Origin of the sequence: Flagellimonas alvinocaridis (assembly GCF_004916895.1) — a bacterium.
GTDB lineage: Bacteria > Bacteroidota > Bacteroidia > Flavobacteriales > Flavobacteriaceae > Flagellimonas > Flagellimonas alvinocaridis.
In genome coordinates, this window is record NZ_SNTZ01000004.1 from 230,686 (window position 1) to 329,537 (window position 98,852).

90 protein-coding genes, 2 tRNA genes and 2 riboswitches (1 of these 94 running past the window's edge) are annotated in these 98,852 nt (G+C 43.3%); of the genes, 44 read left to right on the forward strand and 48 right to left on the reverse strand.

Annotated features, from left to right (window positions below; translation table 11 throughout):
- The 18 genes from metH to metK all read right to left on the reverse strand — a co-directional run.
- On the reverse strand, positions 1-2,189 hold the 5' portion of the coding sequence (metH, locus tag EZV76_RS10610) for a methionine synthase (RefSeq protein WP_136566519.1). It extends 508 nt beyond the left edge of the window; the window shows 2,189 of its 2,697 coding nt (coding positions 1-2,189); the start codon lies at positions 2,187-2,189; its stop codon lies off the left edge, out of view.
- Between the two features lie 11 nt (positions 2,190-2,200).
- Entirely contained in the window at positions 2,201-2,671 is a 471-nt protein-coding gene (locus EZV76_RS10615) for a DUF4488 domain-containing protein (protein ID WP_236640908.1), read from the reverse strand.
- Complete coding sequence (locus tag EZV76_RS10620; protein WP_136566520.1) at positions 2,655-3,668, reverse strand: homocysteine S-methyltransferase family protein; 1,014 nt, start codon at positions 3,666-3,668, stop codon at positions 2,655-2,657. The genes EZV76_RS10615 and EZV76_RS10620 overlap by 17 nt, the downstream gene beginning before the upstream one ends.
- A gap of 135 nt (positions 3,669-3,803) precedes the next feature.
- Positions 3,804-3,906, reverse strand: a riboswitch (SAM riboswitch).
- Positions 3,907-4,047: 141 nt separating this feature from the next.
- Positions 4,048-4,809, reverse strand: coding sequence for an SDR family NAD(P)-dependent oxidoreductase (locus tag EZV76_RS10625; RefSeq protein ID WP_136566521.1), 762 nt, complete (start codon positions 4,807-4,809; stop codon positions 4,048-4,050).
- An 84-nt stretch (positions 4,810-4,893) separates the two neighbouring features.
- Positions 4,894-5,811: a helix-turn-helix domain-containing protein gene (locus EZV76_RS10630; protein ID WP_136566522.1), complete on the reverse strand. Its 918-nt coding sequence runs from the start codon at positions 5,809-5,811 to the stop codon at positions 4,894-4,896.
- A gap of 89 nt (positions 5,812-5,900) precedes the next feature.
- Complete coding sequence (locus EZV76_RS10635) at positions 5,901-6,962, reverse strand: NAD(P)/FAD-dependent oxidoreductase (protein ID WP_136566523.1); 1,062 nt, start codon at positions 6,960-6,962, stop codon at positions 5,901-5,903.
- Between the two features lie 45 nt (positions 6,963-7,007).
- A complete protein-coding gene (gene cobA / locus EZV76_RS10640) occupies positions 7,008-7,784 on the reverse strand; it encodes a uroporphyrinogen-III C-methyltransferase (protein ID WP_136566619.1) in 777 nt (258 codons plus the stop codon).
- Positions 7,777-9,867, reverse strand: a complete 2,091-nt coding sequence (locus EZV76_RS10645; RefSeq protein WP_136566524.1) for a ferredoxin-like domain-containing protein — start codon at positions 9,865-9,867, stop codon at positions 7,777-7,779. Before EZV76_RS10645 ends, cobA begins: the two co-directional genes overlap by 8 nt.
- A gap of 82 nt (positions 9,868-9,949) precedes the next feature.
- Complete coding sequence (locus tag EZV76_RS10650; protein WP_136566525.1) at positions 9,950-11,197, reverse strand: sulfate adenylyltransferase subunit 1; 1,248 nt, start codon at positions 11,195-11,197, stop codon at positions 9,950-9,952.
- 79 nt (positions 11,198-11,276) lie between these two features.
- The gene (gene cysD / locus EZV76_RS10655; RefSeq protein WP_439107958.1) at positions 11,277-12,215 is read right to left on the reverse strand and encodes a sulfate adenylyltransferase subunit CysD; all 939 of its coding nucleotides are present in this window, start codon (positions 12,213-12,215) and stop codon (positions 11,277-11,279) included.
- A gap of 62 nt (positions 12,216-12,277) precedes the next feature.
- Positions 12,278-12,901, reverse strand: a complete 624-nt coding sequence (locus EZV76_RS10660) for a phosphoadenosine phosphosulfate reductase domain-containing protein (RefSeq protein WP_136566526.1) — start codon at positions 12,899-12,901, stop codon at positions 12,278-12,280.
- An 11-nt stretch (positions 12,902-12,912) separates the two neighbouring features.
- Complete coding sequence (locus tag EZV76_RS10665; protein ID WP_136566527.1) at positions 12,913-13,179, reverse strand: DUF2061 domain-containing protein; 267 nt, start codon at positions 13,177-13,179, stop codon at positions 12,913-12,915.
- A gap of 180 nt (positions 13,180-13,359) precedes the next feature.
- Entirely contained in the window at positions 13,360-13,770 is a 411-nt protein-coding gene (locus tag EZV76_RS10670) for an RrF2 family transcriptional regulator (protein ID WP_136566528.1), read from the reverse strand.
- A 58-nt stretch (positions 13,771-13,828) separates the two neighbouring features.
- On the reverse strand, positions 13,829-15,001 hold the full coding sequence (locus EZV76_RS10675; RefSeq protein ID WP_136566529.1) for a trans-sulfuration enzyme family protein: 1,173 nt from the start codon (positions 14,999-15,001) through the stop codon (positions 13,829-13,831).
- The gene (thrA, locus tag EZV76_RS10680; RefSeq protein WP_136566530.1) at positions 14,998-18,381 is read right to left on the reverse strand and encodes a bifunctional aspartate kinase/homoserine dehydrogenase I; all 3,384 of its coding nucleotides are present in this window, start codon (positions 18,379-18,381) and stop codon (positions 14,998-15,000) included. Before thrA ends, EZV76_RS10675 begins: the two co-directional genes overlap by 4 nt.
- Before the next feature lie 32 nt (positions 18,382-18,413).
- A complete protein-coding gene (locus EZV76_RS10685; protein ID WP_136566531.1) occupies positions 18,414-19,691 on the reverse strand; it encodes an O-acetylhomoserine aminocarboxypropyltransferase/cysteine synthase family protein in 1,278 nt (425 codons plus the stop codon).
- Between the two features lie 111 nt (positions 19,692-19,802).
- Positions 19,803-19,910, reverse strand: a riboswitch (SAM riboswitch).
- 74 nt (positions 19,911-19,984) lie between these two features.
- A complete protein-coding gene (locus EZV76_RS10690) occupies positions 19,985-21,919 on the reverse strand; it encodes a CocE/NonD family hydrolase (protein WP_136566532.1) in 1,935 nt (644 codons plus the stop codon).
- Between the two features lie 103 nt (positions 21,920-22,022).
- The gene (metK, locus tag EZV76_RS10695; protein ID WP_136566533.1) at positions 22,023-23,276 is read right to left on the reverse strand and encodes a methionine adenosyltransferase; all 1,254 of its coding nucleotides are present in this window, start codon (positions 23,274-23,276) and stop codon (positions 22,023-22,025) included.
- A 325-nt stretch (positions 23,277-23,601) separates the two neighbouring features.
- On the opposite strand from metK, the gene EZV76_RS10700 reads away from it, so the two are divergent.
- The 5 genes from EZV76_RS10700 to EZV76_RS10720 all read left to right on the forward strand — a co-directional run bounded on the left by EZV76_RS10700 (position 23,602) and on the right by EZV76_RS10720 (position 27,139).
- On the forward strand, positions 23,602-24,219 hold the full coding sequence (locus tag EZV76_RS10700; protein ID WP_136566534.1) for a deoxynucleoside kinase: 618 nt from the start codon (positions 23,602-23,604) through the stop codon (positions 24,217-24,219).
- Positions 24,220-24,336: 117 nt separating this feature from the next.
- A complete protein-coding gene (locus tag EZV76_RS10705; RefSeq protein WP_136566535.1) occupies positions 24,337-24,549 on the forward strand; it encodes a hypothetical protein in 213 nt (70 codons plus the stop codon).
- Between the two features lie 26 nt (positions 24,550-24,575).
- A complete protein-coding gene (locus EZV76_RS10710) occupies positions 24,576-25,856 on the forward strand; it encodes a serine hydrolase domain-containing protein (protein WP_136566536.1) in 1,281 nt (426 codons plus the stop codon).
- Between the two features lie 5 nt (positions 25,857-25,861).
- Positions 25,862-26,290, forward strand: a complete 429-nt coding sequence (locus EZV76_RS10715) for a DUF1801 domain-containing protein (protein ID WP_136566537.1) — start codon at positions 25,862-25,864, stop codon at positions 26,288-26,290.
- A 138-nt stretch (positions 26,291-26,428) separates the two neighbouring features.
- Complete coding sequence (locus tag EZV76_RS10720; protein ID WP_136566538.1) at positions 26,429-27,139, forward strand: energy transducer TonB; 711 nt, start codon at positions 26,429-26,431, stop codon at positions 27,137-27,139.
- 183 nt (positions 27,140-27,322) lie between these two features.
- Here EZV76_RS10720 and EZV76_RS10725 read toward each other — a convergent pair whose 3' ends face one another.
- The 4 genes from EZV76_RS10725 to EZV76_RS10740 form a co-directional block, all read right to left on the reverse strand.
- Entirely contained in the window at positions 27,323-29,722 is a 2,400-nt protein-coding gene (locus tag EZV76_RS10725; protein ID WP_136566539.1) for a sodium-translocating pyrophosphatase, read from the reverse strand.
- A gap of 113 nt (positions 29,723-29,835) precedes the next feature.
- Positions 29,836-30,363, reverse strand: coding sequence for an inorganic diphosphatase (locus tag EZV76_RS10730; protein ID WP_136566540.1), 528 nt, complete (start codon positions 30,361-30,363; stop codon positions 29,836-29,838).
- A gap of 76 nt (positions 30,364-30,439) precedes the next feature.
- Complete coding sequence (locus EZV76_RS10735) at positions 30,440-32,935, reverse strand: DUF5686 family protein (protein ID WP_136566541.1); 2,496 nt, start codon at positions 32,933-32,935, stop codon at positions 30,440-30,442.
- A gap of 158 nt (positions 32,936-33,093) precedes the next feature.
- On the reverse strand, positions 33,094-34,071 hold the full coding sequence (locus EZV76_RS10740; RefSeq protein WP_136566542.1) for a pyruvate dehydrogenase complex E1 component subunit beta: 978 nt from the start codon (positions 34,069-34,071) through the stop codon (positions 33,094-33,096).
- A gap of 170 nt (positions 34,072-34,241) precedes the next feature.
- Between EZV76_RS10740 and EZV76_RS10745 the strand changes: the two genes are divergently transcribed.
- The 16 genes from EZV76_RS10745 (at position 34,242) to EZV76_RS10820 (ending at position 46,962) form a co-directional block, all read left to right on the forward strand.
- Positions 34,242-34,988 (forward strand): electron transfer flavoprotein subunit beta/FixA family protein, encoded by a 747-nt coding sequence (locus EZV76_RS10745; RefSeq protein ID WP_136566543.1) that lies wholly within the window; start codon positions 34,242-34,244, stop codon positions 34,986-34,988.
- 96 nt (positions 34,989-35,084) lie between these two features.
- Positions 35,085-36,053, forward strand: a complete 969-nt coding sequence (locus EZV76_RS10750) for an electron transfer flavoprotein subunit alpha/FixB family protein (RefSeq protein ID WP_136566544.1) — start codon at positions 35,085-35,087, stop codon at positions 36,051-36,053.
- 90 nt (positions 36,054-36,143) lie between these two features.
- Complete coding sequence (locus tag EZV76_RS10755) at positions 36,144-36,776, forward strand: bifunctional nuclease family protein (protein ID WP_136566545.1); 633 nt, start codon at positions 36,144-36,146, stop codon at positions 36,774-36,776.
- Between the two features lie 9 nt (positions 36,777-36,785).
- Positions 36,786-38,246, forward strand: coding sequence for a NupC/NupG family nucleoside CNT transporter (locus EZV76_RS10760; RefSeq protein WP_136566546.1), 1,461 nt, complete (start codon positions 36,786-36,788; stop codon positions 38,244-38,246).
- A 93-nt stretch (positions 38,247-38,339) separates the two neighbouring features.
- On the forward strand, positions 38,340-38,699 hold the full coding sequence (locus EZV76_RS10765) for a four helix bundle protein (RefSeq protein ID WP_136566547.1): 360 nt from the start codon (positions 38,340-38,342) through the stop codon (positions 38,697-38,699).
- 200 nt (positions 38,700-38,899) lie between these two features.
- Positions 38,900-39,724, forward strand: a complete 825-nt coding sequence (locus EZV76_RS10770) for a thymidylate synthase (protein WP_136566548.1) — start codon at positions 38,900-38,902, stop codon at positions 39,722-39,724.
- An 85-nt stretch (positions 39,725-39,809) separates the two neighbouring features.
- Positions 39,810-40,868, forward strand: a complete 1,059-nt coding sequence (locus tag EZV76_RS10775) for an endonuclease/exonuclease/phosphatase family protein (protein ID WP_136566549.1) — start codon at positions 39,810-39,812, stop codon at positions 40,866-40,868.
- A gap of 4 nt (positions 40,869-40,872) precedes the next feature.
- A complete protein-coding gene (locus EZV76_RS10780; protein ID WP_136566550.1) occupies positions 40,873-41,226 on the forward strand; it encodes an iron chaperone in 354 nt (117 codons plus the stop codon).
- A gap of 1 nt (position 41,227) precedes the next feature.
- Positions 41,228-41,602: an iron chaperone gene (locus EZV76_RS10785; protein WP_136566551.1), complete on the forward strand. Its 375-nt coding sequence runs from the start codon at positions 41,228-41,230 to the stop codon at positions 41,600-41,602.
- A 48-nt stretch (positions 41,603-41,650) separates the two neighbouring features.
- Positions 41,651-43,111 (forward strand): sulfatase, encoded by a 1,461-nt coding sequence (locus tag EZV76_RS10790; protein WP_136566552.1) that lies wholly within the window; start codon positions 41,651-41,653, stop codon positions 43,109-43,111.
- 78 nt (positions 43,112-43,189) lie between these two features.
- Positions 43,190-43,861: a hypothetical protein gene (locus EZV76_RS10795; RefSeq protein WP_136566553.1), complete on the forward strand. Its 672-nt coding sequence runs from the start codon at positions 43,190-43,192 to the stop codon at positions 43,859-43,861.
- 96 nt (positions 43,862-43,957) lie between these two features.
- Entirely contained in the window at positions 43,958-44,425 is a 468-nt protein-coding gene (locus tag EZV76_RS10800) for a hypothetical protein (RefSeq protein WP_136566554.1), read from the forward strand.
- Between the two features lie 137 nt (positions 44,426-44,562).
- The gene (locus EZV76_RS10805) at positions 44,563-45,240 is read left to right on the forward strand and encodes a hypothetical protein (RefSeq protein WP_136566555.1); all 678 of its coding nucleotides are present in this window, start codon (positions 44,563-44,565) and stop codon (positions 45,238-45,240) included.
- Between the two features lie 21 nt (positions 45,241-45,261).
- Entirely contained in the window at positions 45,262-45,612 is a 351-nt protein-coding gene (locus EZV76_RS17510) for an SdpI family protein (protein WP_136566556.1), read from the forward strand.
- A gap of 147 nt (positions 45,613-45,759) precedes the next feature.
- Entirely contained in the window at positions 45,760-46,152 is a 393-nt protein-coding gene (locus EZV76_RS10815; protein ID WP_136566557.1) for a hypothetical protein, read from the forward strand.
- A 36-nt stretch (positions 46,153-46,188) separates the two neighbouring features.
- Complete coding sequence (locus tag EZV76_RS10820; RefSeq protein ID WP_136566558.1) at positions 46,189-46,962, forward strand: hypothetical protein; 774 nt, start codon at positions 46,189-46,191, stop codon at positions 46,960-46,962.
- Between the two features lie 9 nt (positions 46,963-46,971).
- Here EZV76_RS10820 and EZV76_RS10825 read toward each other — a convergent pair whose 3' ends face one another.
- Positions 46,972-47,172 carry a hypothetical protein gene (locus tag EZV76_RS10825; protein WP_136566559.1) on the reverse strand — a complete coding sequence of 67 codons (201 nt, stop codon included), beginning with the start codon at positions 47,170-47,172 and terminating at the stop codon, positions 46,972-46,974.
- A gap of 271 nt (positions 47,173-47,443) precedes the next feature.
- Between EZV76_RS10825 and EZV76_RS10830 the strand changes: the two genes are divergently transcribed.
- The 5 genes from EZV76_RS10830 (at position 47,444) to EZV76_RS10850 (ending at position 50,827) form a co-directional block, all read left to right on the forward strand.
- Positions 47,444-47,716, forward strand: a complete 273-nt coding sequence (locus EZV76_RS10830; protein ID WP_136566560.1) for a DUF4242 domain-containing protein — start codon at positions 47,444-47,446, stop codon at positions 47,714-47,716.
- A gap of 85 nt (positions 47,717-47,801) precedes the next feature.
- Complete coding sequence (locus EZV76_RS10835) at positions 47,802-48,293, forward strand: DinB family protein (RefSeq protein WP_161594407.1); 492 nt, start codon at positions 47,802-47,804, stop codon at positions 48,291-48,293.
- A 105-nt stretch (positions 48,294-48,398) separates the two neighbouring features.
- Complete coding sequence (gene egtB, locus EZV76_RS10840; RefSeq protein WP_136566562.1) at positions 48,399-49,559, forward strand: ergothioneine biosynthesis protein EgtB; 1,161 nt, start codon at positions 48,399-48,401, stop codon at positions 49,557-49,559.
- 16 nt (positions 49,560-49,575) lie between these two features.
- Positions 49,576-50,541, forward strand: coding sequence for an L-histidine N(alpha)-methyltransferase (gene egtD, locus EZV76_RS10845; RefSeq protein WP_136566563.1), 966 nt, complete (start codon positions 49,576-49,578; stop codon positions 50,539-50,541).
- A gap of 4 nt (positions 50,542-50,545) precedes the next feature.
- Positions 50,546-50,827, forward strand: a complete 282-nt coding sequence (locus EZV76_RS10850; RefSeq protein ID WP_136566564.1) for a DUF427 domain-containing protein — start codon at positions 50,546-50,548, stop codon at positions 50,825-50,827.
- A gap of 27 nt (positions 50,828-50,854) precedes the next feature.
- On the opposite strand, the gene EZV76_RS10855 is transcribed toward EZV76_RS10850, so the two are convergent.
- A complete protein-coding gene (locus EZV76_RS10855) occupies positions 50,855-51,151 on the reverse strand; it encodes an isoamylase early set domain-containing protein (protein WP_136566565.1) in 297 nt (98 codons plus the stop codon).
- A 156-nt stretch (positions 51,152-51,307) separates the two neighbouring features.
- Entirely contained in the window at positions 51,308-52,387 is a 1,080-nt protein-coding gene (locus tag EZV76_RS10860) for an aminotransferase class V-fold PLP-dependent enzyme (protein WP_136566566.1), read from the reverse strand.
- A gap of 54 nt (positions 52,388-52,441) precedes the next feature.
- Here EZV76_RS10860 and EZV76_RS10865 point away from each other — a divergent pair, with 54 nt between their 5' ends.
- Positions 52,442-52,834, forward strand: coding sequence for a 2TM domain-containing protein (locus tag EZV76_RS10865; protein ID WP_136566567.1), 393 nt, complete (start codon positions 52,442-52,444; stop codon positions 52,832-52,834).
- On the forward strand, positions 52,831-53,322 hold the full coding sequence (locus EZV76_RS10870) for a dihydrofolate reductase (protein ID WP_136566568.1): 492 nt from the start codon (positions 52,831-52,833) through the stop codon (positions 53,320-53,322). Before EZV76_RS10865 ends, EZV76_RS10870 begins: the two co-directional genes overlap by 4 nt.
- A gap of 3 nt (positions 53,323-53,325) precedes the next feature.
- Here the strand turns inward: EZV76_RS10870 and murI are convergent, their stop codons facing one another.
- From murI to EZV76_RS10910, 8 genes are all read right to left on the reverse strand, one after another.
- A complete protein-coding gene (gene murI / locus EZV76_RS10875; RefSeq protein WP_136566569.1) occupies positions 53,326-54,105 on the reverse strand; it encodes a glutamate racemase in 780 nt (259 codons plus the stop codon).
- 95 nt (positions 54,106-54,200) lie between these two features.
- Entirely contained in the window at positions 54,201-54,710 is a 510-nt protein-coding gene (locus EZV76_RS10880; protein ID WP_136566570.1) for an OmpH/Skp family outer membrane protein, read from the reverse strand.
- A 43-nt stretch (positions 54,711-54,753) separates the two neighbouring features.
- Entirely contained in the window at positions 54,754-55,590 is an 837-nt protein-coding gene (locus tag EZV76_RS10885) for an OmpH/Skp family outer membrane protein (protein ID WP_136566571.1), read from the reverse strand.
- A gap of 98 nt (positions 55,591-55,688) precedes the next feature.
- Complete coding sequence (locus EZV76_RS10890) at positions 55,689-58,361, reverse strand: BamA/OMP85 family outer membrane protein (RefSeq protein WP_136566572.1); 2,673 nt, start codon at positions 58,359-58,361, stop codon at positions 55,689-55,691.
- On the reverse strand, positions 58,333-59,076 hold the full coding sequence (gene uppS / locus EZV76_RS10895; protein ID WP_136566573.1) for an undecaprenyl pyrophosphate synthase: 744 nt from the start codon (positions 59,074-59,076) through the stop codon (positions 58,333-58,335). The genes EZV76_RS10890 and uppS overlap by 29 nt, the downstream gene beginning before the upstream one ends.
- Position 59,077: 1 nt before the next feature.
- Positions 59,078-59,761 carry a type IX secretion system protein PorG gene (gene porG, locus EZV76_RS10900; protein ID WP_136566574.1) on the reverse strand — a complete coding sequence of 228 codons (684 nt, stop codon included), beginning with the start codon at positions 59,759-59,761 and terminating at the stop codon, positions 59,078-59,080.
- 112 nt (positions 59,762-59,873) lie between these two features.
- Entirely contained in the window at positions 59,874-60,755 is an 882-nt protein-coding gene (locus tag EZV76_RS10905) for an NAD kinase (protein WP_136566575.1), read from the reverse strand.
- A gap of 1 nt (position 60,756) precedes the next feature.
- Positions 60,757-61,413, reverse strand: a complete 657-nt coding sequence (locus EZV76_RS10910) for a CBS domain-containing protein (protein ID WP_136566576.1) — start codon at positions 61,411-61,413, stop codon at positions 60,757-60,759.
- A gap of 85 nt (positions 61,414-61,498) precedes the next feature.
- On the opposite strand from EZV76_RS10910, the gene EZV76_RS10915 reads away from it, so the two are divergent.
- From EZV76_RS10915 to clpX, 7 genes are all read left to right on the forward strand, one after another.
- Positions 61,499-62,215: a pyridoxine 5'-phosphate synthase gene (locus EZV76_RS10915; protein WP_136566577.1), complete on the forward strand. Its 717-nt coding sequence runs from the start codon at positions 61,499-61,501 to the stop codon at positions 62,213-62,215.
- Positions 62,215-62,985, forward strand: coding sequence for an alpha/beta fold hydrolase (locus EZV76_RS10920; protein WP_136566578.1), 771 nt, complete (start codon positions 62,215-62,217; stop codon positions 62,983-62,985). Before EZV76_RS10915 ends, EZV76_RS10920 begins: the two co-directional genes overlap by 1 nt.
- A 137-nt stretch (positions 62,986-63,122) precedes the next feature.
- Positions 63,123-64,670, forward strand: a complete 1,548-nt coding sequence (locus EZV76_RS10925) for an SGNH/GDSL hydrolase family protein (protein WP_136566579.1) — start codon at positions 63,123-63,125, stop codon at positions 64,668-64,670.
- Positions 64,671-64,741: 71 nt separating this feature from the next.
- The gene (locus tag EZV76_RS10930) at positions 64,742-65,086 is read left to right on the forward strand and encodes a phage holin family protein (protein WP_136566580.1); all 345 of its coding nucleotides are present in this window, start codon (positions 64,742-64,744) and stop codon (positions 65,084-65,086) included.
- A 98-nt stretch (positions 65,087-65,184) separates the two neighbouring features.
- A complete protein-coding gene (tig, locus tag EZV76_RS10935) occupies positions 65,185-66,507 on the forward strand; it encodes a trigger factor (RefSeq protein WP_136566581.1) in 1,323 nt (440 codons plus the stop codon).
- Positions 66,508-66,597: 90 nt separating this feature from the next.
- The gene (gene clpP, locus EZV76_RS10940) at positions 66,598-67,278 is read left to right on the forward strand and encodes an ATP-dependent Clp endopeptidase proteolytic subunit ClpP (protein ID WP_136566582.1); all 681 of its coding nucleotides are present in this window, start codon (positions 66,598-66,600) and stop codon (positions 67,276-67,278) included.
- Between the two features lie 101 nt (positions 67,279-67,379).
- On the forward strand, positions 67,380-68,615 hold the full coding sequence (clpX, locus tag EZV76_RS10945) for an ATP-dependent Clp protease ATP-binding subunit ClpX (RefSeq protein ID WP_136566583.1): 1,236 nt from the start codon (positions 67,380-67,382) through the stop codon (positions 68,613-68,615).
- A gap of 4 nt (positions 68,616-68,619) precedes the next feature.
- Here clpX and EZV76_RS10950 read toward each other — a convergent pair whose 3' ends face one another.
- Both EZV76_RS10950 and EZV76_RS10955 read right to left on the reverse strand, forming a co-directional pair.
- Entirely contained in the window at positions 68,620-69,159 is a 540-nt protein-coding gene (locus EZV76_RS10950; RefSeq protein WP_136566584.1) for a hypothetical protein, read from the reverse strand.
- Between the two features lie 166 nt (positions 69,160-69,325).
- Complete coding sequence (locus EZV76_RS10955) at positions 69,326-70,840, reverse strand: GH3 auxin-responsive promoter family protein (RefSeq protein ID WP_136566585.1); 1,515 nt, start codon at positions 70,838-70,840, stop codon at positions 69,326-69,328.
- A 97-nt stretch (positions 70,841-70,937) separates the two neighbouring features.
- On the opposite strand from EZV76_RS10955, the gene EZV76_RS10960 reads away from it, so the two are divergent.
- From EZV76_RS10960 to EZV76_RS10975, 4 genes are all read left to right on the forward strand, one after another.
- Entirely contained in the window at positions 70,938-71,732 is a 795-nt protein-coding gene (locus EZV76_RS10960) for a DUF2797 domain-containing protein (RefSeq protein WP_136566586.1), read from the forward strand.
- 67 nt (positions 71,733-71,799) lie between these two features.
- Positions 71,800-72,027, forward strand: a complete 228-nt coding sequence (locus EZV76_RS10965) for a hypothetical protein (protein ID WP_129654857.1) — start codon at positions 71,800-71,802, stop codon at positions 72,025-72,027.
- A gap of 98 nt (positions 72,028-72,125) precedes the next feature.
- Entirely contained in the window at positions 72,126-73,460 is a 1,335-nt protein-coding gene (locus EZV76_RS10970; RefSeq protein WP_136566587.1) for a YfcC family protein, read from the forward strand.
- 75 nt (positions 73,461-73,535) lie between these two features.
- Positions 73,536-74,300 carry a DUF6090 family protein gene (locus EZV76_RS10975; protein ID WP_136566588.1) on the forward strand — a complete coding sequence of 255 codons (765 nt, stop codon included), beginning with the start codon at positions 73,536-73,538 and terminating at the stop codon, positions 74,298-74,300.
- A gap of 30 nt (positions 74,301-74,330) precedes the next feature.
- Here the strand turns inward: EZV76_RS10975 and EZV76_RS10980 are convergent, their stop codons facing one another.
- The 3 genes from EZV76_RS10980 to sppA are packed head-to-tail and all read right to left on the reverse strand — an operon-like array spanning position 74,331 to position 79,527.
- Complete coding sequence (locus EZV76_RS10980; RefSeq protein WP_136566589.1) at positions 74,331-77,018, reverse strand: AsmA-like C-terminal region-containing protein; 2,688 nt, start codon at positions 77,016-77,018, stop codon at positions 74,331-74,333.
- A 36-nt stretch (positions 77,019-77,054) separates the two neighbouring features.
- On the reverse strand, positions 77,055-77,762 hold the full coding sequence (locus tag EZV76_RS10985) for a queuosine precursor transporter (RefSeq protein WP_136566590.1): 708 nt from the start codon (positions 77,760-77,762) through the stop codon (positions 77,055-77,057).
- Positions 77,763-77,766: 4 nt separating this feature from the next.
- Positions 77,767-79,527 carry a signal peptide peptidase SppA gene (gene sppA, locus EZV76_RS10990; RefSeq protein WP_136566591.1) on the reverse strand — a complete coding sequence of 587 codons (1,761 nt, stop codon included), beginning with the start codon at positions 79,525-79,527 and terminating at the stop codon, positions 77,767-77,769.
- Positions 79,528-79,598: 71 nt separating this feature from the next.
- Between sppA and folK the strand changes: the two genes are divergently transcribed.
- Positions 79,599-80,744, forward strand: a complete 1,146-nt coding sequence (gene folK, locus EZV76_RS10995) for a 2-amino-4-hydroxy-6-hydroxymethyldihydropteridine diphosphokinase (protein ID WP_136566592.1) — start codon at positions 79,599-79,601, stop codon at positions 80,742-80,744.
- Positions 80,745-80,848: 104 nt separating this feature from the next.
- Here the strand turns inward: folK and EZV76_RS11000 are convergent, their stop codons facing one another.
- On the reverse strand, positions 80,849-81,400 hold the full coding sequence (locus EZV76_RS11000) for an RNA methyltransferase (RefSeq protein WP_136566593.1): 552 nt from the start codon (positions 81,398-81,400) through the stop codon (positions 80,849-80,851).
- A gap of 282 nt (positions 81,401-81,682) precedes the next feature.
- Between EZV76_RS11000 and mutS the strand changes: the two genes are divergently transcribed.
- The 3 genes from mutS to EZV76_RS11015 all read left to right on the forward strand — a co-directional run bounded on the left by mutS (position 81,683) and on the right by EZV76_RS11015 (position 84,557).
- Positions 81,683-84,286, forward strand: coding sequence for a DNA mismatch repair protein MutS (gene mutS, locus EZV76_RS11005; protein ID WP_136566622.1), 2,604 nt, complete (start codon positions 81,683-81,685; stop codon positions 84,284-84,286).
- A 73-nt stretch (positions 84,287-84,359) separates the two neighbouring features.
- Positions 84,360-84,432: transfer RNA gene (locus EZV76_RS11010), tRNA-Gly, on the forward strand.
- A gap of 40 nt (positions 84,433-84,472) precedes the next feature.
- Positions 84,473-84,557, forward strand: a tRNA-Leu gene (locus EZV76_RS11015).
- Between the two features lie 138 nt (positions 84,558-84,695).
- On the opposite strand, the gene EZV76_RS11020 is transcribed toward EZV76_RS11015, so the two are convergent.
- From EZV76_RS11020 to EZV76_RS17065, 6 genes are all read right to left on the reverse strand, one after another.
- Positions 84,696-85,133, reverse strand: a complete 438-nt coding sequence (locus EZV76_RS11020; RefSeq protein ID WP_136566594.1) for a hypothetical protein — start codon at positions 85,131-85,133, stop codon at positions 84,696-84,698.
- Positions 85,134-85,365: 232 nt separating this feature from the next.
- Positions 85,366-85,797 (reverse strand): response regulator, encoded by a 432-nt coding sequence (locus EZV76_RS11025; RefSeq protein WP_136566595.1) that lies wholly within the window; start codon positions 85,795-85,797, stop codon positions 85,366-85,368.
- Between the two features lie 54 nt (positions 85,798-85,851).
- Positions 85,852-86,265: a DUF7793 family protein gene (locus tag EZV76_RS11030; RefSeq protein WP_136566596.1), complete on the reverse strand. Its 414-nt coding sequence runs from the start codon at positions 86,263-86,265 to the stop codon at positions 85,852-85,854.
- Positions 86,255-86,674 carry a hypothetical protein gene (locus EZV76_RS11035; RefSeq protein WP_136566597.1) on the reverse strand — a complete coding sequence of 140 codons (420 nt, stop codon included), beginning with the start codon at positions 86,672-86,674 and terminating at the stop codon, positions 86,255-86,257. Before EZV76_RS11035 ends, EZV76_RS11030 begins: the two co-directional genes overlap by 11 nt.
- Before the next feature lie 195 nt (positions 86,675-86,869).
- On the reverse strand, positions 86,870-90,424 hold the full coding sequence (locus EZV76_RS11040; protein WP_136566598.1) for a PAS domain S-box protein: 3,555 nt from the start codon (positions 90,422-90,424) through the stop codon (positions 86,870-86,872).
- 310 nt (positions 90,425-90,734) lie between these two features.
- Positions 90,735-90,881 (reverse strand): hypothetical protein, encoded by a 147-nt coding sequence (locus tag EZV76_RS17065; protein WP_161594408.1) that lies wholly within the window; start codon positions 90,879-90,881, stop codon positions 90,735-90,737.
- Between the two features lie 189 nt (positions 90,882-91,070).
- Between EZV76_RS17065 and EZV76_RS11045 the strand changes: the two genes are divergently transcribed.
- Positions 91,071-92,324 carry an NRAMP family divalent metal transporter gene (locus tag EZV76_RS11045; protein WP_136566599.1) on the forward strand — a complete coding sequence of 418 codons (1,254 nt, stop codon included), beginning with the start codon at positions 91,071-91,073 and terminating at the stop codon, positions 92,322-92,324.
- Here EZV76_RS11045 and EZV76_RS11050 read toward each other — a convergent pair.
- From EZV76_RS11050 to EZV76_RS11060, 3 genes are all read right to left on the reverse strand, one after another.
- Positions 92,321-94,273 carry an OmpA family protein gene (locus EZV76_RS11050; RefSeq protein ID WP_136566600.1) on the reverse strand — a complete coding sequence of 651 codons (1,953 nt, stop codon included), beginning with the start codon at positions 94,271-94,273 and terminating at the stop codon, positions 92,321-92,323. The two genes, EZV76_RS11045 and EZV76_RS11050, sit on opposite strands and share 4 nt — an antisense overlap.
- 1 nt (position 94,274) lies before the next feature.
- Complete coding sequence (locus EZV76_RS11055; RefSeq protein WP_136566601.1) at positions 94,275-95,270, reverse strand: PorP/SprF family type IX secretion system membrane protein; 996 nt, start codon at positions 95,268-95,270, stop codon at positions 94,275-94,277.
- 8 nt (positions 95,271-95,278) lie between these two features.
- Positions 95,279-98,852 (reverse strand): Calx-beta domain-containing protein (locus tag EZV76_RS11060; protein ID WP_136566602.1); only part of this gene is annotated, 3,574 nt, incomplete at its 5' end.

The following is a 98,852-nucleotide window of genomic DNA, read 5'->3' on the forward strand; positions in this document are numbered from 1 at the left end:
TAATCCTGCAGGCCACTATCCTTGGGAGCGATAAAATCCGCAAGGGCAATGTTGGGCACCCCATCCCTCTTTTTGAGCTGTTGCCGAAGGGTCCTGAACATGGTTGTATCGTTCCCTTCCGCACTAGAACCATCCAGTGACCCTGTCTGAAGCTCAATATCATCGTCATTCACCTGATTGGCCGGAAACAAGCCAAAGATGGCCTTGGCGGTCAACCATTTTTCATCAAACACCTTCTTAAGCATGACCTGGGCATCCTTAAAAAGTTCCGTGGCCTGTTCCCCTACAACCTTATCGGTTAGGATATCCGGATATTTTCCATGTAATCCCCAGCTTCGGAAAAAGGGACTCCAATCTATAAACTCTTTCAATTTTTTCAGGTCGAAATCCTCCCAGACCTCAATACCAAGTTGCTTGGGAACCACAATATCCTTTAAATCCCAATCGATTTGGAGTTTGTTCTTTCGGGCTTCCTCCAAGCTCAAATAGGTTTTCTGTTTGGACCTTCCCAAAAACTTGTCCCTAAAGCTTTCATAATCCAATTTGATGGACTTTTTGTAGGCATCCGAGGTTTCGGTCTGCAACAAATCGCCCACCACGGTCACTGCCCGCGAAGCATCATTGACATGGACCACCGCATTACTGTAAACGGGATCAATCTTAACCGCGGTATGGGCCTTACTGGTAGTGGCCCCACCAATCAAAAGGGGAACTTCAAAATCTTGTCGTTCCATTTCCTTGGCCAAAAAGACCATCTCATCCAATGACGGTGTGATCAATCCACTCAAGCCAATAATATCTACTTGTTCCTCTTTCGCCTTATTGATAATTTTTTCAGGCGGCACCATAACGCCCATATCCACAATCTCATAATTGTTGCAGGCCAGTACCACACTAACAATGTTCTTTCCAATATCATGGACATCCCCTTTCACGGTGGCCATCAATATTTTTCCGGCCGCCTTGGCATTGGCATCCTTGGACGCCTCAATATATGGGGTAAGGTAGGCCACTGCTCTTTTCATCACCCGGGCCGATTTTACCACCTGGGGCAAAAACATTTTTCCGCTTCCAAACAGATCTCCTACCACATTCATTCCCGTCATCAGGTTGCCCTCAATCACCTCCAAAGGTCTTTTGGCATTTTGACGGGCTTCCTCTACGTCTTCAACAATGTATTGATCTATTCCCTTCACCAAAGCCCTTGTAATCCTATCCTGCAAGGGGTCTTCCCGCCATGACAGGTCCACTTTGCTTTCCTTGGCCGTTCCCACCACGGTTTCGGCAAATTCCAAAAGGCGTTCGGTGGCATCATCCCGTCTATCGAGCAAAACATCCTCAACGTGCTCCAAAAGGTCTTTCGGAATATCGTCATACACCTCCAGCATGGCCGGATTTACAATTCCCATGTTCATTCCCGCCTTGATGGCATGGAACAAGAAAGCGGAATGCATGGCCTCACGTACAGGGTTGTTCCCACGAAAGGAGAAAGATACATTACTGACCCCTCCACTTACACTACAATAAGGTAGGTTCTCACGGACCCATTTGGTGCCTTCGATGAAGTCAAGGGCATTGCGCCTGTGTTCCTCCATTCCCGTTGCCACAGGAAAAATATTGAGGTCGAAAATGATATCTTCCGGGGCAAATTTCACTTGGTTGACCAAGATATCGTAGGAACGTTTGGCAATTTCGATTCGGCGTTCATAGGTATCCGCCTGTCCTACCTCATCAAAAGCCATGACAATTACGGCCGCCCCATAACGCTTGATGAGTTTGGCATGATGTACAAACTCCTCTTCTCCTTCTTTCAGGCTGATGGAATTGACCACACATTTTCCCTGTACCACTTGGAGACCTGCCTCGATGATCTCCCATTTGGAACTATCGATCATGATAGGAACGCGGGCAATGTCCGGTTCGGATACGATAAGGTTCAGGAACTTGACCATAGCTGCTTTGCCATCAATCAATCCATCATCCATATTCACATCTATGATCTGTGCTCCTCCCTCTACCTGATGACGGGCGATCTCTAGGGCTTCATCAAACTTTTCTTCCTTGATAAGCCTAAGAAACCTCTTGGAGCCTGCCACATTGGTTCGCTCCCCCACATTGATGAAATTACTTTCCGGGGTAACGACCAACGGTTCCAGACCTGATAGTTTTAAAGCTCTTGTTTGGGCCATGTATCTCTTCCTTACTTGATCCTAATATATTTTTCCACAATATGCCGCTTTATACCGGCTTCGGGTACATCCTCAACCCCAGATTGAATCAAGGTATCTCCCTTGATCTCCACATTGAAAGTAAACTCGTGCCCCCTTATTTCCTTCACACCCACATAATCCAATCGTTCTTTGTAGGTGTCCCCATCCAAGCTGTACGTTCCTCCACCGCCATAAAATCCATCTGCGGTATCCTTCACTTGATTGAAAAAGGCAAAATGGTCCTCATTCAAAATCTTTACGAACTCGGTATTGGACAAATCCTTTACTTCCAAGGAGTCCTCGGTCTTTACCTCACCATAGACCAGTTTCCATGTGCCCATGATACCTTTCCCTTCTTCGATCGGAGTTGAAATGGTATCTTCGGCCTTTTCCTTTTTTCCACAGGAAGCCAAGGTCGCCAAGACCCCTAAAACCATCATTATATTATACATGCGTTTCATGGGTCGGTTTTAATTTTCTGGGTGAATATTGTTTGGTCAATTCTACAATTGCTTTGATGTGCTCCGGCGTAGTACCACAGCACCCCCCCACAATGTTCACCAATCCTTTTTCCAAATACTCTTTGATCTGTGATGCCATTTGCTCCGGGGTTTCATCATATTCCCCAAAGGCATTGGGCAAACCGGCATTTGGATGGGCCGATGTGGCAAAGTCCGACTTGGCCGAAATCACTTCCAAGTGCGGAACCAACTGTTTGGCCCCCAAGGCACAGTTAAAGCCAACTGACAAAATGGGGATATGGGAAACCGAAATCAAAAAAGCCTCGGCGGTCTGTCCGGATAAGGTCCGCCCTGAAGCATCCGTAATGGTTCCACTGACCATGATAGGCACATCGATATTACGTTCGTCCTTAACTTCTTCTATGGCAAAAAGTGCCGCTTTGGCATTGAGGGTATCAAAAATAGTCTCAACCAGCAACAAATCCGAACCCCCATCCAACAAGGCTTCCACCTGTTGTTTGTAGGCTTCACGTAATTCATCAAAGGAAATGGCCCTAAAACCCGGGTCATTCACATCGGGCGACATGCTGGCCGTTTTATTGGTGGGACCTATACTCCCAGCCACAAATCTGGGTTTATGGGGTTCCTTGGCGGTAAACTCGTTGGCCACTTCCTTGGCAATCCGGGCCGACTCGAAATTGAGCTCGTACACCAAATCTTCCATGTGGTAATCGGCCATGGCGATGGTAGTCCCGGAAAACGTATTGGTTTCCACGATATCGGCGCCTGCCTCAAAATATTTGCGATGGATGTCCGCTATGGCCTGAGGTTGGGTCAAGGACAACAAATCGTTGTTTCCCTTTAAAGGATATTCCCAATCCTTGAAACGCTCCCCCCTAAAATCCTCTTCCTCGAACTTATACCGCTGCAACATGGTACCCATGGCACCATCCAGCACTAAAATGCGTTTTTGTAAAATGTCTTCAATCTTTTCCATACTACATAACTTCCCCTATGCAGGAAATAAAATGGTATCAAGAAAATATGGAAATACAACAGGAATGTATTTTTGTTATCCTTCCCTTACCATGGTCGGTTTTCCTTCCATGAGTTCCCAAAACATACCAAAACACGTTCAGCACAATTCAGGACAGGGGTAGAATGTAGCACCTTCTCGAAGTCGAGGGTTGCTAAGGTTTCACAGGGTCCATTCCCTCCACCTTTCTTGATAACCATTTCAGTTTATAAATGAACTAGGGTACAAAATAACGGCACTCCTGACTGAAAAGCAAAAAAAGAGTCACTAATTTTGGGATTTATGGGCAATAAAAAAGGATTGAGAGAACCCAATCCTTTTAATGTACCGAAAGCATCCGTTATATCATCATTCCACCTGATGCCTCAATGCGTTGACCATTGATCCATTTGGCATCGTCCGTGCATAAAAAGGCCACCACTCCCCCAATGTCATCGGGCATTCCAACCCTACCTAAAGCCGTAACATTGGCAATAATCGCTCTCTTTTCCTCATCAGTTTTATTGACGCCACCTCCGAAATCGGTTTCAATGGCTCCCGGTGCAACCACGTTGGACCTGATTTTTCTTGCTCCCAATTCCTTGGCCTGGTATCTGGTAAGAGCTTCCATGGCCGCTTTCAAGGAGCCATAGACCGAAAAACCGGGAAGTGAAAACCGTGCCAAACCACTAGAAATGTTTACGATTCCACCTCCATCCGCCAATAGGGGCAACAGCTTCTGCGTCAAGAAAAATGCTCCTTTGAAGTGAATGTCCACCAAGGTATCAAACTGTTCCTCCGTGGTTTCACTTATGGTGGCGTTAATACCAATACCGGCATTGTTGATCAAAAAATCAATTTTTTCCGTCCCAAATTGGGATTTGAGCACTTTCTTGACCTCTTGGACAAAAGCATCAAAACTACCCATATCAGCCACATCCAGTTGAAGCGCATGGGCTTTTTGCCTCAATTGTTCCACTTCGTGGACTGTTTTTTGGGCCTCATCCTTATTACTCCGATAGGTCAATATCACATCCAACCCCTTTTGGGCCAAACTGATGGCCATATTTTCACCGAGGCCTCTACTGCCCCCGGTCACCAATGCAATCTTTGAATTTCCCATTTTATATGAATTTTTAAGTATGGGACAAAGATCATCCATGCCCTTCCGAAGGAATTGCAACCATCAATCCACTTTTTGTAAAAATCAAACTTTTGCCCCTGCACGGTAGTGCAAAGGGGATAGTGCGGCGTGTTTTTTGAAGAAATTGGAGAAATGAGCCACTTCCTCAAACCCCAAACTGAAGGCAATCTCGGAAACGTTCCAATCCGTATTGTTAAGCAAAATCTTGGCTTCCTCAAAAATTCGGGAATGGATAATGGCAGTCGTGGTACTTCCCGTAGTCTCTTTCAGCACCTTGTTCAGGTGATTGGCATGCACCGCCAATCGTTCAGCAAAATCCTGGGCGGTTTTCAAGCCTAATCGCTGTACCGGGGAATTGATAGGAAATTGGCGTTCCAACAGTTCCACAAACAGATCCGTGATTCGGGTAGCGGCATTTTTGTTGTTTTCCTGGGCTTGGACGGGATGCAATTTCTGGCCGAGATGCAACAACTCCACCACATAGGCCCGGATAAGGTCGAACTTATACACGTAGTCCGAAGAAAGTTCCCCATCTATTTTTTTGAAAAGTTGTTCCAATTCAGCGTAATCCTCATCTGAAATATTGAATATGGGATAGCCCCCTGGCTGAAACAACGGAAGATTATCCAAAATGACCCCACTTTTATCCTTGGAAAGAAAGGTATCGGTAAACACACAGAAGTATCCCGATTGAACTTTATCCTGTGGCACATAATGGTACGGAATCTTGGGAGAAGCAAACAAAAGCGCCTTGTTTTCTATATGGATGACCTTGTCTGCATACTCTGCCCTATTTCTTCCATTGATGAGACTGATCTTAAAATACGAGCGTCTGTCATAGCGCATTTCACCACTTTTAAGGCGAGCTATGTATTCATCAATCTTAAATACATTGAAATGCCCAATATCCTTTCCTATATTTTCAGGAATGGGCAAACCATGATTGCTATAAAAATCCCGTAAGGTAAAAAGGCTTTGCATTGGATTGTAAAATTCAAATATACACCATAAAACAAAACACCCTCCAAATGCCTTTTGAAGGGTGCCTTTACTTTAGTAATCCGTATCTATTATGAGATACTCTGTACTACTTCTTTTTTAGCTTCTTTTTTGGATCCATCGAATCCTTCCACACCTCCTACCGTGGTATATTTCATGACGTAGCGCTTATCTGGATTGATAATCTGATAGGCATACTGGCACATTACGGCCGCTTCATGAAAACCGGACAAAATCAATTTCAACTTACCTTCATAGGTGTTAACATCACCAATGGCAAATACACCAGGGATGTTGGTCTGATAATCCTTTGCATTGTTCACCTTGATGGCATTCTTTTCGATCTCCAGTCCCCAATTGCCGATAGGTCCCAGCTTTGGGGACAAACCGAACAACGGAATGAAGTAATCGGTTTCCACATAACTTTCTTCCTTGGTCTCATCATTATACTTGATCACGACCGCCTGAAGATCTTCCTTCCCATGGATTTCCTTCACCTCAGCTTCGGTGTAGAGTTGGATCTTGCCCAATTTGGCCAATTCCCTCGCTTTTTCCACAGAGTCCAAAGCGCCTCTAAACTCATTTCTTCGGTGTACCAAAGAAACTTCGGAAGCTACATCGGCCAAGAAAATAGACCAATCCAAAGCGGAATCCCCACCTCCTGAAATGACCACTTTCTTGTTACGGAACACCTCAGGGTCTTTGATCATATACTCCACCCCTTTACTCTCAAACAAGTTAAGGTTGGCTATCAAAGGTTTTCTAGGCTCAAAAGAACCCAATCCCCCTGCAATGACCACAACGGGGGCATGGTGCTGGGTACCCTTACTGGTTGTGACAATAAAAGACCCATCCTCTTGCTTGTCCAAAGTTTCGGCACGTTCACCCAAGGTAAATCCTGGTTCAAAAGGTTTTATCTGCTCCATCAACTTGCTCACCAAGTCCCCTGCCAAAATCTCGGGATAGGCTGGAATATCGTAAATGGGTTTTTTTGGATAAATCTCGGAACACTGTCCTCCCGGTTGGGCCAAGGCGTCAATCAAATGACATTTCAGCTTTAGCAAACCTGCTTCAAAAACGGTGAACAATCCTGTGGGTCCCGCTCCAATTATAATGATGTCTGTTTTAATCATAATACTACTTTTATTCGGTCTTGACGATGGTTTACCAGACCGTTTTTACACTTTTTCAAACAATTCTTTTCCCTTTTCTTGATATGCTTTTTGGATATCCAATATCTGCTGGCGGTGTTGTACCACTTCACCGATCACAATGATAGCCGGATTGGCCAACTTTTGCTCCCTTACCGTATCTTCAATGCTGGCAACCGTTCCTATCCCCACTCGTTCCTGACTCGTGGTGCCATTCTGGATAATGGCCACGGGAACCTGCTGTTTGCCCTCTTGCCTGAAGAGCTTCATGATCTCCCCCAACTTGGACATTCCCATAAGAATGACCACGGTGGCACTTGACTTGGCCGCCAGAGCCACATCATTGGAGAGTTTGTGCTCTTTGGTGGTTCCGGTAATCACCCAGAAACTTTCGGAAGCTCCTCTTTTGGTCACTGGGATATTCTGTGAAGCAGGTACGGATACCGAAGATGAAATTCCAGGCACCACGGCCACTTCATGACCATATTGGGCTGCGTATTCCATTTCCTCCGCTCCTCTTCCGAACACGAAAGGGTCACCCCCTTTTAAACGTACTACATGTAGACCCAAATTGGCTCGTTGTACGATCAATTCATTGATTTGTTCCTGCTGATATCGATAGCATCCTTTTCGTTTTCCTACGAAAATCTGCTCCGCTTGTGGGGCATATTCCAACAGTTCCTGATCTACCAATGCGTCGAACAGGACAACATCTGCATTTTGAAGGGCCTTGATTCCTTTCAGGGTAATCAAATCCACATCACCGGGGCCGGCCCCAACCACTGTCAATTTTCCACTACGCATGTTGCAATTCCAATTTTCTGAACGCTTCCAATCGCTGCAAAACAGTCTTGGCATCTTCCAAGTAGCTTTTGGCAAAGGTTTCAGAGGGTTCATTCTTATTCAGTTGAAGGGCCAAATTATCGAAACCGCCCTCGAAGGCAATCTTCCCGGATGCTACATAGAGTTCCTCAAAATCCTTGATGATGCTGGAATGGGTATTGGTCTTCACTTTTTCAGAAGTTAGCAACGCCTTGGCCGAATTCACAATGGACTGGTACGAGTAGTAGATACCGGCCGCCCATTTCCCTTGTTGAATGGCCTCTTCGGCATTCTCTATTTTTTCTTGACTTTCGAAAAACAACGTAGCCACCAAATCAATCACTACACCGGCACATTCACCAATACCTATCTCTTGTTTGTATTTTTCCTCATTTCCCCAATCGATAAAATCTTCTGGGGTAAGGTTTTCCACATCGGTGAGCGGCTTTAGGAAATCGTAAAAATAATGCTGGCCTTGTTTTTCATAATATTCTGTATAGGATGCCCCATTTCCATTGGCCTCGAAATCATCCAAGATCAAACGAAGAGCCTCTGGACCTCTCTTACTAGGTATTTTGGCCACCTTATCGGCAAACTTTCCATTCCCGTTTCCAAGATTTCCGCCTCCCAATAACACCTGCAAAGCAGGAGCCACCAATTTATCCTTGGTACGAACGGACATCCCCTGGAATCCAATATGGGCCATGTTGTGCTGTCCACAGGCATTCATACATCCACTGATCTTAATCACCACATCAGGGTTGCTGATATACTGTGGATATTCCGCTTTGATCACGCGCTCCAACTCATCGGCAATCCCCGTACTACTGGCAATACCTAAATTACAAGTATCGGTACCCGGACATGCGGTGATGTCCAAAGCCTTGTTGTAACCGGCTTCGGCAAAACCTAATTTTTGAAGCTCCACATAAAAGAAAGGCACCAACTCTTTCTTCACAAATGGAATCAATATATTTTGTCTTAAGGAAAGTCGTATTTCCCCGGCCGCATAATCGCGAACCAATTTTGCCAATTCCCTGGCCTTATCCGTATAGAAATCTCCAAGGAGCACCTTGATACCGACCGCTACATAGTCGTCTTGTTTTTGGGGCACCAAGTTGGTGGATTTCCACTGTTCGAATGCTTCTTTGTCCTCGATGGTGATTTCAGGTACCTCTACGTCAGCTACTTTTACCTCAGGATAGTTTTGATATTCAATCGGATACGATTTTACAGGTATGGCCAATTGCTCCTCTTCCAAAAGTGCCTTGAAACCATCCAAGCCAATATCCTTCAACAAGAATTTCATACGGGCCTTGGCACGACTTTTACGTTCCCCATATCTATCAAAAACACGAATCACGCCTTCCATCAAGGGAACTATTTGGTCTACCGGCAAGAATTCATAAAGTTCATCTGCATGGCGGGGCTGTGAACCCAGTCCACCACCCAACATCACCTTAAAGCCTCTTTCCCCGTTTTGGATTTTGGCAATAAAGCCCAAATCGTGCATGTAGGACAGCCCGGTATCTTCATCACTGGATGAAAAAGAAACCTTGAATTTACGGCCCATTTCCTGCCCAATGGGATTTCTTAGGAAGTACTCAAAAATTCCATGGGCATATGGGGAAACATCAAAAGGTTCGTTGACATCGATGCCCGCGGTTTCACTGGCGGTTACATTCCGAACCGTATTTCCACAGGCTTCACGGATGGTGACTTCATCTTTTTCCAGTTGCGCCCAAAGCTCAGGGGTTCTTTCCAAGTCCACGTAGTGGATTTGGATATCCTGACGGGTGGTAATGTGCAACCTTCCCCTGGAAAACTCATCGGAAACGTCGCAAATCCCCAAAAGCTGATTGGAAGTTACCTTACCATAAGGCAATTTTATCCGTACCATCTGTACCCCGGGCTGACGTTGTCCGTACACCCCACGGGCCAAACGAAGGCTCCTGAACTTTTCCTCGTCCACTTCACCTCCTTTGAACTGGCGAATTTTTTTCTCCAATTCAATGATGTCCTTTTCAACTATCGGGTTCTCTATTTCTGTTCTGAAGCTTTTCATATTCTATTTTTCCTATCAATTTTATAGGATTTTGTTATAAATCCTCTATCCCTTTATGGGGTTTTTAATTCTTATCGTAAAATCAACTGATAAAACCTACTCCAGCGGTAGTGTTGGTTCGACTGTCAATGATAATGAACGAGCCATTGGTTCGGTGGTCCTTGAACTTGTCATAAAAAATGGGCTTGTTCAATTTGAATCGCACCTTGGCAATATCGTTCATCTGCAAAGTCGTGGCATTCTCTTCAATACCGGAGTAATCGGGATGAATCTTATGTTCAATGGCATCCACTTTGGCCAACACCTTGTTCACACCATGTTGCACAATATACTTGCCGCCCGTTGTCAACTGGTCGGCATCCATCCAAGATACCGTTGCCGTCAATTGCTTGTCTATGGTAGGCAGGTCATCGGTCTTCACCAACATATCCCCACGGCTTACATTTACCTCATCTTCCAAGGTAATGGTCACCGACGAGCGTCTTGGTGCGGTTTGATATTCCTTATCATAAAAGTATATCGCCTTAATTTTGGACCTTGTCATGGAGGGTAACACCACTACTTCATCGCCAACACTCAGTTCCCCTCCATATACCTTTCCGGCAAATCCACGGAAATCATGGAATTCCTCGGTTTTGGGTCGGATAACATATTGTACAGGGAACCTAGGGGTTCCGGTATTGTATATATCCTGAAGATCTAATTCTTCCAAGTGCTCCAATAAGGTTTGACCACTATACCAAGGGGTGTTTTTGGAATGGTTCACCACATTGTCCCCTTTAAGGGCACTCACAGGAATAAAAGTGATTTTCTGTTCTTGATAATCCCTTTTTCCCATCAACTCCTCAAAATCGGCTTTGATATCATTGAAGACATCTTCTGAAAAATCGACCAAATCCATCTTGTTGATGGCCACGATCACATCCTTCACCCGCAGTAGGTTATTGATGAAAAAGTGTCTATTGGTCTGCTCAATGACCCCTTTTCGGGCATCAATCAAAATAATGGCTGCTTGCGACGTGGAAGCACCGGTAACCATGTTACGGGTATATTCCACGTGGCCAGGGGTGTCGGCAATGATATAACTTTTAGACTGTGTTGAAAAGTAGATGTGGGCCACATCAATGGTGATACCCTGCTCCCTTTCAGCCACCAATCCATCGGTAGCCAAGGAAAAATCCAGATAATCGTATCCTTTTTGTTTGCTGGTACGCTCTATGGCCTCCAATTTATCCTCGGTCAAGGATTTGGTATCGTAAAGCAAGCGTCCAATCAAGGTACTTTTACCGTCATCTACACTTCCTGCTGTTGCTATTTTTAAAACTTCCATATTTTGTTGTTCGTTAACGGTTGTTTGTTTGTGGTCATCAATATTTCTAAAAACCTACACCTATAAACCATCAACCATTTTAAAAGTATCCTTGTTGTTTACGTTTTTCCATGGCGGCTTCGGAACGTTTGTCATCGATTCGCGCACCTCTTTCCGAGATTTTTGAACTCCTGATCTCTGCCACTACCTTATCAATGGTATCGGCATGGGATTCCACAGCAGCGGTACAGGACATATCCCCTACCGTTCTAAAACGTACCACTCGCTCTTCCACCTGTTCATCATCGGCCCTAAAAACCACATCATCCTCAGCGGACCAAATCAGTCCATCCCTTAAGAAGGTGTTCCTCTTATGGGCAAAGTAGATGGAAGGAATCTCAATATTCTCTTTTTGGATATAGCTCCAAACGTCCAACTCGGTCCAGTTGCTGATAGGAAATACCCTAACATTTTGTCCCATTTCTATTTCACCGTTCAACATATCGAACAGTTCTGGACGTTGGTTTTTCTCATCCCACTGGCCAAAATCATCCCGAACGGAAAAAATACGTTCCTTGGCACGGGCTTTTTCCTCATCGCGACGAGCACCGCCAATACAGGCATCGAACTTGAATTCCTCAATGGCATCCAAAAGGGTTGTGGTCTGCAACATGTTCCTACTGGCATATTTTCCAGTTTCTTCAACAACCTTTCCTTGATCGATGGAATCCTGGACATTACGAACGATCAGTTCCACTCCCAATTCTTCTACCAATTTATCCCTAAACTCAATGGTTTCGGGGAAGTTATGGCCGGTATCAATATGCATCAAGGGAAACGGAATCTTGGCGGGCCAAAATGCTTTTTGGGCCAATCGGACCAAGGTTATGGAATCCTTTCCTCCCGAGAACAACAGTACGGGTTTTTCAAACTGTGCCGCAACCTCACGGATAATGTAAATGGCCTCATGCTCCAATGCATTGGCCTTTGGCCTATTGGTCAGGTTTTGGGTTTCTGGTTTTTGCAATTCTTCTGTGATCGTGCTCAATGTCTTGTGTTTATGATTTCTCGACTGCTCTCGAGGTAGAATTAGTTTATAATTTAGGTATGCAGACCGCATTCACGGTTCTCCAATACTTTTGTTGGGTCGAAATATTTATGCTCATTGGGCAATTTGTGCGTGTTGAGATATGCATCCAATTGCGTATCGCTCCAGTGGTAAAATGGACTTACCTTAAGTACTCCATCCTTGCTCAAGCTCAACACATCCAACGAATCCCGGTGGGCTGTCTGACCTTTGCGTAAATTGGTGAACCACACATCGGGTTGATGCTCTTCCATAGCCCTTCTGAAAGGCTCCAACTTCACTTGCTCAGTAAACTCCTTATGTTTTGGGTCATCTATTTGGGGAATTCCCATAACCGCATCCCTATGCGCTGAAGTCTGCTTGGGCACATATAATTTAATGTTCAATCCCAAGCGAGATATCAACTCTTCCGCATGTTTATAGGTATTTGGGGTATTGTACCCAGTATCACACCAAATTACAGGAGTACTCTTGTTTACTTCGGTCACCGCATGAAGAATAGCTACTTCGTAGGGTCTAAAATTAGTAGTGACCACGGATTTTTTCCCATGACCAATGGCCCAAGAAATGATTTCCTCTGGCGGAATGCCCTTAAACTGACGGTTCAAATTTTGAATTTCTTCTACTGACAATGCCATATCATCAAATTTTATTTACCCCACTTGATTGTATTCCAAATTCTCTCATGAAAAAAATAAAGCACCATTTTGGTAACCAATTCCACTAGACCAATGGAAAAGGCCAAAGACAAGGTCCCGGTTATGATCCATGAAATAATAATGGTATCCAAAGTACCCACAATCCTCCAACTTATAGATTTTACAATACTACGCTTAGGACTTTCAGAACTACTGTCCTTTTTATAAGTAGTAGTCTCTTCTTTGGTCTTGTGAACTATGAGTTGGTCTGCAATCATCTGTTATTTTTTATCCTATCGATTTACTAGGGATTTCAAAAATAGAATTAATTATCAAAGTAAATCGTTAAAATCGATATAAAATTACTTTTATCCTATCGTTTTAGTAGATTAATTGGATAACACACCAACTTTTATCAATTTATTGATCATTAACTCTAAAAATTAATGGATTTTCACCTATGAAATTAGGTCTGCCAAGGTGTTGTTTCGATAGACTTCCAAAGCACTGTCCCGCACCTGGAGCATCAACTTGTGCACGGAACATTCTCCTTCGTCAGGACAATCATCACACTTTTCATAAAAATTGAGGCTGACACAGGGAACCATGGCAATGGGTCCTTCCAAGACCCGCATTACAGAAGTCATTAAGATATCTTTAGGTTCCTTAATGAGGTAATACCCCCCACCTTTTCCTTTTTTGGAACCCAAAAAACCATTTCGTCTGAGGGTAAGCAAAATGCTTTCCAAGAACTTTTGGGAGATGTTCTCATGTTTGGCGATTTCGGCAATCTGAACAGGTTCCTTATCCCCTACCGAGGCAAGGTAAGCCAAAGCCTTTAAGCCATATTTTGTCTTCTTGGAGAGCATCCCACGAATATAGCGAAAATTAACAATCCGCTATTCAAAAATATGGGCCGCATAAGTTTTAGCCCAAAGCTTGCTCAATATCCGCAATGATATCCTGTATGTGTTCCAAGCCAACAGAAACCCGTACCGTACCATCCGAAATTCCAACAGCCTCCCGTTCCTCTTTCGTGAGTTTACTGTGCGTGGTAGATGCAGGGTGCGTGATTATACTTCGCGAATCTCCCAAATTGGCCGACAGGGACAACAATTTAATGCTATTGAAAAATCTACGCCCTTCTTCCAGTCCTCCTTTTACCTCAAAGGCCACCACACACCCTCCGGCCTTCATCTGCTTTTTGGCAATCTCATATTGGGGGTGCGACTTTAAAAACGGATATTTTGCCCATTCTACTTTATCATGTTTCTCTAAATACGTAGCCAATTCCAAAGCATTGGCACAGTGTCTGTCTACCCGAACAGCCAAAGTTTCCAAGCTTTTGGACAACACCCATGCATTGAACGGAGAAAGGGAAGGCCCGGTTATGCGGGAAAAGCGGTATACTTTGTCCACCAATTCATGGCTTCCAACAGTAATGCCTGCCAAAACCCTTCCCTGACCATCCATCAATTTGGTTCCAGAATGAATTACCAAATCCGCACCAAATTTAATGGGCTGTTGCAGATAGGGAGAAGCAAAACAATTATCGATGATAAAAATAAGTCCGTGCTTCTTGGCAATATTTCCCAAAGCTTCCAAGTCCAGCACATCCACACCTGGGTTGGTCGGCGATTCGGCATAAATGATCTTGGTTGTGGGCGTAATCAATGCCTCAATATTGTCCAAATCATTGGCATCAAAATAGCTGGTGGCAATGTTCCATTTTGGAAAAAACTGCGTGAAAAGACTATGGGTAGACCCAAATATGCTCTTGGAAGAGATGATATGGTCGCCACTATCCAGCAGGGCAGCCAAGGTTGAGAACACAGCCGCCATACCGGATGCAAAGGCAAAACCACTTTCGGCCCCTTCCATCTTACAAACCTTCTCAATAAACTCAGACGAGTTTGGATTGGCGTAACGCGAATAAATATTGCGGTCCTTTTCCTCGGCAAAGGAGGCTCTCATGTCCTCTGCATCCTCAAAAACAAAGCTCGAGGTAAGGTACATAGGCACGGAATGTTCCAAAAATTGGGAACGCTCGATTTGCGTTCTGATCGCTTCCGTTTCAAATTGTTTCTTCTGCTCGCTCATATCTTTTCTGCTATTCTTAATATATCACCAAAGACCCCTCTGGCTGTGACCGCAGCCCCAGCTCCAGCTCCTTGGATCACTAATGGGTTTTCCCCATAGGATTCGGTATAGATCTCAATAATGGAATCGGAACCCTTTACCTGCCCCAACGCACTTTCTTTGGGCACGGACACCAATTTCACCTCCAAAACCCCTTTGTCCTGCTGAAGATCCCCATGCAAGTCTCCCACATATCGCAGTACATGGTTTCCTTTTTGTGCATTTTTGATGTCCTCATAAACGGCATCCATATCTTCAACCTTCTTCATGAAGGCATCGAACTCAAGTGTCCTTAATTCGGTTGGAATCAGATTTTCCACTTCAATATCCGAGAACTCGTTTTGAAGATCCAATTCACGGGCCAAAATCAACAATTTTCTACCCACATCGTTGCCTGATAGATCTTCGCGAGGGTCCGGTTCGGTATATCCTTTCTCCATAGCTTCCTTTACAATGGATGAGAATGGGCTATCCTGTTCTGAAAAGGTATTGAAAATATAGCTCAACGAACCTGAAAACACCCCTTTGATTCGTGTTATGTTCTCTCCGGATAGGTGTAATAGTTTAATGGTATCGATCAAGGGTAGGCCTGCCCCCACATTGGTCTCGTACAAATACTGCTTTTGGTTCTTGTCCAAACACTTTCGTATGGACTTGTATTTCTCAAAACTCAGCGTGTTGGCAATTTTATTGGAGGAGACCAAGTCAAAACCATGTTTGATCAAGGTTTCATAGTTCTCCACAAAAGGCTTGCTCGCTGTATTATCAACCGCAATGAGGTTCTCCAAGTGATGGGTTTGCGCAAAAGAAACTACACTTTCCATCTGATAGCGGATTCCTTCTTTTTCCAATCTTTTCTTCCAATCAGCACCAATTCCCGAAGCATCCAACAGTACTTTTTTGGAGTTGGCTACAGCAAAGACCTTAAGCCCAATCCCTTTTCGTTCTTCTATGCTTTTTTGGGAATCCAATATTTGGTCGATAAGCGTGCCCCCAACATTGCCATGCCCAAAAATGGCCAGATTCACCTTTTTGGCAATACCAAAAATCTGTCCGTGTATCACATTGATGGCCTTATGAAGGTCTGATTTTTTCACCACCATACTTACATTCTTGCCCGTAACGGTATTGTTGAAAAGCAAGGGGATCACTTGGTTTTTGACCAGGGCGTTAAAGGGTTTATGGAAACTGCTCAAATCCATTCCCACAATGGAGATCACAGACACATCCTTGGCCACAGTAATCTGGTTGATGTCTTGCGAAGAGTAATCGGTCTCAAACTCGGCATCCAAGACCTTCTTGGCTTTTTCAGCTTTGGAAGAATCAACCACCAAACCAATTCCCCTTTCGGAGGAACCTTGGGAAATGATCCCAACACTGATATCGTTCTGGCCCAATGTCCTAAAAATCCTGGCATCAATGCCCACTTTGCCCAAAAGACCCCTTCCTTCCAAATTGATGAGGGCCATATTATCCAAAACCGAAAGGGACTTGATTCCCCCATTTTGGGTTTTCGGACCAATCAGGGTTCCCTCATTGTCATCATTGAACGTATTACAGATACGCAAGGGAATGTTCTTTTCAATGAGTGGAATTATAGTCTTTGCATGCAGAATGGTCGCCCCAAAGTTGGCCAGTTCGTTCGCTTCGTCATACGATATAACGTCAATCAGCTTGGCATCGCTCACCAAATCCGGATTGGCCGTAAAAATCCCATCCACATGGGTATAGTTGATGAGTTCCGACGCGTCCAAGAAATTGGCCAACAAAGCAGCCGAATAATTAGTGCCGTTCCTACCCAAAGTGGTGGTCACCCCTTCCTTATTGGAAGCAATGAAACCGGTCACCACAGGTATGGTATCCGAATCCAAGTCATGGAAACAACGGATCACATTTTCTTTGGAAAGACTCTGATCCACTTCAGCATTGCTATAGGTGTCATCGGTCTTGATCAAGCTTCTGGAATCTATCAACTGGGCCTTTAACCCACCTTCGTTCAGAAGTGCAGCAACGGTCTTGCCTGAAATCAATTCCCCAAAAGACAACAACTCGTCCTTGGTCCTCAAGCTATAATCCCCGGTAAGGAATACCCCGCTCAATATCTTCTCTATCGATTTGAGTTCTTCTTCAATAGCTACGGAAAAACCATTCTTCTGGTAGGCGGAAAAAGCAGCCAGAGCTTCATCAAACTCCTCTCCTCTTGCCGCTTTTTCTAGCATGTTCTCCAATTGGTCCGTAGCCTTGCCACGGGCCGAGACCACCACGGCAAAATTCTCATGGGCGGCCGCCCTTTTGGTGATAATGTTCAGAACCCTTTCAATGCCTTCCCCATTGGCCAAGGACTTCCCTCCAAACTTTAGGACCTTGATGCGCTCCTGCTTTCCCTTTTTTGGAAAAACGGCTTCCAACAGCTTTTCCAGCTGCTCAAATTCCATTAAAAAAGCATCATGGCCATGCAGTGACTGCACTTCACCATAGGTGACATTGGTATTGGCTTGGGCCAATCGCTTAAAGGTTTCCTTGTTTTCCTCTGCCGTAAAGAACAAATCCGAGTTGACCCCGATGATGTGGATCTTGGTATCACTGTCTTGAAGCGCCTTGAATGCCTCATCCCCATTTCGGGTAATGTCGATCGTCTTCAACAATTGGTTCATCAGCTTATAAGCTGATAGCTGGAACCGTTCCTGAAGTTTCTTTCCATGGTGCATCAACCAGCTCTCCACATTAAAAACCTGAAGTTCCTCATTGGTACTCCTTTTGAAGCGCTCCTTGAAAGACTCGGGGGTCCTATAGCAGAGCATGGCATGCATACGGGCATCGTGTACGGGCTGCTTGGAGTTGATCAAAAATTGTTCCTGGATCTGACAGTTGGCAATGAGCCAATCGGTTGACTTCCAATCCGAGGCCACAGGAATCAAATGTTCCGTAATACCTGGGTTAAACGCTGCCATTTCCCAAGCAATCCCCCCACCCAAAGATCCTCCAATGATGGCGTACAACCGATCTATCTTCAACTGTTGCAACCCCAAAAGAAAAATCCTTGCGATATCCCCGGCCACAAAATCCTTGTAATTGTCGATTACAAAACCGTCATGACCATTTCCCGGAATGTTGAACGCCAAAATGGTATAGATATCGGTGTTGATGGACTTATCCATACCGATTAAATCGGACCACCATCCATGCTCACCGGCCACATTGGAATTTCCGGTAAGGGCATGGTTCACCAAAACAATTGGGGCCGAATACAAGGGCTGCCCAAAAAGCTGATAGGATAATTGCAGATCCTGTGTGGTGCCATTCTGTGTGGCGAATTGTGGTATGCTAAGATGCTGTAACATGTACGTGTCTGTAATATGCGTGTTCTATTATTTTACCCAATGGATGCAAAGGCCTGCTCCAAATCGGCTTTTAAATCTTCGATATCCTCAAGACCTACGGACAAACGAATTAAATCTTGGGTCACACCGGCACTTTCCTGTTGTTCTTCGTTCAATTGTTGGTGCGTGGTGCTGGCTGGGTGTATGATCAAGGATTTGGTATCGCCAATATTCGCCAACAATGAAAATATCTGGGTGGCATCGGTCAGCTGTTTGGCAGCCTCAAACCCACCTTTTACCCCAAAGGTAACGATTCCACTTTGGCCTTTTGGCAGGTACTCTTTTGCCAAATCATTGTATTGGCTACTTTTCAATCCAGGGTAATTGACCCAGGCAACCTCATCCCTACTTTCCAGCCATTCTGCCAATGCCAAGGCATTTTCGCTATGCTGTTTGATTCGAACAGGCAAGGTTTCCAACCCTTGTAAAATCTGGAAGGCATTGAACGGACTTAAAGCCCCTCCAAAATCCCGCAATCCCTCCAAAATCAATTTAAAAGTAAAGGCCGCGGCGCCCAAGGCTTCATGGTACACTAAACCGTGGTACCCTGCAGAAGGCTCCGTAAACTCAGGAAATTTTCCATTGGCCCAATCAAACGTACCGGCATCGATGATTGCCCCACCCAGGGAGTTCCCCTGGCCACCTATGTATTTGGTCAAAGAATGGATCACCAAATTGGCCCCATGCTCAATCGGATTCAACAATCCAGGGGTAGCAACGGTATTGTCCACGATAAAAGGTACTTGTGCGGCTTTGGCTTCTTTGGATATTCCTTTTAAATCGAGCACATCCAACTTGGGGTTCCCCAAAGATTCCACAAAGAAGGCACGCGTATTATCTTGAACGGCAGCCGCAAAATTGGAAGGATCGGATGCATCCACAAAGGTAGTGGTAATGCCCAGCCTTGGTAGGGTCACATTCAACAAATTATAGGTACCCCCATACAAACTGCTCGAAGCCACAATATGGTCTCCGGCCTTTAAAAGAGTCAACAACCCTGTTGAAATAGCGGATGTCCCGGAAGCAAATACCACTGCACCCACACCACCTTCAACCGCCGCCAACCGATCTTGTAAAATCTGATTGGTTGGGTTGTTCAATCGGGTGTAGATAAAGCCCAATTCTGCCAAGGAAAACAAGTTGGCAGCATGGTCCGTGTTGTTGAACACATACGAAGTGGACTGATAAATAGGCACTGCCCTTGTACCCGCTGTTTGGGTAGTATCGTGTCCGGCATGTAAAGCATTGGTTGCAAATTTTTGATTACTCATGACTTTTCTTTTTTTAAATTTTTAAAACAATACGTAAAAGTCAAACCCAAGGGCATGGCCCATAGATAAATCAAAAAGTTATAAGAAAGTGAAATCGAAAAAAATCGATCGTCGTTATCTATTCCCTACTGGGATAGAATGTAGCACCTTCTTGACACTAGGGGCCAAGGGTTGCTAAGGCTTCACAGGGTCTATTCCCTCCACCTTTCTTGATAACTAATCAATACGTGTTTGAACTTGTGGGCACAAATATACTGATGGAAACACCGAAATTCCTAATCTTTTGGAAAAAATTAGCGCAAAACCGAAAACTCAATGTTGGAATCGGTAAAAACGGTATGCGTTTGGGTCTTAAAGTTGGATTCATCCGCTTTAAAGATATTGTCCACATAGGTCTGCGGGTTCAAATCGATAAGGGGAAACCAGGTACTCTGGACCTGAATCTGTAATTTATGTCCTTTCTTGATGGTATGGAACACATCTTGGAGCTTGATGTCCACATCGGTCTTTTGATTGGGGGTAAAAGGTTCCGGATTGGAAAAGCTGTTTCGAAAACGCCCACGCAACACCTCGCTCCGAACCATTAAATGGTAATTGCTCATTTTGAGGTGGTCCTGCATTTCCTCATTGGTTTCGGCATCTGCAGGATGGACATCAATGACCTTGACAATCCAATCGGCCGCTGTTCCCGTGGTGGCCACTTTTAAATGGGCCATAATATCTCCCGCCAAGGTAAGGTCCTCATCCATCACCTCGGTCTCAAACACCAACACATCGGAACGTCTTGCGGCAAACCGTTGATCATCCGTCATGTATTTTCTTGGGGTGAACACGGTTTTCACATCTTCGGAATAAGGCACCGGCTTTTTTATATCACTGATAAACTGGATTCCATCGGTTCCTTTTTGTTCCAAGGTCAATTCTTGATTTTCGGAAAGGTATAGGGTCTGTTTCATCATATTTGCGGGCGGCCACGTATCGTATTGTTTCCATTCCTTTTTACCCGTGTCAAATACATAGGCTTCGGGAAGGCCGGAATTCATATCGCCGTCACCCTTCAAGAAATGGTTAAAGAATTTGGTTTCGATATTATCCTGATAAAATTCTGAAATGGAATCCCCAAAATAATAATTGCCCACCACGCTTCGGCCATCCCGTCTGGACCAACGTCCATGATCCCACGGACCAAAAACCATGGTGTTGTAGTTACCTTCATTATATTTTTCAATGTTTTTGTAGGTTTCCAAAGGTCCATAAAGGTCTTCGGCGTCAAACCACCCTCCCACGATCATGGTGGCCACATGGCTCTTTACATTTTTTAGGTGTTGGATAAGTCCCTTGCTTTGCCACATCTCATCATAATTGGGATGTTCCTTTAGCTCATTCCAGAAAAAGTCATCGGTCACGCCCTCGGGACGCATTTTTGGAGTGTCCGCAGTTTCATACTCAAAAAAGTAATCTAGGTTTTTCAAGGGTCCGGCATCCAAGAAGAATTGATATTGGTCTTCCGTAGGCAATTCCGGCAACACATACCAAGCCGTGTCGATGGGTTGGTCGCTATTGGGTCGCGGTGTTCCAAAAAGGGAAGTGGCCCTAAAATAACTCAACAAATAGGCCCCGTTGTGGTGAAAGTCGTCAAAAAAGAAATCTCCAATGCAAGCCTGAGGTGATGCGGCCTTTAAGGCCGGATGCGCATCCACGGTGGCATAGGTGGCATAGTACCCGGGATAGGAAATCCCCCAAACCCCAACATTGCCATTGTTGTTCTCCACATTGTTCACCAACCATTCAATGGTGTCATACGTATCCGAACTTTCATCCACTTGATCATTGGAGGTCTTATTGGGAATATAGGCCCTCATGTTCTCATAATGTCCCTCACTGAGCCAGCGCCCCCTCACATCTTGGTACACAATAATGTTCCCTTCCTTCATCAAATGCACATTGGGCCCGATCTGTGTCCTGAAATTACCTTCACCATAAGGGCGGGAGCTATAGGGAGTCCGTTGCATCAAAATGGGATATTTCTTGGAAGTGTCCTTTGGGGAATATATGGTGGTGTGCAACGTTACCCCATCCCGCATCTCAATATCCACTTCCTGTTTGGTGTAATGGTCTTGCACATAGGTATCAACGGGTTGAACCTCAGTTTTTATGTCCTTCTTACAACTACCGATCACAAACAACAGGGAAACACTTAGAAACAGAACCTTTACCAAACTTTTCATGCTTTGTATTTTGATTCCCTAAAACTACTAAAGTTCCATAGAGTATCCCAAACAAAAAAGGAGCCCCTTCCGAGACTCCTTCGTTTAGTGTGGTTATTTTTCTTTATAGGTTGAAGGCTGCTTTCACGGCATCCACTTTATCCAATTTTTCCCAAGTGAAGAGTTCTACCTCCCTTTCAATTTTTCCGTTGTAGGGTGATTCAAAGACCTTGGTCAAGGTTTGGGGTTGTTTTCCCATATGACCATAGGCTGCCGTTTCCAAGTAGATAGGGTTTCGCAGTTTCAGACGTTCCTCAATGGCAAAGGGTCGCATATCGAAAAGTTCAGAAGCCTTTTTGGCAATCTCGCCATCAGTCAGATCAATATTGGCAGTCCCATAAGTATCTACAAAAATGGATGTGGGTTCCACTACCCCAATGGCATAGCTCACCTGCACCAAAATCTCATCGGCCACTCCCGCGGCCACCAAGTTTTTGGCAATATGTCTCGCCGCGTAGGCCGCACTACGGTCCACCTTGCTGGGGTCCTTTCCACTAAAGGCACCACCACCATGCGCTCCCTTTCCTCCGTAGGTGTCTACAATGATCTTACGACCGGTAAGACCGGTATCGCCATGTGGGCCACCAATCACAAACTTTCCGGTGGGGTTTACATGGTATTTGATGGTATCGTTAAATAGTTTCTGGATGTTTTCGGGCAAAAGTTCCTTGACCTTTGGGATCAATATTTTGATTACATCTTCCTTGATCTTGGCCTGCATCTCGGCATCCGTTCCAAACTCATCGTGCTGGGTAGAGACCACAATGGTATCGATGCGTTGCGGCACGTTGTCATCCGAATATTCTATGGTCACCTGCGCCTTGGCATCAGGTCGTAGATAGGTCAATTGGGTGCCTTCACGTCGCAATTCTGCCAAAACCTGCAAAATCTTGTGCGAAATATCCAAGGCCAAGGGCATGTAGTTGTCGGTTTCCTTGGTGGCATACCCGAACATCATTCCCTGATCACCGGCACCTTGCTCTTCTTTGCTGCCACGATCCACTCCTTGGTTGATTTCTTGGGATTGCTCATGGATCAACGAAATCACCCCACAGGAATCGCCACTGAACTTATACTCCCCCTTGGTGTAACCAATATTGTTTATGACTTCCCGGGCAATGCTCTGCAAGTCCAAATAGGTATGGCTCTTCACTTCACCCGCCAAAACCACCTGCCCCGTGGTCACCAAGGTTTCACAAGCTACCTTGCTCTCGGGGTCAAAGGCCAAAAAATTATCCAAAAGGGCATCACTGATTTGATCTGCAATTTTATCTGGATGTCCCTCACTTACCGATTCTGAGGTAAACAAATAAGCCATTGTATTTCGTTTTTAGTGTGGATGGTTTTGACGGAAAAGCCCCAAGAAGTTTACAATGCTTCATCAAGAAGCCCGAATCTAGTTCAGTATAAACTGCTTTAGCATTTTTGTACACCCTTCTGTTGGCGGCCGAGGTTGCAATCAGTCAAATCTATCCTCATTCAGATGGGCAAAAGTACATATTTGCCACATATTTTAAAACTTTGTTTTATCACTGTGAACAAGTTTCCCATTTCAACCGGTTTTTTTTCTTCTACTAGATATACTTTGTATATTGCGCGTTGGTTCCCCAACCTAATACACCAACTTTAAACAACATCATCCCATGCATATTGCGGTAGCAGGAAACATTGGCGCCGGAAAGACCACCTTAACCAACTTACTTGCCAAACATTATAAGTGGGACGCCCATTTTGAGGACGTAGTGGACAATCCATACTTGGATGACTTCTATACCCAAATGGAACGATGGAGTTTTAACCTGCAGATCTACTTTTTGAACAGTCGTTACCGACAGATTCTTAAAATCCGTGAAACCGGCATGGATGTGATCCAAGATAGAACCATCTATGAGGATGCCCATATTTTTGCACCCAACCTGCATGCCATGGGGTTGATGACCAATCGGGATTTTGAGAACTACAAAAGTCTTTTTGAGTTGATGGAGACCTTGGTGCAACCGCCAGACCTGTTGATATACCTTCGTAGTTCCATCCCTAATTTGGTGAACCAGATACACAAGCGTGGACGGGATTACGAGAACAGTATCTCCATTGACTACCTCAGCCGATTGAACGAACGCTACGAGGCTTGGGCCAATACCTATGAAAAAGGGAAATTGCTCATTTTTGATGTGGACAACCTCAACTTTGTGGACTCCCCCGAGGATTTGGGCAAGGTAATCAACCGCATTGATGCAGAGATCCACGGCTTGTTTGAATAAATTTTTACGCCAGAACCTATTTATCAACTTTATACCGCTCCTTTTTTGAAGGGATATGGGTATATTTAGTTTTTGTATTCAAGATTTTACCCTGTAAAAATCAGAAAACCCAATACCATGAATTCAGATATCATAAAGCTTTACAAGCAGTTGGAACGCATGGAACAGACCAAGGAAGTGGTACAATTGAGCAATCAACTTAGAGAAACATTATATCAAAATCTTCGGAGCCATTTTCAGGAGTTCATCAACATTGGCCATGCCATTGGCTTTAATGAACTCCAAGAAGAGATGAAAAAGGCCATGGATCTGTTGGAAATCCAGAAATAAAAAATAATCATCACAATCAACCCATCATGAGAACCCTATCGTTTTCCAAGTTTTTACTGTTTGCCTTTCTATCCCTGCTTTATGTGGGCACCACGGCCCAAGAGCTGGCCAAAGTCCCCGCCGAGCAGGTAGGCCTATCTTCCGAACGCCTCAAAGTACTCACCCAAACCTTTCAGGAGTATGTGGATGACGGGGAACTGTCCGGCGCGGTGGCACTGGTGGCCCGCAAAGGAAAAGTAGCCTATTTACAGTCGTTTGGAAAAAACGATATGGAGAACAACGTCCCCATGACCGAAAGCTCCATTTTTAGGATCGCTTCGCAGACCAAGGCCGTGATCAGTGTTGGGGTGATGATCTTGCAGGAACGAGGCCAATTGCTCATCAGTGATCCCGTTGGAAAATACATGCCCGCTTTTATGGAAACCAAGGTGGCCGTGGCCAAGGAAGATGGTTCTTATGATGTGGTGAAGGCCAAAAGGCCCATCACCGTTCGTGATTTGCTCACCCACACCTCGGGAGTATCCTACGGCAGTGGCATAGCCAAGGACCTCTGGGAAGCCGCCAATATCCAAGGGTGGTATTTTGCCGACCGTAACGAACCTATCCAAGCGACCATCAACCGCATGGCCGACCTCCCCTTTGAATCCCAACCCGGTGAAAAGTGGGTGTATGGCTACAATACAGACATTCTCGGTGCCTTGATCGAGGTGGTTTCCGGGGAACCTTTGGATGTTTTCATCAAGAAAAATATTCTGGACCCTCTGGGCATGAACGACACCCATTTTTATCTTCCAAAGGATAAAAGACAGCGTTTGGCAACAGTGTATTCCGCTACCGAAAACGGATTGGAACGCGCCCCCGAACCTGGGCATATGGTAGGCCAAGGGGCGTATGTGGATGGTCCTCGAAAGAGTTTTTCCGGTGGCGCCGGTCTCTTGAGCACCGCCATGGACTATGCCAAATTCCTGCAAATGACGCTCAACAAAGGAACGTTCAATGGCAAACAAATCATATCCCCCAAAACCGTGGAACTGATGACCGTGAACCATTTGGCCAGTGATGTTATTTATCCTTGGGGAAATGGCACCGGATTCGGTCTGGGCTTTTCCGTTGTGGAGGATTTGGGCAGACGCGGGGTATTAGGCTCCAAAGGTGAATATGGTTGGGGTGGCGCCTATCACTCTTCCTATTGGGTAGACCCAGAGGAAGAATTGGTAGTGGTCTATTTTACCCAATTAATCCCAGCTGGGAAAATTGACGACCATGGAAAACTCCGTGCTTTGATTTACCAAGCGTTGACCGACTGATTTTCATGGAAAACCTTCAGATAACCACAAATCCCGAAGTACAAATGGTGTTCGACCGCTACCCCGATTGGGCTAGGGAAAAGCTGTTAGTGCTTCGGGAGTTGATCGTGGAAACTGCCAAGGAAACCGAGGATATAGCCGCACTGGAAGAGACCCTGAAATGGGGAGAACCCAGTTATTTGACCAAAAATGGCAGTACCATACGGATGGATTGGAAATCCAAAACTCCCAATCAATACGTCCTGTATTTTAAGTGCACCAGCCGATTGGTGGAAACGTTCAAGGCAACCTTCCAGAGCGTTTTTGAATTTGAAGGGAAGAGGGCCCTTATTTTCCAAAAGGATGATAAAATCCCTGTGGAAGAACTCAAGCATTGCATTAGGGCCGCCCTCAACTATCACAAGGTGAAACACCTCCCCACCTTAGGCATATAAAACCCATCTTGAACCGTATCAAGGTCATTCCCTAATCCAAAAGGGGCGTTCACTCATTACAGGTTTCTTTCGGATGATTTTCAAAGTAGTTTAAGGGTACGAACTGCGACCCTCACGGGCCAATAAAACTTGAAAATCATGGAACCAAAGAAAAATCAACATGTGGAATTGAAACGGAACAGTCTCCTTTATTTTTTTATGGGGATGTTCTTGGTATTGCTCCTTATCTACACCGCGTTGGAGTGGAAAACGTATGACCCTGAAATAGATTGGGATTATGCAAAACTACACGTTCAAGATGAGCTAATTGAAGAAGTGCCCATCACTAAAATTGAACTTCCCAAACCCAAAATCATCCAAGCACCTCCGGTTATTGAAATTGCCCCTGACGATGAAGAAATTATTGAAACCATTATCGAATCCATAGAACCTGATCAGGATACAGAAATTGCACCTATTGAAGATATAGCGGTGGCCAGTGATGACATACCTGAATTTGTTCCCTGGGTATTGATTGAAGACGCCCCAATATTTCCAGGTTGCGAAAATGTAACCGATAAAGAAGAAAAGAAGATTTGTTTTCAGAATATGATGCAAAGACATATCCAAAAAAATATCCGCTATCCTGAAATTGCCCAAGAAATGGGCTTGGAAGGCCGCGTAAATGTGGTGTTCACCATTCAAAAGGATGGCACCATCGGCGATGTGCGCATGCGTGGTCCCCATGAAAGTTTGGAAGGCGAAGCGGCCCGTATCATCTCCAAACTACCCCGGATGACTCCGGGCAAGCAACGGGGAAATGCCGTAAAGGTACCCTTCTCTATACCCATTACGTTTAAATTGAATTGATTTAAGATTTCTCACACTCCCTTTAGCTCCCTCGCAAGCTCGGGACAGGAGTTCGAAATGACGGTAGAAACGCAAGGTCATTTCGAAGAAGCGTAGCGACTGAGAAATCTAATATAGACTGAATTAACAATAAAAAAAACCACGCCAAAGGCGTGGTTTTTATTCGTATTGAAAGCAAGTACTTTATTGCTTCGTCTTGTTTTTGAATGCTTCCACCAATTGCTCTACCTCTTCTTTGGTATCAGCAGTGAACTCTTCTATCTCATCCACAATTTCACCATTGGCCTCATACGTTGAAGTAACAATGGCTTTGTAGGCACCATCAGCAGTATTGCTTACCTCCACCAAGAACTTCTTCTCAATGGTTTTGGTTTCCTTCATTCCTTCCTCAGAAATGGTGATGACCGTACCGTTTTCCTTGACCATGCTCAACTCATCCGTTGAAGAGAGACTTACCAAACTTGGCGCGATGACCAAAGCCACAACGGACATCAATTTCAACAAAATGTTCAAGGATGGTCCTGAGGTATCCTTGAAAGGATCCCCAACAGTATCTCCAACTACGGCAGCTTTATGGGCATCAGAACCTTTACGGCCTTCACTCTCGATGGTCTTCTTGGCATTATCCCAAGCACCTCCGGCATTGGATTGGAAGATGGCCATCAACACCCCGGCAGTGGTTACACCGGCCAACAATCCGCCCAACATTTCGGCACCTCCAATAAACCCAACGGCCACTGGAACGGCAATCGCCAACAATCCTGGGAAAACCATTTCCTTAATGGAAGCCTGTGTGGAAATGGCCACACACTTTTCATATTCGGCCACACCATCGGCGGCATCAAAAATCTTTCTATCTTCTTCAGTAGCTTTTGAAATATCAGCATCGTATTTACGCATTACCTCAAGGGCCGCTTTCAATTGGGGAATATCCCTAAACTGACGACGTACTTCCTCAATCATGGCCATGGCAGCTCTACCTACGGCATTCATGGAAAGAGCCGAGAACACGAAAGGAAGCATTCCCCCGATCAATAGTCCCGCCATAATATCCGGTTGAGATACATCAATGGATGTTACGCCGGCAGTCTTCATGAATGCTGCGAACAACGCCAAGGCAGTCAAAGCAGCAGAAGCAATGGCAAAACCTTTACCAATGGCAGCGGTAGTGTTTCCAACAGCATCCAATTTATCGGTGCGCTCACGTACTTCGCTTGGCAATTCGGCCATCTCGGCAATACCACCCGCATTGTCGGAAATAGGCCCGTAGGCATCAACCGCCAACTGGATGCCGGTATTGGCCAACATCCCTACGGCCGCGATAGCTATACCGTATAATCCAGCAAAATAATGTGAAACCAAAATCGCAGCGGCAATCAATATGATTGGAATGGCAGTGGACATCATACCCACACCTAAACCGGCGATAATGTTTGTGGCAGAACCAGTTTCGGACTGACGCACAATGGAGTTAACAGGTTTAGTTCCTGTTCCTGTATAATATTCGGTGACCTTACCTACCAATAATCCGGCAACAAGACCGGCGATGGTAGCCCAGAAAACACCCATTGAAGTATATTCTTTTCCTCCTTCAACCCATGACTCTGGAAGCATTCCTGAAATCAAGAAATAGGATGCCACCAACATTAGAGCGGCAGAGCCAAATTCACCAATGTTCAATGCAGTCTGCGGATTTCCACCATCCTTTACTTTAACAAAGAAAGTCCCGATAATGGACATTACAATCCCCACTGCGGCCAAAGCCAAGGGAAGATATACCGCTCCAAGACCATCAAAAGCGGCTTGGAATTCTGGAAGACCTGCAAATACAGCACCCAATACCATGGTACCTATTATAGAACCCACGTATGATTCAAAAAGGTCGGCACCCATTCCAGCAACATCACCAACATTGTCACCAACGTTGTCCGCAATGGTTGCAGGGTTAAGAGGGTGGTCTTCAGGAATACCTGCCTCTACCTTACCAACAAGGTCGGCACCAACATCTGCCGCCTTTGTGTATATACCTCCACCCACACGGGCGAAAAGAGCTATGGAAGATGCACCCAATGAGAACCCGGATAGTACATTCAATACTTCACCCAAGGCCCACCCTTGTCCGCTATAAATCATAAAAAGTCCGCTCAATCCCAAGACACCAAGGCCCACAACGCCGAGACCCATTACGGCTCCACCGGCAAATGCTACTTCCAAGGCCTTGCCCAAAGAAGTCCTAGCAGCATTTGTGGTACGTACGTTTGCTTTGGTGGCAACTTTCATTCCGATAAAACCAGCCAAAGCAGAGCAAATGGCCCCAACAATAAAGGAAACGGCCACCATGCCATTGGAACCTGCCTCATTGCTACCCTTGAAGAAAAGTAGAATAGCCACGGCTACAACAAAAATGCTCAATATTTTATATTCAGCCTTCAAGAACGACATTGCTCCATCTGCAATGTTCTTGGCAATTCTTGCCATCTTTTCATCCCCGACTTCCTGTTTGGAGATCCATACGTTTTTAATGAACACGTACAGTAGGCCCAGGATACCAAATACGGGCAAAAACTTTACAATCAAATCCATAGTTTGTAGTTATTTAAGATTTTTTTAATGGCAGCTAATGTAGTAAAATACGAAGTAATAAAAAAAATGCGCTTTTATTTAGTAAAAGCGCATAAATTCTTGGTGATTGTTCCTTAAATGGTATAGGTACGTTTCTTTTTGTGTTCACTTTCATCATAGCGTTTCACACATTCGTGGTAAATCGCTATGGCTTCGTCCACACCACCCCAGCCTCCGGTGTCGACCTTTTTCTTTTCCAAGTCCTTATACACCTGGAAAAAGTGCTCGATTTCCTTTAGTCTATGAGGATTCAGTTCGCTGATATCATCCCTCTTGCTCCAGATAGGGTCGGAAACAGGAACACAAATCAACTTTTCATCAGGTCCCTTTTCATCGGTCATATGGAAGACCCCCACAGGCTTCACCTCCATAACCACCATGGGGTAGGTAGGTTCGGTACCCAACACCAATACATCCAAGGGGTCATGGTCCAAGGCCAAGGTCTCGGGAACAAAACCGTAGTCCCCAGGATACATCATTGAGGAAAACAGGGTTCGATCGAACCGAATCTTATGCAAGGTAAAGTCGTACTCGTATTTGTTTCGGCTACCTTTTGGAATTTCAATTAGTACATCAAAGGTAACGGGTTCTCTTTTGGACATGTTTGAAGTTTTATTTTTTTGCAAAAATAGCCTGTACAGATGGAATGGGGTAATGAAATTGCGTTATTCGTATTAATTAAAAATTAAATCCGAAGGTTCCGGTGATTCCAAACGGACGTGCATCTGGGTTATCTAGATAATTCCCCCTAAAATTGAAATCGATCCGCAAAATCTTGAAGATGTTCCCCACCCCAAAGGAATATTCCCAATAAATTTGATCTTCTGGAGCCATCAATGGGATGTTGGCGGGGGCACTCAGTGCGATGTTTTCATCGGAAAGCTGGCCCCATGCCCCTCTCAATCCAACAATTTCACGCAGGTTGAACTTGCGCAAAAATGGAATTCTGGAGAACAGTCTCCCATTAAAATTGTGCTCCAAATGCACGGTGGCATAGGTATCGGTCACAAATTCGTAAAAATCCAAGTTGGGAAATACATTGTAGAGTGAAAACAAAGTTTGGTTTCCAGGAACAACACTCAGAAGAGCCAAAGGCACTTCACCAAAGGTCTTTCCAAGTTCCACACTGGTGGTCAACCTTCCAAATCCGCCTACCTGCCAAGGTTTTCGATATGAAAATTGGAGGCGCTCATAGTCAAAGTCACTTTCCAAAAAGCCACTTATACCTTTGGTATAATTCAATACCACTTCACTATGGTCATCATTAATGTTGGCCCGTTCCACACCGTATCCAATGGTTCTTTTTCCTGGTGTATAGATGAGCGTAGTGCTAACATCAAATTGTTTTACTTCTGATGAAATGCCCGTTGGTGAATCGGCATCCACATAATCCAAATTAAAGGCATCGGGCAAGGCTGAGCCCAGAGTACGCAAGGAACTTCCCAAACGTATCCTGAAATTTTTTACTGGCTCCATTTCCAAGCCCAATGTGGAAAGATTGATATTGGTAAGCCTATCATTGGAACCTACGGTGACTAAGGAGGACGAAGCAATACTCCTGCCCAGAACATCATTGGTGCTGGTAAGGCTTAGTCCCAACTGCTCTATATCCCTTCGGTTCCCCCCGGAAAGAATCAATCTGGTCTTTCGATCTAGCAAGAACTTACCCGAAAGTCCATGCTTGAATTTATGGTCACTAAACCCGTAGGCCATATAGCCTTCCAGACGCCAAGTATCGTTCTGTCCAAAATAGGTGCGGGCCCCTCCCCTAATCCGCATTCCCTCCGCATCATTATAGCCGAAGGTGCTGTAGACATCCCCGATATCTATGTTCCACTTGTCTATTTCGATGTACCCAGAACCTAAAATACTTACAATATCATAGTACGTTCGGAATTTGGGAACGGTCTTTAGGGTGTCCAAAAGTTTAAAAATCCCTGATTCGTCATCACTGAGACTTTCCAAACGGGCATTTTTCCAGAAAGTGGTATCCTGGGAAAAAACCCTTGGGTCATAAGGGTCTGATTCCGCTTTATAGAAAGGCTCGGGCCGACTTACATCAAACTCATAATTATCAAAGACCGTGGTGCGCTTTCCGTACACCCCTCTTGATTTTTCCTTTTTGGAAAAGGCAAAGTCGCTTAGCATATAGTCCCGTTTCAGCAAAAAGACCGAATCGTTGACCACATCAAAATCCTGTTCAATATAAATGTCCTTTACCCAATTGATGTTGGCACTCTTGGTGACCTGCATGTTAATCTTCTTGATGGCAAAGGTGGTATCGTTTACCCAAAAATCTCCTTTAAAGGTAAGCTCGTTCTTTCTCCTTGGATAATAGATGATGTTGTAGCACCATTTATTATCGATATAGGTGCTATCAGATAACACGTAGTTATAGGTGTCTATCCCAGTTTTGGACAATGGACTGGTAAAACTTTTATCAAAAAACCGCAGGTAATTATCGTAGATATCATAATCAGAGTACAAGTCTTCCACAAATGCGGTAATGGCCTGGTTTCCTTCAAATCCCGAGCTTTTGTTCCCCAAGACATCTTCTTTCTCACGATTTAGGATGTTATCACCATACACCTTGGAAAAGGTTTCATTCAAAAAGAAAGGCAAATAGGTCTTTCCTGTAATCCTCGAAGTATCCAAATCCTCAAACATAAATTCCAATCCCCTGAACAGCTTGCTTTGAATCAGGGCGCTATCTATGGTATTTAGGTCAAACTCTATTTTCTCGTATTTATCGTATTTGTACTGTTTGAACTTACGGACTCCGTTTTCGCGTTTCTTGGCCCAGATTTTTCTAAGAATATCAATGGCCGGGTTATCTTTTTTGGACTGCTTTCCCGTGTACACAATAACCTCCTTGAGTTGCTCCATGGATTCGTTCAATACAATCTCCATTCCGTAGTTCACCTTTTGGGGCAAATGAATATCTCTGCTTTCATAACCGATAAAAGTGACCGTTATAGTTTCATAAGTATCATCTGATTCTAGATAAAACCTACCATTGTCATTGGTAATGGTCCCTTCAGAGGAATTTTTAAAGATAATATTGGCAAAGGCAATGGGATCTCCCAATTCGTCCAATATAATACCGCCCACCTTGGTCTGGGATAAAATGGACAAAGAGGAAAGTAAAAAGAAAACAGCTAGGAATCTCTTCATATGTTGATATATGGGGCATTGGGATAACCGCTAAGGTTCCCAACTGTACTTTAGGTCAAATTTTGGTTCAAAAGTAACTTCTTATCAAAAACTGTTCCGTTAAAAAAGCCCCATCAACATGGTTGACGGGGCTAATATACCTTACAAATATACGCAAGCTATTTATATAACACTTTCTTAACAGCCTTAATCACATCCTCATGATTGGGCAACCATTCGGCCAAAAGAACGGGCGAATAGGGTGCCGGGGTGTCGGCCGTGTTCAACCTTACAATGGGGGCATCCAAATAATCGAATGCTTTATCCTGAACATGATAGATGATTTCGGAGGCCACATTTCCAAAAGGCCATGCTTCTTCCAAGATAACCATTCTATTGGTTTTCTTCACGGAATTAAGGATGGCATCATGGTCCATGGGACGCACGGTGCGCAAATCAATAATTTCGCAGCTAATGCCTTCTTTATCCAATTCATCAGCGGCCTTATAGGCTTCCTTGATGATTTTTCCGAAGGAAACAATGGTCACATCTGTTCCTTCTCTTTTGATATCAGCAACACCCAATGGAATCGTATACTCACCTTCGGGCACTTCCCCTTTGTCACCATACATCTGTTCCGATTCCATGAAGATAACGGGGTCATCATCACGGATAGCCGCTTTCAACAATCCTTTGGCATCAGCTGGATTGGAAGGTACAACTACCTTCAATCCTGGACAGTTGGCAAACCAACTTTCAAAAGCTTGGGAGTGCGTAGCCGCCAATTGCCCCGCAGAAGCAGTTGGCCCCCTAAATACAATGGGACAGTTGAACTGCCCACCGGACATCTGGCGAATCTTAGCGGCATTATTTATAATCTGATCAATTCCCACCAAGGAGAAATTGAAAGTCATAAACTCTATAATGGGGCGGTTGCCATTCATGGCTGAACCTACACCGATACCGGCAAATCCCAACTCAGAAATGGGAGTATCCAATACGCGTTCCGGTCCAAATTCGTCCAACATTCCTTTGGAAGCCTTGTAGGCCCCATTGTATTCCGCAACTTCCTCACCCATCAAATAAATGGTGTCGTCCCTTCGCATTTCCTCGGACATAGCTTCCGCAATTGCTTCCCTAAACTGTAGTGTTTTCATTAACTGATGCTAAAAGTTTTGTTAGTGCGCTTAAAAACGCAAGCAAAAATAGCAAAAACTAAAAGAACAATGCTTGGGGATAAATCAAAAAAACAGCAAAATTTATTATGCATGCATAATAAATTTATGAATTTAATAGCTATCTTTGAAACCATAAACCTTAAGTACCTATGAAGATTTTAGTTTGCATTAGCAATGTACCAGATACCACCTCCAAAATAAACTTTTCGGATGGTGACACCAAGTTTGATACAAATGGGGTGCAGTTTGTGATTAATCCCAATGATGAGTTTGGATTGACTCGCGCCATGTGGTTCAAGGAAAAGCAAGGAGCTACCGTACATGTGGCCACTGTGGGCGGTCCCCAGACCGAACCCACCATTCGCAAGGCATTGGCCATTGGGGCCGATGAAGCCATACGGGTGAATGCCGAACCCACCGACGGCTTTTTTGTGGCCAAACAATTGGCCGAAATTGTTAAGAATGGAGGGTATGACCTTGTCATAGCAGGCAGGGAATCCATTGACTACAATGGAGGCATGGTCCCTGGGATTTTGGCCACCCTTTTGGACATGAATTTTGTGAACACCTGCATTGGCTTGGAGGTCGATGGCAATACCGCAACGGCACTTCGCGAAATTGATGGTGGTAAAGAAAAATTGAGCACTTCCCTACCCTTGGTCATTGGAGGCCAAAAAGGATTGGTACAGGAAAGCGACCTTCGCATTCCCAATATGCGTGGAATCATGATGGCCCGCCAAAAGGCACTGAATGTCGTGGAGCCTGTGGAAGCTTCACAACCCACACAAGACCAAAAATTTGAGAAACCGGCACCAAAAGGACAGGTGAAACTGGTTGATGCGGATAATGTTGGGGAATTGGTGAACCTATTGCACAACGAAGCTAAAGTGATTTAGGCACAGCTAAATCATTCCGAACTCGTTTCGGAATCCATTTGAAAAAGTCATAAGGTTCCTGAAACAAGTTCAGGAAAAAATTTTAAAAAAATTTTTATGTCAGTATTAGTATATACCGAATCCGAAAAAGGAAAATTCAAAAAAAGTGCCTTTGAAGTGGCTTCCTATGCCCACAAAGTGGCGCAAGACCTTGGAACAAGTGTCACCGCGGTTACCTTTAATGCCAACGATGAGGCTTCATTAGGTAATTACGGTGTTTCTAAAGTCTTAAAAATATCCAATGACCAATTGACCACCTTCAATGCCAAGGCCTATGCCAATGCATTGGCCCAAGCCGCCGAGGCAGAAGGAGCCAAAGTCATTATTGTAAGTTCCAGTGCCGACACCAAGTTTTTGGCACCCATCCTAACTGCTAAACTAAACGCAGGTTACGTGCCCAATGTGGTTGCTGCACCGGATAGCACCTCCCCTTTTGTAGTAAAGCGCACCGCATTCAGCAACAAGGGATTTGCACACACCGAAATCAGTTCGGAAGTGAAAATTATAGGAGTTTCCAACAATGCCTATGGCGCAATGGAAAACAACGTTTCAGCTTCTGTTGAAGATTTTAGCCCCACCTTGGGCGATGCAGACTTTTCCACTAAGTCCATTGAAGTGGACAAAGTAGCAGGTAAAGTATCCATTGCCGACGCCGACATCGTGGTATCAGGTGGTCGAGGACTCAAAGGTCCCGAAAATTGGGGCATGGTTGAAGAATTGGCCGAGGTACTGGGAGCGGCAACTGCCTGTTCAAAACCCGTATCTGATTTGGGATGGCGCCCCCATGGCGAACACGTAGGTCAAACTGGAAAACCTGTAGCCAGTAATCTTTATATTGCTATAGGAATCTCTGGGGCCATTCAACATTTGGCTGGGGTAAACGCTTCAAAAACCAAGGTGGTCATCAACAATGACCCAGAAGCTCCTTTCTTTAAAGCTGCAGATTACGGAATAGTTGGGGATGCCTTTGAAGTGGTCCCCAAGCTCATCGAAAAATTAAAGGAATTTAAAGCCCAAAACGCTTAAATTTTGTTAATTTGCCCTTAACAAGGGGCTGTTCAGATAACTGGTTACGCCACTTATTTGAACAGCCCTTTGGGGTTTTAGGAGGAGATTATGAGCTTAGTTCGATTGAAAATAAAGGGAATATCATACAGTCAAACGCAGAATGGTGCGTATGCCCTTATTTTAAATGAAGTGGAGGGAGACCGAAAACTTCCTATTGTCATTGGTGCCTTTGAAGCACAGTCCATCGCAATTGCTTTGGAAAAAGAAATCAAACCACCAAGACCCTTGACCCACGACCTGTTCAAAAATTTTGCCGATAGGTTTCAGATTGTCGTGAAACAGGTCATTATCCATAAACTAGTAGATGGGGTCTTTTACTCCAGTATCATTTGTGAGCAAGACAAGGTAGAGGAAATCATAGATGCCCGTACCAGCGATGCGATTGCATTGGCACTTCGGTTTGATGCCCCCATTTTCACCTACAAGACCATCTTGGACAAAGCTGGGATTTTTCTCAAATTCTCACCGAAGGAGAATGATGAAAATGAGGAAGACGATAGCATTGTAGTGGATGAAATCCTTCAAGAAGGTGAAACCGTAGAGATAGAATCTGGGGCCGACACCCATGGGTATAGGGAAATGTCGCTGGATGAGCTCCATAAGGAATTGGACAAAGCAGTGGCCAGTGAAGATTATGAAAAAGCCGCCAAACTGCGGGACGAAATTTCCAAGCGCAAATAAACCGACTACATGGGGAAAAAGACCATAAGTTTCCTGACACTTCTACTCCTATGCACTATTGCCTTAGGACAAAATACCTCAACCACCGACTCCCTCAACATTGCCATTGGCACTACTATTATTGATGATATTTCGGTTCAGAGCGTAACCGAAGCCATACCTAACCAAGGGTTTTCCATTCATACGTTATGGCGTGGGGCTTTGGGAATGGCTGTATTGATTTTTATTTCCTTTTTGTTCAGTTCCAATAGAAGAGCCATCAACTGGAAAACAGTAGGCATTGGTCTTTCTTTGCAATTGTTGATTGCCATTGGGGTGCTCAAAGTTCCCTTTGTACAATATGTCTTTGAAAAAATTGGGGAAGTTTTTGTCAGCATTCTGGACTTTACCCGCGCAGGAAGTCAATTCCTTTTTGAGGGGTTGGTGGTGGACATGGACACCTTTGGCTATATTTTTGCCTTTCAGGTGCTGCCCACAATTGTATTTTTCTCTGCATTGACCTCGGTATTGTTCTACTTGGGAGTAATTCAAAAAGTCGTAAAAGCCATGGCCTGGCTATTGTCCAAATCCTTGGGCATATCAGGAGCGGAGAGTCTTTCGGTAGCTGGAAATATCTTTTTGGGACAGACCGAAGCCCCCTTGCTCATCAAGGCCTATCTGGAAAAAATGAATAAATCTGAAATCCTTTTGGTGATGATTGGCGGAATGGCCACCGTGGCCGGCGCCGTTCTTGCAGCCTATATTGGTTTTTTGGGTGGGGATGACCCTGAGCTACGCTTGGTTTTTGCCAAACACCTGCTGGCCGCTTCCGTAATGGCAGCACCTGGCGCCATTGTCATTTCAAAAATATTATATCCACAGACCGAGACAGTGAACACCGATGTCCAAGTCTCTTCGGAAAAAATTGGCGCCAATATTTTGGATGCCATTGCCAACGGAACCACAGAAGGATTAAAATTGGCCCTAAACGTGGGTGCCATGCTCTTGGTCTTTGTCGCCTTTATTGCCATGATCAATGGGATTTTGGGCTGGGTCGGCGATTGGAGCACCCTCAACAATTGGATTGCGGCCAACTCTCCCTACAACAGTTTTTCATTGGAGGCCATCTTGGGCACTGTATTCGCTCCCCTCATGTGGCTTATCGGGGTTGCTAACGAAGATGTTATGCTCATGGGACAACTGCTCGGAATTAAATTGGCAGCCAGCGAGTTTGTGGGCTACATTCAATTGGCGGAACTCAAGAACATGACCAATGACTTGCATTTTGCCTATAACAAGTCCGTGATTATGGCCACGTATATGCTTTGTGGCTTTGCCAACTTTGCCTCCATTGGTATTCAGATAGGAGGTATTGGTTCCTTGGCTCCCGGACAACGCAAGACCCTCTCCGAATTTGGCATGAAGGCCGTTTTGGGTGGGTCTTTGGCATCCTTGCTTTCGGCCACCATTGCCGGAATGATTTTAGGGTAAATAGCTGAAGGGCAAAAGGGTTTAGGTGGAAAGGTAAAACCTGTTTAAATTAAACTAGAACAATCAACCTCGAAATGTTAAACATACATTGTTATGAGAAATTTTCGAGAGTTGAACGTTTGGAAAGATGGACGAGTCTTGGTAAAAGACACTTACACACTAACAAAACTTTTACCAGATTCTGAAAAATTTGGCCTTATTCCCCAAATTCAAAGAAGTGCTATTTCCATACCCGCCAATATCGCTGAAGGATGTGCAAAATATTCGCAGAAAGATTTTGTTCGCTTTCTACAAGTCAGTTTAGGCTCTGCATACGAACTTGAATCACATATTATTCTATGTGAAGATTTAAACTTTATTTCTTCAAATTCAGCAGAGCTCATCATCAAAAACATTCAAAAATTACAACAGGGAATTGCATCCTTGATAAAATACAACCGGACAAACCATTAACCCTTCAACCAAACATCCTTTATCTTTCACCCCTTACAGTTAATAAAGTTTTCATAAGTCTTGCTAATTTTAGTTCCCAAAACACACTTATTGAATTAATTTCGATAGATTGATTTTTTGTCACATCGAGCGCAGTCGAGATGTCTTGGATTTCTCCTCATTGTATTCGTTCGAAATGACCTCTAATTTGCACCAAAAGAATGAAACAATACCACGACCTTCTTAAACACGTTTTGGAACACGGCAATGCCAAGGGCGATCGCACGGGAACAGGAACCTTGAGCGTTTTTGGCTATCAAATGCGTTTTGACCTCTCCGAAGGATTTCCCATGGTCACCACCAAAAAGCTGCACCTAAAATCCATTGTCCACGAACTGCTTTGGTTTTTGAAAGGTGATACCAACATTCAATATCTACAGGAAAACGGGGTACGGATTTGGAACGAATGGGCCGATGAGAATGGGGATTTAGGCCCTGTGTACGGACACCAATGGCGCAATTGGAACAGTGAGGAAATCGACCAGATCAAAGAAGTCATTGAAACCCTGAAGAACAACCCCAATAGCCGTAGGATGTTGGTCTCAGCATGGAATCCCAGTGTACTTCCGGACACTTCAGTATCCTTTTCGGAAAATGTGGCCAATGGAAAAGCTGCCCTTCCACCCTGCCATGCCTTTTTTCAGTTTTATGTGGCCGATGGCAAACTTTCCTGCCAGCTGTATCAACGTAGCGCGGATATCTTTTTGGGTGTCCCCTTCAATATAGCTTCCTATGCATTGTTTACCATGATGATCGCCCAAGTATGTGGCTATCAACCCGGGGAATTCATCCACACCTTTGGTGATGCACATATCTATGACAACCATAGGGAACAGGTAGAACTCCAATTGAGCCGTGACCCGCGACCTTTGCCAACCATGCGATTGAACCCAGAGGTAAAGGATATTTTTGATTTCACTTTTGACGATTTTGAATTGCTCCACTACAACCCGCATCCACATATTAAAGGAGTGGTGGCCGTGTAACGATTAACAGATTAAAAAATTAGTGATAACTTACTCTTTGACGCCCTTACTCCCATTTGAAGCAAGAATTCAATAAAAACTGCACATGGATACTTGGCACATTGTACGCAACACTTTGTCAATTTTGTGTGTCTTGGTGAGTTTTTTGCCCTTTTTGGATTTTAAACATTGGTTCTTCCGCATATTCGATTTTGTAAGACTGCAACTCTTGGCACTACTGGTGGTGCTCTTCATAAGCGGTTTGTTCTTCAGTAGTGGCTCCCTATTTCTGGGTACACTCACCCAAGTCTTGCTTGTAATGGCAATCGCATACCAACTCGTTATCATCTGGCCCTATCTACCGTTTCGAAAACAGTCCAAAGACGTTCCGGAAAAAGCCATTACCCTAATCAGTGTCAATGTGCTGCAAAAAAATACCGATCATCAAAAACTGGTGGAGTTGGTTAAAACGGTGCAACCAGACATCCTACTTACCATGGAGAGCAATTTGGAATGGGAAAAAGCACTTTCAGAAATTGAAGGTGATTTTGGCTTCTCGCATAAAATGCCCAAAGAGAACCGGTATGGCATGCATTTGTACTCCAAGCTCGAGGTAAAATCCTGTCAAGGCCATTACTTGATTTCCGAGGAACACCCTTCCATTGAAGCCACTTTGATAGATAAAAATGGTACCGATTTTACCTTTTGGGGCATCCATCCACCGCCGCCAAGCCCTACCGAAAAGCCTACCTCCAAGCAGAAAGATGCCGAACTCATGAAGGTAGCCCAACTGGTCCGCGAAAAAAAGATGCCCACCTTGGTTTCAGGTGATTTCAACAATGTGTGCTGGTCCAAAAGCTCTAAACTCTTCTCAAAAGTCTCCAAGCTAAAGGATGCCCGCTTGGGAAAGGGATTCTACAGCACCTTCCCGGTAAAACCCAAACTGTTCCGTTTCCCCATAGACCTGCTGTTCCACTCCAGGGACATGGAAGTACACCAAATAAAGACCTTGCCCGCCATTGGCTCCGACCATTTGCCACTATTTGCTACATTTACCATTACCGATACGGGACATAAAACCGTAAAAGCCATAGAACCCGAAGTTAAACAAGAGGTGGTTTCCATCATTGTGGAAGGCAAGGAAGCCGCACAGGAAGAAAACTAGAAAAATGAACAAAAAACCAATAGATGTGGATGGGTATATCGCCGGGTTTCCCTTGGAAATTCAGGAAAAACTCAACCAGATTCGCACAGTCATCCAAAAAAATGCCCCCGATGCCATTGAAAGTATTGCGTATGGCATGCCTGCCTACAAACTCCACAAAAAACCCTTGGTGTATTTCGCCGGATATGCAAAGCATATCGGTTTCTATGCCACTCCAACAGGGCATAGTGCCTTTGAGGCCCAACTGTCCCAATACAAACAAGGAAAGGGCTCTGTGCAATTTCCTTTGGCCCAACCCATGCCCTTGGAATTGATAGCAGAAATTGTACGGTTCAGAGTAAAGGAAAACAGCGTATAAAATGACCCAAAAAAAGCCGACAACCGTAGAAAAATACATCGCCCAGTTTCCAGAAACAATACAAAGCCATTTGTTGGAAATGAGATGTATTTTGCAAGAAGTAGCACCTGAAGCAGAAGAGACCTTAAAATGGGGAAAACCGGTCTTTTTGCTAGACACCATCCTTTTTGCTTATGCGGCCCACAAATCCCATTTAAGTTTTGTTCCCACCGGCCCTGCACTAAATCCTTATATGGAGGAACTATCCGATTATGTCGTAAAAAAGGACTCCGTACAATTTTCCTATGAAGTCCCCTTGCCTAAGGAGCTTATCCAGAAAATTGCAAAATACCGTTTACAGGATGTTGTGGAACGAAAGGCAAAGTGGAAATATTAAGTGTTCTACGACACACAAACCAATTGGAATAAATACAGAAAGAAAAACATGCCAATATCATGTACCAAAAGAAGTTCATTGTTAAGCTTAATCCTTTGTGTGGGCCTACATTTATTGTCCTACTCACAAGAAAAGGACTATAATGTACTTTTTATAATTTCGGATGACCTTACCGCAACGGCCGTATCATCCTATGGAAACAACGCTGTACATACCCCCAATATTGACAAACTGGCATCGGAAGGGACCCAATTTACCAAAGCCTATTGCCAATATCCAGTGTGTGGCCCTTCGCGGGCCTCTTTCATGAGTGGGTACTATCCCAATGCCACCACCACCTACGGATATGTGAGCGGTCGTGAAAACATTGGTGAGGAACGAAAAACATGGTCGCAGTCTTTCAAGGACAATGGGTATTATACGGCCCGGGTGAGCAAGATTTTCCATATGGGTGTTCCCATTGATATTGAACAGGGCAGCGATGGCAAGGACGACCCTGCTTCGTGGAATGAAAAATACAACAGTCAGGCCCCGGAATGGCAAACTAAGGGAGAGGCCGAACTTGTGCAGGGCAATCCCGATGGGACCATAGAACGAAAAGGAGGCAATGTCATGACCATTGTGAAGGCGGATGGGAATGATTTGGTCCATGCCGATGGAAAAACAGCACAAAAAGCCAGTGAGTTGATTCGGCAACACAAGAATGAAAAATTCTTCCTCGCCGTGGGAATGGTACGCCCCCATGTTCCCTTTGTGGCACCGAAATCACACTTTGACCCCTACCCTTATGCCAATATTGTTCTACCCAAAAAAGTGGAAAATGACTGGGACGACATCCCCAAAAGGGGCATCAATTACGTGACCAGTGTAAATGGACAAATGAGTCTTGAACAACAACAAAAGGCCGTTGCCGCTTATTATGCTTCCGTATCTTTTATGGATGAGCAGGTGGGCAAAGTATTGAAGACCTTGGAAGACGAAGGGCTGGAGGACAACACTATCGTCATATTCGCGTCTGACCATGGATTCCATTTGGGAGAACATGATTTTTGGATGAAGGTAAGCCTTCACGAAGAATCAGCCCGGGTTCCCTTGATCATAAAAGTACCGGGCAAAAAACCCGCGGTATGCCATTCTTTTGTTGAGCTTATCGACCTGTACCCCACCATCGCTTCATTGGCCGGAGTGGAGTATTCCGAGCATCTACAGGGGAAAAATTTGGTGCAACTCTTGGATGACCCCAATGAAAAAGTCAGGGATATGGCCTTCAGCGTTTCGCAAGGTGGAAAAACCTTTTTGCTACGGACCGATAAATGGGCTTACATCCAATACGATGAAGATGCGGCATCGGGCATGGAACTTTTTGATATGGAAAACGACCCAAAGCAATACACCAACTTGGCCTACCATCCTGATTATTCGGATGTAGTGGAGGATTTTCAACAAAAACTAAAGGATAAACTGGAGGAGGTCCGTACCAACGACTTGAGAATTGACTACTCCAAATAATCTGCAAATTTTGTGGTATCTTAAACCTGTCCGTCCCAAAAAGGACTGATCCAACAGCAACCCTTAAAACCCGAGAAAATGAAACATATCATCACCGTATTGGCCCTGACAGGAGCCTTGATGTCCTGCAACACCTCAAACAAGACCAAGGATAACGCGGAAGAATCTACCGCAAAAGAAGCATCAACAGACAGCACCTCAATACAATTTGTTACGATTGACACCGAAGAGGCTTTAATCGCCACCTCGCTAATGGCCGCCCCAGAGGCAAGTCGTGCCGGGTGTAAAGTCATAGGGTACAACGATGCAGGTGAACTGGTGACCCTCAAGGAAGGGAACAACGAATTCATCGTTTTGGCGGACGACCCAAAAAAATCCGGGTTCAATGCCGCCTGTTACCACAAGAGTCTGGAACCATTTATGGCACGAGGTCGTGAACTCAGGGCAGAGGGAAAGACAGGTCCCGAAATTTTCGATATTCGGGAAGAGGAGGCCAAATCAGGCCAACTGGACATGGGCATACCGGGCGCCACGTTGCACATCTATTTTGGTCCCAATGACCGCTATGATCCCGAAACACACAAAGTGGAAGGTGCCAAATACCGCTATGTGGTCTATTTGCCCTTTGCGACGGCCGAATCCACCGGGCTACCCGAAAAACCTGTGGGGGCCAACCACCCTTGGATCATGAACCCGGGAACCCATAGAGCCCATATTATGATCTCGCCTTTGGCGGACAACAAGGAATAGTGTTCTCTCCGCTCACGGAAACGGATGTATTTCACGAGTCACAAGGAATTTCACGCATCCAATCCATAGTTAGGACATCTTCAAAAAAAAGCTATTATGAAAAAATTGTTTTTTGTCCTTTCAACCATTGGAATTTTGTCCGCCTGTAGTAGTGATGATAGTGGCATTAATATCAATGAAGAAAACTACTTGATTTTCGGCCATTTTTATGGGGAATGTGGTGGAGAAGGATGTGTTGAAACCTTTAAACTCACCAATGATTCCCTTTTTGAAGATACGGTTGATGACTACAGTGGCCAAAACACGGACTTTGTAGAATTGGACAATGACCTGTTTGAACAAGTCAAAAACCTCACGGATTTCTTTCCCAATAGGCTATTGAACCAAAGTGAAACCGTTTTTGGCTGCCCAGATTGTGCCGATGGTGGTGGATTGTTCATCCTGTACTCTGAAAATGGGAAAGAGAAAAGTTGGAGAATTGACCAAGTAAAAGACAATGTTCCTGAATTTCTTCATGGGTTTATGGACAAGGTAAATGAAAAAATCGGCTTGATAAACCAATAAAAACTGCGTTGCATAACATTGGCTATAATCTATTACCACATTTTCCATAACTTCAGTTCGTAAAATTATAAGCCGGACGATTCCTGCTCAGAAACAAACCATACCCGAGTCCGTTGTAGAACATTAAAACTTATTATTTGAAAAAAATATTTCTTACCCTAGTTTTCATTAGTCTTATTACAAAATATTCATTCAGCCAAGATGTATATGACACTATGTCAAATCAAATATGCAAGTGCATTGGCTCTAATGGAGCTGAAAACGTCGATCAAATGATGCCATGTATTGAAGATGCAATGCTTAAAAATGTCGAAGCACTAAAAGCAGAAAATGGCGTTGAATCAATAACCGAAATTGATACGGACTTAATGGGCAATAAAGTTGGTGCAAGATTGCTGAAAACTTGTGATTATGCTCTTAAGGTATTTGCCAACCAGCAAAAAGAAGAGAAAAAAATTGTTGCAAAACAACATAATTTGACTTGCGAGCACCTAAAATCCGGCGATTTTTATTACCTAAATCAGAGTTCTTCGGATGCAAGCACTCCAGATACAACACATGTCACCATCTCAAATAACATGTTTTTAGAAAGAATGAATAATGGACGAACATATTCACTTTTGAATATAGAATGGAAGAGCGACTGCAAATTTGAGCTAGAATTTAAAGAAAGTAATGACCCTTTAAAAAAAGAACTTAGCCAACCAGGGGATAAATACCTTTATGAAGTAATGACAAATGGCCCTGAATCAATTGTAGTTAAAGTATTTTGGCAAAAAGAAGAATTTCAGGTTGAATTATTTAAATCGAAATAACATTGCCCAACAAAGCAACACATGACCTTTAATAGCATCATAATACTTCCATGTTTGTTGACCGGCGCCATAGCCTTAATTGCCGGGCTTATCTTTAAAAACAATCCACCCAAACATATAAATTGGTGGTATGGGTATCGGACCAAACGCTCAATGAAAAATCAAAAGCAGTGGGATTTTGCACAGAAACTGGGCGCAAAGAATATGATCAAATATTCCACAATTCCTTTTTTGACCTCCCTTTTCGGTTTTTTTATTGATACGGAACATATGGGGTGGAGTATTGGATCAGTGGTTGTAAGCACTCTTTTATGGGCATTTTTCAGTATTTACAAGACAGAAACTAAGCTCATATCGGAATTTGGCAAATGATTTCTGATTACTACAACGGCTGCAATCCAGTACACCCAACCATAACATAAACCCTCTCTCCCTTAACCAGCTCCCGATACTATTCGCGAAAAAAGCTGTATTTTACAACTAAACAAGACCTTGCTTGCTATAAGTTAAAGTGATACCATGAGAAAAAATCTGATTGTACTGTTGATTTTCTTCCCTATTACGTTACTGGGCCAAGAATTGGAATGCTGTAAAACGACCAGTGAAGTTGAAGACCATTTAAATGGATATTGGCAAATGAAGGATTCCAACCCAAAAGAACAGATACGGTTTGAGTTCAACAATGGCAATGGAAGGTTTTGGAAATACACGCTTAACCATAAAGGTGAGGTGACCAAGTCTGAAGAAATTGATCAAACCTTGGAAATATTTAAATCTGAATCTGGGTTTGAAATTGATTGGAGCAATGGAAATAGAATCGGCACTTCACAAATTAAAATCCTAAACCCAACAAACCTTGTTTTTGTAAGAAGGGATGGAAAAAAAACCGAGTTTTCTAAAATTATAGATTAATATACGGTAAAGAGCAGGTTACAATATTCTCAAAATATGAACATTTGTGAACTTTGCAAAAAGAATGAAGCAGACAAAAGGAATTCGCACATCATTCCTAAGTTTTTATCCAAACGACTATTTGAATATACAAAGCCTAGACATCTTTTAAGTATTAATAGAAAAGGAGAGCCTCGAAAAATTCAAGATACTCCTAAAGAACATAATATTTTATGTTCCCAATGCGAAAAACGATTTGAAATCTTAGAGACCTACTTTTCCAAAAAAATTACATCAATAAATGATTTCAATAATCAAGGAGGCAAATTTTTTGTCGAAGATTATGGGGAAAACCAACTTTTAAGATGCATAAAAATTAATCCTACTTCGTTTAAGCTATTTATCTATTCAATTATATGGCGTGTCTCCATTTCCAAACTTCAGATATTTGAAAAGTTTAAATTACCAGAAAGCATCGAATCTGAATTAAGGTTTTTTCTAGATGAAAACTTAAAGTCAAGTCACTCAAAAATGCTTAATTCTTTTGAGAGAATTAGCAACCTTCCCAATTATCATTTTACAGTAATCAAACCTATATCACGCAATGACAAAACTCGAGGCATACTAACAGCATATCAAATGGCTCCTAACAATTTTTGCATTTTTACCGTTGATTATTTAATCTTCTTTTTTGATAAAGAGGAAAAAATTGACCCAGCCTTTAAATTTTATTCAAACAAACAAAATGAGATAGTGAAAATTGTTGTTTCTGCCGTTAGTGGTTGGCAAAAATTAACTAAAGCAGTTGTATTTAAAATGCTTAGAAAATAGATGTGATACCTAATCCCCTGTTTTATCCCTCAACCAACCCCCAATCCCCTTTAACGCCTCCACTACGCTTTGGACTTCCCTTCGGGAAAAGGTATCCTCCTCCAAGTAGAACAGCATCACCACCCCAAGGTCCAAGATATCGGCCAATTGGTCCGGGGTACCGTAGCCTTCCTTGATAAACTCTTGTAATTTTTTGTTCTTTTGGGACATGTCTCAAATGTAGATAAGCTTTTGGTTTTAAGGGTCATAATAAATTATGACTGCACAAAAAAAATAAAGTTTCCGCCAACACTTACACGCTCTACACTATTGCACTCGCCCTTGATATTGATCTTAAGGAGCTTTTTCAGCTTTAAAAAGTAAGCCCCCATACTCTCCCGTAAGAAGCTATATATTTCATACCTTTAAGTGGAGTCCAGCAACCACACAAAAAACGGGGCGTAACCCAAAAGCCAAACGAGTAGGAACTAAATTCAACAACATGCCAAAGTATGTCATTGAGCGAGAAATACCGGGTGCCGGTAATTTATCCGCCGATCAGCTCAAGGGAATATCGCAGACTAGCTGCGGTGTTCTCAGAAACATGGGGCCAGAGATCCAATGGATACAGAGCTATGTCACCGGGGACAAGGTCTATTGCGTGTACATAGCCCCCAACACGGACATGGTACGGGAACATGCCAAGCAGGGCGGGTTTCCTGTAAATTCGGTGAGCGAGGTGGCCACCATTATTGATCCCACCACCGCCGAGTAGGCCAAGGCCCATTCCGCAAGTAAAGACCATGGTCCACATGGGCACATGGCAGATAATCTATGATTTCAACACAACCCCCAACTCTATGAAATATACCCCAAAAGACGGCTTCCCCTACTACTATGAACTGGTCCAAGACAAGGACCTTAACCAGCTTTTTTTCTCCACGGACACCTTTATGTTTCTTCAATCCATTGGTAAGGAAAAGGCAGCCCACCGCTATGCCCCAAACAAATGGAGCATCAAGCAGATCGTGGGACACATTGCCGACCACGAGCGTATAAAAATGTTCAGGGCCTTCCAATTGAGCAGGAAACAAGAGGTACAATTATGGGGGTATGATCAAGAATCCTTGGTCAATAACAGCCGTTTTGATGAGCTTTCCCTACAACAATTGATCAATGACCTTTTGCATGTTAGGCAAGCCTCCCAAAGTTTTATCGGCACCCTTTCCGAACATCAATTACAGTTGAAGGGCCAAGCAAAGCATCATACCATTACCCTCGAAGATTTCCTCAAATCCATCATCGGTCACGAAGCACACCATATCAACATCGTCAAGGAAAGATATCTTTAAGAAAAAGCCCTCCCCAAGAAAAAACAGGGCTTTTGACGTTAAGGTTACCTGCATGCTCCCGACCAAACCATCATAATTGGCTATCTTTAAGCAAACACACCCATTATGATCCTTACCGATGCCTTGTTGGATTTCTTTCTAGAGACCCGGCAACACACCGAATCCATTTGCCAACCGCTGGAGATAGAGGACTATGTGGTACAGCCCATTGTAGATGTGAGCCCGCCCAAATGGCACTTGGGCCACACCACTTGGTTTTTTGAGGAATTCATCCTAAAACCGCACGCTAAGGACTATGTTGAGTTTCATGCCGATTTTTCCTTTGTCTTCAACAGTTATTATGAAACCGTAGGTAAACGGGTGGTACGTTCCGATCGTGGGAACCTCTCTCGACCTTCGGTAAAAAAGGTGTATGAGTACCGAAACCATGTTACCCAAGCTATCAAGGGTTTCTTTTCAGGGCCACAGAGCGAAGAACTGCGGGCTGTTCTGGAAATTGGCATTCACCACGAAAAACAGCACCAAGAACTATTGCTCACGGACATTAAATACATTTTGGGGAACAATCCGCTTTTGCCGGTCTATTCGGAGCAGTTCCAGGACCACCCCAAAGAGATACATGCGCAAGATTGGATCGCTGTTGATGGAGGTCTGTATGAGATTGGCCATGCCACTGAATCTTTTTGTTACGACAATGAGTTGGGTCGGCACAAGGTGTATCTCCAACCTTATGAAATTTCCAACAAGTTGGTCACCAATGGTGAGTTTGCAGCGTTTATTTTGGATGGGGGTTATCAACGTTTTGATCTTTGGCATGCCGAAGGTTGGGATTGGGTAAATCAAAATCAGATAAAAGCCCCGCTATATTGGCACCAAATAAATGGGGAATGGCACCACTACACGGCCCAAGGGCTTCAAAAACTGGATTTGGAGACCCCAGTGACACACATTTCCTATTTTGAGGCCTTTGCCTATGCCCAATGGAAGGGCCATCGCCTGCCCACCGAGTTTGAATGGGAGGTGGCCCAAGCATTTTTTCCTTGGGGTAAGCGTTGGGAATGGACAGAAAGTGCCTACCTGCCCTACCCCAACTACCAAAAACCGGATGGTGCCCTAGGCGAATACAACGGCAAGTTTATGGTGAGCCAAAAAGTGCTCCGTGGCGGTTCTGTGGCCACTCCCGAAAAACACACACGGCATACCTACCGTAATTTTTTCCATCCACAATTACGTTGGCAATTTACTGGATTAAGGTTGGCCAAATAATTCCGACTCACCTGTTATGCAAAAAAATCCAACCACATTCGCCTCCATTTTTGAGCAAGAGGTGTACGAGGGCCTCATGGCCCATCCCAAGCGTCTTTCCTCCAAATATTTTTATGATGAAGTGGGCGACAAGCTCTTTCAGGACATCATGGCCATGCCGGAATATTATCTTACCGATTGTGAGTTTGCCATTCTGGAGAGCCATAAAGATGAGATCGTGGACCTCTTTAAGGCTGATGGGAGTGCTTTCAGCCTATTTGAACTGGGAGCCGGGGATGGCAAAAAGACCAAGATCTTGCTTCGGCATCTTATTAAAAATGGGGTTACGTTTGATTATAGGCCCATTGATATCAGTCAGAATGCCCTTGACCAGCTTGAACAATCTTTGCACGAGGAAATCCCCGAAGTGGAGATCAACCCAATCCAGGGCACTTATTTTGATTCGCTCCGCGATATTGGAAACAGCAATGGCAGACGAAAGGTGATTCTATTCCTGGGTTCCAACATTGGCAACCTGTTGCACCCCCAAGCGGTTGAATTTCTTGGAAATCTTAGAAGTTCCATCAACCATGGGGATTTGATCTTTATGGGATTCGACCAGAAAAAGAACCCGCAGACCATTTTGGATGCCTATAATGACAAAACGGGCATTACCGAGGCGTTCAACAAGAATATATTGGCTCGCATCAATAAAGAAATGGGCGGCAATTTTGAGCTGGATAATTTTCTCCACTGGGAAGTTTACGACCCTGAAACGGGAACCGCCAAAAGCTATTTGGTGTCCAAGAAAGCCCAAACGGTGACCATTGAAAGTTTAGGTCTTGAAATCCGTCTAAGGGAATGGGAAACCATACATACAGAGATTTCCCAAAAATATGACGATGCCATTGTAGAATGGTTGGCCAAACAGGTAAACCTTAAAATGGTCACCCAATTTTCAGATGACAGACAATGGTACAAAAACCATGTATTTAAAAAATAAGCCTATGAAAGCCATTTGGAACGATACGGTAATAGCGGAAAGCAATGATACCGTGGTGATTGAAAACAACCACTATTTTCCTGAAGACAGTATTAAAAAAGAATTTTTTAAACCCAGTACAAGCCACACCACATGCCCTTGGAAAGGTCAAGCCTCGTACTACACCTTGGAAGTTGAGGGAAAAGAAAATCCCGATGCTGCGTGGTATTATCCCGAAACCAGTGAACTGGCCCGTGCCATTAAGGGCAGGGTAGCATTTTGGAAAGGAGTCACCATTGAAGCTTAGAGCTCCAATGGTGATTTATAGCATAAGTTAAAGTTCCAGAACAGCGTTTTCTGTCCCGGCGTAGTCGTTCCATTGGAAACGATCAGCCTCATCATCATTGGTGTAGGCACCATCAATAAGGTATCTAAACTCGTAAGCGTTCTCTGTAGGAAGGTCAAAAGTTCCTTTGAAGGTTCCGTTCTTCAATTTCTTCAACGTGCTGCTTTTGGGGTTCCAGTTGTTGAAATCACCAACTACCGCAACTTTCTTTGCCTCTTCTGCCGGTACTGAAAAAGTAACTTTGCAAACAGGCTTGCTCTTTAGGTATTGCTTCTTAATTGCCATGGTCTTAAAATTAAAATCCACTGCAAAGCAATATATAAAACCGCTTATTTACAATTAGTTAAGTTCGATTTATCAAATTGATAAAATCTACCTAACCATAAGATCACTTTTGGTAAAAACCATAGACGGTTTTTTTCAAAAAGAAATTCTGGGTCTTCAAGTTGTTAGCAATTTGGCAATTGCCTCTATTTCCTCCACAGTGTTATAAAAATGAAAGCTCAATCGGATTCCATCCCCCCTCAAGGCGCAGACCACATCTTCCTTACCTAGCTTTTTAAAGAGTTGCCCATCTCCCTTAATGTTGAAAATAGTGCTGTGCACCTCCCGTTTCAGCACAGATTTGTCCAGAAGGTCCAGTTCCCCAAATACTGTAATTGCCGTATTGGACAGTTTTTTCAATTGGGCCTGTATATGCTGCATACCGATGTTGTCCAGAAACTCCAAGGAAAATTGAAGGCTCCCAAAATTTAAGGAATCCAGATGGCCAGGTTCCAAATATTTACAAAAGTGCACATTGTCCCGTTTGGATTCATCCCGGTCCACGGAGCCGTTCCCCATGGTCTTTAGATTAAATCGGTCTCTTGCCCCGTCCTTCACCAAAACAAAACCATTGCCGTAACCTGCCAAGAGCCATTTATAGGAACTGGCCAACAAAACATCTATTCCAGAATCCTTAAAACTGAAGTCCTGGATGCCACAAAACTGGGTGCCATCTGCAATGATCAATAGTTCGGGATTATCCTTTTTCAACTGCTTCAAAAATTCTAGATCTACCTGAATTCCATTGATCCACTGAACCAAGCTCAAGGCCAAAACATTGAACTTTCCCGTTTTTATCTTGGTAAGGATATTTTCCTCCAGGTATTCATTGATCCCCACATAATCCCTCGGGAAATTTCGAGTCTCAAACGGCCAATTCAAGGAAGGGTAATCATTGCTCAAGAGCAGCACATTTTGGTCTTTGTCCAATCCCTCTAAAAGCATGTTGAGCCCCAAACTAAAATTGGGCACCAAAGCCACGTTATTGGGTTTGCAGTCAAAGAACCGCGCTACGGTTTCCTTGACCTTGGGCATGTGCTCAAAACTCTTAGCCTTCATGTCGCTTCCCCCAATCAGATAATCCAAATCATGTCCTTGGCGCCATTCCATTAAATCTTCACTCAACAATCCCGTTGCGGCCGTGTTGGCATAGATACATTGATTAAGCACGGGGAATTTTTTTCTTAGGCTTTGCATAGCTGAGGTTTTGGATACAATTGCGTTATATTTGTTGTTAAAGATAGCCATTCCATGTTGTCCTTTGGTAAAAAGAAAAAGCCGGAAATAGACTTGGAGCAACACGAACTTTTGGAGTATGCGCAGAAACGCATCAAACAAAAAAAACGGTTGTTCTCCCACTTTGTCATTTTTTTGATCGGTTGTGTGTTTTTGATCTTGATCAACAAGATTTTAAAATATGGGGAGGCCTATGACTGGTTTGTTTGGGCCATCCTTTTCTGGGCTTTTTTACTGGTGCTGCACGCCTTTAATGTTTTTGTGACCCACAAGTTCATGGGACAGGATTGGGAGCGCAGACAGCGTGAACGGTTGGTGGAACTCCAGAAAAAGCGGATTGCCGAAATCCAAAAGGAAATTGAAACGGATTTCCCTCTTTCCAACATCAATAAAAAAAAAGATCTGTGAAGCGACTGATCATTATTGCCGCGGCCGCCCAAAACAATGCTTTGGGCAAGGACAACGATTTGGTGTGGCACCTTCCTGACGATTTTAAGCGTTTTAAATCCCTTACTACGGGGCATAAAATCATTATGGGCCGAAAGACCTTGGAGAGCTTCCCCAAGGCTCTGCCCAACCGAGAGCATATAGTTATTACCCGGGATAAAAAATATACACCAAAATTTCCTTGCACGGTGGTACATTCGCTTGATGATGCCATTGCTTTAGTGGGTGGCCATGAAACAGCCTATATTATTGGGGGTGGTGAAATATACAAGCAGTCCATGAATCTTGCCACAGACATAGAGCTCACTAGGGTACATGGTACTTTTGAAGCCGATACTTTTTTTCCAGAAATTGATGAAACCCAATGGGAATTGCTTAAAGAAGAACATCATCCTAAGGATGATCGGCACCAATACCCTTTTACCTATCTCACCTACAAAAGAAGATAGGTTTTAAAAATCACGATAGGCAATTTCAGCAATTGGATCATTGACCAACTTCTTCAGCACTCCAATATCCTTGTTGGTAAAAAGCATGTGTCGGGGAGTATTTTTTGCAACTTGCAAAAGATTCCCCTTTTCCAATACTGCCTTGGTCTGCCTTGCTACGGCTTCGCCTGAATCAATAATTGTGATATTGCTGGGAAGCATTTTTTTCAGTTGGGGTATCAAATACGGATAATGGGTGCATCCCAACACCAGACAGTCGATGTCTTGTTGCAGCATGGGATCCAGGTATTTTTTGAGAAGCTCCTGCATGGTCGGCGAATCAATCTCCCCAGCCTCTATTAATTCAACCAATCCCTTTCCTTCTTGCTCCAGTACAGTAATACCTTCTGCAAATAGCTTTGAAGTATTATGGAACAAGCTACTGGATAAGGTACCCTTGGTGGCCAAAATCCCAACCTTTTTGGTTTTGGTTTGAAGAGCAGCGGGTTTTATGGCAGGTTCTATACCAATAAATGGAACTTTGTAGCTGGCCCGTAGATGATCAATCGCATTGGTGGTGGCCGTATTACAGGCCACTACAATGATCTTACAATCATGTTCCAGCAAAAATTTGGTGTTCTTAACACTCAGTTGAACAATCTCTTCCTTGGACCTTTCACCATAGGGCGCATTGGCACTATCTGCCAAATAGAGCGTGTGTTCATAGGGCAACATCTTTTTAATTTCTCTCCAAATGGAGGTTCCCCCTACCCCAGAATCAAAAATGCCAATTGGTCTTTGCATGCCTAAAAATAAACACTGTTACGGTTTTGACATAAAAAAACCGCTTTACCTTTCTGGAAAAGCGGTTCCTATTTTGTTATTGGACAATGTATTTCTTAGAATCCCAATTCTTGCTTAACAGCGGGCAAAAGATCTTTTCCCTTGGCCACGATCAAACTCAATCCTGGGCTGGCATCGATTACATACTCAAAGCCTTGTGAAGCCGCAACTTTTTCAATGGCTGCTTTGGCCTTATCAGAAATTGGAGCAAATAGTTCTTGTTGTTTTTTCTGCAACTCCTGCATGGCAGTTTGCTCGGCTTCTTGAATATTTTTCTCAAAACCTTGAAGCTCCAACGCTCTTTTCTCGTTTTCCTCGTTTGTTTTTGAGGTAGCTTCGTTTTGGTATTGAGTCAATTTATTTTGGAGCTCTTTCATGGAACTTTGTATGTCTGCCCTGTAGGTTTCCTGCAATTTTTTAAGTTCGGCCTGCGCAGTTTTCATCTCCGGCATTTCAGACAACAATTGCTGCACATTAATGTGGGCAACCTTGCTCTGCGCACTTACAAAACCTGTAGCCGCCACAAACAAAACTAGGGCTACAGCGATTTTTTTTACATTTCTCATGGTTCTAAGTTACTATTTTGATGTTAAATTAAGTGTTTCAATATTATTGTTGTATTGAATCCTTTTCTTGTTCCTGCGCTTTTTTTCGTTCATCCAATTTGGCTTGTCGTTTGGCTTCGCGCTCTTCCAATAATTTTTGTCTTCTGGCCTCGTAGGCTTTTTTTCTTTCCTCCCTGAGCTTTAGCTGTTCCGTCCTTCTGTCTTCGGCCGCTTTGGCCTTTGCTTCTTGGGCTTCTTCCGCTTTTTCTTGGCGCTCTCTCAGGGCATCACTGATTTCATCGTCTGCCTGCTCTTCCTCTTCCATGAACTGTTGCAACCTGTTCCTTTCGTCCTGCTTCTTGTTGGAAGCGCTCACTTTTCTTGTTCGGCCTATCTCCCTTAGGACCAAGTCACTGATATCGTGCCTTTTTTCGGAGTACAACATTACAACATCTGCCGATTTATCAAAAATAAAATCGTATCTTTTATTACCGCCAATTTTTTGGACCTCGTTGAAAACTTGATCCTGGATGGGCTGAATCAGCAATTGTTTCTGCAAGACCAAATCCCCTTGGGGTCCAAAACGGTCTTGTTGATAATCCAACATTTCCTTTTCCAATATTTGGATTTCCTCTTCGCGTTCTGCAATAAGTTCATCCGTTAGCAGTACTTTTTCTGCCATTAAATCCTTTTTCATTTGCTTCACTATACTTTGCTTCAGCTCAATCTCCTGTTTCCATTTTTGAGCCTTGGCTTCCAGTTGCGTGGTGGCTTCCCTATATTCTTCCACATTTTCAAGGATATACTCCATATCTACATATCCTATACGTACCCCGCGCTGTGAAAAGCCATAAAAGGATGTCATCAAAACAATCAACGACAAAAGAACTTTGGTATTCATCTTTGTTTCCGCTTTTTACATAGAAAATATCGTGCCAAAATAACTAATTAATTAAAAACAAGCTACTTATAAATCAGCAAAGCCCTATTTTCCTTAGATTAAAACTGCTGCCCGATGATGAAGTGCGTTTGCCAGCCACTGGGTCCTGTTGATCCTGGTCTGGCATCTGTGTCGAAGCCGTATCCAAAATCAATCCCCAAGAGTCCGAATGCCGGCATAAAAATACGTAGCCCCACTCCGGCAGATCTTTTTAATTCAAACGGATTAAACTCATTAAAATTGTTGAACGCGTTTCCTGCTTCCAAAAACGACAGTGCATAAATGGATGCGGAGGGTTTAAGGGTAAGCGGATAACGAAGTTCCAAGGAATACTTATTGTAAATTGTTCCTCCATCTTGCTGAAGGGAGTTTGTTATTGGATTGGTTACGTATGGGGTGAGGGCTTGATTTTCGTAACCTCTTAATTGAATAACGTCCCTACCATCCAAAGTAAAGTTTCCAAGACCGTCGCCGCCCACATAGAAACGTTCAAAAGGAACAGCTCCAATATCATGGTTATAAGCTCCCAAAAAGCCAAACTCGGCATTGGTACGAAGCACCAGTTTGTCTACCAAGCGGGTGTACCAATCTCCTTTGAATTTTACTTTGTAGAATTCCAGAAGTTTAAACCGCTCCTCTTCCATGCGCTCCAAATCATCACTCAATTGGGCAAATTCCAACTGCTCTTCAATACTGGAAGGGTTATTTCCTATTTCAAACAACCTTTCTGTTGCTGCATTGATATCTGTCTTAAGTTGCTTATAGTCTTTGGAACTGAACAAAGAATACGGTGGGGTAAATTTGGCGGTAATCTCAAAGTTTGATCCTGTAAGCGGAAATATTCTACTGGGACCTTGCGAGCTTCTAGATATTCCAAATGTGTAGTTTACCGAATTGGAACTACCATTTCCGAAGTTGAAAAGTCCCAAATTATAATCGTTGAAATCGTATCGTTGATAACTTAAGGAATGGGATATGGTGAAGAAGTCATCTGGCCATTGCACCCTTTTCGCCAAACCGGCTGAAATTCCTGTAATGGAAAAACCACGATCTTTTTGCACATCGATCCTACCCCTGTTATCATACCCTGTGGCAAATTGTTGGGTCCTGGAAAGTGATAGGTTGAATCGTACTGGTTTTTTACCGCCCAACCATGGTTCGGAGAAATTCAAGCTATATACACGGAACGACCTACTGGCCTGCAAACGGAGTGCAAAAGTCTGTCCATCTCCCATGGGAACCGGCTTGTATGCCTCCCCATTAAATATATTCTTAAGTGAAAAATTGCTGAAAGACAATCCCAAGGTTCCGATGAATCCGCCGCCACCAAAACCTCCTTGTAGTTCTATCTGACTGGAGCCGGCTTCAACAAGACTGTACTGAATGTCCACCGTACCGGCATTTGGGTCTGGGTTTTGAATGTCCGGAACAATCTGTTCGGCATCAAAGAATCCCAACTGCCCCAATTCACGAATACTTCGCACAATATTGTCCTTGCTGTATTTTTGACCGGGACGGGTACGCAACTCCCTAAAAATTACGTGGTCGTTGGTCTTATCGTTACCTACAACGGTCACGTGATCCAAAAAGGTTTCTTTACCTTCTATGATCCTGATTTCAAAATCTATGGTATCGTTCACTGCGGATACCTCAACAGGATTGATACTTGAAAACAGGTATCCGTTGTTTTGGTAAAGGTTGGTAAGGTCTTCCGCATCAGGTCTGGAATCGTCGGCGATACGTTTTTTAAGTAACACTCCATTATAGGTCTGCCCTTTTCGAATACCAAGGACTTGACTCAATTGCCTATCGGTATACACCGAGTTTCCAACAAAGTTGATGTCTCCAAAATAGTACTTGTCCCCTTCTTCTACCTTGATCTTTAGGTCGATGTTCTTTTCGTTCACCTTCACAAAAGTGTCCGAAAGTATCCTTGCATCCCTATATCCACGTTCGGCATAGGCATCCACCAAGCTGGAAAGGTCTTCATTGAAATCCTCCTCGATGTATTTGGATTTTTTCCAGAAACGATAGAGTTTCTTCTTCTTGGTGTTCTTCATCGACTTTCGAAGTCGCTTGTTGGATAGTTTTTCGTTGCCTTCAAAAACAATGCTCCGAATTTTTACTTTATCTCCTTTGTTTACATTGATGACCATGTTTTGCGTATTGGTCTCGGAGGTATCTGTAGCGGTAGCAATATTTACCTTGGCATTGAGGTATCCTTGTTTCTTGTATTTATTCTGAAGGTAATTCTTGGTATTGGCAATTAAGCTTTCGGTGATTTTCTTGCCTTTTTTCAGGTCCGTATCAGTAAGGATATCCTCTACCTTACGCTTTTTAACCCCATACACGGTAACATTGGAAAGGGTTGGACGCTCCAAGATATTCAACTCCAGGAAAATCTTATCATCCTCTATTTTGGTATAGTACATCTCAACATTGCTGAACAGCTCCAAGCTCCACAATTTTTTGATCACTGCACTTATCTCATCACCCGGAACGGTAATGGGTTGCCCTACACGCAAGCCCGTATAGGTTTTAACGGTCTGCTCATTATAGCTTTGTAGACCGGTTACGGTAAGTCCGCCCAATATATATCTTTTTCCATCCTCAAATGAAGTTTCCTGGGCAAAGCTTTGTCCGGTAATAAATAATAAAGGAAGGAGTAGTTTTAGGTATGGTAGTATGGATTTTTTTATACCCTTAACTGAGTTGTTCGCTAGTTTTTCCAAATCGTCGTTCTCTATTTTGGTAACTTAATATTGCCTCTACCAAATGATGCTCTCTAAAATCAGGCCAAAATACGTCAATAAAATATAATTCGGCATAAGCAATTTGCCATAGTAAAAAATTACTGATCCTGCACTCGCCACTGGTACGGATAAGCAGGTCTACATCTGGCAAGAAATGCGTGTAAAGATGTGTATTTATAACGGTTTCGTCAATATTTTCAAGTGAAATTATATTATTTTTAACTTTGGCAGCTATCTCTTTTACAGCAGATTTCAGCTCTTCCCTTGAGCCATAGCTTAGGGCCAAAGTGAGTATCATTCCCGTATTTTCCGCTGTTTTTGAAATAACCTCAGAAAGCTCTTTTTGGGCCTTTTTTGGCAAGGAATCTATGTTTCCAATAGCCATTAGCTTAATGTTGTTCTTATTGAGGGTCTTCAATTCTTTCTTGAGGGAAGACACCAAGAGTTTCATAAGAGTCTCTACTTCAACCTTTGGTCTGTTCCAGTTTTCGGTGGAAAATGCATAGAGGGTAAGACATTTTATTTGAAGTTTGGCGCAATTCTCCACAGTGTTCCTAACGGCATCCACCCCATTCTCATGACCAAAAATACGAAGCTTGCCCCGCTGTTTGGCCCATCTGCCATTGCCATCCATAATAATGGCCACATGTTCTGGAATTTGCTTGTCTTTCTTTACGTCCTCTAGCGTGTGCATGTCATTGAAAACAATCCTGGCAGGGCTTTCGTCCAAAGGTGTACGTCAATGTAAACCCAGTGAACACGTACCAGTCATCGCTCAATATATTACCGAACCTAAATTGCTCGAAATTGGAACCCTCAGGGTTACTTGCGTCCAGATTATCCGTAAAGGTATATCTGGCCCCAATCTCGGCACCAAGAATCAGAAATTGATTTAACCGATACTTTGCCCCAACCGTCATTGGAATTGCAAAACTACCTTCTTTTTGGTTAATATCCTGCACTTGGAGGGCATCAAAATACATAAAATCGTATCTGAAGTAGGAGATACCTGTGTATAGATAGGGTGTGAACGCGGGTCCGAGCTTGTGCAAATTATATTCAACAAAGTTAAACTCAACCCCTAGAGAGGTCTCAAAAATGGAGTTGTCCACTTCGTATTTGCGTTGTTGCCTCGATGGCATACTGGATTTGGAATCGTCTGCGGTAAAGGTGCCATAGAGTACACTGGCGCGCCATGCATACCTTTTGCTCTTGTTCCATTTGAAGAGCCCGCCAAAGGCAGGTCCCGAAGGTAAAATATAGTTCGTACGGCCTACATCGCCCACCATATTGGTGCCTCCGGCAAAAATCCCAACTTCATAGGTCTGCGCTCCCAACTTGAGCACACCGCACAGAAAAATAGCCAAAACTATCCTCATACCATTCAAAAAATTACACAAGTTAAAAGTAAAGGAAAGTCAATAGGCCTAGTGTTAATTACATTCTCCCTTGTAAAACAGTTTTTAGCTCCTTTTATTGTTTTTGAGGGGTTCAATTCCTTTTATCCTCCCCCCAAAGTAGTTTATTTCGAAGTGTTTTCAGAAAACTTTCCGAGGTATACTCAATCATTTTGACGGTAAAATCTGATTTTCTGATCCTAATTTCCTTCCCATTGGGGATATCGGCAATCCTAGAATCCAAAGACACCAAATGGGTCTGCTCCCTACCTGAAACCTTAAGTCGGATCTGGGTGTCATCTGAAATCACCAACGGACGGGCATTCAGGTTGTGCGGAGCAATCGGAGTCAGTACAAGGGATTTTGCCGTTGGGGCTATAACGGGTCCACCGCAACTGAGAGAATATCCTGTTGAACCTGTTGGGGTAGAAACAATCAATCCATCTGCCCAATACGAGGTAAGGTATTCATCGTTCAGATAGGTTTCCACCGTAATCATGGAAGTGGTATCCTTTCTGCTTACCGTGACCTCGTTCAATGCAAAATTCAGGTTTTCAAATTCGTTTAGGTCCGGATTCACTTCTACCTCAACCAAGGTTCGTTCCTCAACGGTATAATGTCCGGCGACAAATTCAGTAACCAACTTCCGTACATTCTCTTTTTTAAAGGTTGAAAGAAACCCTAACCTGCCCGTATTTACCCCAACAATGGGTATGCCATAGTCCTTTATATAGGTAACTGCCCGGAGCATGGTTCCATCACCACCAAAACTGATGAACATGTCAAAAGATGAATCCAATCCTTTGGATTGTGAAAAAGTACCACTGATTCGGCCCATGGTACAGTCCGACACCAATGCTTCAAATTTTTTTTCCACAAAAACCTCGGCCTGCACTTTTTGGAGCTCGTGCAAAAGCTCCAACATGCTGGTTTTGTCTTCTTCCAAAAAAGTTTGTCCGTAAATAGCGACCTTCATGCTAAACGTTAAGGTATTTTTCCAAATAATCCGATCGTTGTTTTAGATCTTCCATGAACTGGTCATCGCTGTTTCCAAAAATAATGGTGTAATTATAACGCCTAAAGGTCTGGGCCACCTCATTTAGACTCTGCGCACCTATTTTAAGGGTAATTTGGACCACATCGTTCTGGGAATCTGTAATAAAGGCCCCCAACAAACGGGCATTGTTGCCTTCCACGATCTGGGCAATTTCACTGAACGAATAATCCTTGATCCCAGTTGCCACTACAAGTATGGCACCTGGCTCTTTGAAGAAAGGCGTATCAATGAACATACTCACTACATCCTCAAGATCGTAATATCCGGTAACCGTCTGATTTTCATCCAACACCGGAAGAATATTGGCTTCGTTTCTTGAAAACATCTCAAGCACATCCAACCATGAAGTTTCCTTGTTGACAAAAAAACTTTCCATCTCGTACCTAAATTCCTCTATTCTCTTGTCCGGTTCAAAACAAGCCAAATCATTTTCGGACAAAAGTCCCAGATACATACCATTTTCCGTAACCGCCACATGCGAAAATGTGGTTTCCTCAAAAAAACGAATTACCTCCTTTAAGGTCTCGGAAACCTCAAAAATGGGAACTGTATTTATTATCTGGCTCTGAATCTGCATGACATAACTATTAGGCGCAAAATACTAATTTTAAATCGCAAAAGGCGTGCCTAATTCTTATTTTTGTCCACCTAAAGAGAAGTTCATGACAAAGCTAAGCGTTAATATAAACAAACTGGCAACCTTACGGAATTCGAGGGGCGGCAATGTACCCAATTTAATCACCTCCGCCAAGGACATTGAGTCCTTTGGAGCAGAAGGCATTACCATTCACCCACGGCCAGATGAGCGACATATCCGTTATCAAGATGCCCGTGACCTGAAGCAGGTGGTCTCTACCGAATTCAACATAGAGGGAAACCCAATTCCAAAGTTCATAGATCTGGTACTTGAGGTAAAACCTACCCAGGTGACCTTAGTCCCCGACGCCGAAGACGCCATCACCTCCAATGCTGGATGGGATACCTTAAAACACAAAGATTTTTTGGTCGATGTTATCAAAACCTTCAAAGAAAACGGGATACGCACCTCTATTTTTGTGGACCCGGATGTGCAAATGGTTCGGGGAGCTGCCGAAACCGGTACAGACCGTATTGAACTTTACACGGAAAGTTTTGCGCATGATTTTGCCTTGGGTAAGAAGGAAGCAGGCATAAAACCATTTGTGGATGCTGCCCAAATAGCCCATGAACTTGGATTGGGCATCAATGCAGGCCATGACCTAAGCTTGGACAATATTAAATTTTTCAAGGAACACATCCCGCACCTTTTGGAAGTTTCCATTGGGCATGCGCTTATTTGCGAATCCATCTATTTAGGTATTGAAAATGTGGTGAACATGTACTTAGACCGATTAAAATAATGGAGTTATTACATTCAAAAATATTGGGAGAAGGCGAACCCTTAATCATTCTGCATGGTTTTTTAGGCATGTCTGACAATTGGAAAACCTTAGGCAATCAATATGCTGAAAATGGGTTTCAGGCACATCTTGTAGACCAAAGAAACCACGGTAAGAGTTTCCATTCCCCTGATTTTGATTATGAGCTGCTTAGCAGCGACCTTGTTGGATACATGGATCACCACCAGATTGAATCCGCCCTGATTTTAGGACATTCCATGGGAGGAAAAACAGCAATGCAACTCGCTACCTCCCATCCTGAAAAAGTAAAAAAACTCATTGTTGCCGACATTGCCCCAAAATTCTATCCCCCACACCACCAATATATTGTTGATGCCCTGGCGCAATTGGATTTCAACAAAATTTCCAGTAGAAAGGAGGCTGATGAGGAGCTTTCAAGACACCTTACCGATTTTGGCATACGGCAATTCCTTCTGAAAAACCTTTATTGGATAGAAACTGGAAGATTGGGCTTTCGGTTCAATTTTGATGTTCTCAAGAATAGAATGGAAGAAATTGGTGACAACATTGGACCGACCTCACTTTTTAATGGGCCAACTCTTTTTGTTCGGGGAGACCGGTCTGAATACATCCAACCCAGCGACTACCCGGAAATCAAAAAACACTTTCCAAAGGCATCCATAGAAACCGTGGATAATGCCGGACATTGGCTACATGCCGAAAACCCAAAACAATTTTTCGAAAAGACACTCCGCTTTATGAATTCCTAAAATTGACGGTTTTTTATTATGCATGCATAATTTTTTTGGCTATTTTATTGCCTGTATAACAATTTTGACATAGATTTGGTTAAATGCGGCTTAACCCAAAGTTTAACTTAAACTAACTCAAAAAATACCGTTTAGATATGAAAAAGTTATTTGCCTTGCTTCCATTCTTGGGCCTATTCTTGATTTCATGTGAGGATGATACCACTCCTATCGACACAAACCCCGACCCAACCCCGGTTGAGTATACAGCAGGGAGTGCAAACTTCACAAAATATGTTGCCGTAGGAAATTCGCTTACCGCAGGATTCTCGGATAACGCACTTTTTAGGGCCGGTCAGGAAGCATCATTCCCAAATATGTTGGCCACCAATTTCGCATTGGTGGGTGGAGGATCCTTTGAGATTCCCTACATGGCCGATAACCTTGGTGGGGCTACCATCAATGGGGAAACAGATTTGAACATGGATGGAAGTCCGGATATAGGCAACCGATTGATTTTGGCCTTTACCGCAAACGGCCCGGCCCCTACTCCAGTTTCTGGACAAGGAAGCACTGAAATCACCAACAAACTTTCTGGGTCGTTCAACAACATGGGGGTTCCAGGTTCCAAAAGTTATGAATTGCTCGCTCCCGGATATGGGAGTTTGGCAGCTTTGGCAATAGGTGCCGCCAATCCATATTTTGTTCGCTTTTCTTCCTCGGAAACCGCCACAGTGATTGGAGATGCTGCAGCGCAAGGCGCTACCTTCTTCTCGCTTTGGACAGGAGCCAATGACATTCTTCTATACGCTACAGGTGGTGGCGCTGGGGTTGACCGAACTGGAAACTTGGATCCCAGCAGCTATTCAAGAAGTGATATAACAGACCCCAATGTATTTGCAGGCTCGCTTGATGCTATGCTACAAGCTATGACAGCAAACGGAGCGAGTGGTGTTATAGCCAATTTACCCAATGTAACTGACATTCCCTATTTTACCACTGTACCCCATAATCCAGTTCCGTTGGATGCAGCAACTGCCGCACTTTTAAACCAATCTTATGGTGCTTACAATGCAGGTGTTGCGGGAGCCTTGAATTTCCTTGTCAGCCAATTGGCAATTACCCAAGAGGAAGCTGATGCGGAAATAGCTAAAAGAACCATTACATTTTCCCCTGGCAATACCAATGCCGTAGTTTTATTTGATGAGGATTTAACGGATTTGACTGGCATTAATCCAGCTCTTGTAAGTATGAGACAGGCTACTGAAGAAGACCTCATGGTACTTACTTCCCGAACTTTTATTGGTACACTTGCCGACCCCAACAATCCAACTTCCATTAATGGAGTTGCAGTGCCTTTGGCAGACAAATGGGTGTTAACGCCAGAAGAGCAAGCCTCTGTTGAAACTGCACTTACTGCTTACAACCAAACTATTGAAGCATTGGCTACGGCCTATGACCTTGCCTTTGTGGATGCCAATAGTTTATTGAATGAGCTGAAAACCACTGGATTTCAGCAAACCGACGGAAGTGTGGTTACAGCCACTTTTGCAACCGGTGGTGGTTTTTCATTGGATGGGGTACATCCATCCCCTAGAGGATATGCCATACTGGCCAATGCCTTTACCGCAGCAATCAATGCAAAATATGGTTCCAATTTACCTAAAGTTGAGCCTTTAAATTTTACAGGATTATATATTGACTAAGAAAAACTTAATTTCATATATTAAAGGCACCGTTTTACGGTGCTTTTTTTTAACCCTAAAATCATGACCCCATGAAATTGATACTAAGACTTTTATTGAATGCGCTGGCAGTTATCATTCTTTCATACGTACTGCCCGGCATAGGCGTGGATTCCATGGTAACCGCCATTATTGTGGCAGTGGTACTCAGCCTTTTAAATTTTATTGTAAAACCTATCATCGTAGTATTGACACTACCCATTACCATTGTCACCCTCGGTCTTTTTTTGCTGGTCATCAATGCCATTATTATTCTTATCGCAGCGAATTTGATAGATGGTTTTCAAGTCACCAGTATTTGGTGGGCCATAATCTTCAGCCTGTTGCTTTCGTTTTTACAATCCATTTTGCATTCCATTCTCAAAGAAGATGTATAGTTTTCATTTTGTTTGACATTCAAGGCTTTAAAAAGTTGCTGCCAAACGGAAAATACATTACTTTTGCGTCCCATTTTTGAATAGCAAATAGGTAGGAGATGAACATTACTAAAGAGCAGATTGACAACCTCAATGCAGTTGTGAAGGTAGAAATCAGCAAAGAGGATTACCAGGAGAAAGTTGATAAAATCCTAAAAGACTACAGAAAACAAGCCAATATCCCAGGCTTTAGAAAGGGACAGGTTCCCATGGGCTTGATCAAAAAACAGTACGGCAAGGCCGTTCTTGTTGATGAGGTGAACAAACTGTTGCAAGACAATCTGAACAAATATCTTACTGAGGAAAAATTGGATGTTTTAGGAAATCCGCTTCCTAAACAACAGGAAAACTTTGATTGGGACAGTGAGAATCTTGATTTTGAATTTGAATTGGGATTGGCACCCAACTTTGATGTACAGCTAAAAACAAAGAAAGCGGTTACCCAATACAAGATTGTTGCCGACAAGAAAATGATCGATGAACAAGTGGAACGTATTCAAAAGCAATACGGAAAACTGGTTTCCAAGACTGAAGTAGGCAAGAATGATGAAGTTACAGGAACCTTTGTGAACGAAGCTGAGGAAATAGAACACAAAACCACCATAGAGCTTAGCAAGGTAAAAAGCAAGAAAGCTACCGATGCCTTGGTCGGGAAAAAAGTTGGTGAGACAGCCACCGTATCCACAAAAGGACTTTTTAAAGAAGACTATCTTTTGCCCAGTGCATTGGGAATCAGTGCGGACAAAGCAGAAAAATTGAACATCGAGGTTAACTTCACCATTGAGGAAATCAATGAAAGAGAGCCTGCTGCCCTAGATCAAGAGTTATTCGACAAATTATTCGGTAAAGACAATGTCAAATCCGAAAAAGAACTGAAAAGTCGTATTAAGGAAGATTCTGAAAAGCAGTTTGAACAGCAGTCCGATCAAAAGTTATTGAACGATGTCACCGAAAAACTTATAGACGAGACCAAGTTTGAACTTCCTGCTGAATTCTTGAAAAAATGGATTCAGATCAGTGGCGAAAAACTGTTGACCGATGATGAGGCCAAGGAAGAGTTTGAAAAATCTGAAAAGGGACTTCGCTATCAACTTATTGAAGGTAAGATCATCCAAGAAAACGACCTTCAGGTTCAGTTTGATGAATTGAAGGAGTTTGCCAAAGGCTTTATTAAATCCCAAATGGCACAATACGGCCATATGGACCCCAAAGAAGAAGAGTTGGAGAACATTGCCACCAGGGTTTTGGGTAACCAAGACGAGGTAAAAAGACTCTCTGAGCAGTTGATGAGCCAAAAATTATTGGACCTATACAAGGAAAAGGCCAATCTAAAGGTAAAGGAAGTCAGTTATGACGACTTTATCAAGGAAGCCTACAGCTAAACTTGGGCTAAAAGAAAATTAAGTATCTTTACGGTGCCGAAAAGCTGTTTTTTCGGCACCTTTTTTTTAAAAAAAATTCAACACCATCCCATGGATTACGGAAAAGAATTCAAAAAATACGCTACCCAACACCACGGCATGAATAGCATGCATTATGACAACATCATGAGCAGCATGTACCCCGTGAACATGACCCCTAACATTATTGAGGAAAGGCAATTGAACGCCATTGCCATGGATGTATTCTCCAGATTGATGATGGATCGTATCATCTTTTTGGGAACAGGAATCAATGATCAAGTAGCCAATATTGTACAGGCACAGTTACTTTTCTTGGAAAGTGCAGATGCCTCCAAAGACATCCAAATATACATTAACTCCCCCGGCGGAAGTGTATATGCGGGATTGGGCATTTATGATACCATGCAGTTCATAAAGCCGGATGTTGCCACTATTTGCACAGGTATTGCGGCCTCCATGGCGGCAGTTCTCCTTTGTGCGGGACAAAAGGGCAAGAGAAGTGGTCTTACCCATTCCAGGGTCATGATCCACCAACCCCTTTCCGGTGCTCAGGGCCAAGCCAGTGATATAGAAATTGCAGCCAAAGAGGTACTCAAGATAAAGGATGAATTATACCAAATCATATCCAAACACTCCGGTCAATCTTTTGATAAAGTTTACGAAGACAGTGACCGGGATTACTGGATGAAGGCCAAAGAGGCCAAGGAATATGGTATGATCGATGAAATTTTGGTCCGGGAAAAATCTTAGATCAAGAAAAAGAACCAAATAAAAGCAGCGCTAAAACGTAGACCAAATCCATTTTTTTTGCGTTATTAGTGGTTGAACATATATGTTGATTTGATATTGATATGGCAAAGGAAAATTTGGAATGTTCTTTTTGTGGTAGAAAAAAGCCTGAAACCAATCTTTTGATTGCAGGGCTAGATGCGCACATTTGCGATCGTTGTATTGAACAGGCCCATAGTATTGTTGCGGAAGAATCCAAACAATCCAAAAACCAAGATCTCTCTTCTGAATTGGTCTTAAAAAAGCCCATGGAAATCAGGGATTTTCTGGACACCTTTGTCATTGGCCAGGAGCGTACCAAAAAGGTCATGTCCGTTGCAGTGTACAATCATTACAAACGATTATTGCAGACCAAGGGCAAAGACAACGACGTAGAAATTCAAAAGAGCAATATCATTATGGTAGGGCAAACTGGGACAGGAAAGACCCTTATTGCCAAAACCATTGCCCGAATGCTCAATGTTCCTTTAGCCATTGTTGATGCTACGGTGCTTACTGAAGCAGGTTATGTTGGTGAAGATGTGGAAAGCATACTTACCCGGTTGCTACAAGCCGCCGATTACAACTTGGAAAAAGCCGAAAGGGGTATCGTTTTTATCGATGAAATCGATAAAATCGCCCGAAAGAGCGATAATCCATCCATAACCCGTGATGTTTCAGGAGAAGGGGTACAGCAAGGACTGTTGAAATTATTGGAAGGTACCGTGGTCAATGTTCCACCTAAAGGTGGACGGAAACATCCCGACCAAAAATTTATCGAGGTCAATACGGAAAACATCCTGTTTGTTGCAGGTGGAGCCTTTGATGGCATTGAGCGCATCATCACAAAACGTTTGAACATGCAAGCTGTTGGGTACAGCGCGTCAAAAGCGGAAGAAAATCTAGACCAAGAAAACATTCTTCAATATATCATCCCAAAAGATTTGAAGGAATTTGGTCTTATTCCTGAAATCATCGGAAGGTTACCCGTGCTGACCCACATGAACCCTCTTGATGCAAAAACTTTGAGAGCCATCCTAACAGAGCCTAAAAATGCCATCATAAAGCAATATGAAAAGCTCTTTGCCATGGATGGTATCACATTCTCCATAACTGAACAGGCTTTGGACTATATTGTACAAAAGGCCGTGGAGTATAAACTGGGTGCCAGAGGACTACGTTCGCTTTGTGAAGCGGTCTTTACCGATGCCATGTTTACTTTACCTAGTAGCGAGGATACCGAATTCAAGGTGACCAAGGCCTATGCCGAGGAAAAACTATCCTACGAGACCATAAAAAAACTGAAAGCAGTTTCTTAAAGCTTTAAACCGCCTTACGAGTTACCTGTTCAAGAAGCCCCATACATACTTGGGTGATGATTTTTTCATCGGAATACAGTTGATGCCCAAAATTTGGAACAACATTCAAATCCGTACCCACTTTACGCGCCCAAGCCAAGGTTGGTTTAAATTCATCGCATTCCCCATATACCAAGTTTAAGGAAGTATCTGGCTTATCGGTTTCCAATCGGACTCGCGTAGCTGAGATGGCCGTCAATGATTTCATGGGCAGTCCCTTCAAAGCTGCTTTGTAAGCAATAGTGCCGCCGGTGCTAAATGCCAGGTAATGTGCCGGTTCTGACTCTTTTTTCAATAAATGGGCCACAGCGGTATCTATTCCACCTTCCACAAAAGCTTTGTGGATATTCTCCTCGGTGGATACGGGAACGTCTATATTCCCCAATTGTTGGCAATCGTAAAAAACGATATCATAGTATTGTTGGAGGTATCCGAAATAGGAAGCGATCCAAAGACCTTTCTTTGCCCCCCACATGTCTGAGACAACAACGAGTTTTTCTGCCATGATTGTAATGGTTTAGTGTTTATACAAAGATTTGTATGGGGAAATTTCATCATTAAACGCAAAAAGACCATTTTTATTTGTCCAAAAGAGATCTTTGTTCGATAAAAGGTAAAATTTTACGAAAACGTTTTCGTAAAGTCAAGGAAAGGTGAAGAATAGAAAAGATTTACTGTATGTTCATCTGGAGAAGCTCATCCAAATAAGCTCTTTCATTGGACAATCGCGGAATCTTGTGCTGCCCTCCCAGCTTGTTTTTGGACTTGAGCCAATCATGGAACAAGTTCTTCCTAGCCATGTGTACTTTAGGCATCTTTAAGGTAATGTTGTTGTACCGTTTTGCTTCATAATCCGAGTTCAAGGACTTTAGCGCATTGTCCAAAAATTCTGTAAAATAGGCAATATCTTCCGGGGGTTTCCTAAACTCAATGATCCATTCATGGGCCCCTTTCTCACTTCCGGTCATAAAAATGGGTGCCGCCGTGTAGTCCATGATCTCTGCATCGGTTTTCTGGCATATCTGCTTTAGGGCCTCCTCGGCATTTTCAATGATCAGTTCTTCTCCAAAAGCATTGATGTGATGTTTGGTACGCCCAGTGATCCGTATCCTATAGGGATCTTTGGAAGTAAACCGAATCGTATCCCCTATTTTGTAGCGCCATAGTCCAGCATTGGTGGTAATGACCATGGCGTAGTTTATCCCTAGCTGCACCTCCCAAAGTGGAATGGCATTTTCCTCATTTCCATAGGTATCCATGGGGATAAACTCATAGAAAATCCCATAGTCCAACATCAAGAGCAGGTCATCCGAGTTGTTCCTATCCTGAATCCCAAAGAAGCCTTCGGAGGCATTATAGGTTTCATAATAGTTGAATTTTTTTCGTGGCAACAACTTTTTGTACTGATCTTTATAGGGAATAAAACTAACCCCTCCATGGAAATACACCTCAAGATTTTCCCATACCTCAAACAGATGGTTCTTACCTGTCTTTTCCAATACTTGGTTCAATAGTACCAGCATCCATGAAGGCACTCCGGCCAGACTGGTCACATTCTCCCGGATGCTTTCTTCAATAATGGCCTCGAGTTTGGACTCCCATTCGCTCATCAGCGAAACCTTGTTGCTGGGCGTGCTACTGTATTCTGCCCAAAGCGGCATGTTATCAATCAAAATAGCGGAAAGGTCCCCGAAAAAAGTACCGTTATCCTCATAGAGTTCCTTGCTCCCCCCCAGCCTAAGGCTCTTCCCTGTGAACAGTTGGGAGTTTTCGTTATTGTTCAGGTAAAGACACAACAAATCTTTGCTAGACTTGTAATGACAATCCTCCAAGGCTTCAGCACTTACTGGAATAAACTTGCTCTTGGCGTTGGTGGTACCACTGCTCTTGGCAAACCATTTAATGGTTGTAGGCCAAAACAGGTTCTGTTCCCCCTTTCTGGTCCGTTCTATCAACGGGGCAATATCCTCATAACTTACAATAGGAACCCTGTTCTTGAATTCATCATATTTGGGCATATCCTTAAAGCCGTACTGCTTCCCGATCATGGTATCTTCGGAAAAATCCATCAGCTGTCGCAATACCTCATCCTGAACATCCAAGGGGTACTTTAAAAAAAGTTCAATTTGGTGATAACGTTTCCGTAGTAACCAAGAAGCAATGGAATTGAATAATGGTATTGGCATTTTAGGTATATTTAACCAAGAAATTCAGTTGGGTGTAATAGCTAAAATAGCTTTTCTGCCCCGCATTTTCAAATCAGTTTTAAACATTCATTCCACTATGCTTTACGAAGGGGTCCTGCGCAAGATGCAAACCGAAAATGGAAGTCCCATCCAATATTTTTTGGTCTTTGAGAACGATTTCATCAACATGAACCAAGCTCTGGACAAAGAGGTTCAGATTGATTTCATCAAATTCCAATGCCTGAATTGTGGACAAGACCGACCCATCTACCGACAAGGGTTCTGCAAAACCTGTTTTTATGAAACCCCAACTGCCGGGGAATGGATCATGAAACCCGAGTTGAGCACAGCGCATCTGGACCAAGAGGATCGTGATCTAGAGTTTGAAAAGAAGATGCAGCTACAACCGCACATTGTCTATTTGGCCAATTCCAGCAATGTAAAGGTGGGGGTGACCCGAAAATCGCAGGTGCCCACCCGTTGGATTGATCAAGGCGCCCACGAAGCCATTGAAATTGTGGAAGTGCCCAACCGCTATTTGGCCGGTATCACCGAGGTGGCCCTAAAAGACCATGTGAGCGACAAGACCAGTTGGCAGAAAATGCTAAAGAACGATATTGAAGATCTGGACCTGACCGAATGGCGTAGCAAATTGAAACCTTATATACCCGAAGAAGTCGCCCAATATTTTATTGAAGATGATAAGGAGACCCATTTGGAATTTCCGGTATTGCAATACCCGGAAAAGGTAAAAAGCCTCAACTTGGACAAAACCCCAAGCTACAATGGAGTGCTGAAGGGCATTAAGGGACAGTATTTAATTTTTGAGGACAACACCGTATTCAATGTACGGGGCAGCGAAGGGTATTATGTGGGGATAACGATCAACTAAACAGTTTTAGGTATCTTACAAAGCAAATCTGTAAAAATCTAATAACTTACACTTATAAACTCAAGAAATGCTAAAAGAAGTACTGCAAACTCTCAAAATGCTGAAACGCATTGAGAACCCGTCCCAAGAAGTACAGGATTCATTGGATTTTTTGGAGCAATCCGTGAAAACCAAAACAAAGGAAAGTTTACTTGACCTAATGTCCATTGGTGATGTTATTGGCTATGACGAACTACAGGATAGCCTTAAGGAAATGGTCAATTTTTTGGAAAAAATGAAAAACAAGCCCCAATAGCAAAGTAGAAAGAACTTGACCGTACATATGGGAATTGGTATCCACTGAAACCAAGACAAGGCCAAAGCCTTTGTTTCATATAACCAAAACCAAACCGGATGAAAAAATTTCCCAATGCTTTCGTCATACTCATTGCTGTCATCATTTTTGCCTGGATCCTAACGTATATCATTCCACAGGGAAGCTACCAACGGATACTGGATGAGGCAACCGGAACCACAAAAGTCCTAAACGACTCCTACCAAACGGTCACTTCGGAACATCTCTCCCTTATGGACCTGATTCTCTCCATCCCAAGAGGAATCATAGGCCGGGCAGATGCCATAGTCCTTATCCTTTTGATTGGAGGTTGCTTTTATGTCATCGAAAAAACCGGGGCCCTCAACCAAGGCTTGGTAAAATTGGTCAAAATCTTGGAAGGCAAAGAAACCTTGGCATTGATTTTGGTCACGGTCCTTTTTACCGCAGGTGGGGTCACCATAGGCATGCAGGAAGAAGTCATTGCCATGATACCCATTTTGCTCTTGTTCGGGAAAAGTCTCGGCTATAATACGTTCACCATTATACTCATGAGTTATGGATCAACGGTCATTGGCAGTTCTTTTAGTCCATCCAATCCGTTTGCAGTTATAATCGCCCAAAAAGAAGCTGGGCTCCCATTGCTTTCGGGCAGTCAGTTTAGGCTTGTGGTTTTAGCAGTGGTTCTTATCGTATGGATAACCTTTATTATCCGATATGCCAACAAGAACAGGATTGACAAAACAAAGATGCCTTCCGCTCACGAGTCCATGACCACACGAAGCAAAATCATATTATCACTCCTCGCATTGACCTTCTGTGGCGTTATTTATGGCCTTCTATTTTTGAATTGGGATTTCAATGAAATGTCTGCCTCGTTCTTTGCCTTGGGCATCGTGGCTGGACTCATTGGCCAACTGGGTGTCAATGGCACCGGCGAATCCTATATTGATGGATTCAAGGAAATGATGTTTGCCGCCATACTGTTGGGGCTCGCCAATAGCATTTCGTTGCTCCTAAAAGAAGGCATGATCATGGACACCATTGTATATGGTCTTTTTGGGCCACTCAAGTATCTTTCTCCTTCTGTATCTGCCGTCTCCATGATGGTTGCCCATTCGTTTTTGCACTTTCCGGTACCCAGCTATTCGGGGCAGGCGGTACTGACCATGCCCATATTGATCCCTCTTTCAGACTTAATAGGGGTGTCCAGACAAACCTGTGTTTTGGCCTATCAATATGGAGCGGTTATGGCCGATATGATCGTTCCCACCAATGGTGCACTCATGGCGGTTTTGGCGCTTTGCAATATCCCTTATAACAAATGGCTGAAGTTTGCCCTTAGACCTACCTTGCTCATTGTATTGATTGCCGCCATTGCTTTGGTGGTATCCGTAGCCATAGGGTATCAATAGGGCCAAATACGTGTGATGTTCAAAAAATAGTTAGATTAGTTTCCTAAAACCAACCGGAACCACCAACCAACACCTATGCTAAAGCTCTTTAGAAAAGTTAGAAAACAACTGATCGCCGAGAAAAAAATCAGCAATTACCTCCTATATGCCCTTGGGGAAATAGTCCTTGTCGTGATTGGCATTCTCATTGCCTTGGCCATTAACAATGCCAATGAACAAAGCATAAAACGGCAAAAAGAACAGGTATACCTTAAAGGCTTAAAAGAAGAGTTTGAGACCAGTAAATACAAATTGGAAGAGTTGATCAAGTTCAATAAGAACAGCTATAATGCAGCTACTGAAATTGTAAAGATCATGGACCAAAACGAAAGTCCTTCGGAGGAAAAGTTGTCCGAACTGTTCGTTACCGCCTTTGCCTATGATATCTTCTTCAACCCCAACAACTCCCTTCTCACTGAAATGGTGAATTCCGGTAGCCTTAAGGATATCTCCAATAATACTCTACGGATAAAACTGACCAATTGGATCGCCACCATAGACGACATTTCCAATCAAGAACGAATGCAGGACGAGCAACGAAACAGTACGGTCAATGCTTTTAGGGATGAAGGTCATAGTATCCGAACCATCCTGGACAATACGGGCATGTCCGAAAAATTGGGAATCCCCGTGGATGAAAAGGCTGTCAGTAATTTATCTGCATTGGAATCCATTGCATTCCAAAACAATATTCTAATGTTCATCATTACAAGTCAATCCACCGAAACGGAGCATTACAACCCACTGATGTTTCAGTTGGAATCCATTCTAAAAGTGATTGACCAAGAATTGGAGCACTAAAAAAGGTGCAGTTAAAACCGCACCTTTTTTCTAATTGACTGTATCCTTTTTCTTTTTCAACAATCCTCCTAAAATGGACTTGGCCGTATTCTTTACCGGGTCCTCCCCGGTCTTGGCGGTTGAGGTATCTTTTGCTTTATCACCGCCCAAAAGGTTGCCCAGGGCCTCTTTGACCCCTGAAGATTGGGTGGCAGTGGAATCGGTATTGTCTTTCTTGAACACATCGGACAACAAGTCCTTGGCCTTGTCCTTTCCTTGGTTGACCAATTTCTGTTTTTGGATCTCCACCAGTTTCGTGGTCAAGGTCTTTACACTTGAGGTCAGATCCGTGGTCACGGTAGGATTGGTGAAATTGCCTCCAATGTTTGCCGTAACAGGAATGGTCACCTCCTTTAAACTTTCATCGTTCATTTGCGCAATGAGCTTGTTCACCTCACTACCCAGATACTTGGCCGGCACATCCAACGTGGCTTTGTATTCCATCTGACGGTCAAACGTATGACTTCCATCCACATTAACCGCAATATCCTTATACTTCACGGTGAACGGTTTCACCTTTACCGTACCATTATCAAAACTCAAGGCGGTCTTCAATCCTTGTAGGTCGATATCCTTGGTGTTCAAAAAGTTCAGTTTACTGTCCAAGGCCGACAATAAGGGTGCTTTCTGGGTATCCACTTTAGTGGATAGGAGTTCTGCCAACAAATCCCCTGAAATGGTAGCAAGGTTAGGCGTGAAATCATCCTTCAAGTTTCCACCGATCTTAATTTGGGAATTGAGTTTTCCCTGAAGCGCCTGCGCCAAGGGCGTAAGTGCCTTGAACAATTCCAAGGCCTGAAAGGACTCCCCAATATTAAAATTGCTCATCCCTAAGTCCATGTTGAAGGTTGATGCTTCTTCTTTGGTGGACACCGACCCTTTCATCCCCAAAGTACCTCCAAAAAGGTCCGAGGTAAGGTTCTCCACGGTGGCCGTTTCATCCTTGATGGTCAGTTTACCCTTAACGTTTTTTAGTTTTAGGTTATCATACAGTACCGTACCTGCTGTGGCATCAATGGTACATTCCAAAAAAGATGGGATTTTGATGCGCTCCTCCCCTTCCGGAGCAGTAGTGGTCCCATTCTGACCTTCACCTTCCACTTCTTCCTCCACCATAAAATCGTTCAAGGCAAAGGTATTGGAGGCCAACAAAAAGTTCCCTTCCACTTTTTCATCATTGAACATAAACCCAAGTAGGTTGGTCAATGTACCCTTGGCATCAAAATCCGTGCTTCCCGTTTTTCCCTGAAAGCTATCCAGGGTGACCGTATTGGGATTAAACGTAACCGAAGCGGTATTGATGGCCACCGGATTTTTAAGCTCATCCGAAGCGTACTCAAAACCGGAGACCGATGCTTTCCCGGTTGTTTTGGTATTCTGATAACGTTTCTTCTCCAACGATTCCATATCAAAGGCCGTGGTCACATCCGCATTCAGGATACCTTTTAGGTTGTAATCCTCCGGTACGGGATAGGCTTGGGAAATGTTCGCCAGATTGATCCTGCCATCCATATGGGCATTTACCTTGGTATTCCCCATAAGGTCCCGGATTTTGGAAGTCAAATTGAATTTATCCTGATCTATGGTAAAGGACAACCGTTTGATGTCCACATATGTATCCTCAGTGATTCCCGTGGTATTGTTGATTTCGGTATCAATGAACACATTCTGCACCGATTTGGGCAGGTCCGGATACTTGAAAGAAGCATTTTCAGAATTGATCTTGATGTTGAACGCAGGAATATGGGTATCGTCCACAATACCCTTGAACTGCCCGTTCACCTCAAAATTACCAGTGGTCTGTACCGTTTCTATGTTTTTGGAATAGGCCTCCGGAATCACGGCCAGAAAGTTCTTAAAGTCGGAAGATGGTGTTTTGAACGTAATATCCACTTCCTGATTATCGTCATTCAACTTTACAAAACCATCAAACACCAAGGGCAATTGGTTGATCATGGCCTTGTTCTCCAAGAAGGAGTACTTGTTTTCCTTCAGGTCGATATCAATCAACGCATCCAAGGAAACCTTATGGTTATTGAGATATTTTGTGCTATCCATTTCAAAGGAGACCAAGGCATCGGTCAAGGTCTTTAATTGGGATTTTTCCAACGAAAGGTCCCCGGTTCCCGAATGGTTCATTTCCAACAGGGCCAAACGCATTCCCGTGGCCATATCGTCATAGATGATTTCGGAATTGGTAATGGCATAGGCATCCATGGCCAAAGTAAAATTGTCACCAGAATCCTCAGATGCATCGGTCGATGCTGATTCATCTGCCTTACCAATGTCGTAATTGGCATTCTCGTTTTCATCAACTTTTATGTGGAGTTTGGCCTTGTCCACATTCAAACTTTGGATGACAATGGGTTCGTCTGCCGATTTAAAGAGTTCCTTAATGGACAGCTTTAATTCAATTTCCCCAGAGGCAAATAGGGTATCGCCTTCAAAAGGGGCCTTGTTGACCAAAGAAATATTGGTGAGTTCCACATTGGCATTGGGAAAACTTTTGAGCAAGCTCAAATCGGCCTCCTCAAAATCCAAAGTGGCATTGATACTGTTGTTTACTTTGTTTTTGATGATCTGCTCAATCTTTCCCTGAAGGAAAAAGGGCAGTGCAATAATCAAGGTAAGTAGGATAAGTAGGGTTATTCCGGTAATCTTCAGGACTTTTCTCTTCATAAAATGATGTTTTACAACAAATTAAAGGAGAAGATTTCAATCCAACGGAATCTCTTCCCCTATTTTTAAGTTAAATCTTTTCCGCAATAGATATACGAAAAAATAAAGCAGAGGGGTGTCGAACACAGCAATAATCACTTTAAAAACAAATCCACTGATGACCAATCCGTAAAACTTGTCCCAGGGCAGTACTCCAAAAATACAGAGGAGGCCCACTACAGTAAACGTATCCACAAACTGCGATGTGAAGGTGGAAAAATTGTTACGAAGCCATAGCATCCTGCCATTGGTGACCTTTTTCCAGAAATGGTAAATGGAGATGTCTATGTACTGTGCGGCCAAGTAGGCCAACATGGAGGCCAGTACCCCCAGAGGGGACAAGCCAAATACCTTGGTAAAGGTAACATCATCCACAGGCGAAGAGGGTATGGCTGGAACATAGTTGCCCACCAAAATAATCGCCATGGAAAACACCGAGGCAAAAATCCCGGCGGTTACCACCTGATTCGCCTTTTTCTTACCATAGATCTCTGAAATAAGATCCGTGATCAAAAATGTGATGGGATAAGGCAAAATACCCACCGAAAGTTCAAAAAGAGGTGCGCCAAAAACAGTGACTTCCCCAAAAGGGTTCCAGAAAAAGAATTTTTGAAAAATGAGATTGGACACCACCAGAGAAGTGATGAACAGTGCTCCCATATAGAGATAAATCGAAAACGCTTTTTTCTTATCGCTTTGCGTCATCCGTTTACTTAATGTTGAGACTGAAAGGCATACGTGCCTGGATTCCCTTTTGTTCGGAAGCTTGTTTAAATTCCTTTAAAATCTGATAGGCATCCGCGCCTATTTCCTGCTTGAGGGCAGATTCGCCCCATTTGGCTTTCATTCCGCCCAAGTCATCCATGAAACGTTCGAAATCAGATTTATATTTGGGGTATTTTCGAATTCCAAAACCCTCCAGCCCGGCCATTTCAGCAGCAGCGGCTATGGCATCATCCAAATCACCAAGTTCATCCACCAAACCAATGGCTTGTGCATCCACTCCGCTCCACACCCTACCCTGGGCCAACGAATCCACCTGGGCCAAACTCATATTTCTCCCTTCGGCCACACGTTGCAAAAAGGTGTTGTAGGTATCCTCTATTCCCTCTTGTACCACATCCCGAAAAGAATCACTCAATGGCTCGAACAGCGAATAGTCCACCGAATTTTTGTTGGTACCCACCTGTTCCGCATTAATACCTATGTTTCCAGCCAACTCATTAATGTTGGGAATGGTCCCAAACACCCCAATAGATCCTGTTATGGTTGTTGGCTCAGCAAAAATCTTATCTCCGGCCACTCCAATGTAATACCCACCTGATGCCGCCACGTTTCCAAAGGAAACCACTACAGGTTTTACCTCCTTGGTCAGCTTTATTTCATGCCAAATGATATCGGAGACCAAAGCACTTCCTCCAGGGGAATCTATCCGCAGGACTATGGCTTTTATGTTACTATTTTCCTTTGCTTTTTGAAGGGCATCCAACATAAGTCCCTGTCCTAAAAAATCCCTTCCACCTTCGCCATATAAAATCTCGCCTTGCGCATAGATTATGGCAACTTTGTCGCTTCCTGTATATATCTTTTCCCTGTTGGCCAAATGTACGTACTCGGCCAACTCCACATAATTGAGTTCCGTATCATCACCTACTCCCATTTTATCACGCACCAGATTTTCATATTCATCAAAATGCAGGTCACCATCAATCAACCCAGATGCGACAGCATATTTTGGTGTTCTACCACCCAAGGTATCAGCAATGATGTTCAAATTTTGTGGGGTTATATTTCTTGATGCAGACACATCGGTTACAATCACATCCCAAATAGAGGTAATCAATTCCTGAATTTGCAAACGGTTTTCCGGGCTCATGGTATTGGACAAAAAGGGTTCCACGGCACTCTTGTACTTGCCATGGCGTATCACCTCCATCTTTATCCCAGTTTTTTCCTGAAAATCCTTAAAGTAGAGCACTTCAGTGAATAGTCCCTTAAAGTCCAGGGCACCCACCGGGTTTAGGTATATTTCATCGGCCACACTGGCCAAATAGTAATCTTTTTGGGTGTAAAAGTCCGAATGGGCCAAAATAAACTTCCCTGAAGATTTAAAATCCAACAGCGCTTCCCGAATCTCCCGGGTCTGAGCCACCCCTGCCTGCAAAAAACTGGTGGTTAAACTTATTCCCTTAATTTTGGAGTCCTCTTTGGCCACCTTAATGGCATGGATAATATCGTCCAATCCCATTTCTTCATCCCAAAGTCCAGCAAAAGGGCTTGTTTCGTCCTTTCCTGTGTAATCCATGATCGGTGTTGTAAATCGCAACTCCAAAATAGAGTCCGCTTTCACCACAACCCCTTCTTCCGCATTGCTTATAAGGGCAATAAAAATGAAAAACATCCCCATCACAATTCCAAACGCCACCAAACACCCCAAAATCGAGGCCAACAAGTTTCTCAAAAAGTTCATCTGCAAAAAATTAAATCCGCCCCCAAATATAACCATTGTTCCATTGTTTTGTTTACTTTGCCCTTTTGATTATGGGTCAATCTCAACTGGTATATCTTTCTTTAGGCAGTAATTTGGGCAATAGGTACGTAACGCTCCAAAAAGCCCTTTTTAGTATCCAAAAAAATGTAGGGGACATTCATGCCGTATCATCGGTTTATGAAAACCCAGCCTTTGGCTTTAAGGGAAACGATTTTCTCAACATCTGTATCTCTGTGGAAACCGAACTTGCTCCCCTAATATTGCTCTCCTCACTGTTGCAGATTGAAAAGGATTTTGGCCGTAATCGTTCTGAAAGTGAGGGGTATTCATCCCGCACCTTGGACATTGACATTATTTATTATGGAAACGAGGTTTTAAATACTGAAGCATTGGTAGTTCCGCACCCCAATATGCAAAACAGAAATTTTGTACTGAAGCCTTTGGCAGACATTGCCCCACAATTATATCATCCTGTGTTCAAAAAGGACACCCGTAACCTTTTGCAGCAGTGCAAGGACCGAAGCAAATTGACAAAGACCGAACACAAGCTTTTCAAAAATCGTTCTGCTCTTTTTTCACAATTGCAATTTATTGCCATAGAAGGAAACATTGGGGCGGGGAAGACCACCCTTTCCAAAATGATTGCCGAAGACTTCAATGCCAAGTTGGTACTGGAACGTTTTGCGGACAACCCTTTTTTACCCAAGTTTTATGAGGATCAATCGCGTTACGCCTTTCCTTTGGAAATGTCCTTTTTGGCAGACCGCTACCAACAATTTACGGATGACACCTCCCAATTTGACCTGTTCAAGAATTTCATGGTCAGCGATTATGATATTTATAAGTCGTTGATATTTGCCAAGATTACCCTGCAAGCAGACGAGTACAATCTATACCGAAAGGTTTTCACCTTTATGTACAAGGAGGTAAAGAAACCGGACATTTACCTATATCTCTATCAAAATACCGAACGTCTTTTGGACAACATTAAGAAAAGAGGTCGAGATTATGAGCAGAACATCGATCCTGGATATTTGGACAAAATAAACCGGGGATATTTGGATTTTATGAAGACACTTCCGCATCAGAACAGTATGATTCTGGATTTGAGCGAGTTGGATTTTGTAAACAATCCAACCGATTATGAAACTATTTTGGAACGGTTGGAAGACAACATTCTCGCACTATCCTTTTAGCAAAATTTTTAGAAAATGTTTGGATATAACGAATGGTTTTATTTTATTAGTCCCCGCTTAAAAAGCAACTAACTAACTCAAACTATATATTTGGCCCTGATTTTTCAGGGCTTTTTTGTTTTATTGAGGCTCATTTTTGACCACAAGTCCCAAACTACCACACCCACACTTACCGAAATGTTCAACGAATGTTTGGTCCCAAACTGCGGAATTTCCAAAACTGTATCGCAAGCCGTGACTACCTCTTGGGAAACACCTTTCACCTCATTTCCAAAAACCAACGCCAAGGTTTCATTGGCGTCGCAAACAAAATCATTGAGCATGGTAGCATTTTCGGCCTGTTCCACGGCAATGGTATGGACACCTATGTCCTTCAGTTCCCCTACCAACTCCAAAGTACTTTTCCGATATTCCCAGGCTACACTTTCGGTTGCCCCAAGTGCAGTTTTACGGATATCCTTGTGTGGAGGGGTGGCCGTAATGCCACATAAATATATTTTTTGGATCCGGAACGCATCGGCTGTACGGAACACCGAACCGATATTGTTCAGGCTTCGGATATTGTCCAACACCAAAATGATCGGTGTTTTTTCCGCTTCCTTAAACGCCTCCACATCCAACCGTCCCAATTCACTGTTTTCCAGTTTCCTGTTCATTTTTTTAACCATTCCGTCCAAAATATCAACAAAAATTTTTGATGGATGATGAAAACGATATATTCGTTCCAACATCCCGTGGTGTAAGGTGTTTTGTTTGACAAAATCCCTAACCAATGGTTTTTTGTCGTCTTGAGCGCAGTCGAAAGGTCAACAAAAAACATCTCGACTGCGCTCGATGTGACAACGAGTTTTATAATCAACTTTACCCAAACAGGGCAAAAATAAAAGAATAATATCGCTTTGGCAGCCAAGAACAAAACAAAGAAGGTTACCCCTTTAATGCAACAGTACAATGCCATCAAGGTAAAACACCCTGATGCCTTATTGCTGTTCCGCGTTGGGGATTTTTACGAGACTTTTGGGGAAGATGCCGTGAAAGCTGCCAAGATCTTGGGCATTATCCTTACCCATAGGAACAATGGCGGCGACAAAACGGAGTTGGCCGGTTTTCCGCACCACTCCCTGAACACTTACCTCCCAAAATTGGTCAAGGCGGGACAACGGGTGGCCATTTGCGACCAGTTGGAAGACCCCAAGCAGACCAAGAGTATTGTAAAGCGAGGGGTAACCGAACTTGTAACCCCAGGGGTGGCCCTTAATGATGATATCCTTTCCGCGAAGAGCAACAACTTCTTGTGCGCCATACATTTTGGCCGAAATAAAATGGGGATTTCCTTCCTGGACATTTCCACTGGGGAGTTTTTAACAGCGGAAGGCTCCATGGAACAAATGGACAAGCTCCTTCAAAATTTTGCTCCCAATGAGGTATTGGTCTCCAAAAGCCACAAAAAAGAGTTTATGGAGGTTTTTGGTAGCCAACTCCATTGTTTTTTTATGGAAGATTGGATTTTCCAAGAAGATTACGCCCATGAGAGCCTGAACAACCATTTTGGCACGCAAACTTTAAAGGGTTTTGGGATTGACCACCTCAATCTAGGAATCATTGCTTCTGGCGCGGTGCTGCACTACCTTTCCGAAACCCAACATAGCCGTCTTCAACACATCAACAGGATTCAACGTATTGCGGAGGAGGAATATGTCTGGATGGACCGGTTTACCATCCGAAATCTGGAATTGTACCATTCACCTCATCAAAATGCGGTGACACTATTGCATATTATAGACCGTACCCTATCTCCCATGGGCGGAAGATTGTTGAAACGTTGGTTGGCCCTTCCGCTTAAAAATATAGATCGTATTCGCGAGCGCCATGAGGTGGTGGCCCATTTGAAAGACAACGAAGAATCCCTCGAAAAAATACAGCACTGGATCAAACCCATGGGCGATTTGGAACGACTCATCTCCAAACTGGCCACGGGAAAAATCAACCCAAAAGAGGTTGTTCAACTAAAAAATTCCTTGGAAGCCTTGGTTCCCATCAAACAGTTGGCCCAAGAAAGTTCCAATACCTCCCTAAAGTCCATCGGGAAGCGATTGGATGCCTGCGAGGCGCTACGCTCCAAAATCAAGGAAGTGCTCAATGAGGAAGCTCCGGTAAACCTTGCCAAAGGCCATACCATTGCCAACGGGTATTCGGAAGAGTTGGATGAGTTGCGAAGCTTGGCTTTTTCCGGCAAAGATTATCTGGACAAAATGTTGGAACGTGAAACTAAGCAAACAGGAATCACTTCGCTGAAAATTGCTTCCAACAACGTTTTTGGTTACTATATTGAAGTCCGAAACACCCATAAAGATAAAGTCCCGGAAAGTTGGATCCGCAAACAGACCTTGGTCAATGCGGAACGTTACATCACGGAAGAGCTCAAAGAATACGAAGCCAAGATTTTAGGCGCCGAAGAACGCATCCTTATTCTGGAACAGCAGTTGTTTGAACAACTCTTGATGTGGATGCAGGAATACATTGCCCCTGTCCAACAAAATGCCCACCTGATTGCCCAATTGGATTGCCTTTGCGGATTTGCCCAACTGGCCAAGGAGAATGACTATATACAGCCTTTTGTTGATGAGTCCACCGAACTTCATATCAAAGAGGGACGGCATCCGGTCATTGAAAAACAATTGCCCTTGGGCGAGAGCTATGTCACCAACGACGTACTCCTGAACCGGGAGGAACAACAGATCATCATGATCACTGGGCCGAACATGAGTGGTAAGTCGGCCATATTGCGACAAACGGCCCTTATTGTACTTTTGGCGCAAATGGGAAGCTTTGTTCCCGCTTCAGAGGCCAAGATTGGTCTTGTGGACAAAATTTTCACCCGTGTGGGGGCCAGTGACAATATTTCCATGGGGGAATCCACTTTTATGGTGGAAATGAATGAGACTGCTTCCATCCTGAACAATTTATCTGAGCGTAGTTTGGTGCTTTTGGATGAGATTGGACGGGGTACGAGCACCTATGACGGTATTTCCATTGCTTGGGCCATATCCGAATACCTCCATGAGCATCCGGCGCGTGCCAAGACCCTTTTTGCCACCCATTACCACGAGCTCAATGAAATGACAGCGACTTTTTCCCGAATCAAAAATTACAATGTATCGGTAAAGGAGTTGAAGGACAATGTGCTTTTCCTTCGGAAATTGGTACCTGGGGGAAGCGAACATAGTTTTGGAATCCATGTGGCCAAGATGGCCGGCATGCCACAACAGGTAATCCAAAAGGCCAATAAAATCCTTAAAAAGCTGGAAAAATCGCATTCCAGTGAGGAAATGACGGACAAACTGCAAAGCCTACAAAATGCCCGCCTACCGGACGGGCAGGAAATGCAGCTGAGTTTCTTTAACCTGGACGACCCTTTGTTGGAGGAAATCAAGGAGGAAATCCTTCATTTGGACATAGATACGCTGACCCCTGTCGAGGCCTTGATGAAATTGAACGAGATCAAAAGACTGTTGGGCAAAAAGAAAAGGGCATCCTCTTAAAAAAATTCTTTTTGTTTTCTAGAAAAACATTAAATTTGCATCCGCACTAAAAAAGTGCAGAGTTCTTTAAAATGCGAAAATAGCTCAGTTGGTAGAGCATCACCTTGCCAAGGTGGAGGTCGCGGGTTCGAATCCCGTTTTTCGCTCTAAAACGCTGCTTGCAGCGTTTTTTTGTTTCAAGTCCAGGCTCGAGTGGTGGAATTGGTAGACACGCCGGACTTAAAATCCTGTGGGCATTATGCCCGTGCGGGTTCAAGTCCCGCCTCGAGTACTCAAAAACCCTTACTAGGTAAGGGTTTTTTTATTGGCAAAAGGGACAGATTACACCTAAACGATTTTGAGGAACAAATACTTCTTCTTAAATCAAAAAAGCCATAGTTAGTATCGTTCCCTAAATGGTTCCAAGTAATTAGTAGGCAAGTTGCATTTTCTTTTTTAATCTATTTTTCGGGTTTCCAGTATCTGAAAACGCTCTTTTGTATTCTACAAGGGCCATCACCATTAAGTGCTCACTTATATTTTGCAAATCATTTACCATATATGACTTGGTCACGCTATATGATGCATATTCCCCCTTTTCAAACATCAAAAGCGATACTCCTCCAAGAGAAGATCTGGAAATGATGGAACCTCCTGATAAACAAACTAATTTAAAATTGTTCTTTAGCACCTTAAAGGGTATTCGCTCACGAGGCTCTAGAATGATGATACCCAGCTTAATATGGTCATTTTGAAATATATTGTACGCCTTAAAACTTTCATCAATGTGGATACAATCCAGTTCAGAAAGCATGCTTTGGCTCCAATAATCAAAGTTGCCGTCACTATTGAGTTTTACGCATTTCATATCGAAAGAGTTATCGTCATTGTTTTCCTTTCCTTTTAAGTATGGTCCAAAACACACATACAGTAACTAAAATGTACACAGGGATGAGTATCAGGTCAAATCTTATGATTTTACCCTTTATGCTGCTATCCAAGTTATTGATATCCATTTCCCAGAATAGAAATAAGGACCACATAAGGATTACCAAACCAAATAGAAAAAAATCAATAATCTTCATAATTCCAATTTGTTCTCAATTATTATGAAATACTGTTCTATTTGATTCAGAAACGATTTGTCGCAACATTTCGCCGGTCAATGGTTTACTGATAAAACCACTGCAAGCCGTATGACATTCTGCATCAATCATATCTTTCATACTTGTTGATGAGGACAACATGTAAATTTTGGTGCTATTTAATTTAGTATCCTTCAAATCACTAAATGCGTCCAAGAACTCAAGACCATTCATATCGGGCATATTGGCATCCAAGAATATAAAATCTGGAACGAACAAAAACTCTGACATTGATCGTCCTTCCAAAGAACCTAAGTAAGAAATAGCGTTTTCAGCTCTTATAAATGTTATTATCTCAGCATCGCTTACTTCTTTTTCTATACATCTTTCATGGATGAGCAAATCAATTTCGCTATCATCAATAAGCATAAAATTCAATTTCATCATTCTTCTTTTTAATTATACTTTTTGACAATCTTCATTCTTAATTTTCTTTTCATCTTAATTTTTATAGGACAGGCTGTATTCTTTTGCTATGGATACGTTTTCAAAAATGGCGTAAGGAATTTTGGTTTTATAAATCCTCTTGTATGCTTGCACCAAAAGTTTTACCGATAGTGAATTCACTACGTAGGCTTCGGAGATTACAAATGACATATTTTCAAAGTTTTTGGAGAGTAAATGGGCAGCCGTATTTAAAAAAGTCCCTTTGACACCCCTTAAATCAATAAGCAGTGGCCTAGGAGTACCCTTTGACAATTCGGTTATTGCATCCAGATATAATTGTGCCGTTCTATCATCCAACTTATTATCGACATCTAAACTCCCTAGTTTGACATATAGGATACCATCATCCTGAATCCAGAAAAAGTCATGTTCATTAATCTTGATTCTTTCCATAATTCTATCTCTCATTTATCAAATTGATTTTTCCGAACCTTTGACCTTCGTGAAAAATCTCCTTTTCGGCATTCACATAGATCGTATTCCAAAATGCATTTCCGTTAACTACACAGAAAAAGCCCAATACCATTTTAACAAAGAAAGATTTCACCAAGAAAATACGCGGAGGCACCTTAATGCCAAAGGGAGAACATGGGGATAAAATACCAAATAGCTGAAAGGCTTTTAAGCGACCAACTTCTGTTAAGTTGATAAGTAATGGAAGATACTCTCCATTGGAAAGAGCCTTTATATTCTCCTTAAAGATTTCCAAGGTACTCCCTTCCAAGACCATGCAATCAAAATTCTTGTGGATCAAACAATGGATGGTATCAGAATCCACCCAAAATTCCATTCCTTCTATTTTTCCCTTGTCTTCCAAGACATTAAATTTTCCAAATAGAAGTCAAGTGATGTGCCAAAACCTTAACTTAAGCAAAAAATAAAATATATATGTTTGATTTTCAGAACTTTACTTGTAAAAATTGTAAAGAGATAGATTTTAGGAGGCCACGGTATACCGTCACTATCGAGAAGGCGAATATGTCTATCCACGGAATACCGTGGACAGTTTCCATTATTTTTTAATTCCCAATTTTGACATTTTGTCTCTTAGCGTACTAGGTTTTAGCTCTAGTAGGGCAGATGCACTATGTGGTCCTGAAATCTTCCAATTACATTGCTCCAACACGCTGATTATATGATTCTTTTGGACGGCGTCCAACGACAAATTCTGAATTCTTATTGGCACCTTTGATTTTTGCACTTCGGACTCGAACCCGGGAATCACCAAAGTCTCACCATTGGACAAGATTACCGCTCTCTCAATCAAGTTTTCCAGTTCCCTGATATTTCCAGGCCAATCATAGGCTTTAAGTTTCTCCATAGCCTCATCTGAAATGTATCTAATATTTTTTGAATAGTCTTTGTTAAACTTATCCACAAAATGCTCTACCAATAAAGGAATGTCTTCTTTGCGGTTTCGTAAAGGAGGTACTTCAATGGGAAAAACATTTAGCCTAAAGAAAAGATCTTCCCTAAATCTTTTCTTTTCAATTTCCTCTTTTAAATCCCTATTGGTCGCGGCAATCACCCTAACATCCAGTTTTTTTATGCCGGTACCACCTACCACTTCTATTTCTCCTTCCTGTAAAAATCTTAAGATTTTTGGTTGCATATCCAACGGCAGTTCCCCTATTTCATCCAAGAACAAGGTTCCTCCATCCGCTAGTTCAAATTTTCCAATCTTATCGTTGATTGCACCGGTAAATGAGCCCTTCTTATGTCCAAACAGTTCACTCTCCATCAATTCCCTTGGAATGGCCGAACAATTTACTTTAATAAGGGGTTTTGTATTCCTTAGGCTGATATTATGGATGGCTCTTGCCAGCAACTCCTTTCCTGTGCCCGATTCACCCAACAATAAAACCGTTGCATTGGTTGTCGCAACCTTCTCTATTTCTGAAAGCACATTACTGAATTCAACGCTCCCATAAACCATTTCTTCAAAATTGAATACAAGGTCCAACTCATTCCGAAGATAGATGTTCTCCAATTCCAACTGGTCCCTTAATTCATTTAGTTCGGTATTTGCTTTGGCTAGATCTTTATTGGATTGAATAAGCTTATTTTCTGCTATTTTTCTTTCACTGCTTTCTACCATTAAAGAGACTATATTGGCAATTGAAGTTGCAAATTCTTGCTCGTCCGCTGTCCAACTTCTATTAGCTTTCCCAACATGCTCAAAGCAAATTATCCCGTAATATCCATTTGTACTGTTGATGAATACATCCATTAAAGATTTTATATGGTTCGGAATCAAATAATCTTCTGCAAACCTTTTTGTTTTGGCGTTCCGTTGGGCATCTTCTATGAGTATAGTCTGTTCTTTTTCCAGTGCTTCAAAATACTCGGGGTTATTCAACCTATTAAGCACCACGCCTTTTGAATGATTATTTACACTAAGTTCATATAGGTTTTCACAAGATATTTCAGTACGTCCTATATTGAACTTCCAAATACTGACCCTCTCAACTCTTAGCACTTCGGAAGATAGTTGGGTTATTTTGTTTAATGAATCTGTAAACTCTTTGCCTACCAAACCGGCCAACTCAAGAATCACTTCTTTTTTCTTTGTTGACAGTAGAGCATTTTGCTCTAAAACCTTTTTGGCCTTGACTTCTTCCGAAATATCCTTCATAGTGCCGTATAGAGCAATAACTTCCCCTTTGTCATTGGTTATATTACCGGTCAAGAAAGTGGCCAAAAATATTTCTCCGTTTTTTCTGATGAATTCAAATTGAAAAGTTGGTGCTTCTCCAGCAGCCACTCGTTCATTTGTTTTTGTTATTTCCTCAAAATCTTCTGGTTTGGCAAAAGGATAGGGCAAGTTCATCCCTATAAGTTCATTTTCTGAATATCCTAAAATCTTACAGGTAGATTCATTGACCATGATAATCTTACCCGTAAGATCAACAATAATCAGTCCCTCTTGCATGGACATAATCAGTTTGTCAGTAAACTCTTTGGCCAACTTTAGATCTAATTCTGCCTTTTTCCTTTCCGTTGTATCTATTATGGTTCCAAAATAGGCCATGATTTCCCCATTGGGGTTTTTGATACTGGAAATCATTACATCAACATTAAACCGACTACCATCCTTTCGCATGTACACCGTCTCAAAATTGTCCAATTCAGCGCCCTTGGCAATTTCGGCATGTCTGGAATTAGATTCCTCTTCAATTTCGGGTGGAGAAAACGGGTAAGGACATTGTTGACCCAACAACTCCTCCTCCGAAAATCCAGACATTTCACAAAAAGAAGGGTTCACCCTGACTATTTCCGTTTCCATATCGAACACCACCAAACCCTCTCGCATAGATTCTATTAATCCATCGGAATATTCTTTGGCAGACTTTAGTTCAAGTTCAGCCCTTTTTTGTTCGCTGATATCATGGATTATTCCTATTAAAAACATTTCACCTTCTTCACTGACAAATCTTGTTTTCTTGGTGGAAATGATTCTGGTCTGCCCTCCCCTTACGGTTAAGGTTTCTTCATTGACATTTTCTATTCCAGATGCAATAACCTCCTTGTCTATTCTTAAAAAACTTTCCCTTTCTTCAGTTGCCACATCTTCAGCAAGTGTCTTACCTATAATATTCTCCCTTTGAAGATCAAACATTGCACAAAAAGCATCATTGACCAATAGCAACCTACTTTGACTGTCCTTTACGAATATGGGATCACCAATATTATTTATAATATTGTCCAGGTATTCCTTGCTCTTAAACAAAAGCTCTTCGGCATTTTTTGTTTCCGTTATGTTCGAAATAAAAATGGTAAGCCCTTCTTTTGATGGGTAAAACCTATTTTCAAACCATTTATCAAAGGGTTCGTAATACTCTTGGGATTCCTGTTTCTCTTGACTCCTGAAGGCCTTCATGGACGTTTCTCGGAAAGACGCGCCCAAGATATCCGGAAACTCTTTCCAAATGTTCTTTCCGATCAAGCTACTTGGTTTTTTTCCGATTATGGTTGCGGCATTCCCATTTATATAGGTACAGTTCCAGTCGGTGTCCAACGAAATAATCCCGTCGCTTATGTTGTTTAGGGTAAAATCCAACTGGGATACAAGTTCGTTTTCCACCGTAAAATCATGACGTTTTCTCTTGTAGCTCAGCATAGAGAAAAGATCCTTATTTTTAGAATCATTCAAGGTGGTTTGCTTGCCTATTTCGTTGATGTCCTGAAGTAACCCCAAATGAGCTATTATCTTACCTTTCATATCCAGAATGCTCGAAGAAAATATGGAAACAGGAAAACGGCTACCGTTCTTGCGCATGTGTATAGATTCAAACTCTCCGTTTAACCCCTCCTTCAGAGTCTTTTGAAAGCCATTTGTAAAATCTTTTTGAAGTTCGTCCGGCCAAAAAGGAAATGGTGCTTCTGCCCCCAATAATTCTTCCTTGTCAAAACCTGTCAGCGTACAGAATGCTGAATTGATTATTAATATTTTTCCCTTAGTATCGGTAATAAGCAACCCGTCCTGAATGGATTCCACGAAAACATCGGAGAATCCAAGGTCGTTTTTTAGCTCATGCACTATACCTTTTTCCTTGTTTGACACCACAAAATACTAATAGTTGGTCAGTTACCCCCTTATATCCTAAGATTGAATAATTTAAGTTTTTTTTACCAAATCGCAATGGCGATTGCAATTTTTGATATGGCAAAACAACAAACTTCTTTTATAGCTGGCCACAAGAAGATGGACACATGGTTTACATTACCATTACTACTCTGTTAGGTTAAATGGACTTTCTCAAAACAATTCCAATAAATGGAAAAGAAGCTAACTCCTACCCCTTTTAATAAATACAAAATTTGAATTTTATTGACCTCCATGATCTCAATTACGTTAATCGTTTTAGTTGCATTTGCTACTTCAGCATCATACGTAATGGCATCCAATTGAGTTTGACAACCTCCATAAATAGAGGAATAAGTACCACAGTTCCTAAGACTCCTGCAGAAATATTTTCGTTCTGCACCACTTCATTCTCATCCACAATTAGTTTAAGGCCCATGTCCACAAAGCGTAGACCTTTTGTAATAAATACTTCCTGTCCTGGGCTTTACAACAACTCCAATCGGGCATCCTCTACAGTAGAAAAAAGAAGTTCGATAAATCTCAACAAAAACATTATTCCTACATGGATGGGGTGTTTTAAAGAAAACCAAATTGTAGTACATTAGACCAACGCACATTATAACACATGACACAACTGAAAATGCTTCTAAAAGCCCTTGGGCCTGGGCTATTGTTTGCCAGTATGGCTATAGGAACTTCGCATTTGGTGCTATCTACCAAAGCCGGGGCCCAATATGGATGGATTATGATCATCCCTATTTTGTTGGCCAATATTTTAAAATATCCCTTTTTTGAGTTTGGCATCCGGTATACCACTGTTACCGAAAAAAGTCTGGTGGAAGGGTACTTAAACCTGGGAAAATCATATTTATGGGTGTATGCGTTTATCACCCTGATTTCAACCTTCACCGTTTTGGCCGCCCTCTATGTGGTTACGGCCGGGCTGTTCATGAACCTTTTTAAGATTACCAGTATGGGTGCTGGGGCTATTTCTTTGTGTCTTTTTGTATTTATCAGTCTTCTTTTGATCATTGGCAAATACCGGTTTCTGGAAAACTCATTAAAAGCGGTTATCTCCATATTGTTTGTGGCATTATTGGTCACCACCGCCCTAGTATTGGAAAAGGGACCTGTTCCCGGTTCTGAATCTTACATCCGTCCAGAGATATTCAACGAAGCCGGGATTCTTTTTTTAATCGGGTTAATGGGATGGATGCCCACAGCCGTTGAAGCTTCGGGATGGGTAAGCCTTTGGGGTATGGAAAACCTAAAAACCATGAAAGAGAAGCCTTCATTGAAATTAGCATTACAGGAATTCAATCTCGGTTATTTTTTAACGGCACTTTTAGCCGTATTCTTTTTGATTATTGGATGGTTAACCCTCTATGGCACGGGAACCGAACTTAGCGGAAGTGCCGTGGTGTTTGCCGATCAAGTAGTTAGCCTGTTCACAATTCACATAGGAAACTGGGCCTATCTTTTTATTGCCGTAGCGGCTTTTGCCACCATGTTCAGTACTTGTATGACCGCACATGATGCCATTTCTAGAGTAAGTCTTGATGTACTTGAAAAACTGTATCCTAAAAAAGCCATGTTAAAGAGTAAAAATGCCTTTGCGTTTATGGTATTGTGCATGGCCGTCATCAACTGGATGGTCATAACCCTTTTCGGTGCCAACATGGGAAATTTGGTTGCCTTGGCCACTTTTGTGTCCTTTGTATTGGCTCCATTATTGGGCTGGATGAACCTAAAGGCCGTTATGGGAAAAGATATACCTGAACCCTTCAAACCAAAGATTGGATTACAGGCACTTACCTATTCCGGTATCATCTTTCTTTCGCTTTTTGCCCTATACTATTGTTGGATGGTATTGGTCTAGTAATCAAAGAGGACATTATCGTTTAGGACCACAATCAATGATCTTTGGTTCTGCTGATGCAACATTTCCAGACAGAATACCCCATTGGTGCAGTTATTAAGAATTTTATCTTCCCCATAACCAATGGAATATAAAATAGTGGCTTGTGGCACACCTTGCTGGATTAAATATCTCTTAATGGCATCTGATCGGGCCTGGGTCAATCTAAAGTTGGTGGAACTGCCTCCCCTACTGTCAGTATACGTTTCTATACGCAATTGCGCAGAAGGAAAATTCTTTGCAAAAGCTACCACCTTGTCCAGCTCCGCTTCTATTTCGGCAGTTAACTTGACATCGTTTTTATCAAAGAAAAACTTCTTGAGCTTTACCACTTTCTGCCCTTCTTTTTCTTCCACTAAATCATCATACAAAGCAATTCCGATATCGTATGTTGTATTTTCAAGCTTTTGCAATTCCTCTTCAGTAAATTGTTTTGAAAACACAGAATACCGCTCTTTGGTCGATTCCAACACCACTTCCTCCTTCCAAGGGATTTCCAATCTATAGTTACCTTCTTCGTCCGAATAGGTTTCCGCCAATAGTTCGCCATCGGTATCCATGAGTCTAATCACGGCTTTGTCCACAGTACCGGAGCCAGCAACAGACTTCACAACTTTTCCTTTAAAGGTCAAGGTCTTTAAACCCGGTTTTTCATCTACTTTAAATCCATATAAATCGTCCTTGCCTTTTCCTCCAGGCCTATTGGAGGCAAAATATCCCAGCAGTCCCTCACCTTCATTCCGCATGATCAGTCCAAAATCGTCATCGGGCGAATTAATACCTTTCCCTAAATTAATGGGAATCCCAAATCCATCACCTTCCATATTGGATTTATAAATATCCATCCCGCCAAGACCATAAAATACATCGGAAGCAAAGTAAAAACTGTTCTCAAATACAAAAGGCGCTATTTCGTTGCCAGGGGAATTTACCCTTGGTCCCAAATTTATGGGTGCTGACATGATCTGCCCGTTGTTGGTGTAAACAAAGTACAGGTCTGTACCACCATACCCTCCGTCAAAATTGGCTGAGAAATACAGCTTACCGCTTGCTCCATCATAAAAAGGATAGTAAAATGAAGTACTCAGGTCTTTGAGTAGCAGTTGAAACGAACCTCCTATTGCTTGTTTACCAATGGCCAGGGCATTTTTCCCATTGGTATCAAAGGCCAAGTTGCCATTTTCGGTATTGGACAGGACATACAGAATGCTGCTCAACTCTTCCGAATAAAAGGGCGTTGCTTTGTGATAATCCGAATCGGTCACCTCTCTAAAAGGTTGTACACTGGAAATCTGACCGTCTGCACCCAGCTGGGATTGGTATATATTGAAATATCCTTCATTACCCGGTGCATAAGTGTTTCTTTTGGTCTGCACGCGTCCGCTCGAGAACAAAAGCTGGTTTTTGTAGAAAGCTGGAGCAAAATCTGTCTGAGGACTGTTTCCCATCAAATTGAAAATCCGATAGTCCATCCCGGGTTCGGCAGCATCGTTTTGCAATAATTGTACATTGAACTCCATGTTTTCCAACAGTTCTTTTTGAAAACGGGACGACATGGTAGTCATAAAAGCGGTTCTTCGTTCCTTATTGGCCGTTTTGGAAAGACTCTGCAACATTTTGTTCAAATGATGCCCGCCCATTAGTGTATCCTTTTTGAAAAGTTCCAGATAAGCCTCGGATGCCTTTTCAAATTTATTGGTCTGAAAATAGGAGTCGGCCAGGTTCAAAAACTGTTGTTCGGTTAACGTCCCCGAAGCCATTTCGGCCTCATAGGCATAGATAGCCTTTTGATATTCGTACTGAAAAAAGAGGTCGTCCCCTTTGGATTTTTTCTTTCCTTGGGCATAGCAGAAAACCATACCCAGAAAGGAAACCAACAGTACGGGAATTATTTTTTTTGCTACATCCATATTAGAAAAATCTTGGGGAATCTATCTGCTTGCCCTTATTCTTTATGTTCTTTCCTTTGTTCTTGTCTTTTGAACCACCAGACCCGAAACCGCCCCTTCCAATATAAAACTTAAGAATGGCCTCGTGTGATCCTCCACTATACTCTCCAAGACCATTGGTATTGTAATCATAGGAGTAGCCAATAAACATGGCATTGGATATCTGAAATCCGGCCAACCCACTCACCGCATTGTCAAAACGGTATGAAGCGCCAATGGTAAGTGCATCTATAAATTGAAAATTTGCCGAAAGGTTAACGTTCACAGGAGAACCTTTAAGATAATTCAATAAAAAAGCAGGCTTAAACTTGGTTCGGTCTCCCAATTGAAAAACATACCCCCCAATGGCATTAAACTGCATATTGTCTTCCACAATGGTGGCTACTTCATCGTTGTACAGCCCATTGGTGAGGAAGTTTGGAGCTGAAACTCCCAAATACCAATCCTCTTCATGGTACATAAAAAGTCCCGCACCTATGGTGGGGTAGAAACTGTTATAGTTTTCGCCAAGAATGGAGGGGTCTGATCCATTCTGAAACGAACCTTTTGAATAATCTATGTCCAACATGGAACCTCCTGCATTGATTCCAAAGGATAATTTGGTGTCGTCAGAAAGGTTGATTTGGTAGGAATAGGCGGCCTCAATATAGGTTTGGTTGGATGGTCCAAGCTCATCATTGACCACATTGAGTCCAAGACCCATTTTTTCATTGGAAAGAGGCACATTTACCCCAAACCGAATGGTTGTGGGCGCACCAGGGATGTCAACCCACTGAGCTCTATACAATCCTATGATCTCTGGGCTTTCCACCGTACCTACATAAGCTGGGTTAAAACTTCCTATGTTGTACATGTATTGGGTGTACTGGGGTTCTTTTTGGGCAAAGGATCTACCCAAGCCTACAAAAACCACAAAGAGTAATACTGTCAACGTTCGTAAACCAATGTTCTCTGGCATCTTTGTCTTTATCTTATGATCTGAATCCACCCTTTTATTACCTCGGTCCCATCTCCTTGAAGGTCCAATATATAGAAATAGGTTCCTTTGGGCAAATCGCCATTCTTACCGGTTCCATCCCAAGAACTATCATATCCATCCATGGCAAATACACTGTTCCCGTAGCGATCAAAAACTTCTAGGGTATTATTTGCAAATTGCTGATGTCCAACCAATATTAATCTATCGTTTCGCCCATCATTGTTGGGTGAAAATATGTTGCAAAGTGTTCCAGGGTCTGTACACTGATCTCTATTCACATTCACACTTACTGTAGCTGTATTGTTAACCACTTCATCATCCACAGGGAAAGAAGAAGTCAACACCACAGTATTTTGTATTGTTCCCGGTGTGGTTACCCTAACGTCAATCTCCAATGTAGCCGTTTCCACGTTGGATGCCAAATCAGGTATGGTCCATTCCCCTGTTTCCGGAACATATGTACCGATGGAAGCACTGTGACTTAAATATTCAAAGCCAGTATCCAGCAAATCGGTCACCACAATGTCGAGTATTCTATCCATCGTAGTGTTTTCCAAGGTTATGGTAAACGTAATGACATCATCTAAAAGTGGCTCATCGTTATCGACTTCTTTGGTCAAAGCCAAGTCTATATCGGCATTGGCAAAACAATCCTCCACGGTAATGGTTACTTGAACCGAACCATCATCACAAGTAGACGCATTTCCAGTAGTAGTATACTCAAACACATAATCTCCAATGGGTTGGTCAGCAAAATCTACAGTATTTCCAGCTCCTATGGCCACACCACCGTTGGAAGGATCTGTGATCAATGCCCAAGTTCCTGGATCGGCACCCGTCAAGGTATCATCCAAATCGATTACATTAGGACCATCTTCACTGACGGCATTACAGGCCACCATATCAGTAGGTGTTCCTGTTGAAGGAGCATCGGTTACCACCGCCACCACTTCTATTCGTTCCGTAGTACATCCGTTGGCGGTAGCCTCTACATAAAAAGAGGTTGTTGCAGAAATGGAAGGCGTAATAAAGACGCCTCCAGTTCCCAAAGCAGTCCCTCCAGTAGGCACATCGAACCAACTTAGCACACCACTGTCCGAACTGGCAGTCAATGTCAATGTTCCCTCGCCACAACGTTCATCCCCCGTTGGATCGCTGATAATCGGAATTGGGAAATTGGTAAGCGTTATGGTTACTAGTGGACTGGCACAAGCATTCACTTCATCATAAAAAAATCCAAAATACTGCGCAGCACTACGTACCACACTACTATTGCGATGAGCTTCCGTATCATTGGGGTCGGGGTTGGTACTCCATGTGAGTTCACTACCCACTGGGGCAATATTGGTCACATAATCGTTTAGGTCTATTTCAAAATCGCCACAAAAAACTGTTGGTAGCGAAGTATCCCTTATCGGGGCCACTCCTCCTGCATTACATACCGTGGTATCCTTATCTGAAGTGTCTTCTGCCGCCACTCCTGTACCATTGGCGTTGCTAAGGGTTACGCTTAGGGTAACCAAACCATCTGCCAGCCCGCTTAAATCTATATTGTTGACATTCTCCGTAATGAAATCAATAGGTCCAGAACCTGTAACGGGTGTTCCACCGCCATCACTGGTGAACGTATAATTGTATGTAGCCCCTACTTCTGCATTGGCAAACGTAAAGCCAATGGCCGATTGATTATCAAAATTGATGATACTTTGATCAATAGTTACCGTATACCCTGAAGGAACCGCTGTATATTTTGTAGCTGTATCCGTTGTTGGAGGTCCTTCCGTGCCCAGAAGATTACTCACTACCACTGAAAGGGTAATCACGCCATCGGGCAAACCGCTTACGTCTATATTGGATACGGTTTGATCTACAAAACTAAGGGCACCACCTCCCGTTACGGTAGCTACACCTCCATCCCCACTACTACTCAACGTATAGTCGTATGTGGTTAAAAACGTAGGGGCATTGGAAAACGTAAAACTAATCGCACCTTGATTGGTAATATTGATGGGGTCATCATTGATGGTTACCGTATAGCCATCCGGCGGGGTATCGTCTTCACTTTCAACAGTAACTGTAGCGCTGTTGGGAGCACCAATTGAATAGCCCGCTCCTGCCGCCAAGGTAACGATTACCGTTTCGTCCTCTTCGATTTCCGCATCATCTACGGGAGTTACTGTTATCGTTGCGATTTGTTGTCCGTTGGCCACATTTGCAGTTCCTGAAAGTGCTGCGTAATCTGCTGTAGGAGTTGCTGTTCCCGTAACAGTATAGTTTACTGGTATAGGGGAACCGGTATTGTTTACACTGCCAATATTCACCTGAAAAGTCCCTGTACTTGCTGGGCTTTCGGTTGCAAGATTGTCTGTTGCCGTTATGGTGGCCACGGCGGCATCGTCATTAAGAATGGTTCCTATTGCAGGAGAACCTGTCACAGTGACACCATTGGTTGGTATGCCCAAGGTCACTCTAAAGGTTTCATCTCCTTCAATAATGGTTTCATTGTTTATGGCCACAGTGATGTCTTGGGTCTCAGAAGCATTACCAGCAAAGAGCAAATTACCTCCTGTATTGTCATAGTCAATTCCACTACCTGTGGCAGTAAGGTTGGTAAAGGCATAAGCCACTTGTGTACCCCCAGCCACCGCATTGTCCAAAGTTACCGTGAAGACCATATTGCCTCCGACAACATTTTCTGGAACACTTTCGTTGGTTATGGTCAAAGTAGCAGAATCATCATTGGTGATCGTCCCAGCTCCCGTGCCGTCCGTCAACGTCGCGTTGACAGGGTTGCTCAGCACCACAGTGAAGCCCTCCGTGGGCTCGACCGTGGTGTCACCGTTCACGACAACCGTGATCGTGGTGCTCGGCGTACCGGCCGTGATCTGGCCCGACCCAGCGTTCAACACATAATCCCCGTCGGCAGTCGTCGCCGTTCCGTCAACCGTGGTGTAATCAAAATCTATCGTCGATGCGGCATTGCCGCCACCGTCCACACTGACGGTAAAAATAAAGTTCGTCGTGGCGCCATCGCCCTCCGCCAATGTAACATCGGATATACTGATGGGGTCCGGGGCAACGTCGTCACTGGTTATCGTGACCGTGTCGCTGGCCGGTGTACCGACCGTATAGCCCGCTCCCGCCGAAAGCGTCACAATCACCGTCTCGGCAGCCTCAACATCAAGGTCATCGACAGGGGTAAGCGTTATCGTGGCGCTGCTCGCCAGGTTGGGGATGCTCACCGTGCCCGAGAGCGCAGCGTAGTCATCGCCCGAGGTGGCCGTACCGCCCACGGTATACCCCACTAGCAACGGGGAACCGCTGTTGTTGGCAACGTCCAGGCTAACGGTATAGGTCCCGGTGGTCGGGCCTGCCTCAGTCGCAGTATTGTCGGTCGCCAATATCGTCGCAACGGGGTCCGGGGCAACGTCATCGTTGGTGATCGTCCCAGCTCCCGTGCCGTCCGTCAACGTCGCGTTGACAGGGTTGCTCAGCACCACAGTGAAGCCCTCCGTGGGCTCGACCGTGGTGTCACCGTTCACGACAACCGTTATCGTGGTG

Excerpts from the sequence above, each read along its gene's own strand:
- clpP (WP_136566582.1), top strand. The coding sequence starts at position 66,598 with ATGGATTACGGAAAAGAATTCAAAAAATACGCTACCCAACACCACGGC.
- EZV76_RS10920 (WP_136566578.1), top strand. The coding sequence starts at position 62,215 with ATGGAGTTATTACATTCAAAAATATTGGGAGAAGGCGAACCCTTAATC.
- EZV76_RS10850 (WP_136566564.1), top strand. The coding sequence starts at position 50,546 with ATGAAAGCCATTTGGAACGATACGGTAATAGCGGAAAGCAATGATACC.
- EZV76_RS10865 (WP_136566567.1), top strand. The coding sequence starts at position 52,442 with ATGTTGTCCTTTGGTAAAAAGAAAAAGCCGGAAATAGACTTGGAGCAA.
- EZV76_RS17065 (WP_161594408.1), bottom strand. The coding sequence starts at position 90,881 with ATGGGCCTTAAACTAATTGTGGATGAGAATGAAGTGGTGCAGAACGAA.
- folK (WP_136566592.1), top strand. The coding sequence starts at position 79,599 with ATGGGTCAATCTCAACTGGTATATCTTTCTTTAGGCAGTAATTTGGGC.
- EZV76_RS10970 (WP_136566587.1), top strand. The coding sequence starts at position 72,126 with ATGAAAAAATTTCCCAATGCTTTCGTCATACTCATTGCTGTCATCATT.
- EZV76_RS10635 (WP_136566523.1), bottom strand. The coding sequence starts at position 6,962 with ATGATTAAAACAGACATCATTATAATTGGAGCGGGACCCACAGGATTG.
- EZV76_RS10670 (WP_136566528.1), bottom strand. The coding sequence starts at position 13,770 with ATGCTCTCCAAGAAGACAAAATATGGCTTAAAGGCTTTGGCTTACCTT.
- EZV76_RS10620 (WP_136566520.1), bottom strand. The coding sequence starts at position 3,668 with ATGGAAAAGATTGAAGACATTTTACAAAAACGCATTTTAGTGCTGGAT.
- uppS (WP_136566573.1), bottom strand. The coding sequence starts at position 59,076 with ATGCACACGCTAGAGGACGTAAAGAAAGACAAGCAAATTCCAGAACAT.
- EZV76_RS10740 (WP_136566542.1), bottom strand. The coding sequence starts at position 34,071 with ATGAAAACACTACAGTTTAGGGAAGCAATTGCGGAAGCTATGTCCGAG.
- EZV76_RS10955 (WP_136566585.1), bottom strand. The coding sequence starts at position 70,840 with ATGCCAATACCATTATTCAATTCCATTGCTTCTTGGTTACTACGGAAA.
- EZV76_RS11000 (WP_136566593.1), bottom strand. The coding sequence starts at position 81,400 with ATGAACAGGAAACTGGAAAACAGTGAATTGGGACGGTTGGATGTGGAG.
- EZV76_RS10825 (WP_136566559.1), bottom strand. The coding sequence starts at position 47,172 with ATGTCCCAAAAGAACAAAAAATTACAAGAGTTTATCAAGGAAGGCTAC.
- EZV76_RS10910 (WP_136566576.1), bottom strand. The coding sequence starts at position 61,413 with ATGCAGATTCAGAGCCAGATAATAAATACAGTTCCCATTTTTGAGGTT.
- metK (WP_136566533.1), bottom strand. The coding sequence starts at position 23,276 with ATGGCTTATTTGTTTACCTCAGAATCGGTAAGTGAGGGACATCCAGAT.
- EZV76_RS10645 (WP_136566524.1), bottom strand. The coding sequence starts at position 9,867 with ATGAAAAGCTTCAGAACAGAAATAGAGAACCCGATAGTTGAAAAGGAC.
- EZV76_RS10880 (WP_136566570.1), bottom strand. The coding sequence starts at position 54,710 with ATGAGAAATGTAAAAAAAATCGCTGTAGCCCTAGTTTTGTTTGTGGCG.
- EZV76_RS10650 (WP_136566525.1), bottom strand. The coding sequence starts at position 11,197 with ATGGAAGTTTTAAAAATAGCAACAGCAGGAAGTGTAGATGACGGTAAA.
- EZV76_RS10735 (WP_136566541.1), bottom strand. The coding sequence starts at position 32,935 with ATGAAGAGATTCCTAGCTGTTTTCTTTTTACTTTCCTCTTTGTCCATT.
- EZV76_RS10625 (WP_136566521.1), bottom strand. The coding sequence starts at position 4,809 with ATGGGAAATTCAAAGATTGCATTGGTGACCGGGGGCAGTAGAGGCCTC.
- EZV76_RS10705 (WP_136566535.1), top strand. The coding sequence starts at position 24,337 with ATGAATTCAGATATCATAAAGCTTTACAAGCAGTTGGAACGCATGGAA.
- EZV76_RS10730 (WP_136566540.1), bottom strand. The coding sequence starts at position 30,363 with ATGTCCAAAAGAGAACCCGTTACCTTTGATGTACTAATTGAAATTCCA.
- EZV76_RS10745 (WP_136566543.1), top strand. The coding sequence starts at position 34,242 with ATGAAGATTTTAGTTTGCATTAGCAATGTACCAGATACCACCTCCAAA.
- EZV76_RS10975 (WP_136566588.1), top strand. The coding sequence starts at position 73,536 with ATGCTAAAGCTCTTTAGAAAAGTTAGAAAACAACTGATCGCCGAGAAA.
- EZV76_RS10960 (WP_136566586.1), top strand. The coding sequence starts at position 70,938 with ATGCTTTACGAAGGGGTCCTGCGCAAGATGCAAACCGAAAATGGAAGT.
- EZV76_RS10700 (WP_136566534.1), top strand. The coding sequence starts at position 23,602 with ATGCATATTGCGGTAGCAGGAAACATTGGCGCCGGAAAGACCACCTTA.
- EZV76_RS10720 (WP_136566538.1), top strand. The coding sequence starts at position 26,429 with ATGGAACCAAAGAAAAATCAACATGTGGAATTGAAACGGAACAGTCTC.
- EZV76_RS10665 (WP_136566527.1), bottom strand. The coding sequence starts at position 13,179 with ATGATTGCAGACCAACTCATAGTTCACAAGACCAAAGAAGAGACTACT.
- sppA (WP_136566591.1), bottom strand. The coding sequence starts at position 79,527 with ATGAACTTTTTGAGAAACTTGTTGGCCTCGATTTTGGGGTGTTTGGTG.
- EZV76_RS10885 (WP_136566571.1), bottom strand. The coding sequence starts at position 55,590 with ATGAATACCAAAGTTCTTTTGTCGTTGATTGTTTTGATGACATCCTTT.
- murI (WP_136566569.1), bottom strand. The coding sequence starts at position 54,105 with ATGCAAAGACCAATTGGCATTTTTGATTCTGGGGTAGGGGGAACCTCC.
- EZV76_RS10685 (WP_136566531.1), bottom strand. The coding sequence starts at position 19,691 with ATGAGTAATCAAAAATTTGCAACCAATGCTTTACATGCCGGACACGAT.
- EZV76_RS11025 (WP_136566595.1), bottom strand. The coding sequence starts at position 85,797 with ATGATGAAATTGAATTTTATGCTTATTGATGATAGCGAAATTGATTTG.
- EZV76_RS10795 (WP_136566553.1), top strand. The coding sequence starts at position 43,190 with ATGAAACATATCATCACCGTATTGGCCCTGACAGGAGCCTTGATGTCC.
- EZV76_RS10855 (WP_136566565.1), bottom strand. The coding sequence starts at position 51,151 with ATGGCAATTAAGAAGCAATACCTAAAGAGCAAGCCTGTTTGCAAAGTT.
- EZV76_RS10765 (WP_136566547.1), top strand. The coding sequence starts at position 38,340 with ATGAGAAATTTTCGAGAGTTGAACGTTTGGAAAGATGGACGAGTCTTG.
- egtD (WP_136566563.1), top strand. The coding sequence starts at position 49,576 with ATGCAAAAAAATCCAACCACATTCGCCTCCATTTTTGAGCAAGAGGTG.
- EZV76_RS11020 (WP_136566594.1), bottom strand. The coding sequence starts at position 85,133 with ATGAAATGCGTAAAACTCAATAGTGACGGCAACTTTGATTATTGGAGC.
- EZV76_RS10925 (WP_136566579.1), top strand. The coding sequence starts at position 63,123 with ATGAAAAAGTTATTTGCCTTGCTTCCATTCTTGGGCCTATTCTTGATT.
- EZV76_RS10775 (WP_136566549.1), top strand. The coding sequence starts at position 39,810 with ATGGATACTTGGCACATTGTACGCAACACTTTGTCAATTTTGTGTGTC.
- EZV76_RS10660 (WP_136566526.1), bottom strand. The coding sequence starts at position 12,901 with ATGGCATTGTCAGTAGAAGAAATTCAAAATTTGAACCGTCAGTTTAAG.
- EZV76_RS10950 (WP_136566584.1), bottom strand. The coding sequence starts at position 69,159 with ATGGCAGAAAAACTCGTTGTTGTCTCAGACATGTGGGGGGCAAAGAAA.
- EZV76_RS10675 (WP_136566529.1), bottom strand. The coding sequence starts at position 15,001 with ATGAGCGAGCAGAAGAAACAATTTGAAACGGAAGCGATCAGAACGCAA.
- EZV76_RS10835 (WP_161594407.1), top strand. The coding sequence starts at position 47,802 with ATGAAATATACCCCAAAAGACGGCTTCCCCTACTACTATGAACTGGTC.
- EZV76_RS11050 (WP_136566600.1), bottom strand. The coding sequence starts at position 94,273 with ATGGATGTAGCAAAAAAAATAATTCCCGTACTGTTGGTTTCCTTTCTG.
- EZV76_RS10715 (WP_136566537.1), top strand. The coding sequence starts at position 25,862 with ATGGAAAACCTTCAGATAACCACAAATCCCGAAGTACAAATGGTGTTC.
- thrA (WP_136566530.1), bottom strand. The coding sequence starts at position 18,381 with ATGTTACAGCATCTTAGCATACCACAATTCGCCACACAGAATGGCACC.
- porG (WP_136566574.1), bottom strand. The coding sequence starts at position 59,761 with ATGAGGATAGTTTTGGCTATTTTTCTGTGCGGTGTGCTCAAGTTGGGA.
- tig (WP_136566581.1), top strand. The coding sequence starts at position 65,185 with ATGAACATTACTAAAGAGCAGATTGACAACCTCAATGCAGTTGTGAAG.
- EZV76_RS10860 (WP_136566566.1), bottom strand. The coding sequence starts at position 52,387 with ATGCAAAGCCTAAGAAAAAAATTCCCCGTGCTTAATCAATGTATCTAT.
- EZV76_RS10985 (WP_136566590.1), bottom strand. The coding sequence starts at position 77,762 with ATGACGCAAAGCGATAAGAAAAAAGCGTTTTCGATTTATCTCTATATG.
- EZV76_RS10630 (WP_136566522.1), bottom strand. The coding sequence starts at position 5,811 with ATGCAAAGCCTTTTTACCTTACGGGATTTTTATAGCAATCATGGTTTG.
- EZV76_RS10815 (WP_136566557.1), top strand. The coding sequence starts at position 45,760 with ATGAGAAAAAATCTGATTGTACTGTTGATTTTCTTCCCTATTACGTTA.
- EZV76_RS11030 (WP_136566596.1), bottom strand. The coding sequence starts at position 86,265 with ATGAGAGATAGAATTATGGAAAGAATCAAGATTAATGAACATGACTTT.
- clpX (WP_136566583.1), top strand. The coding sequence starts at position 67,380 with ATGGCAAAGGAAAATTTGGAATGTTCTTTTTGTGGTAGAAAAAAGCCT.
- EZV76_RS11045 (WP_136566599.1), top strand. The coding sequence starts at position 91,071 with ATGACACAACTGAAAATGCTTCTAAAAGCCCTTGGGCCTGGGCTATTG.
- EZV76_RS10690 (WP_136566532.1), bottom strand. The coding sequence starts at position 21,919 with ATGAAAAGTTTGGTAAAGGTTCTGTTTCTAAGTGTTTCCCTGTTGTTT.
- egtB (WP_136566562.1), top strand. The coding sequence starts at position 48,399 with ATGATCCTTACCGATGCCTTGTTGGATTTCTTTCTAGAGACCCGGCAA.
- EZV76_RS10820 (WP_136566558.1), top strand. The coding sequence starts at position 46,189 with ATGAACATTTGTGAACTTTGCAAAAAGAATGAAGCAGACAAAAGGAAT.
- EZV76_RS10930 (WP_136566580.1), top strand. The coding sequence starts at position 64,742 with ATGAAATTGATACTAAGACTTTTATTGAATGCGCTGGCAGTTATCATT.
- EZV76_RS10755 (WP_136566545.1), top strand. The coding sequence starts at position 36,144 with ATGAGCTTAGTTCGATTGAAAATAAAGGGAATATCATACAGTCAAACG.
- EZV76_RS10780 (WP_136566550.1), top strand. The coding sequence starts at position 40,873 with ATGAACAAAAAACCAATAGATGTGGATGGGTATATCGCCGGGTTTCCC.
- EZV76_RS10725 (WP_136566539.1), bottom strand. The coding sequence starts at position 29,722 with ATGGATTTGATTGTAAAGTTTTTGCCCGTATTTGGTATCCTGGGCCTA.
- EZV76_RS10915 (WP_136566577.1), top strand. The coding sequence starts at position 61,499 with ATGACAAAGCTAAGCGTTAATATAAACAAACTGGCAACCTTACGGAAT.
- EZV76_RS10770 (WP_136566548.1), top strand. The coding sequence starts at position 38,900 with ATGAAACAATACCACGACCTTCTTAAACACGTTTTGGAACACGGCAAT.
- EZV76_RS10785 (WP_136566551.1), top strand. The coding sequence starts at position 41,228 with ATGACCCAAAAAAAGCCGACAACCGTAGAAAAATACATCGCCCAGTTT.
- EZV76_RS10800 (WP_136566554.1), top strand. The coding sequence starts at position 43,958 with ATGAAAAAATTGTTTTTTGTCCTTTCAACCATTGGAATTTTGTCCGCC.
- EZV76_RS10830 (WP_136566560.1), top strand. The coding sequence starts at position 47,444 with ATGCCAAAGTATGTCATTGAGCGAGAAATACCGGGTGCCGGTAATTTA.
- EZV76_RS10750 (WP_136566544.1), top strand. The coding sequence starts at position 35,085 with ATGTCAGTATTAGTATATACCGAATCCGAAAAAGGAAAATTCAAAAAA.
- EZV76_RS10980 (WP_136566589.1), bottom strand. The coding sequence starts at position 77,018 with ATGAAGAGAAAAGTCCTGAAGATTACCGGAATAACCCTACTTATCCTA.
- EZV76_RS10710 (WP_136566536.1), top strand. The coding sequence starts at position 24,576 with ATGAGAACCCTATCGTTTTCCAAGTTTTTACTGTTTGCCTTTCTATCC.
- EZV76_RS10905 (WP_136566575.1), bottom strand. The coding sequence starts at position 60,755 with ATGAAGGTCGCTATTTACGGACAAACTTTTTTGGAAGAAGACAAAACC.
- EZV76_RS10760 (WP_136566546.1), top strand. The coding sequence starts at position 36,786 with ATGGGGAAAAAGACCATAAGTTTCCTGACACTTCTACTCCTATGCACT.
- EZV76_RS17510 (WP_136566556.1), top strand. The coding sequence starts at position 45,262 with ATGACCTTTAATAGCATCATAATACTTCCATGTTTGTTGACCGGCGCC.
- EZV76_RS10790 (WP_136566552.1), top strand. The coding sequence starts at position 41,651 with ATGCCAATATCATGTACCAAAAGAAGTTCATTGTTAAGCTTAATCCTT.
- EZV76_RS11055 (WP_136566601.1), bottom strand. The coding sequence starts at position 95,270 with ATGCCAGAGAACATTGGTTTACGAACGTTGACAGTATTACTCTTTGTG.
- EZV76_RS10615 (WP_236640908.1), bottom strand. The coding sequence starts at position 2,671 with ATGAAACGCATGTATAATATAATGATGGTTTTAGGGGTCTTGGCGACC.
- EZV76_RS10965 (WP_129654857.1), top strand. The coding sequence starts at position 71,800 with ATGCTAAAAGAAGTACTGCAAACTCTCAAAATGCTGAAACGCATTGAG.
- cobA (WP_136566619.1), bottom strand. The coding sequence starts at position 7,784 with ATGCGTAGTGGAAAATTGACAGTGGTTGGGGCCGGCCCCGGTGATGTG.
- mutS (WP_136566622.1), top strand. The coding sequence starts at position 81,683 with ATGCAACAGTACAATGCCATCAAGGTAAAACACCCTGATGCCTTATTG.